Source organism: Streptococcus alactolyticus (assembly GCF_012277075.1).
Taxonomy (GTDB): Bacteria; Bacillota; Bacilli; order Lactobacillales; family Streptococcaceae; genus Streptococcus; species Streptococcus alactolyticus.
On record NZ_JAAXMT010000010.1, the window covers coordinates 1 to 115,343 of the forward strand.

The 115,343-nt window shown below is 40.5% G+C and carries 106 protein-coding genes, 4 tRNA genes, 2 other RNA genes and 8 pseudogenes (1 of these 120 running past the window's edge); 26 read left to right on the top strand and 94 right to left on the bottom strand.

Annotated features, from left to right (window positions below):
• Positions 1-178 precede the first annotated feature (178 nt).
• The 11 genes from HFK82_RS05865 to rsgA form a co-directional block, all read right to left on the bottom strand.
• A complete protein-coding gene (locus HFK82_RS05865; RefSeq protein ID WP_154454860.1) occupies positions 179-1,375 on the bottom strand; it encodes a phosphoglycerate kinase in 1,197 nt (398 codons plus the stop codon).
• Between the two features lie 182 nt (positions 1,376-1,557).
• Entirely contained in the window at positions 1,558-2,571 is a 1,014-nt protein-coding gene (gene gap, locus HFK82_RS05870) for a type I glyceraldehyde-3-phosphate dehydrogenase (protein WP_168261135.1), read from the bottom strand.
• 192 nt (positions 2,572-2,763) lie between these two features.
• Positions 2,764-4,842, bottom strand: a complete 2,079-nt coding sequence (gene fusA, locus HFK82_RS05875; RefSeq protein ID WP_168261136.1) for an elongation factor G — start codon at positions 4,840-4,842, stop codon at positions 2,764-2,766.
• Between the two features lie 174 nt (positions 4,843-5,016).
• The gene (gene rpsG / locus HFK82_RS05880; protein ID WP_154454857.1) at positions 5,017-5,487 is read right to left on the bottom strand and encodes a 30S ribosomal protein S7; all 471 of its coding nucleotides are present in this window, start codon (positions 5,485-5,487) and stop codon (positions 5,017-5,019) included.
• Positions 5,488-5,507: 20 nt separating this feature from the next.
• Entirely contained in the window at positions 5,508-5,921 is a 414-nt protein-coding gene (rpsL, locus tag HFK82_RS05885) for a 30S ribosomal protein S12 (RefSeq protein WP_154454856.1), read from the bottom strand.
• Positions 5,922-6,137: 216 nt separating this feature from the next.
• A complete protein-coding gene (purR, locus tag HFK82_RS05890) occupies positions 6,138-6,956 on the bottom strand; it encodes a pur operon repressor (RefSeq protein ID WP_154454855.1) in 819 nt (272 codons plus the stop codon).
• A 91-nt stretch (positions 6,957-7,047) separates the two neighbouring features.
• Complete coding sequence (locus HFK82_RS05895) at positions 7,048-7,989, bottom strand: 3'-5' exoribonuclease YhaM family protein (protein WP_168261137.1); 942 nt, start codon at positions 7,987-7,989, stop codon at positions 7,048-7,050.
• Positions 7,979-9,253 (bottom strand): DNA recombination protein RmuC, encoded by a 1,275-nt coding sequence (locus HFK82_RS05900; protein WP_168261138.1) that lies wholly within the window; start codon positions 9,251-9,253, stop codon positions 7,979-7,981. The genes HFK82_RS05895 and HFK82_RS05900 overlap by 11 nt, the downstream gene beginning before the upstream one ends.
• Entirely contained in the window at positions 9,254-9,883 is a 630-nt protein-coding gene (locus HFK82_RS05905) for a thiamine diphosphokinase (protein WP_168261139.1), read from the bottom strand.
• Positions 9,876-10,538 (bottom strand): ribulose-phosphate 3-epimerase, encoded by a 663-nt coding sequence (gene rpe, locus HFK82_RS05910; protein ID WP_168261140.1) that lies wholly within the window; start codon positions 10,536-10,538, stop codon positions 9,876-9,878. Before rpe ends, HFK82_RS05905 begins: the two co-directional genes overlap by 8 nt.
• Positions 10,539-10,544: 6 nt before the next feature.
• The gene (gene rsgA / locus HFK82_RS05915; RefSeq protein WP_168261141.1) at positions 10,545-11,417 is read right to left on the bottom strand and encodes a ribosome small subunit-dependent GTPase A; all 873 of its coding nucleotides are present in this window, start codon (positions 11,415-11,417) and stop codon (positions 10,545-10,547) included.
• A 128-nt stretch (positions 11,418-11,545) separates the two neighbouring features.
• Between rsgA and HFK82_RS05920 the strand changes: the two genes are divergently transcribed.
• Together HFK82_RS05920 and HFK82_RS05925 are read left to right on the top strand one after the other, a co-directional pair.
• Positions 11,546-11,629, top strand: a tRNA-Leu gene (locus HFK82_RS05920).
• 49 nt (positions 11,630-11,678) lie between these two features.
• Positions 11,679-11,767 (top strand) — tRNA-Ser (locus HFK82_RS05925).
• 166 nt (positions 11,768-11,933) lie between these two features.
• Here the strand turns inward: HFK82_RS05925 and HFK82_RS09000 are convergent.
• Positions 11,934-12,409 (bottom strand): annotated as a pseudogene (locus HFK82_RS09000) (IS982 family transposase); the annotation flags it as partial.
• 210 nt (positions 12,410-12,619) lie between these two features.
• Here HFK82_RS09000 and HFK82_RS09005 point away from each other — a divergent pair.
• Complete coding sequence (locus HFK82_RS09005) at positions 12,620-12,940, top strand: TetR-like C-terminal domain-containing protein (RefSeq protein ID WP_293888494.1); 321 nt, start codon at positions 12,620-12,622, stop codon at positions 12,938-12,940.
• Positions 12,941-12,948: 8 nt separating this feature from the next.
• Positions 12,949-13,934, top strand: a pseudogene (gene dhaQ / locus HFK82_RS05940) (DhaKLM operon coactivator DhaQ).
• 112 nt (positions 13,935-14,046) lie between these two features.
• Here the strand turns inward: dhaQ and HFK82_RS05945 are convergent.
• From HFK82_RS05945 to HFK82_RS05960, 4 genes are read right to left on the bottom strand one after another with little or no spacing between them, the layout of a single operon-like run.
• Positions 14,047-14,796, bottom strand: coding sequence for a 16S rRNA (uracil(1498)-N(3))-methyltransferase (locus tag HFK82_RS05945; RefSeq protein ID WP_154454848.1), 750 nt, complete (start codon positions 14,794-14,796; stop codon positions 14,047-14,049).
• A complete protein-coding gene (prmA, locus tag HFK82_RS05950) occupies positions 14,797-15,750 on the bottom strand; it encodes a 50S ribosomal protein L11 methyltransferase (RefSeq protein WP_168261143.1) in 954 nt (317 codons plus the stop codon).
• A gap of 5 nt (positions 15,751-15,755) precedes the next feature.
• Positions 15,756-16,649 carry a GIY-YIG nuclease family protein gene (locus tag HFK82_RS05955; protein WP_235281094.1) on the bottom strand — a complete coding sequence of 298 codons (894 nt, stop codon included), beginning with the start codon at positions 16,647-16,649 and terminating at the stop codon, positions 15,756-15,758.
• A gap of 18 nt (positions 16,650-16,667) precedes the next feature.
• On the bottom strand, positions 16,668-17,138 hold the full coding sequence (locus tag HFK82_RS05960; RefSeq protein ID WP_168261144.1) for a DUF3013 family protein: 471 nt from the start codon (positions 17,136-17,138) through the stop codon (positions 16,668-16,670).
• Between the two features lie 94 nt (positions 17,139-17,232).
• On the opposite strand from HFK82_RS05960, the gene HFK82_RS05965 reads away from it, so the two are divergent.
• The 3 genes from HFK82_RS05965 to HFK82_RS05975 all read left to right on the top strand — a co-directional run bounded on the left by HFK82_RS05965 (position 17,233) and on the right by HFK82_RS05975 (position 18,844).
• Positions 17,233-18,501 carry a replication-associated recombination protein A gene (locus tag HFK82_RS05965; RefSeq protein ID WP_154454845.1) on the top strand — a complete coding sequence of 423 codons (1,269 nt, stop codon included), beginning with the start codon at positions 17,233-17,235 and terminating at the stop codon, positions 18,499-18,501.
• Between the two features lie 76 nt (positions 18,502-18,577).
• Positions 18,578-18,770: non-coding RNA, 6S RNA (gene ssrS / locus HFK82_RS05970), on the top strand.
• Between the two features lies 1 nt (position 18,771).
• Positions 18,772-18,844 (top strand) — tRNA-Lys (locus HFK82_RS05975).
• A 535-nt stretch (positions 18,845-19,379) separates the two neighbouring features.
• On the opposite strand, the pseudogene HFK82_RS05980 reads toward HFK82_RS05975, so the two are convergent.
• The 7 genes and pseudogenes from HFK82_RS05980 to pbp2a all read right to left on the bottom strand — a co-directional run bounded on the left by HFK82_RS05980 (position 19,380) and on the right by pbp2a (position 27,832).
• Positions 19,380-20,239, bottom strand: a pseudogene (locus HFK82_RS05980) (IS982 family transposase).
• 608 nt (positions 20,240-20,847) lie between these two features.
• Positions 20,848-23,349, bottom strand: a complete 2,502-nt coding sequence (gene leuS, locus HFK82_RS05985) for a leucine--tRNA ligase (RefSeq protein ID WP_168261145.1) — start codon at positions 23,347-23,349, stop codon at positions 20,848-20,850.
• Positions 23,350-23,428: 79 nt separating this feature from the next.
• A complete protein-coding gene (locus HFK82_RS05990) occupies positions 23,429-24,274 on the bottom strand; it encodes a patatin-like phospholipase family protein (protein WP_154454842.1) in 846 nt (281 codons plus the stop codon).
• 140 nt (positions 24,275-24,414) lie between these two features.
• Positions 24,415-24,954 carry a transcription termination/antitermination protein NusG gene (gene nusG / locus HFK82_RS05995; RefSeq protein ID WP_154454841.1) on the bottom strand — a complete coding sequence of 180 codons (540 nt, stop codon included), beginning with the start codon at positions 24,952-24,954 and terminating at the stop codon, positions 24,415-24,417.
• A 146-nt stretch (positions 24,955-25,100) separates the two neighbouring features.
• A complete protein-coding gene (gene secE, locus HFK82_RS06000; RefSeq protein WP_167829286.1) occupies positions 25,101-25,277 on the bottom strand; it encodes a preprotein translocase subunit SecE in 177 nt (58 codons plus the stop codon).
• A gap of 42 nt (positions 25,278-25,319) precedes the next feature.
• On the bottom strand, positions 25,320-25,472 hold the full coding sequence (rpmG, locus tag HFK82_RS06005; RefSeq protein WP_003067827.1) for a 50S ribosomal protein L33: 153 nt from the start codon (positions 25,470-25,472) through the stop codon (positions 25,320-25,322).
• Positions 25,473-25,519: 47 nt separating this feature from the next.
• Positions 25,520-27,832 (bottom strand): penicillin-binding protein PBP2A, encoded by a 2,313-nt coding sequence (gene pbp2a, locus HFK82_RS06010; protein ID WP_168261146.1) that lies wholly within the window; start codon positions 27,830-27,832, stop codon positions 25,520-25,522.
• 151 nt (positions 27,833-27,983) lie between these two features.
• On the opposite strand from pbp2a, the gene HFK82_RS06015 reads away from it, so the two are divergent.
• Both HFK82_RS06015 and HFK82_RS06020 read left to right on the top strand, forming a co-directional pair.
• Positions 27,984-28,181 carry a hypothetical protein gene (locus tag HFK82_RS06015; protein ID WP_168261147.1) on the top strand — a complete coding sequence of 66 codons (198 nt, stop codon included), beginning with the start codon at positions 27,984-27,986 and terminating at the stop codon, positions 28,179-28,181.
• A 50-nt stretch (positions 28,182-28,231) separates the two neighbouring features.
• Positions 28,232-29,092 carry an RluA family pseudouridine synthase gene (locus tag HFK82_RS06020; protein ID WP_168261148.1) on the top strand — a complete coding sequence of 287 codons (861 nt, stop codon included), beginning with the start codon at positions 28,232-28,234 and terminating at the stop codon, positions 29,090-29,092.
• Between the two features lie 56 nt (positions 29,093-29,148).
• On the opposite strand, the gene rsmA is transcribed toward HFK82_RS06020, so the two are convergent.
• From rsmA to HFK82_RS06050, 7 genes and pseudogenes are all read right to left on the bottom strand, one after another.
• On the bottom strand, positions 29,149-30,021 hold the full coding sequence (rsmA, locus tag HFK82_RS06025; RefSeq protein ID WP_168261149.1) for a 16S rRNA (adenine(1518)-N(6)/adenine(1519)-N(6))-dimethyltransferase RsmA: 873 nt from the start codon (positions 30,019-30,021) through the stop codon (positions 29,149-29,151).
• Between the two features lie 89 nt (positions 30,022-30,110).
• Complete coding sequence (rnmV, locus tag HFK82_RS06030) at positions 30,111-30,680, bottom strand: ribonuclease M5 (protein WP_293695337.1); 570 nt, start codon at positions 30,678-30,680, stop codon at positions 30,111-30,113.
• Entirely contained in the window at positions 30,673-31,446 is a 774-nt protein-coding gene (locus HFK82_RS06035; RefSeq protein WP_168261151.1) for a TatD family hydrolase, read from the bottom strand. Before HFK82_RS06035 ends, rnmV begins: the two co-directional genes overlap by 8 nt.
• A gap of 149 nt (positions 31,447-31,595) precedes the next feature.
• Positions 31,596-31,730, bottom strand: coding sequence for a 50S ribosomal protein L34 (gene rpmH / locus HFK82_RS06040; RefSeq protein WP_002885866.1), 135 nt, complete (start codon positions 31,728-31,730; stop codon positions 31,596-31,598).
• A 430-nt stretch (positions 31,731-32,160) separates the two neighbouring features.
• A pseudogene (locus HFK82_RS09315) lies at positions 32,161-32,304 on the bottom strand (ISLre2 family transposase); the annotation flags it as partial.
• A 143-nt stretch (positions 32,305-32,447) separates the two neighbouring features.
• Positions 32,448-32,696 carry a transposase gene (locus HFK82_RS06045; protein ID WP_014295356.1) on the bottom strand — a complete coding sequence of 83 codons (249 nt, stop codon included), beginning with the start codon at positions 32,694-32,696 and terminating at the stop codon, positions 32,448-32,450.
• Between the two features lie 713 nt (positions 32,697-33,409).
• Entirely contained in the window at positions 33,410-35,206 is a 1,797-nt protein-coding gene (locus HFK82_RS06050; RefSeq protein WP_168261152.1) for a heavy metal translocating P-type ATPase, read from the bottom strand.
• Positions 35,207-35,405: 199 nt separating this feature from the next.
• On the opposite strand from HFK82_RS06050, the pseudogene HFK82_RS06055 reads away from it, so the two are divergent.
• The 4 genes and pseudogenes from HFK82_RS06055 to HFK82_RS06065 all read left to right on the top strand — a co-directional run.
• Positions 35,406-35,770: pseudogene (locus tag HFK82_RS06055) on the top strand (transposase); the annotation flags it as partial.
• A gap of 93 nt (positions 35,771-35,863) precedes the next feature.
• Positions 35,864-36,163, top strand: coding sequence for a hypothetical protein (locus HFK82_RS09010; RefSeq protein ID WP_239472507.1), 300 nt, complete (start codon positions 35,864-35,866; stop codon positions 36,161-36,163).
• Positions 36,164-36,477: 314 nt separating this feature from the next.
• Positions 36,478-36,834 (top strand): ATP-binding cassette domain-containing protein, encoded by a 357-nt coding sequence (locus HFK82_RS09015; RefSeq protein ID WP_233451206.1) that lies wholly within the window; start codon positions 36,478-36,480, stop codon positions 36,832-36,834.
• 159 nt (positions 36,835-36,993) lie between these two features.
• On the top strand, positions 36,994-38,199 hold the full coding sequence (locus HFK82_RS06065) for an L-lactate MFS transporter (protein WP_168261153.1): 1,206 nt from the start codon (positions 36,994-36,996) through the stop codon (positions 38,197-38,199).
• Positions 38,200-38,322: 123 nt separating this feature from the next.
• Here HFK82_RS06065 and HFK82_RS06070 read toward each other — a convergent pair whose 3' ends face one another.
• From HFK82_RS06070 to HFK82_RS06180, 24 genes and pseudogenes are all read right to left on the bottom strand, one after another.
• Complete coding sequence (locus HFK82_RS06070) at positions 38,323-39,594, bottom strand: 2-hydroxycarboxylate transporter family protein (RefSeq protein WP_168261154.1); 1,272 nt, start codon at positions 39,592-39,594, stop codon at positions 38,323-38,325.
• Between the two features lie 21 nt (positions 39,595-39,615).
• A pseudogene (locus HFK82_RS06075) lies at positions 39,616-40,290 on the bottom strand (malic enzyme-like NAD(P)-binding protein); the annotation flags it as partial.
• Positions 40,286-40,447: pseudogene (dltC, locus tag HFK82_RS06080) on the bottom strand (D-alanine--poly(phosphoribitol) ligase subunit DltC); the annotation flags it as partial. The pseudogenes dltC and HFK82_RS06075, both read right to left, overlap by 5 nt.
• An 84-nt stretch (positions 40,448-40,531) precedes the next feature.
• Entirely contained in the window at positions 40,532-40,858 is a 327-nt protein-coding gene (locus HFK82_RS06085) for a hypothetical protein (protein WP_014295381.1), read from the bottom strand.
• A 260-nt stretch (positions 40,859-41,118) separates the two neighbouring features.
• Entirely contained in the window at positions 41,119-41,253 is a 135-nt protein-coding gene (locus HFK82_RS09160) for a hypothetical protein (protein WP_268828079.1), read from the bottom strand.
• Positions 41,246-42,199 (bottom strand): replication initiator protein A, encoded by a 954-nt coding sequence (locus HFK82_RS06095; protein WP_240928791.1) that lies wholly within the window; start codon positions 42,197-42,199, stop codon positions 41,246-41,248. The genes HFK82_RS09160 and HFK82_RS06095 overlap by 8 nt, the downstream gene beginning before the upstream one ends.
• 4 nt (positions 42,200-42,203) lie before the next feature.
• The gene (locus HFK82_RS06100) at positions 42,204-42,365 is read right to left on the bottom strand and encodes a hypothetical protein (RefSeq protein WP_006531779.1); all 162 of its coding nucleotides are present in this window, start codon (positions 42,363-42,365) and stop codon (positions 42,204-42,206) included.
• 203 nt (positions 42,366-42,568) lie between these two features.
• Entirely contained in the window at positions 42,569-42,694 is a 126-nt protein-coding gene (locus tag HFK82_RS09165) for a hypothetical protein (RefSeq protein ID WP_268828022.1), read from the bottom strand.
• Between the two features lie 15 nt (positions 42,695-42,709).
• The gene (locus HFK82_RS06105; protein ID WP_168261157.1) at positions 42,710-43,162 is read right to left on the bottom strand and encodes a LytTR family transcriptional regulator DNA-binding domain-containing protein; all 453 of its coding nucleotides are present in this window, start codon (positions 43,160-43,162) and stop codon (positions 42,710-42,712) included.
• 22 nt (positions 43,163-43,184) lie between these two features.
• Positions 43,185-44,023: pseudogene (locus HFK82_RS06110) on the bottom strand (ABC transporter permease).
• The gene (locus HFK82_RS06115; RefSeq protein WP_168261158.1) at positions 44,024-44,875 is read right to left on the bottom strand and encodes an ABC transporter ATP-binding protein; all 852 of its coding nucleotides are present in this window, start codon (positions 44,873-44,875) and stop codon (positions 44,024-44,026) included. It lies immediately after the preceding pseudogene.
• 124 nt (positions 44,876-44,999) lie between these two features.
• Positions 45,000-46,010 carry an RNA-binding cell elongation regulator Jag/EloR gene (gene jag, locus HFK82_RS06120; RefSeq protein ID WP_154455284.1) on the bottom strand — a complete coding sequence of 337 codons (1,011 nt, stop codon included), beginning with the start codon at positions 46,008-46,010 and terminating at the stop codon, positions 45,000-45,002.
• Positions 46,011-46,021: 11 nt separating this feature from the next.
• Positions 46,022-46,837 carry a YidC/Oxa1 family membrane protein insertase gene (locus tag HFK82_RS06125; RefSeq protein WP_167829311.1) on the bottom strand — a complete coding sequence of 272 codons (816 nt, stop codon included), beginning with the start codon at positions 46,835-46,837 and terminating at the stop codon, positions 46,022-46,024.
• Positions 46,821-47,180: a ribonuclease P protein component gene (rnpA, locus tag HFK82_RS06130; RefSeq protein ID WP_154455285.1), complete on the bottom strand. Its 360-nt coding sequence runs from the start codon at positions 47,178-47,180 to the stop codon at positions 46,821-46,823. Before rnpA ends, HFK82_RS06125 begins: the two co-directional genes overlap by 17 nt.
• Positions 47,181-47,285: 105 nt before the next feature.
• The gene (argH, locus tag HFK82_RS06135; RefSeq protein ID WP_168261159.1) at positions 47,286-48,686 is read right to left on the bottom strand and encodes an argininosuccinate lyase; all 1,401 of its coding nucleotides are present in this window, start codon (positions 48,684-48,686) and stop codon (positions 47,286-47,288) included.
• A gap of 278 nt (positions 48,687-48,964) precedes the next feature.
• Positions 48,965-50,155, bottom strand: coding sequence for an argininosuccinate synthase (locus HFK82_RS06140; protein ID WP_154455287.1), 1,191 nt, complete (start codon positions 50,153-50,155; stop codon positions 48,965-48,967).
• A 240-nt stretch (positions 50,156-50,395) separates the two neighbouring features.
• Positions 50,396-50,995 (bottom strand): NUDIX hydrolase, encoded by a 600-nt coding sequence (locus HFK82_RS06145; protein ID WP_206151174.1) that lies wholly within the window; start codon positions 50,993-50,995, stop codon positions 50,396-50,398.
• 16 nt (positions 50,996-51,011) lie between these two features.
• Complete coding sequence (gene gltX / locus HFK82_RS06150) at positions 51,012-52,469, bottom strand: glutamate--tRNA ligase (RefSeq protein WP_168261160.1); 1,458 nt, start codon at positions 52,467-52,469, stop codon at positions 51,012-51,014.
• A 121-nt stretch (positions 52,470-52,590) separates the two neighbouring features.
• Positions 52,591-53,088, bottom strand: a complete 498-nt coding sequence (locus HFK82_RS06155) for an LURP-one-related/scramblase family protein (protein WP_168261161.1) — start codon at positions 53,086-53,088, stop codon at positions 52,591-52,593.
• 38 nt (positions 53,089-53,126) lie between these two features.
• The gene (locus tag HFK82_RS06160; protein ID WP_168261162.1) at positions 53,127-54,053 is read right to left on the bottom strand and encodes an aldo/keto reductase; all 927 of its coding nucleotides are present in this window, start codon (positions 54,051-54,053) and stop codon (positions 53,127-53,129) included.
• Between the two features lie 27 nt (positions 54,054-54,080).
• Complete coding sequence (locus HFK82_RS06165; protein WP_168261163.1) at positions 54,081-54,578, bottom strand: beta-class carbonic anhydrase; 498 nt, start codon at positions 54,576-54,578, stop codon at positions 54,081-54,083.
• 124 nt (positions 54,579-54,702) lie between these two features.
• Positions 54,703-56,064 carry a DNA repair protein RadA gene (radA, locus tag HFK82_RS06170; RefSeq protein WP_167829313.1) on the bottom strand — a complete coding sequence of 454 codons (1,362 nt, stop codon included), beginning with the start codon at positions 56,062-56,064 and terminating at the stop codon, positions 54,703-54,705.
• A gap of 35 nt (positions 56,065-56,099) precedes the next feature.
• Positions 56,100-56,546, bottom strand: coding sequence for a dUTP diphosphatase (locus HFK82_RS06175; RefSeq protein WP_168261164.1), 447 nt, complete (start codon positions 56,544-56,546; stop codon positions 56,100-56,102).
• Between the two features lie 14 nt (positions 56,547-56,560).
• Positions 56,561-57,328, bottom strand: coding sequence for an epoxyqueuosine reductase QueH (locus tag HFK82_RS06180; protein WP_168261165.1), 768 nt, complete (start codon positions 57,326-57,328; stop codon positions 56,561-56,563).
• A gap of 199 nt (positions 57,329-57,527) precedes the next feature.
• Between HFK82_RS06180 and HFK82_RS06185 the strand changes: the two genes are divergently transcribed.
• Both HFK82_RS06185 and galU read left to right on the top strand, forming a co-directional pair.
• Positions 57,528-58,544 (top strand): NAD(P)H-dependent glycerol-3-phosphate dehydrogenase, encoded by a 1,017-nt coding sequence (locus HFK82_RS06185; protein WP_168261166.1) that lies wholly within the window; start codon positions 57,528-57,530, stop codon positions 58,542-58,544.
• A gap of 49 nt (positions 58,545-58,593) precedes the next feature.
• Positions 58,594-59,511 (top strand): UTP--glucose-1-phosphate uridylyltransferase GalU, encoded by a 918-nt coding sequence (gene galU / locus HFK82_RS06190; protein WP_168261167.1) that lies wholly within the window; start codon positions 58,594-58,596, stop codon positions 59,509-59,511.
• Between the two features lie 44 nt (positions 59,512-59,555).
• Here the strand turns inward: galU and HFK82_RS06195 are convergent, their stop codons facing one another.
• The 10 genes from HFK82_RS06195 to tgt all read right to left on the bottom strand — a co-directional run bounded on the left by HFK82_RS06195 (position 59,556) and on the right by tgt (position 68,278).
• A complete protein-coding gene (locus tag HFK82_RS06195) occupies positions 59,556-60,224 on the bottom strand; it encodes a rhomboid family intramembrane serine protease (RefSeq protein WP_168261168.1) in 669 nt (222 codons plus the stop codon).
• Entirely contained in the window at positions 60,221-60,751 is a 531-nt protein-coding gene (locus tag HFK82_RS06200) for a 5-formyltetrahydrofolate cyclo-ligase (RefSeq protein WP_168261169.1), read from the bottom strand. The genes HFK82_RS06195 and HFK82_RS06200 overlap by 4 nt, the downstream gene beginning before the upstream one ends.
• Positions 60,752-61,081: 330 nt before the next feature.
• Positions 61,082-62,212 carry an N-acetyldiaminopimelate deacetylase gene (locus HFK82_RS06205; protein ID WP_168261170.1) on the bottom strand — a complete coding sequence of 377 codons (1,131 nt, stop codon included), beginning with the start codon at positions 62,210-62,212 and terminating at the stop codon, positions 61,082-61,084.
• A gap of 21 nt (positions 62,213-62,233) precedes the next feature.
• Positions 62,234-62,932 (bottom strand): 2,3,4,5-tetrahydropyridine-2,6-dicarboxylate N-acetyltransferase, encoded by a 699-nt coding sequence (dapD, locus tag HFK82_RS06210; protein WP_168261171.1) that lies wholly within the window; start codon positions 62,930-62,932, stop codon positions 62,234-62,236.
• A 207-nt stretch (positions 62,933-63,139) separates the two neighbouring features.
• Positions 63,140-63,979: a hypothetical protein gene (locus HFK82_RS06215; RefSeq protein WP_168261172.1), complete on the bottom strand. Its 840-nt coding sequence runs from the start codon at positions 63,977-63,979 to the stop codon at positions 63,140-63,142.
• A gap of 135 nt (positions 63,980-64,114) precedes the next feature.
• Positions 64,115-65,464, bottom strand: a complete 1,350-nt coding sequence (locus tag HFK82_RS06220) for a glucose-6-phosphate isomerase (RefSeq protein ID WP_168261173.1) — start codon at positions 65,462-65,464, stop codon at positions 64,115-64,117.
• 200 nt (positions 65,465-65,664) lie between these two features.
• Positions 65,665-65,750, bottom strand: an RNA gene (gene ffs, locus HFK82_RS06225) — signal recognition particle sRNA small type.
• A gap of 37 nt (positions 65,751-65,787) precedes the next feature.
• Positions 65,788-66,288 carry a tRNA adenosine(34) deaminase TadA gene (gene tadA, locus HFK82_RS06230; protein WP_168261174.1) on the bottom strand — a complete coding sequence of 167 codons (501 nt, stop codon included), beginning with the start codon at positions 66,286-66,288 and terminating at the stop codon, positions 65,788-65,790.
• A complete protein-coding gene (locus HFK82_RS06235; RefSeq protein ID WP_154454928.1) occupies positions 66,288-67,064 on the bottom strand; it encodes an MBL fold metallo-hydrolase in 777 nt (258 codons plus the stop codon). The genes tadA and HFK82_RS06235 overlap by 1 nt, the downstream gene beginning before the upstream one ends.
• 71 nt (positions 67,065-67,135) lie before the next feature.
• A complete protein-coding gene (gene tgt / locus HFK82_RS06240) occupies positions 67,136-68,278 on the bottom strand; it encodes a tRNA guanosine(34) transglycosylase Tgt (RefSeq protein WP_168261175.1) in 1,143 nt (380 codons plus the stop codon).
• Positions 68,279-68,460: 182 nt separating this feature from the next.
• Here tgt and HFK82_RS06245 point away from each other — a divergent pair, with 182 nt between their 5' ends.
• A complete protein-coding gene (locus HFK82_RS06245; RefSeq protein ID WP_168261176.1) occupies positions 68,461-69,222 on the top strand; it encodes a DUF975 family protein in 762 nt (253 codons plus the stop codon).
• Between the two features lie 47 nt (positions 69,223-69,269).
• On the opposite strand, the gene perR is transcribed toward HFK82_RS06245, so the two are convergent.
• From perR to HFK82_RS06275, 6 genes are all read right to left on the bottom strand, one after another.
• Entirely contained in the window at positions 69,270-69,764 is a 495-nt protein-coding gene (gene perR, locus HFK82_RS06250; RefSeq protein ID WP_168261177.1) for a peroxide-responsive transcriptional repressor PerR, read from the bottom strand.
• Between the two features lie 178 nt (positions 69,765-69,942).
• A complete protein-coding gene (locus HFK82_RS06255) occupies positions 69,943-70,368 on the bottom strand; it encodes a CoA-binding protein (RefSeq protein ID WP_154454924.1) in 426 nt (141 codons plus the stop codon).
• A gap of 87 nt (positions 70,369-70,455) precedes the next feature.
• Positions 70,456-73,092, bottom strand: a complete 2,637-nt coding sequence (gene polA, locus HFK82_RS06260) for a DNA polymerase I (RefSeq protein ID WP_168261218.1) — start codon at positions 73,090-73,092, stop codon at positions 70,456-70,458.
• Positions 73,093-73,319: 227 nt separating this feature from the next.
• Positions 73,320-74,267, bottom strand: a complete 948-nt coding sequence (locus HFK82_RS06265; protein ID WP_154454923.1) for an AEC family transporter — start codon at positions 74,265-74,267, stop codon at positions 73,320-73,322.
• Positions 74,268-74,398: 131 nt separating this feature from the next.
• On the bottom strand, positions 74,399-75,646 hold the full coding sequence (locus HFK82_RS06270; RefSeq protein WP_168261178.1) for a YkvI family membrane protein: 1,248 nt from the start codon (positions 75,644-75,646) through the stop codon (positions 74,399-74,401).
• Between the two features lie 244 nt (positions 75,647-75,890).
• Positions 75,891-77,183: an adenylosuccinate synthase gene (locus tag HFK82_RS06275; RefSeq protein ID WP_020917561.1), complete on the bottom strand. Its 1,293-nt coding sequence runs from the start codon at positions 77,181-77,183 to the stop codon at positions 75,891-75,893.
• 409 nt (positions 77,184-77,592) lie between these two features.
• Here HFK82_RS06275 and gshAB point away from each other — a divergent pair, with 409 nt between their 5' ends.
• From gshAB to dusB, 5 genes are all read left to right on the top strand, one after another.
• Positions 77,593-79,842, top strand: coding sequence for a bifunctional glutamate--cysteine ligase GshA/glutathione synthetase GshB (gshAB, locus tag HFK82_RS06280; protein WP_168261179.1), 2,250 nt, complete (start codon positions 77,593-77,595; stop codon positions 79,840-79,842).
• A gap of 97 nt (positions 79,843-79,939) precedes the next feature.
• Positions 79,940-80,758, top strand: a complete 819-nt coding sequence (locus tag HFK82_RS06285; RefSeq protein WP_168261180.1) for a hypothetical protein — start codon at positions 79,940-79,942, stop codon at positions 80,756-80,758.
• Between the two features lie 18 nt (positions 80,759-80,776).
• Positions 80,777-82,051, top strand: a complete 1,275-nt coding sequence (locus HFK82_RS06290; protein WP_154454919.1) for a toxic anion resistance protein — start codon at positions 80,777-80,779, stop codon at positions 82,049-82,051.
• A gap of 109 nt (positions 82,052-82,160) precedes the next feature.
• Positions 82,161-83,027: an Hsp33 family molecular chaperone HslO gene (gene hslO / locus HFK82_RS06295; RefSeq protein WP_168261181.1), complete on the top strand. Its 867-nt coding sequence runs from the start codon at positions 82,161-82,163 to the stop codon at positions 83,025-83,027.
• Positions 83,020-83,997, top strand: coding sequence for a tRNA dihydrouridine synthase DusB (gene dusB, locus HFK82_RS06300; RefSeq protein WP_167510364.1), 978 nt, complete (start codon positions 83,020-83,022; stop codon positions 83,995-83,997). The genes hslO and dusB overlap by 8 nt, the downstream gene beginning before the upstream one ends.
• Before the next feature lie 71 nt (positions 83,998-84,068).
• Here dusB and HFK82_RS06305 read toward each other — a convergent pair whose 3' ends face one another.
• Both HFK82_RS06305 and HFK82_RS06310 read right to left on the bottom strand, forming a co-directional pair.
• Positions 84,069-86,510 (bottom strand): ATP-dependent Clp protease ATP-binding subunit, encoded by a 2,442-nt coding sequence (locus HFK82_RS06305; protein ID WP_168261182.1) that lies wholly within the window; start codon positions 86,508-86,510, stop codon positions 84,069-84,071.
• On the bottom strand, positions 86,507-86,968 hold the full coding sequence (locus HFK82_RS06310) for a CtsR family transcriptional regulator (RefSeq protein ID WP_168261183.1): 462 nt from the start codon (positions 86,966-86,968) through the stop codon (positions 86,507-86,509). The genes HFK82_RS06305 and HFK82_RS06310 overlap by 4 nt, the downstream gene beginning before the upstream one ends.
• 233 nt (positions 86,969-87,201) lie before the next feature.
• On the opposite strand from HFK82_RS06310, the gene HFK82_RS06315 reads away from it, so the two are divergent.
• Complete coding sequence (locus tag HFK82_RS06315; protein ID WP_168261184.1) at positions 87,202-87,666, top strand: COG2426 family protein; 465 nt, start codon at positions 87,202-87,204, stop codon at positions 87,664-87,666.
• A 132-nt stretch (positions 87,667-87,798) separates the two neighbouring features.
• Here HFK82_RS06315 and tsf read toward each other — a convergent pair whose 3' ends face one another.
• From tsf to HFK82_RS06335, 4 genes are all read right to left on the bottom strand, one after another.
• Positions 87,799-88,836 carry a translation elongation factor Ts gene (gene tsf / locus HFK82_RS06320; RefSeq protein ID WP_154454913.1) on the bottom strand — a complete coding sequence of 346 codons (1,038 nt, stop codon included), beginning with the start codon at positions 88,834-88,836 and terminating at the stop codon, positions 87,799-87,801.
• Positions 88,837-88,942: 106 nt separating this feature from the next.
• Entirely contained in the window at positions 88,943-89,710 is a 768-nt protein-coding gene (gene rpsB, locus HFK82_RS06325) for a 30S ribosomal protein S2 (RefSeq protein WP_154454912.1), read from the bottom strand.
• A gap of 541 nt (positions 89,711-90,251) precedes the next feature.
• A complete protein-coding gene (locus tag HFK82_RS06330) occupies positions 90,252-91,016 on the bottom strand; it encodes an ATP-binding cassette domain-containing protein (RefSeq protein WP_304473692.1) in 765 nt (254 codons plus the stop codon).
• 58 nt (positions 91,017-91,074) lie between these two features.
• Positions 91,075-91,145, bottom strand: a tRNA-Cys gene (locus tag HFK82_RS06335).
• A 137-nt stretch (positions 91,146-91,282) separates the two neighbouring features.
• Between HFK82_RS06335 and HFK82_RS06340 the strand changes: the two genes are divergently transcribed.
• Both HFK82_RS06340 and HFK82_RS06345 read left to right on the top strand, forming a co-directional pair.
• Entirely contained in the window at positions 91,283-92,236 is a 954-nt protein-coding gene (locus HFK82_RS06340) for a S66 family peptidase (RefSeq protein WP_154454910.1), read from the top strand.
• Positions 92,237-92,320: 84 nt separating this feature from the next.
• Positions 92,321-93,835 (top strand): glycosyltransferase family 39 protein, encoded by a 1,515-nt coding sequence (locus HFK82_RS06345; RefSeq protein ID WP_168261186.1) that lies wholly within the window; start codon positions 92,321-92,323, stop codon positions 93,833-93,835.
• A gap of 23 nt (positions 93,836-93,858) precedes the next feature.
• Here HFK82_RS06345 and HFK82_RS06350 read toward each other — a convergent pair whose 3' ends face one another.
• Positions 93,859-95,754: a M13 family metallopeptidase gene (locus tag HFK82_RS06350; RefSeq protein ID WP_168261187.1), complete on the bottom strand. Its 1,896-nt coding sequence runs from the start codon at positions 95,752-95,754 to the stop codon at positions 93,859-93,861.
• Between the two features lie 137 nt (positions 95,755-95,891).
• Between HFK82_RS06350 and HFK82_RS06355 the strand changes: the two genes are divergently transcribed.
• On the top strand, positions 95,892-96,872 hold the full coding sequence (locus HFK82_RS06355; protein ID WP_168261188.1) for a Gfo/Idh/MocA family protein: 981 nt from the start codon (positions 95,892-95,894) through the stop codon (positions 96,870-96,872).
• Between the two features lie 271 nt (positions 96,873-97,143).
• Here HFK82_RS06355 and nrdG read toward each other — a convergent pair whose 3' ends face one another.
• The 16 genes from nrdG to argR all read right to left on the bottom strand — a co-directional run bounded on the left by nrdG (position 97,144) and on the right by argR (position 112,909).
• The gene (gene nrdG, locus HFK82_RS06360; RefSeq protein WP_168261189.1) at positions 97,144-97,758 is read right to left on the bottom strand and encodes an anaerobic ribonucleoside-triphosphate reductase activating protein; all 615 of its coding nucleotides are present in this window, start codon (positions 97,756-97,758) and stop codon (positions 97,144-97,146) included.
• A gap of 42 nt (positions 97,759-97,800) precedes the next feature.
• On the bottom strand, positions 97,801-98,307 hold the full coding sequence (locus tag HFK82_RS06365; RefSeq protein ID WP_168261190.1) for a GNAT family N-acetyltransferase: 507 nt from the start codon (positions 98,305-98,307) through the stop codon (positions 97,801-97,803).
• Between the two features lie 11 nt (positions 98,308-98,318).
• Positions 98,319-98,465, bottom strand: coding sequence for a hypothetical protein (locus HFK82_RS06370; RefSeq protein WP_168261191.1), 147 nt, complete (start codon positions 98,463-98,465; stop codon positions 98,319-98,321).
• 111 nt (positions 98,466-98,576) lie between these two features.
• Positions 98,577-100,793: an anaerobic ribonucleoside-triphosphate reductase gene (nrdD, locus tag HFK82_RS06375; RefSeq protein WP_168261192.1), complete on the bottom strand. Its 2,217-nt coding sequence runs from the start codon at positions 100,791-100,793 to the stop codon at positions 98,577-98,579.
• A gap of 117 nt (positions 100,794-100,910) precedes the next feature.
• A complete protein-coding gene (locus HFK82_RS06380) occupies positions 100,911-102,491 on the bottom strand; it encodes a glycosyltransferase family protein (protein WP_168261193.1) in 1,581 nt (526 codons plus the stop codon).
• Positions 102,492-102,677: 186 nt separating this feature from the next.
• The gene (locus tag HFK82_RS06385) at positions 102,678-102,977 is read right to left on the bottom strand and encodes a DUF1292 domain-containing protein (protein WP_154454978.1); all 300 of its coding nucleotides are present in this window, start codon (positions 102,975-102,977) and stop codon (positions 102,678-102,680) included.
• A gap of 12 nt (positions 102,978-102,989) precedes the next feature.
• Complete coding sequence (gene ruvX, locus HFK82_RS06390; RefSeq protein ID WP_168261194.1) at positions 102,990-103,409, bottom strand: Holliday junction resolvase RuvX; 420 nt, start codon at positions 103,407-103,409, stop codon at positions 102,990-102,992.
• Positions 103,406-103,675, bottom strand: a complete 270-nt coding sequence (locus tag HFK82_RS06395; RefSeq protein ID WP_168261195.1) for an IreB family regulatory phosphoprotein — start codon at positions 103,673-103,675, stop codon at positions 103,406-103,408. The genes ruvX and HFK82_RS06395 overlap by 4 nt, the downstream gene beginning before the upstream one ends.
• Before the next feature lie 227 nt (positions 103,676-103,902).
• Positions 103,903-104,301: a transcriptional regulator Spx gene (gene spx, locus HFK82_RS06400; RefSeq protein ID WP_154454975.1), complete on the bottom strand. Its 399-nt coding sequence runs from the start codon at positions 104,299-104,301 to the stop codon at positions 103,903-103,905.
• A gap of 98 nt (positions 104,302-104,399) precedes the next feature.
• Positions 104,400-105,557, bottom strand: coding sequence for a recombinase RecA (gene recA / locus HFK82_RS06405; protein ID WP_154454974.1), 1,158 nt, complete (start codon positions 105,555-105,557; stop codon positions 104,400-104,402).
• A gap of 48 nt (positions 105,558-105,605) precedes the next feature.
• On the bottom strand, positions 105,606-106,865 hold the full coding sequence (locus HFK82_RS06410; protein WP_168261196.1) for a competence/damage-inducible protein A: 1,260 nt from the start codon (positions 106,863-106,865) through the stop codon (positions 105,606-105,608).
• 51 nt (positions 106,866-106,916) lie between these two features.
• Complete coding sequence (gene ruvA / locus HFK82_RS06415; protein WP_168261197.1) at positions 106,917-107,510, bottom strand: Holliday junction branch migration protein RuvA; 594 nt, start codon at positions 107,508-107,510, stop codon at positions 106,917-106,919.
• Between the two features lies 1 nt (position 107,511).
• Positions 107,512-109,452 (bottom strand): DNA mismatch repair endonuclease MutL, encoded by a 1,941-nt coding sequence (gene mutL, locus HFK82_RS06420; RefSeq protein ID WP_168261198.1) that lies wholly within the window; start codon positions 109,450-109,452, stop codon positions 107,512-107,514.
• Between the two features lie 109 nt (positions 109,453-109,561).
• Positions 109,562-112,135 carry a DNA mismatch repair protein MutS gene (mutS, locus tag HFK82_RS06425; protein WP_168261199.1) on the bottom strand — a complete coding sequence of 858 codons (2,574 nt, stop codon included), beginning with the start codon at positions 112,133-112,135 and terminating at the stop codon, positions 109,562-109,564.
• Positions 112,122-112,475: a YlbF family regulator gene (locus HFK82_RS06430; protein WP_154454969.1), complete on the bottom strand. Its 354-nt coding sequence runs from the start codon at positions 112,473-112,475 to the stop codon at positions 112,122-112,124. Before HFK82_RS06430 ends, mutS begins: the two co-directional genes overlap by 14 nt.
• On the bottom strand, positions 112,472-112,909 hold the full coding sequence (gene argR, locus HFK82_RS06435; protein ID WP_154454968.1) for an arginine repressor: 438 nt from the start codon (positions 112,907-112,909) through the stop codon (positions 112,472-112,474). The genes HFK82_RS06430 and argR overlap by 4 nt, the downstream gene beginning before the upstream one ends.
• Before the next feature lie 189 nt (positions 112,910-113,098).
• Here argR and argS point away from each other — a divergent pair, with 189 nt between their 5' ends.
• A complete protein-coding gene (argS, locus tag HFK82_RS06440) occupies positions 113,099-114,790 on the top strand; it encodes an arginine--tRNA ligase (protein ID WP_168261200.1) in 1,692 nt (563 codons plus the stop codon).
• A 39-nt stretch (positions 114,791-114,829) separates the two neighbouring features.
• On the opposite strand, the gene HFK82_RS06445 is transcribed toward argS, so the two are convergent.
• Positions 114,830-115,343 carry the end of a prolyl oligopeptidase family serine peptidase gene (locus HFK82_RS06445; protein ID WP_168261201.1) on the bottom strand. It continues 902 nt past the right edge of the window, so 514 of the gene's 1,416 nt are visible here — the last part of the coding sequence; the start codon falls outside the window, past its right edge; it ends in the stop codon at positions 114,830-114,832.

Here is a 115,343-nt window from a genome sequence, read left to right on the forward strand (position 1 = left end):
AGCTAAGGTGTTATTTAGTTGTGCACTTTTTCTCTGTTAAATCAAAGAAATAACTTCTCTACTGGTTGAATTAAGTAGCTTCCGATAATGATTTCTTCTAGAAATCGTTGATATGGTTGACAAATGGTAGAAAAAGAGAGAACCCAAAAGTTCTCTCCTAACTTCTGCATAAGAAGTCTTATTTGTCAGTAAGAGCAGCCAATCCTGGAAGTTCTTTACCTTCAAGAAGTTCCATAGATGCACCACCACCTGTAGAAATCCATGAGAATTTGTCTGCACGTCCAAGGTTGATAGCTGCAGCAGCTGAGTCACCACCACCGATGATTGATTTAACACCAGGTTGTTTAACGATAGCGTCCATCACACCGATTGTACCAGCTTGGAAGTCAGGGTTTTCAAACACACCCATAGGTCCGTTCCAAACAACTGTTTTAGCACCAGTCAATTCTTTATCGAATTTAGCGATAGATTTAGGACCGATATCAAGACCAAGGAAACCAGGATCTACTGCTTCACCTTCAGTGTCTTTCACTTCAGTGTAGTCAGCAAAAGCATTTGCTTCTTTTGAGTCAACTGGCAAGATCAATTTACCGTTTGCTTTTTCCAAAAGTTCTTTAGCAACGTCAAGTTTATCTTCTTCAACAAGTGAGTTACCGATTTCGATACCTTGTGCTTTGAAGAATGTGTAAGTCATACCACCACCGATAAGGACTTTATCAGCTTTCTTCAACAAGTTTTCGATAACACCGATTTTATCTGAAACTTTAGAACCACCAAGGATAGCGATGAATGGACGAACTGGGTTTTCAACAGCTTCTTTGATGTAAGCAATTTCGTTTTCCAACAAGAATCCTGCAACAGCTTTATCAACGTTAGCAGAGATACCTACGTTAGATGCGTGTGCACGGTGAGCAGTACCAAATGCATCGTTTACGAAGATGCCATCACCAAGTGATGCCCAGTATTTACCAAGTTCAGGATCGTTTTTAGATTCTTTTTTGCCGTCAACATCTTCAAAACGAGTGTTTTCAACAAGAAGAACGTCACCGTCTTTAAGGTTGTTGATTGCTTCTTCAAGTTTAGCACCACGTGTTACACCTGGGAAAACAACTTCTTGACCAAGTTTTTCTGACAAGTCTTTAGCAACTGGAGCTAATGATTTACCAGCTTTGTCTGCTTCTTCTTTAACACGTCCAAGGTGAGAGAAAAGAATAGCACGACCACCATGTTCAATAATGTATTTGATTGTTGGAAGAGCCGCAGTAATACGGTTGTCGTTAGTAATAACGCCATCTTTCAAAGGAACATTAAAGTCAACACGAACAAGAACTTTTTTGCCTTTCAAATCAACGTCTTTAACAGTTAATTTAGCCATTTCATAGGACTCCTTATTATTTTTGATACATGATAATTATATCACAAAAAAAATAAAAGAGATAGCAAAATCACTATATTTTACCATCTCTTGATATTCAAATCAGACAGTATCTTAGCTCAATTCTACACAGAAACAAAAAAAGAGAGGAGAAAATCCCCTCTCAGATGCTAATCAATTAATTATTTAGCAATTTTTGCGAAGTATTCAAGAGTACGAACAAGTTGTGAAGTGTAAGACATTTCGTTGTCGTACCATGAAACTGTTTTAACCAATTGAGTACCATCAGCAGCTTCAGTTACTTCTGTTTGAGTTGCGTCAAACAATGAACCGTAAGAGATATCAACGATATCGCGTGAAACGATTGGGTCAGTGTTGTAACCGAATGATTCAGTTGCAGCAGCTTGCATAGCAGCGTTTACTTCTTCAACAGTTACTTTTTTGTCAAGAACTGAAACAAGTTCAGTAAGTGATCCAGTTGGAACTGGTACACGTTGTGCGTGACCTTGAAGTTTGCCGTTCAATTCTGGGATAACAAGACCGATTGCTTTAGCAGCACCAGTTGAGTTAGGAACGATGTTTTCAGCAGCTGCACGAGCACGACGGAAGTCACCTTTAGGGTGTGGAGCGTCAAGAGTCATTTGGTCACCAGTGTAAGCGTGAACTGTAGTCATTGTACCAACTTTAAGACCGAATGCTTTGTTCATAGCGTCTGCCATTGGTGCAAGACAGTTTGTTGTACATGAACCAGCTGAGATAACTGTTTCAGTACCATCAAGGATTTCGTGGTTAGTGTTAAATACAACAGTTTTAACATCTGATCCACCAGGAGCAGTGATAACAACTTTTTTAGCTCCGCCTTCGTGCAAGTGTTTTTCAGCTGCAGCTTTAGTAGCAAAGAAACCAGTTGCTTCAAGAACGATTTCTACACCATCGTTAGCCCAGTCGATTTGTTCTGGATCACGTTCTGCAGAAACTTTAACGAATTGACCGTTAACTTCGAATCCACCATCTTTAACAACAACTGAACCAGCGAAACGACCTTGAGTTGTATCATATTTCAACAAGTGTGCAAGCATTGCTGGGTCAGTAAGGTCGTTAATACGAGCTACTTCAACACCTTCAACGTTTTGGATACGACGGAATGCAAGACGACCGATACGGCCGAAACCGTTAATACCAACTTTAACTACCATTAGTGATTTCCTCCTTATGAAAATCAAGAAAATTTATTTTAAAAGGTTACCCTTTTAGACAATTGTGAAAAGATTAACTTATACAAGCAAAATTAATCCTTCAACGTTAGTATTATATAATTATTTCGCCAAAATTGCAAATATTTCAGAGCAAAAAAGGAATGCTATGAAAGCATTCCCTTTAATATTCAATTATTCACCAGAATTTTTCTTAATGATTTCTTCTTGAACAGATTTTGGTACATCTTCATAGTGGTCAAATACCATCATGAATGTTCCACGTCCTTGAGTTGCAGAACGAAGAACTGTTGCGTAACCAAACATTTCTGCCAATGGAACGAAGGCACGAACGATTTGGCTGTTACCGTGTGCTTCCATACCGTCAACACGTCCACGACGAGCTGTTACGTGTCCCATAACATCACCAAGGTTTTCTTCAGGTGCTGTAATAGTAACAAGCATCATTGGTTCAAGAATAACTGGTTCTGCAGTCTTAGCAGCTTCTTTAAGTGCAAGTGATGCAGCGATCTTGAAGGCAGTTTCAGATGAGTCGACATCGTGGTATGAACCATCATACAATTTAGCTTTAACGTCAACCATTGGGTAACCAGCAAGAACACCGTTTGCCATAGATTCTTGAAGTCCTTTTTCTACTGCAGGGATGAATTCACGTGGAACCACACCACCGACAATAGCGTTTTCGAATTCGAAACCTTTACCTTCTTCGTTTGGTGTGAATTCAATCCAAACGTCACCGAATTGACCTTTACCACCTGATTGGCGTTTGAAGAATCCACGTGCTTGTGTTGGTTTGCGGAATGTTTCACGGTAAGAAACTTGAGGCGCACCAACGTTTGCTTCAACTTTGAATTCACGTTTCATACGGTCAACAAGGACGTCAAGGTGAAGCTCACCCATACCAGAGATAACTGTTTCACCAGTTTCAACGTTTGTTTCAACACGGAAAGTTGGGTCTTCTTCAGCAAGTTTTTGAAGGGCGATACCCATTTTATCTTGGTCAGCTTTAGATTTAGGCTCAACCATCAATTGGATAACTGGTTCTGGAACGTCGATTGATTCAAGGATAATTTTAGCTTTTTCATCTGTCAATGAGTCACCAGTTGTAGTGTCTTTCAAACCAACAGCGGCAGCGATATCACCTGAGTAAACTGTTTCAATTTCGTGACGGCTGTTAGCGTGCATTTGAAGGATACGTCCGATACGTTCGCGTTTACCTTTTGAAGTATTCAACACGTATGAACCGCTGTTCAATACACCTGAGTAAACACGGAAGAATGTCAAACGACCTACGAATGGGTCAGTCATGATCTTGAAGGCAAGAGCCGCAAATGGTTCGTCATCAGAAGCTGGACGTTCTTCTTCTTCACCTGTATCTGGGTTAACACCTTTGATAGCTGGGATATCAAGTGGGCTTGGAAGGTAATCAATAACCGCATCCAACATCAATTGAACCCCTTTGTTTTTGAAGGCTGAACCACAAAGTACTGGGAAGAATTCAACGTTGATAGTTGCTTTACGGATAGCAGCTTTCAACTCGTCGTTTGTGATTTCTTCACCTTCAAGGTATTTCATCATCAAGTCTTCATCAGTTTCAGCAACGGCTTCAACCAATTTTTCACGGTATTCGTTTGCTTGATCAACGTATTCAGCTGGGATATCTTCTTCAAGGATATCAGTACCAAGGTCGTTAGTGTAGATTTCCGCTTTCATTTTGATCAAGTCAATAATACCACGGAAGTCATCTTCTGCACCGATTGGCAATTGAATTGGGTGAGCATTTGCTTGAAGACGATCATGAAGTGTGCTTACTGAGTAAAGGAAATCAGCACCGATTTTATCCATTTTGTTGGCAAATACGATACGAGGAACTCCGTATTCAGTAGCTTGACGCCAAACTGTTTCAGTTTGAGGTTCTACACCTGATTGTGAGTCAAGAACGGTTACCGCACCGTCAAGAACACGAAGTGAACGTTGTACTTCGATAGTGAAGTCCACGTGTCCTGGTGTGTCAATGATGTTAACACGGTGTCCGTTCCATTGTGCTGTTGTCGCAGCTGAAGTAATTGTGATACCACGTTCTTGTTCTTGTTCCATCCAGTCCATTTGTGAAGCACCTTCGTGTGTTTCACCAATTTTGTGGATTTTACCAGTATAGTAAAGAATACGCTCTGTTGTTGTTGTTTTACCAGCATCAACGTGAGCCATGATACCAATGTTACGAGTTTTTTCTAGTGAAAATTCGCGAGCCATTTTATTCTCCTATATAAAAATTTAGTTTACTATTCTATTATAGCATACTTTTAGAACGGATAGGCAAAACCTACCCGTTCTAATTATTTTTTATGCTATTTTTAATATTAAAAGCCCAATAATAAGGAATCTCTTAATATGTAAAACAGATAAGAAAATCTTATCTTGAAAAGATTACCAGCGGAAGTGTGCGAAGGCACGGTTTGCTTCTGCCATACGGTGTGTATCTTCACGTTTTTTAACTGAAGCACCAGTGTTGTTAGCTGCATCCATGATTTCTTTTGCAAGACGATCTTTCATAGTGTGTTCACCACGAGCACGAGATGCAGTTACCAACCAACGAAGTCCTAGAGTTGTACGACGTTCTGGACGAACTTCAACTGGGACTTGGTAGTTAGAACCACCAACACGACGAGCACGTACTTCAAGAACAGGCATGATGTTTTCCATAGCTGTTTCGAATACTTCCAATGCATCGTTGCCAGTAGCTTCTTTAACTTGGTCAAATGCATCATAAACGATTGATGCAGCTGTACCGCGTTTTCCGTCAAGCATAACACGGTTGATAAGACGTGTTACAAGTTGTGAATTATATAATGGATCTGGTAATACTTCGCGTTTAGGCGCTCTATTTTTACGACTCATTCTTCCTTATCTCCCTTCTATTATCCTTTAGGACGTTTAGCACCGTATTTAGAACGGCTTTGTTTACGGTCAGCTACACCTGCAGTATCAAGTGCACCACGAACGATATGGTAACGTACCCCTGGAAGGTCTTTTACACGTCCACCACGGATAAGAACAACACTGTGTTCTTGAAGGTTGTGTCCGATACCTGGGATGTAAGCAGTAACTTCGATAAGGTTGCTCAAGCGTACACGAGCGAATTTACGAAGGGCTGAGTTAGGTTTTTTAGGTGTCATAGTTCCAACACGTGTTGCAACACCACGTTTTTGTGGAGCATGTACGTTTGTTTGAACTTTTTTGTGGCTGTTGTAGCCAACGTTTAACGCTGGTGAATTAGATTTTACAACTTTAGATTTACGTGGTTTACGTACCAACTGGTTGATTGTAGGCATCTACTTTTCTCCTGTAAGATTTTTATTTTGGTTAACTAAAAACTTGGTGACAGCTTTTAGTAGGATATGTGTACTTTGCAACATTTGTCAGCACGTCTCTGTACACTCTGGAGAGACCAAAAGTAAAAAGTACCGACGATTATATTACCACATTATCCTGACAAAGTCAACTGTTATGTGTTCTCTAGCTTGATAAAACAAAAAAGGGCAAGCCCTTTATTCGTTATCAAAGATATTACCGATTTCAACTTTGACGTGGTTATTTTTGACATCAATTTCGGATACTTTCAGCAATGATTTGTAAGTCATCTGCTCGCGTTTTTCTTGAGCATTTTCTGAAAAGACAGCAACTCCGACCAGCGTGCTGTCAAACTCTTTCAAAAGGCTGACCATACCTGTAATGGTTCCCCCACCTTTTAGGAAATCATCCACGATTAAGACACGGCTATTAGGTTTTAAGCTTCGTTTTGACAGAAACATTTTTTCAATGCGGTCACTTGAGCCACTCGCATAATTGACAGATACGGTTGAACCTTCTGTGATTTTGAGGTCGCGACGCACAATGACAAAAGGCACATTCAAAACATTTGCAACAGCATTTGCCAAAGGAACGCCTTTTGTAGCAACGGTCATAACAGCATCAATCTGCTTACCTTTGAATGCGTTTGCAATTATACGACCAACATTTTGCAATATCTTGGGAGTGCTCAACAAATCTGACAAATAAATATAGCCCCCAGGCAAAATACGGCTACTTTCTGAAAGGCGTTGGCACAAATCTTCGACCACTTCTCTTGCTTCTGTGTCAGAGATGCCAGGTGTAAAAATCACACCTCCACTAGCTCCAGTAACTGTTTCGATATCTCCAAGACCTGATTCTTCAAAAGCTTTTTTAATAATCGCAATATCTTCAGAAATAGACGATTTAGCAGCCTCGTATTTCTCAGCAAACGTGTTTAAGCTGGTCAATTGATGCGGGTTGTTTATCAGGTAGTTGGAGATGACAACCATGCGTTCACTACGTCGTAATTTCATAATTTCTCCATTTTTAGTCTATTTTTTGTCATTATATCATAAGAAACCGAAAAAACGAACTTTTTTTCGTAAAAAGTCCGTTTTTTATCACTTATTTTAAGTTAGGCTTATAAAATGAGCGATTATCCATGGCAAAAATTCGGCTTGTCATTTCGCCGTTGTCAACACGGCTTAAAGCGGTGGTCATCATCATCATTTCAGCGTCAATATTATCAATCATGTGAATGATTTCGGCTTCCATGACTCGTGGACGAACGGGACTACCGTATTCTAACAAACCATGGTGACTAAGTACCACATGACGCAAGAGAATGACTTCTTCTTTGGTGTCATCGATATTTAATTCCATCAAAACCTTGGTAATTTCTTCATCAATGAGGGAAATGTGTCCGATTAAGTTACCGCGCACGGTGTATTCGGTGTTGTCAAGCCCTGTCAATTCAATGACTTTGCCTAAATCATGAAGCATAATCCCTGCATACAACAAACTCTTGTTCAGTTGTGGGTAAACATCACCGATAGCGTCGGCCAAACGCACCATGGTCGCCGTGTGATAGGCTAGGCCAGATTCAAAGGCATGGTGATTGGTTTTAGCTGCTGGATAACTGAAGAAAGCCTTGTCGTATTTGCGATAGAGAGCACGAACAACACGCTGCCACACTGCATTTTCGATTTTAAAAATCATCTGCTCCAAGTACTCTCTCACGTCTGAGGGATTGACAGGTGGTTTTTCACGAAAATCAGTTGGGTTATTTGGCTCGCCTTCACGCGTGTTACGCAAGGTAATCTGATTGACTTGTGGGGTGCCGTTATACACTTCGCGTCTACCTTTCATGTGAACCACTTTTCCAGCGACAAATTCTTCGACATTATAAGGCTGGGCATCCCATAAATTACCCGAGATTTCACCCGTATCATCTTGAAAAATAAAGGCAAGGTAATCTTTGCCTGCCCTTGTTTTGCGGAGTTCTGCTGATTTTATTAAATAAAACCCTTCAAAGAGCTCGTCTTTTTTCATTTGATTAATTTTCATGATTTTCCTCGTCTTCTAATGGTGGGAGGTCCAGCAAACGTGCGGTTGCTTGGTCTTGATAGGTTTCAACGGTATTTAAAGCACGTATAATGGCATTGGTTCGTGTGGAAATCAGGCTGTCCAACGTATGATTAGCGGTATTGATTTGTTTTTGAGCTTTCGCCAACATTTGACCAAATTTACCAAACTCTACCTTGACATTGCCTAAAATCTTGCTGATATCATCGGCATTTTTTTGAATATTAAGTGTCTTGAAACCAACTGACAATGAATTTAGCAAAGCTGACAAGGTTGTCGGACCAGCCACAACGATATTTTCATCTCGTCTTAGGCTGTCAAAAAAGGCGGCATTGCGCACCACTTCTGAATACAAGCCCTCTGTTGGTAAAAACATAATGCCGAAATTAGTGGTTTCAGGCGGGTTAAGGTATTTGTTATTGATATCCTTGGCGAAACGCTTGATGCTATTTAACAAGGATTTGCGGTGCTGCTCAATTTGTTCTTTATCCCCGCTTTCGTAAGCATCTTCTAGGCGGTAATAATCTTCCAAAGGAAATTTTGAGTCAATCGGCAAGTAAACATAGCTACCGTCCCCAGCCCCTGGTAATTTAATCGCATATTCGACACGTTCTTTTGAACCTGAAACCGTTGAAAATTCGCGCTCATATTGGTTTGGGGTCATGATGTCCTCAATGATTTGTCCCAACTGCAATTCCCCCAAAATCCCACGTGTTTTGGTATTTGACAACACTTTGTTCAAGGTTCCAACGTCTTGGGCGACATTTTTCATCTCACCTAGACCTTGATTGACAGATTCCAACTGCTTAGAAACCGTTTCAAATGACGCTTTTAAGCGATTTTGCAAGGTTTGCTCCAATTTTTCTTCAACCGTTTGACGCATTTCTTCCAGACGTTTTTCATTGGATTCTTGCATTTCTTTGACAGACTGGGTCAAGTTGCTATTGATAAGCTCTAAACGGCGGTCCGAGCGGTCACGACTATCCGTCAAACTTTGATGAAGGACGTCACGAATATCATTTAACTGCGTGTACAAATCATTTTGCAGACGATTGAGCTGAGTGTTCAAAGCCAAAACAGTGTCTTTTTGTGCCGAATCCAGCTGATAAGACACTTGGTCTGACAAATTATCAGCATTATCATCTAATTTTTGAGCAACTTCTTCGTTTAAACGTCCCACTTTGGTCAACACATAAACCAACAAGGCAAGATTAAGAAGTCCTAATAATAACAGAATAATTAACATCTACCTATCCTTACTGTGAATAACGATAAGATAACCTGACTCTAGTGTCACGGTGATGGGCTGACCGATAAAGGCATTACTGGCGTAGACTTTTTTGGTGAAGAAATGATTGGCATCCAAATTGTATTTGGCTCCTTCAATGGTTAACGGAGCATCTCCCTCAGCCATGAAAGAAACGTAAGGCATTCCTTTTTCTGGAAACACCTGACAAACACCCGCGGGGTAAAATTGCACCACATTTTGCTCATCTTGTAAACGAATCCGATGCATAAATGGAGCTAAATCAGGGTCACTAGGCAGAAACAAATTAGCCAAAGTATGGTCTATGCGCCCACCAAAAGCTCCAAAAAGACTGACTTGGGCTTGTGGGTATTTGGCAAAAATCACCTTTAGAGCTAGCTCTGTATCTGTATCATCTTTTTCAGGAACTGCCGTGATGACCATTTTCGCCTTTTCTTGAATCAACTGCCGTTCAGCTGCCGTGACAGAATCAAAATCTCCCACCGCCAAATCCAAAGGCAAGTCATTTCGCAAAATAGCCAAACTCCCACGGTCCACACCAACAAAGACGGCAAAATCTCTCGGAAAAGACGTCAAATGCCCACCAGCAAAGACTGCTATCTTAGTCATCTAAAGCGACACGCAAGGTTTCCACTTGAGCAACAAGGTCACTGGCTTTAAAGAGGTATGACCCTGCCACAAAGATATTGGCACCTGCTTCATAGCAAGCTTTGATGGTTTTGTTGTCAACCCCACCGTCAACTTCGATGTCAAAATCATAGCCTTTTTCATCACGAATGCGAGCAATTTGAGCGACCTTGTCAAGCATTTCAGGAATAAAGGCTTGCCCTCCAAAACCTGGATTGACAGTCATGATAAGCACCTGGTCAACCAAACTCAAAACCGATTCAATCGCTGAAATAGGTGTTCCTGGGTTGATGACCACACCAGCTTTCATACCAGCTGCCTTGATTTTTTGTAAAGCCCCATGAATATGCAACGTTGCTTCAGCATGAATAGTCATGATATCTGCACCAGCTTGGGCAAAAGCATCTACATAACGTTCAGGATTAACCACCATCAAATGGCAATCAAAAAACAATTTACTGTGTTTACGCATACTTGCCACAACATCTGCACCAAAACTGATATTTGGCACAAATTGACCGTCCATAATATCAATATGAACGTACTCTGCACTGGTTTCTTCAATGCGTTTGAGTTCTGATGCAAAATTAGCATAATCAGCAGCTAAAATAGAGGGTGCGATTTTATTTGTTGACATAAGAACCTACTTTCTTTTAATCACTTTTTTATATGTTTCACGACGGTTTTCAATTTCACTGAGAAACTGGAGGTAATTATCATAGCGTGATTGCCAAAGTTCCCCATTTTTTAGAGCTTCCTTGACCGCGCATTCTGGCTCGTGCGTATGGGTGCACGAACGGAATTTACAGAAATGGCTCAGGCGCCTTAATTCAGGAAAAGCTTCATTTAAATCTTCGACCGTTTGAATGTCGTAATCTAACGATGAAAATCCTGGGGTGTCCGCAATTTTACCACCATTGACAGTGTATAAACTGACAGCGCGAGTCGTGTGGCGTCCACGTCCAAGGCTATCTGAGATTTCACCTGTTTCCAATTGGAGTTCGGGGGCAATTTTATTGAGTAAGGTTGATTTTCCAACACCTGTTTGTCCCATGAAAACGGTCACTTTATCTGTCAAAAGCGGTAGCAATTCGTCTAAAGTGGTGCAAAACGCATACCTAATCTCTTGGTACTGCTTCTGGATGCTTGCCATCTCCTCAACATTGTCCAGCAAATCCATCTTGGAAATGTAAACGATCGGCTCAATCGCCTTGTGTTCTAGCAAGACCAAAAAGCGGTCTAAAAGATTGGCATTAAAATCAGGCTCTTTTGCAGACATAATGACCACTGCTTGGTCAACATTCACAATTGGCGGACGAACCAAACTGTTTTTTCGCTCATGAATAGCTAAAATATAGCCTTCTGACTGCTCATCTGCTGAAAAATCAACAAAATCACCAACATAAGGTGTTTGACCTTTTTTTCTAAAATTACCACGCGCACGTGTCTGATAAATCACTCCATCGGACTCCACATAGTAAAAGCCCGCTAATGATTTGATAATTCTACCTTGCAACTATCTTTCCTTTTTTCAATTGATAAATTCATTATAGCAAAAAACAGAACTTTATTCAGTAAACTGGCCAAAAAAGATTTTGCCATTGTTTTTTGAAAAGAAAAGGCGTATAATGGCCTTGTCTTTTCGCGGAAGTGGTGGAACGGCAGACACGCATGCTTCAGGCGCATGTGCCTAATCTAGGCGTGAGGGTTCAAATCCCTTCTTCCGCATTTCTTGTTTCACCTGCTCAATAGCCGTAAAACAAGTGAAATTTCCTTTGGAAAGGTGACCCAGCTTGGTACGGCACCAGACTCGAAATCTGGCAAGTGGACACAGTTCACACGCGGGTTCAAATCCCGTCCTTTCTTTATTTTAATGAAGCAAGTGACTCTTAGTATCTTTTTAAAAAAAGCCACTGCACATAAACTATCGGCATTTTTTAGCGAGATACCTCATCTACACAGTCAATAACTGACACTACTGATATGACAATCATTCGCTTTCACTCATATTTCGATTGCTTTACCCGTGGTGCTAGTTGAAAAATCTCAAATTATAAACCCAATAATACTTTCTAACCACAGTTCCAGTCCGCATAAGCTACGAACAAGGGGGCTTTGAATATCAAATTCTGTACAGAGTACCGAAAATCTCGTTTCAATAGTTCGTCGTTTAGCCATTAATTTCCAATTATCATGATGTTTAGCTTCGCTCATGTTTTGACGTAACGGTGTCCAAAGCTGGTATCATTTTTGTGCTAATCGTTGCTTCAATGATTGGCTAATATAGCCTAAATCCGCTAAAATAATAGTAAAATTGGTATCTTCTAGTAATTCCTCACAGGCTTTACTATCATGGGTTGGTGCAGGTGTCACGAGGTAGTTCACAACGTAACCTGATAAGCTTACCAACATATGCACCTTGAAACCATAAAACCACATTTGTTTAGTTGAATTAAAGGAAATATCAGCCTGTTCGTCCCGAAAAATCCTAGTTTTAAAATTTCTAAGATGAGATTTAGCGGTATACTGTAAATGGCTCATTTGGACTACCTCCTGTTTAGTTGTCACTTACAGTATAGTCCATTTGGGCTTTTTTCGTATCTTAAATTTAACTAGCACCACGGGTATTTTTTAGATAAATTTTTAGATAAATACGAATTACTAGAGTGGATCTTCCAAATAGAATTAAGAGAACAGGTTACAGACAATCTAGAATACATTTCTGGTTATCAGCTTCTACAAGAATTATTACATTATTTCAGTATTAATAAACACTTTTATATACAATTATTTAAGGTTGTTAATCAAAATGATTTCTCTTCATATTTCCAAACTTATTGCCAACAGCTTGTTATTAAAATTGTCAAAGAATATCATTCTCAACCATTTGATTCTGAAACAGAATATAAACTATTTATTAATTACCATAGTCAAGCTATAGCTGGTACTATAAAACAGTCGTTAACTTTATCTAACCAAGATTATCAAAAACAAGCACTACTACTAATACAACTTATCAAAAAAAATATAGAAAACTAGGTATCTTTATGGTTCATATCATTAATTCAATCCATTCAACCGTTCAACAAAACATCAATGCTATTACACGCATATACCCTCATCTCTCACAACTTAAACAACTACCTACTATTTATTATAATCAACATGATCCAAACACTATACCAATTTTATCAGGCGGTGGAAGTGTCATGAACCAGCTCATTTTGGATACGTTGGAGATGGAATGTTAACCGCTGCTATTAGTGGTCCTATTTTTATCCCCCCTCGTACTCATGACATTCTAGAAACTATACGTTTTCTTAATAATGGCAAAGGTGTTTTTATCATTATAAAAAATTTTGAGGCCGATATTAAAGAATTCTCTGAGACAATTCACCAAGCTAGAGAAGAAGGAATTTTAGTCAAGTATACCATTTCTCACGATGACATTTCAGTTGAGAAAAGTAATTTTCAAATTCGTCATCGTGGGGTTGCAGGAACAATTTTACTCCATAAAATATTAGGGCAAGCCGCCAAAAATGGAGCTAGTCTGGATGAATTGGAAAAAATAGCTTTCAGTCTATCAACATCTATTGCTACATTGGGGGTTGCTACAAAATTTGCTACACTTCTCAAAGATGAAGAACCTATTTTTGATTTACCAAGCCAATATATCTCTTATGGAATTGGTATTCATGAGGAACCTGGTTATCGCATGAGATCTTTTGAATCCTCTGAAGTACTCGCTGTTGAACTCATTAATAAGATCAAAATGAAATTCAAGTGGACAGAAGGACAAGAATTTATCCTTTTAATCAATAATTTAGGGGGAGCTTCCAAATTAGAAGAACTTGTTTTAGCAGATGACATTCTCCAGTTATTAGATATAGAGAGACTCAATATTTCTTTTATAAAAACTGGTCATCTAATCACAAGTTTAGACATGTCTGGCCTTTCTGTTACACTTTGTAGATTTTTAGATAAGTCTTGGATTACAGCTCTAAAATCACCAACAAATGCATTTGCTTGGTAAACAACTCCACTTTACTTTCCTTAATACTAGAAAAGAATATTAATGCATCCATCTTAATTTAACTAACAATCCCCCTAGAACAAGACTGTTCTAGGGGGATTTCTATATATAACTAATTACTCTTTTGCAATTCCAAGGCATAGCTGATGCTGCTGAGGGCATAGAGTGGGGCGGTTTCTGCTCGCATGATGCGTGGGCCTAAACCAATTGTTTGGCCACCATGTGCTTCAAAGGCTGCGATTTCCTCGGGTGAAATGCCGCCTTCTGGTCCGAAGATAAAGAGCAGTTTTTCTCCTGCTGTCATGCGTGACAATTCACGCGCCAAGGCTGCTGTTTCGCCTTCTTTCGCTGATTCTTCGTAAGCAATAAAGACCTTATCAAATGATGACAACCCCGCTAGAAAATCGGCTTTTTTCTCAAATAATGTGACTTCTGGGACACGATTGCGTTTGCTCTGCTCGGCAGCTCCAAGCGTGATTTTAGCTAATTTATCGCCTTTTTTCGCTAATTTTTTGCCATCCCACTTGACCACAGACCAGTCGGCTGGAAATGCCCAAAGTTGGTTTGCCCCAAGTTCGGTGGTTTTTTGGGCAAGAAATTCCAATTTATCGCCTTTTGGGAATCCTACGGCAATGGTCACATCAACTGGCAATTCCACATCGCTATCAAGAGTTTCAAGGATTTGGAAACGGTGGCTACTGCTATCAAGAACTTTGGCTAAACGTTTGATGTGGTCATCAAAAACAAGGACAACTTCGTCACCATCAGCGAGACGCATAACTTGAAACATATGTTTCATCGTGTCTTTATCAGTGATAGTCACCTCATCTTGTGCCTTGCCTGCTACAAAATACTGTTGCATTTACCCTCCTATCACTCCTGAAATATCATCTGTTTTTTTGAAAACACAAGCATTCCATTCGCCTTGAATCATATGGGTTTCAAGGAAGAAGCCTGCTTTTTCAGCAGATTCACGTACCATTTCCCATTTCTCAGAAATGATACCAGACATAATCAAGTAACCCTCATCTTTGACAAGACGGTAGGCATCTTCTGTCATATTGATCAAAATATCAGCGAGGATATTTGCCACAATAACGTCTGCCTGAATGTCTACGCCTTGCAAAAGGTTTCCTGTCGCCACGTGGATATTTTCTGTCCCAGCATTCAAATCGATATTTTCTTGCGCCACGCGCACCGCTACTTCATCAAGGTCATAAGCATAGATAGACTTTGCGCCAAGCAATGAGCTAGCGATTGATAACACGCCTGAGCCTGTCCCCACATCAAGCACCGTTTCGCCCCCTCGAAGGACTTGCTCCAATGCAAAAAGGCTCATCTTAGTGGTTGGGTGAGTCCCCGTTCCAAACGCCATCCCAGGGTCAAGACGAATGATTTTCTCACCCGTTTTGGCTTCGTGATCTGTCCAACTTGGCACAATAGTCAAATCATGGCTGATACGCGTTGGTTCGTAGTATTTTTTCCAATTTTCTGCCCAATCTTGCTCAGCTAGTTCCTGCGTGTCATAGTGAATGTCGCCCGCATTCACCCCAAAATCACTCAAGGCCGACAAACGTTGCGCCACTTCTTTTTCCACAGCATCGATATCCACATGCTCGGGATAATAAGCCGTGATTTTCACAGTATCCACTTGTTTGACTTCTGGAAATACTTCGCCGTACTTGCCAACACGTCCAAGATAGTCGGCGCTATCATCTATCGCGACTCCTTGACTCCCCAATTCAATTAAAATATTTGAAGCCGCTTCTTCAGCTTCTCTCAAGACCTCAACGGTCAATTCTTGCCATTTGTCCATGGTTGTTAGGCTCCTTCTTCCAATTCTTTTAGGGTAATCCCTTTATCATTTTTCCATTCCGTTCGACCATTGGCAGCCATTCCAAGAACAAAAACTGCCGCATAAGACGGACTTGAAAACAGTTGATCTTCCTGTAATATACCGTCTTTAATAAGTCCCAAGCGTAGTAACTCATCACGTTTTTCCCTTAAACTATCAGGCAAAGACGGGGCATTGATAAGATCGATTTGACTGCCTTTTAAAACAACAAAGCCTTCTGAAGTTTGTTCGCAGGTCGCTGTAATCGTCTGATTAGATTTTTTAGTTCTTCTTTTCAAATAAAGATAAAGTGAATCCTGACTTGGCTCCTCAGGCTCTCTTTTATTGACCATTGGAACAAATAAGCGATAGCCCAAGGTTCCTATAATCGTCAAGGTGTTATCCACAACTTCATCTAGCTCAGACTGTTTTTCTTCTGTGACGTTACCAGGATTGGGTTCATTACTATTTTTGATAAGGTAACGGTCTGCTTCTTTTGCCAATTGGGTGAAACGATTTTCCAAATAAGAGATATCTGTTGGCCCAAAAGAATTATTTTGTGTTGTCAAAATAATAGCATTGTTAAAATAAGCTGCATGACTATCATGAGTGTGTTCTTGAATACGAAATAAAACACCCTCGCCATTTTTACGTGTTGTCGATTGACCAATGTAGGCAATTTCTTTTTGGGTTTCATCATCTTGCCCAAACAAAAAATAAATGCCACTTTGCTTCATATCTTCACGCATTTTCAAATCGCCTAATTTGATACGAGGTACTTTATAAATAACCCCTGTCCAATTAGAAAGAGTGCATTTTATTTTTCCTGTAACCTCTCCGTCCATCAGAAAGATATTGATATTTTTACCGCGTTTTGCCACTAGAAACTCCCAACCATCCTAATACCTAGGATAAGCAAAGAAGGTTGTTTCTGTTAGGTCTGCTTTGCCTTTGTCAAAACTTTCTGCGTCCCACTCTAAAGCAAAATCGGTGCTTTCCTCGTCTGCCAAGAAGTCCATCAAGTCGTCTAAGCCCTTGGTTGCCACGTCGTTTAGGGTTTGGGCAAAATAAGCTAGGAATTCACGAGAGAAGCCTTTTTTAGCGTCAAACGGGAGGGTCACTAGGTAATCGTCTTCATCAACCCTTGATTTGGCTTGGTTGTAAAAAAGCACATAATCTTCAAAAACAATATCTTCGTTGCTGATTTCCCCTTGGTCATCAATGGTTTCCACAGCTGATTGATTTTGCGCTTCTAAAATAAAAGTCACTTCGACAACATGATTCTTCTTGTTCCAATCAATTGCGTAATCAAAGGTGAAGTGCTTATCCATTTCTTCTTCTAATACTGATAAAAAGCCGAATTTAGCCATTAAAAATTTCTTCCAATCTTCTTTTGTGTTACAATTATTTTATCATACTTAAAAGGAAATAACATATAAATACAACACTAGGGGGAAATTCGTCATGCCAAATAATCTCGCTTTGCGTATGCGCCCCAAGACGATTGACCAGGTGATCGGGCAAAAACATCTGGTTGGGGAAGGAAAAATTATTCGCCGTATGGTTGAAGCCAATCGGCTATCATCGATGATTCTTTACGGTCCTCCTGGCATTGGGAAGACCTCAATTGCTAGTGCTATCGCAGGCACAACCAAATACGCTTTTCGGACTTTTAATGCCACGACAGACACCAAAAAACGCCTGCAAGAAATCGCCGAGGAAGCTAAATTTTCTGGTGGTTTGGTGCTGTTGCTTGACGAAATCCACCGTCTTGACAAAACCAAGCAAGATTTTCTCTTGCCCTTGCTTGAAAATGGTAACATTATTATGATTGGAGCGACAACGGAAAATCCATTCTTTTCTGTCACACCTGCCATTCGCTCACGCGTTCAGATTTTTGAATTGGAGCCCTTATCCACAGAAGACATCAAGCAAGCTCTTCAAATCGCACTGACAAACAAGGAACGTGGTTTTGAGGTTGACGTGGTGATGGATGAAGACGCCATTGATTTTATTGCGACAGCAACAAATGGTGACCTACGTTCTGCTTTTAACTCGCTTGATTTGGCAGTCATGTCAACCAAACCAGACAACCAAAATAGCCGTCACATTAGTCTTGGCACCGTTGAAAATAGCTTGCAGCGCAGCTATATTACCATGGATAAAGACGGAGATGGGCACTACGATGTCTTGTCCGCCCTACAAAAATCCATCCGTGGCTCTGATGTCAACGCCAGCCTTCATTATGCCGCACGTCTGATTGAAGCTGGAGATTTGCCAAGCTTAGCCAGACGGTTGACCGTCATTGCTTATGAAGATATCGGATTGGCAAATCCCGATGCCCAGATACACACCGTTACAGCCCTTGAAGCTGCTCAAAAAATTGGCTTTCCTGAAGCCCGCATCTTGATTGCCAATGTGGTGATTGATTTAGCCCTATCACCAAAATCCAATTCTGCCATGGTCGCGATTGACCAAGCCATTGCTGACTTGCACCAAAACGGCACCTTGCCTATTCCACGCCATTTGCGGGACGGGCATTACGCTAGCAGCAAAGAATTAGGAAATGCCCAAGACTACAAGTACCCTCATAACTACCCCGAAAAATGGGTCAACCAACAGTACTTACCCGATAAATTGTTCGGAAAAAACTATTTTGACCCCAATCAAACAGGTAAATACGAGCGAGCACTGGCTGCTAACAAAGAGCGTATTGATAAGCTTTCTCGGTAAGGTATTTAAACACTCTGGAGAAAAAAGCAGGTTATCTCTTGAAAAATTTTCAAAAAGTGCTATTATATAAACATAGGTTATGCTGTGGCATGCGAATTCACATCAATGTGTTGACCGACTGAATATTTGTATTTAGGGAAACAGTAGTCTTCTAACAGTATGCAAGCCGTCACACGCGGAAGCAGCTAAGTTAGAGAGAGTTGCCCACCTGCTAGTGTAATTGCGGGTTCAATACAAATCGTGAATCACGGTGCCAATACAGCTTATCGTCCTTCCTTAGCTCAGTTGGTAGAGCAGTGGACTCTTAATCCATGGGTCATAGGTTCGAGCCCTATAGGGAGGATTAAACATCATAAGAAAAAGCCCTTTGTTTAGGGCTTTTTGCTTGTTCTAAAATCAATTTGTTGCGATTTTATAATAAAATAAGAAATGAGAAGTCTTATTTTGGGTTTTATTATAATGGCAGATATAAATAATACCTCGGTAGACCAAATCATAAAAGAAAACTCTAAAAGTGAGCTTCAATACGAAACATTTAAACAAATATATCAAGATACTATAGATAAATTTAACGATAATGATTCAGAAACAACCGACACAGAATAATTTCACTTTATTGTTGTTACTGCATAATCTTTACCTAAAATGTAAACTTTACCCAATTTTTAACTAACCATAAATAAAAGCGAACAAGTGGGAGTTCTAACCAATGTTGTTCGCTTTTATAGTGCAGTAAAAAAAATCACAATTCTTGATATTAGTCTAAATATCCCTTCCATTGAATTTCAGATTTTATTTTTTAAATCTATAGAGAATCAATGTATCTGAAAATAGTTGTACTAAAATCGATATAGTAAATATAATAGCTACCCGTGGTGCTAGTTGAAAAATCTCAAATTATAAACCCAAATAATACTTTCTAACCACAGTTCCAGTCCGCATAAGCTACGAACAAGGGGGCTTTGAATATCAAATTCTGTACAGAGTACCGAAAATCTCGTTTCAATAGTTCGTCGTTTAGCCATTAATTTCCAATTATCATGATGTTTAGCTTCGCTTATGTTTTGACGTAACGGTGTCCAAAGCTGGTATCCTTTTTGTGCTAATCGTTGCTTCAATGATTGGCTAGTATAGCCTAAATCCGCTAAAATAATAGGAAAATTGGTATCTTCTGGTAATTCCTCACAGACTTTACTATCATGGGTTGATGCAGGTGTCACGAGGTAGTTCACAACGTAACCTGATAAGGTTACCAACATATGCACCTTGAAACCATAAAACCACATTTGTTTAGCTGAATTAAAGGAAATATCAGCCTGTTCGTCCCGAAAAATCCTAGTTTTAAAATTTCTAACTGGAAGACAAACAGGAAGTGGAAAGCTATCTACAATAACAAGCTCATCTTTAGGTATTCGTTTTGTTAGCGCTTGTCTGATTAGTTTAAATAGAGGAAGCAAATATTTTGCACGACGATAAAATCGCGTACGTTCTAATCCACTACTACCAATAAATAACTGACACATACGGTAAAACTTACGCTGAGACCGAATACCTAACTCTACTTGTAAAAATAAGAGAACTAAATAGAACTATCTTTTGTTTTACAAAGTTTGATATTGTGGCGTTCACGCAATAACTTGGGACTGTATTGACGATAAATAAGAGTACAAAATTGTTTTAATGGCTTCATATCCCATTGTAAATGATGAGATTTAGCGGTATACTGTAAATGGCTCATTTGGACTACCTCCTGTTTAGTTGTCACTTACAGTATAGTCCATTTGGGCTTTTTTCGTGTCTTAAATTTAACTAGCACCACGGGTATATCATAATAAGCGATAAGCGAGAAAGTAAATAATTACTAGTAAAACTTTATTCACCTTATAGAAACATTTAAGTGTCACATGGTATGTCTTACCCTAACTAGCAGGAGGAAATTATGATGAAAAAGCTTACTTACTAATGAAAAAACAAATATTGTCGGTGGATTTGGTTATCAATGGAAATGCAAAACAACTGGTTGGGAAAGCAGCTGGCATGCTACTTATCCAGGTTCTGCAAAACTAGCAATAGCTCACCAATCTCAATATGCAGGTCACGTTGCAACAGTTTATGCTGTTTAGTTTTTAACCTATGTGATGTTGTATAATATCTATAAGGTACTAAAAAAGGGGCTCGAGCTAGGCTCAAGTCCCCTGAGCATTAATATACCTTACTGCTTCAACAGAGTGACATATTATAACACTGTTATTTTATTTAGCATCGGTATTAAAACATAGCTCGCTTGTCGATAAATGAAACATAAAACCTCCTGACAAAAATCAGGAGGTTAAAGGTTATTTTACTTTATTTGACAACGATGTTGACAAGTTTGTTAGGGACAGCAATAACTTTGACGATATCTTTGCCTGCGATTTCAGCTTGAATCTTGTCATTGGAAAGGGCGAGTTTTTCGAGTTCTTCGCGACTTGCGTCTTTTGGTACGACCAATTTAGCTCGTACTTTTCCTTTGATTTGGATGACAATTTCAACGTCGTTTTCAACAAGTTTTGATTCATCCCATGTTGGCCATGCCACGTATGAAATGCTTTCACCTGATTGGGTCACGTTTTGCCACAATTCTTCAGCAAGGTGTGGGGCAAATGGAGCCAACAATTGAATGAAGCCTTTGGCGTAATCTACAAAGAGTTTGTCTTCTTTGTTGGCGCTGTTTACAAAGACCATCAATTGTGCAATCGCTGTGTTGAATTTCATGGCTTCGAGCTGTTCTGTAACGGCTTTAACGGTTTCATTGTAAACCTTGTCTAAAGTACCGTTATTGTCAGCAACGATATCTTTGGTTGTCAACAGGCGGTAAACGCGGTCAAGGAACTTACGTGAGCCTTCAAGACCTTCTTCAGACCAAGCGATAGAAGCGTCCAATGGTCCCATAAACATTTCATACACGCGCAATGTGTCGGCACCATAGCGTTCAACTACGTCGTCAGGGTTGACAACGTTTTTCAATGATTTAGACATTTTAGCTGGTGCTTGTTCCAATTCTTCGCCAGTTTCGATGTTGAAGAATAACCCATCGCGTTTTTCAACCTTGTCTGTTGGTACAAGGGCTCCACGGTGGTCGCGGTAGCTTGTTCCCAAAATCATCCCTTGGTTAAAGAGTTTTTGGAACGGTTCTTTGGTTGGAACAACGCCTAAATCATAAAGGAATTTGTGCCAGAAGCGAGCGTAAAGCAAGTGAAGCACGGCGTGTTCGGCACCACCGATGTAAATATCAACTGGCAACCATTGTTTCAATAATTCTTCGTCAGCTAGTTTTTCGTCGTTATGCGGGTCGATGTAGCGTAGGAAGTACCAGCTTGAACCTGCCCATTGTGGCATGGTATTGGTTTCACGGCGCCCTTTAACACCGTCTTCACGAGTAACTTCTAACCAATCTGTCAAGTTAGCTAGTGGTGACTCCCCTGTTCCTGAAGGTTTAATGTCCTTAGTTACTGGCAAGACCAGAGGAAGTTGGTCTTCTGGAAGGGCAGTGGTTGTGCCATCTTCCCAGTGAACGATTGGAATTGGTTCACCCCAGTAGCGTTGGCGTGAAAAGAGCCAGTCGCGTAAACGGTAAGTGACTTTTTTATTTCCCACTCCTTCAGCTTCGAGCCATTCGACCATTTTGTCAATGGCTTGCGCTTTGTCAAGACCGTCTAGGAAGCCAGAATTGATGTGAATACCGTCTTCTGTGTAAGCTTCTTCTTCAACATTGCCGCCTTCAAGTACTGGGATAATATCTAGATTGAATTGTTTAGCGAATTCCCAGTCGCGTGTGTCGTGGGCAGGAACAGCCATGATAGCACCAGTTCCATAGCTCACAAGCACATAATCTGCAATCCAAATTGGCATTTCACGACCATTGACAGGATTGATCGCATAGCTACCTGTCCAAACACCTGTTTTTTCTTTAGCAAGGTCTGTACGCGCAAGGTCAGATTTGAGGCTTGCTTGGTGTTTGTAATCTGCCACAGCTTGTGCTTGTTCAGGCGTTGTAATAGCATCAACCAATGGGTGTTCAGGTGCTAAAACAGCATAAGTCGCACCAAAAAGAGTATCAGGACGAGTGGTAAAGACTGTGAAATCTTGGTCTGTGTCCTTCACTTTGAAGGTCACATTGGCACCTGTTGATTTACCAATCCAGTTGCGTTGCATATCTTTGATTGATTCAGGCCAGTCAAGGTCTTCCAAATCTTCTAGCAAGCGCTCTGCATAAGCTGTGATTTTAAGCATCCATTGACGCATTGGTTTGCGGACAACTGGGTACCCTCCACGTTCAGAAGTACCGTCAGGAAGCACTTCTTCGTTGGCGATGGCTGTTCCCAATTCTTCAACCCAGTTAACAGGCACTTCAGCTTCGTATGCCAAGCCTTTTTCATACAATTTTGTGAAAATCCACTGTGTCCATTTGTAGTAGCTAGGGTCAGTGGTATTTACTTCACGGTCCCAGTCGTATGAGAAACCAAGTGCATTGATTTGGCGTTTGAAGTTAGCGATGTTTTGCGCTGTAAATTCAGCTGGGTCATTTCCTGTATCCATCGCGTATTGCTCAGCAGGAAGTCCAAAAGCGTCCCATCCCATTGGGTGAAGCACGTTATAGCCTTGTGCACGTTTGAAACGACTCAAAATATCAGTTGCTGTGTAGCCTTCTGGGTGTCCAACGTGAAGCCCTGCACCTGACGGGTAAGGAAACATATCCAACGCGTAAAAGTTTGGTTTATCAGCGTCTGTTCCTGTTTTGAACGTATGATTGTCAGCCCAATGAGCCTGCCATTTTTTCTCAATTTCTTTGTGATTGTAAGTTGCCATGTCATTTCTCCATGTTCATAGTATAGCTTCTATTATACCATGAAAATAACAAAGAAAAAAGGCGAAATCACTGGGGACTTCATGCCTTCGATAAATAAGCTTGTAAGCTCGCCATATCTGCTTTGGCTTGTTTCAAGCCAATCTGATAAATCTCTTCAAACTTGTCAGGGTTGGTTTCCAGACGTCCAATCTCTAATGGTTGGCTTGGTCTAATCGCAAAAACTTGCCCCTTCTGCTCCAAATCAATAATGTGCTCCAGCGTGTCATTATAGTATTGGTAACGTTTGGAAGCCACTTCGACAAAGTTAGGGTAATGCCTATAAAGCAACTTGTAAAGGCGACCACTAGACGCTTTTTTGCGGTAATCAAGCGGACGTGTCAAGACCACGATGAGTTTATCAAAGCCAAGGCTTTTGGCAAAATCAACAGGAATGCTGTCTGACAAGCCACCATCAAGGTAATGTTTGCCCTGCCACTCAACAATTTTTGAGGCTACTGGCAAGGCCGAACTGGCACGAAACAACTCCATTTGCTCAAACACATTGTCAATCTTGTGGTATTCTGCCTTACCTGTTTCAAGATTGGTGACAGTGACGTAAAAAGGAACACCAGATTGCTCAAAGGTTTCCTCATCAAAAACATCTAATTCCATGGGAACCTTGTAATAAGCAAATTCTTTGTTGACCACATTGCCCGTTCGTAACCAAGAACGAAGGCCCATGTAGTTAGGATAAGAAGCGTATTTTTGATTGTAACGGAGAGCTCTGCCCTTTTGCTTAGATAAAAAATTCACCCCAAAAAGTGCCCCAGCTGATACCGCGACTATCCCGTCAACCTTGATACCAGCATCTAAAAATGCATCGAGAACGCCAGCCGTGTAAAGCCCACGCATTCCCCCACCTTCTAATACTAAACCAACAGACATTTACAGACTCCTTTATTCTTGTATATAACTATGTACAGTATATCAAATGATTGGCAAAAGCACACAATGCCGATATCATTTTTAGCCACCGACCAACAAAAAAGCTAGAGCATTCACCCTAGCTTAATCATGACGCTTGTTTACAGTTCAGCGATTTGGTAAAGTTCCAATTCTGCTTGTGTTTCTGTTCCAAACATATTAATCATCAATTTCACTTTGTTGTTTTCAATTTCAACGACGCGACCTTCTTGTCCCATAAAGGCACCATCAATGATTTGAACCACGTCACCTTCTTTAATGTTGGTATCAATCACATCAACCGTTTGACCCATTGAGATGAGAATTGAGCGGATTTCTTCTTCCAAGAGCGGTGTTGGTTTTGAACGGTTACCGTGTGACCCAACAAATCCTGTAACGTTTGGTGTGTTACGCACAACAAACCAAGCTTCGTCTGTCATAACCATCTCAACCAAGACATAACCAGGGAAACGGTTTTCTTCAACTTCTTTGACTTTCCCGTTTTTCTCAACATTGACAGTTTGCGTTGGGATTTCCACGCGCAAAATATTGTCCAACATATTGTAGGTTTGGGCACGTTGCAAAAGGGTTTCTTTCACTTTATTTTCATACCCAGAGTAAGTTTGTAGCACAAACCAGCCTTTATCAAATGAATCTAGCATCTTTTCCTCCACTATAAAAAGCCCTGAGGGCTCTTTGCTTCGTTTTTTCTTTCATTATAGAATAAAAAGGCGTTCTCTGTCAATGATGGACTCGGGGAAACCACAAAAAAAGTGATGGGAAGTCCCACCACTTTTTGTTATTCTACCTAAAAACGGTTCAATAAGTCCGTTACTCCCAACGAGAGTAGTTTATCAAAGATATAAATCGCAAGTGTAAAAAACGCTGTATACTCTAATACAGAAATAAAATCTCTCCAACGTTGTCTACGATCTGGCCATGTTGTATCTCTTAAAACCGCAAAAACTCCCTTAATAAATCCCACGGATCGCTCCTCCTTCACACTCGTTACGTAATCGCCTTAATATTAACGTGTTTCTTTGTGTAACGTGTATTTCTTACAATGTTTACAATATTTATTGACTTCTAAACGTACAGGTTTAGGGTTGCTGCTCACTCCGATAGAGTAGTTACGGCTCCCACACTCTGTACAAGCTAAACTTGCTTTTTTCTGTGCCATAATGCCTCCAATATCATCCTATCATCTTTTTATCATTTTATCAAGTTTTAATTCGTTCGTCTATTAAACCAGTTGGAAACATTGTCCCAAACGTCTTGAACGGCTTGACCTATCTTTTCCTTGGCGGTTTGTGCTGATTCTTGAACCTTATCCAAAAAGTTATCTGAGCTAGATGATGGGCTAGTGTCAGTGTCAGACGCGTTGGCACTATAAATCAAGTCGTAACCGTTTTGACTATAAGCATTTTCAACAGTAAAGGCAGTACCTGCGGTGTATGGCAAGATGCGATTGGCAACAGCACTGAAAATCGTTGAGGCTGTTCCCGAGCTGGCATCTGTCAGGTAGTGATTTTCGTCCGTCGAATCATAGCCTAGCCACTGGGCAATCACCACATCAGGCGTGTAACCAATCACCCACTGGTCGCTCGTCAAATTGTCATTGAAGCTTGTTTCAACCGTACCTGTTTTTCCTGCCATGGTATAACCATAAGCATTGGCATTGATAGCAGAACCATTTGAAAAGGTTCCTAACATCATGCTGGTCATCTTGTCCGCAACAGTTTGGCTAATCACGCGTTTTTGGTCTTGTTTAAACTGTGCAATGACTTCACCGCTGGCATTTTCAATACGTGAAATCAAATGAGCCGTTGGCATGATACCGTCATTGGCAAAGGTTGAATAGGCCTGGGCCATTTCAAGCGGGTTGGTTGTGACACCGCCACCCAGCGCGATACCCAGTTCTTCCTTGACCTTCTTCATGTTCAGACCGAATTTCTCACCGTAAGTAATACCCTTGCTGATACCGATTTTATTGAGCAAATAAACAGCTGGAATATTGTAAGAATTAGCCAAGGCTTGATACATAGGAACATCAGCTGTTTCAACGCCACCATAGTTTCCAGGATCATAGCCATCGTAATCTTGCACGGTATTTGGCAATTCCGTCGTAATCGAATAGCCCGCCGCGACGGCTGGAGTGTAAACCACCAACGGTTTAATGGTTGATCCTGGGCTACGTGAGGCTTGGGTCGCGTAGTTGAAACTTCTAAAGGAAGCCGAACTTGAGCTCACACGCCCAACTAAACTACGCACAGCACCAGTTGCGGGATCCATTGCGACGCTGGCTCCTTGAGCGCTTTGACCATCATAACTTGACGTTGGGAAATAACTCGTGTCGTCAAAAACAGCCTGCATATTGTCTTGATAATTTTGGTCTAACTCCGTATAGATTTTATAGCCATTGTTGACAATATCATTTTCTGACAGATTGTATTTTTGCTCTGCTTCTTGAATAACCGCATCAAAGTAAGACGGGTACTGATAACTATCAGAAGTTCCTGTATAAGTATCGTGCAACTCACTGGCAATATCCACTTGTGAGGCCTCATCAGCTTGTTCTTGCGTGATTTTACCAGCGTGAACCATGGCCTGCAAGACCGTATTCCTTCGGTTGGTTGCATTCTCCACTGAGTAATATGGGTTGTAAATCTCAGGCCCCTTCAACATTCCAGCCAAAATAGCCGATTGCTCCAAGGTCAAATTCTCAGCGTCAGTACCAAAGTATTTTTGACTGGCATCTTCAACACCCCAAACCGAATTACCAAAATACGCATTGTTCAAATACATGGTCAAGATGTCGTCTTTGCTGTATTTTTTGGTCAACTCTAGCGCTAGGAAAAATTCCTTGGCTTTACGCGTGACGGTCTGTTCTTGGCTCAGGTAAGCATTTTTCGCCAATTGTTGCGTAATGGTCGAACCACCACCAAAACGCCCAAACGTAAAGACTGCCAACAAGAAACGCGAGTAATTGATACCGCTATTTTGGTAAAAGGTTCTATCCTCCGTGGCAATAACCGCTTCTTTCATGTAATCGCTGATATTGTCAAGGTCCACATAAGTTCCTTTTTGTCCCGACAGCGAGCCAATTTGCTCATCATTTTTATCGTAGATGACAGTGGTAGCCTTCAAGGCATCTTGCAAATCAGAAACGTTGGTTGATTTAGCAACCAAATAAAGGTAAGAACCAATCGCCAAGGTCGCTATCCCCGCCAAAATCAGCAGTATTTTACCAATATGGTAACGGCGCCAAAAACGGCGGATGGGATTCTGAGGAGAGGGTACAAACCGCAGGATTTTTTGCACCCAAGCGGGATAATGCTTGATTTTATCTTGGTGCGCACGGCTTCGCTGATAGCGTGGTGCAGCCTCTCCTTCTTGAGAATGGTCAGTAACGTCTTCAGGACTTTCTTCCTCGTTGAGCCACTCTTCAAAATTACGGTCCTCTTCCTGAGAAGATTCCCTTCCTGTCAAGCGCCTAACAAAGGACAGAAAGCTTTCTTTAATTCTTTTTAAATGTGTCATAATTCCATTATAGCAATTTCCCTTAAAATCGTCAGAAATGAAAAGGATGTCATTTGTTATAACGTTTTCATTCTATTTTTAAGGTTTTATGATAAAATGGTAGGGTAGAGATATCTGGTCAGACAAAGATATTAGAAAGGAATTGCTTATCATGAACAAAGAATTTGAAGCATTTAAAAAAACACTTTCTCCTGAAAGTCTAAAAACCATCTACGATGAAACAAAGATTGAAGTTTCTGAAAGCGAAACCGAAGGAACAGAAGCTTATTCTGTCGCAGTAGCAAGCCAAATGGCGGTCAACTTGGTGGAAAAATACCATGCTTGGCTCAAAGAAAATGAAAGCAAATAGGGCTTTAGCGCATCTCGTTGAGGTGCGTTTTTTTTTGGTATAATAGAGTTATGACTACATCTTACACATTTACCAATCCCTACCCAGACTGCACGGTCAAGGAACTCTTAGAAGAGCACCTGCTGATTCCTCGGAAAATTCGGCATTTTTTGCGCACCAAAAAACACCTGCTCATCAACGGAGAAACCATTAATTGGCAAAGTTTGGTGCAAACAGGCGACAGCATCCAGCTGACCTTTGATGAGGAAGATTATTCGCAAAAAGACATTCCCTTGGGACAAGCTAAATTGGTGGATTGCCTGTATCAAGACGAACACATTATCATCGTCAACAAGCCCGAAGGCATGAAAACACACGGTAATGAACCAACAGAAATGGCTCTGCTTAACCATGTTTCGGCTTATGTAGGGCAAACCTGCTACGTGGTGCACCGTTTGGACAAGGAAACCAGCGGAGCTATTTTATTTGCCAAAAACCCTTTTATCCTGCCTATTTTAAACCGTTTGTTGGAAAACAAGGACATTTCTCGTGAATATTGGTCCTTGGTTCAGGGGACTTTTGAGCCAAAACACCAAGTTTTTCAAGATAAGATTGGGCGCCACCGTCATGACCGCCGCAAACGAGTAGTCGACCCTAAAAATGGCCAGCGCGCCATTACTATCGTGGACCGTTTAAAAGTTTTTTCAAAGGGAAGTCTGGTTCGCTGCCGCTTAAAAACAGGGCGAACGCACCAAATTCGAGTGCATTTGTCAGCGCATCATTATCCCATTATTGGGGACCCTTTGTACAGCCATGTGTCCGATGACCGCCTCATGCTGCACGCCCACAAACTCAGTTTTACACATCCCTTAACCCTGCAAAAAATCAGCGTCGAAGCCCATTCTGACACGTTTGAAGCAGGCCTTTCTTAGATTCAAAAAAACAAGACCCAAACGCAGTTGAGTCTTGTTTTTAGTCGTCTTAAAACTTACAAACCAGCTTCTTTTAAAGCGTCTGCCAATCTAGCAAAATCCGCAATAGAAAGGGCTTCGCCACGAACAGACGGTTTGATATCTGCCATGTCAAGCGCTTGTTCCAATTTAGCCTTGGTTTCCTCAGCTTTTCCAAAATGGCTAGTCAAATTATTCCAAAGGGTCTTGCGGCGGTGAACAAAGCTGATTTTAGCAATGCGGAAGAAGAAATCTTCATCTTTCACTTGAACAAGAGGTTGCTCACGGCGTGTCATTTTCAAAATAGCTGAATCCACGTTCGGTGCAGGCACAAAGACCGTGCGAGGCACGATGAAAGCCACCTTGGCTGTCATGTAATATTGCACCGCGATTGACAATGACCCATAAGCCTTGATATTTGGCTCAGCTGAAATACGGTCTGCCACTTCTTTTTGCATCATCACGACAAATTCCGCAAATGGGATTTTTGACTCAATCAAATGCATCAAGATAGGTGTGGTGATGTAGTAAGGCAGATTTGCGACCACCTTGATAGGCAAATCGGGATTTGCAAATGATTTGATATGGCTTTGCAAATCAGCTTTCAAAATGTCTCCGTTGATGACTTTGACGTTGTCAAAATCGCGGAGCGTATCCGCCAAAATCGGAATCAAACGGTCGTCAATTTCAAAAGCCATGACTTCAGCAGCATTTTCCGCCAAAAATTCCGTCAAAGCACCGATACCAGGACCAATTTCAATCACGTTGACACCCTTGTCAATCTCCGCTGTATCTACAATCTTTTGAAGAATATTGGTATCTGTCAAAAAGTTCTGTCCAAATGATTTTTTAAAGGTAAACCCATGACGCTCAAGAATAGCACGCGTCACGCTATAATCTGCAATTCTCATAATCAATATTCCCCAACCAAAACGTGGGGACTTTTCTTTCCTTTCGTTTCTATCAATCTTAGTATAGAACACAGAAGACTCTTAAAAAGTCAGCCCTCATATGTTGCCATCGTTTCTTCTACTTCGGCCAAAGTAATGTCAAAGAGCTCTAAGCGTTTGAGAAGTTGTTTGCCGTTGCTATAACCAATACGAAGCTTTTCGCCCAAATATTCGCGACGTTTACGGCTATCTGCTCCCATTAAAAGCCCCAAGCGCATTAAGTCTGTTTTCGTGATGTCAAACTGGTCATCGTCATCAAAATGCCCCAACACACCTGACAAAGCCTTTTGCAAATCATCAAAACTGGCGTGTTCGACACCGAGCGAGCGCCCTTTTGTTTTTGACTTGGGAGCCGCCTCATCACGATTTAAAAAGGCGTGTTTCACATTTGGGATGGCATTCATGATGATTTTACGAATGCGTTCGCCGTTGTAATCTGGGTCGGTAAAGACAATAACCCCACGAAGATCATTTAATTTGTCAATACGCTCAAGGTCGTCATCATTGATAGCAGAACCTCGTGTTTCGTAGGTGTCCACATCGTAGAAACGACGCAAATTGGCTGTGTCGTCCTTGCCTTCAACCACAACCACTTCTTGAATTTTAATTTTCTCAGTCACAATCAAACAACCTCTTTGCATTTTCTGTTGTCGCTTGTGCCACTTCTTCCACACTCAAGCCACGGAGTTCTGCGATTTTATCTACAACATAGCGAGTATAAGCCGTGCGGTTTTCACGTCCACGTTTTGGAACAGGGGCAAGGTATGGGGCATCTGTTTCCACCAAAATCTTATCCAACGGCAATTTTTGCGCAGCTTCTTGCACATCAAGGGCTTTTTTAAAAGTGACAACCCCTGAAAATGAAATCATCATACCAAGCTCGATAAAACGCTCTGCCATTTCCAAAGACCCTGAAAAAGAATGAATAATCCCACCACGAGGGCCAACACCTGCCTCTTTGATAACTTGATAGGTGTCTTCTAGGGCATCGCGGGTGTGGACGATGAAAGGCAAATCATGGTCTTTTGATAATTGAATCTGACGCTTGAAAATCTCAATCTGAACATCTTTCGGGTCTTCCATCCAATAATAATCCAATCCAATCTCACCTAGACCAATCACTTTTGGATGTGACAAGTGGGCGACAATCATATCCTCCACTTCTTGATTGTAAGACCCAGCTTCTGTCGGATGCCAACCAATTGTAGCATAAACTTCAGGGTATTTTTCAGCCAAATCAAGGGCACGTTTAATCGTTGGTGCATCAAAACCAACCACATTGTGCCGAGTGACGCCCATTTCCTTAGCTAGCGCCAATTCTTCATCTTCACGCCCAACAAAATCGTCAGCGTTTAAATGCGTGTGTGTATCAAAAATCGTTATCATGTATTAGTCTATTCCTCTTTTTTCTCGTTTTTATTATAACATACTTCACGAAAAGGTATCCTGACACTAGGTTCACAAAAGAGCTGCACTTTCAAGCAAACGAAAATACCATCAGTCTCGAGCACTGATGGTATGGTTTATTCTATCAATTAAGCAGATAAAACTTTACGTCCTTTACGACGACGTGCAGCTAGGACACGACGACCGTTTTTAGTCGACATACGGTGACGGAAGCCATGCTTACGTTGACGACGAATTTTACTTGGTTGATAAGTACGTTTCACAGTGATTACCTCCTCATAGATTTTCGTATTCGTTTAGCCGGCTATTTTTGATCAGTTACTAAACATACCTTATTATTTTATAACAAGAATGGCATCCTGTCAAGCTGTACCGCTCTTTTGTTTGTGTCTATTTTTTTGAGAATAATCATCAAGCCTATAAATCAAGAGATTTCTCTGTTGAATTTTTTCAAAAAAAAATACCGAAACAAAGGTTTCCTTGCTTCAGTCTTGACTTTATTGGCTTTTTTTGTGTTACAATAACTTCAGACTGATTAAGCAAAGTGTAGATTTGTCTTAATCGGTGGAGTAGAAGTTACCCGCTTCTGCTCCTTTTTTTGATTTTCTACAATGATATTATAACAAAATTGTCAGAAAAATGCAAACAAAAACAACTTAAAAAAGCCTTAAAATCCAAAAAATTTTAAAGTTTTTAATACTTAAATTTTTGGCGGTCAAGAGAAGTAAATTTCCCAGCACGTTGAAAAATTTTGCGTGATTTAAATATCGTTTGTTCCTTCGCTTCTCGGAGATAACCAACGCTTAAACGTTGATTTTGATAGTATTCATGTTTTTTGTTTTTAAGATAATTATAGTAAGCATTTGGACAGATGTTCATTCTTCTAAGAAGCCATCTGACCCCAAATGTCTGTTGATATTTCTGGATGAACTGGTACTGAGCTAATCGATTTCCTTCGCAAAGAATGCTGCCGCTTTTTTTTAAAAATCATTTTCCTTTTTGAGTTCTTCAATTTCTTTGCGTAGCTTTTTTGCAACTTCGTATGAATCAGATTCTTCCCGTTTTGTTGGGCTGTTATCGCATTCTTTGCGGTATTGCTGTAACCAGTATGTCAGCGTGCCTTGTCCAAGATTATATTCTTCGGTCAGGCTTTTCTTGGTTCGTCCCTCTTCCAGATAGAGGCGAAGAACCTTTTGTTTGAGCTCAGGCTCGTAACGATTATTTGTCATTGTAACATCTCCTTGGATTATGTATGTATTTTACCAAACTATACACAGGTGTTACAACTTAATTATATCAGGTCAAATTTATTGGTTATAACAATTATACTTATAGCTCTTATTACTACACTTGTAGTAGGAATTAAATATCTAAAAAATAGGTCTTCAAGTCATCTTCTACCACAAAAAACTTCTTCAGAACATATGATCACCATGGAGAAACTATTAGCAACTAGTCTATGCATATTAGACCTCGTTATTCTTATCCATTCTAGCTTTCATCTTTTATCTTAACATTACAATTTGAAAAGTTACTGCTACATATTAACTTCAATGTCAAATTTAGCTCGAATATTATTATAAAAGTTAACATACTATAATTGATAAATATTATGATTAATGATTATCATAACAAGATTACCCTAGTTTGAAAGACACTCCTAATTGTCAATATAGAATCTAACAATTAGAAGTGTTTTTATAATACCAACTTTCAAAAATCAAACTATGATAAAAAATACTTTTGAATACAATCCAACTTCATCCCTTTTCTTAAAATAGGCTATATTTTTATTTTATACACTATATGGCATCATTAGTTATTATCTGATGAAAGCAATACTTTTCAACTTATTATTTTTCTAACTTGGTAGTGTATCATCTAATCTAACATAGATTTTTATGTCTAATTTAATTGACAGATTGAATCTCAAGCAATTATATCACACATTTTTACGTGCTCGTAATGCTGAGAGAATTGAAACAGTATCAACAACTTCTTGAAGCATAGCTCCTAATAAAGTTGGGATGACACCTGTTGCTGCAATGACCATCAGCACTAAACAAACAAATAAACCAATTAAAACAGATTGTTTAGCGATTTTCATGGTGTGTTTTGCAATAGCAATAACTTGTGCAACCTTACTCAAATCATCTTTCATGATGACAACATCTGCGTTCTCACTTGCTGCTGTTGATCCATGAGCACCCATAGCAATTCCGACATCTGCGGTTACAAGGGCTGGGGCATCATTTACACCATCTCCCACCATTAAAACTGGTCCATTTTGGACTTCAATATCTTTTAAGTGCTTAATTTTATCCTGCGGTAAGCAATCTGCGAAGACTTTATTAATACCAACCTGCTCTGCTATTTCCTTAGCGACTGAATATTTATCTCCAGTGAGCATAACTAGGTTTTTAACATCCATTTGTTGGAGTTTTTGCATTGTTTCCTTGGCTTCAGGTCGAACGGAGTCCTTAAAAGTAATATATCCGAGTAGATGACCGTTTTTACCAACATAAATGCTAGTTTCTTTTGAAAGATTTTCAGAACTAAAGTTTTTGATAAGGCTCGGTTTGCCTGCTGAAACTTCATTACCTGAAATCTTTCCTATGATACCTTGAGCCGTTACTTCAGTTGCTGATGTGACAGGTAAAAATGTAATACCTTTACTTTTAGCGTATTGTACTAGTGAACGTGCTAAGATATGTGATGAATTTTGTTCAAGACTTGCTGCAAGCTGAATGAGTTCTTCTTCCGTGGTCCCTTCAACTGCGATGATTTGATTGACAGCTAGGTTTCCTTGTGTAATAGTACCCGTCTTATCAAAAGCTACAGATTTTGCACCAGACAACTTTTCTAGGGTTGTCCCTGTTCTAATAATAATCCCGTTCTTTGATGCTTGACTCATGCCAGCAACCAGTGCTACAGGAGCTGCTAATATTAGGGGACATGGCGAAGCTACAACAAGGACTTGAGCAAAACGCACTGGATCTTTTGAGACAAACCAAGCAAATCCACCGATTACATAAGCAATGACTGTAAAAGGAATTGAATAGCGATCAGCAAGTCTAACAAATGGTGCAGGATTTGAAGTTGACTCTTTTACCAATCTCACCAATTGTTGGTATTGACTATCTTCAGCCAGTGAAGTAACTTCAAATTGGATAGAATTTGAACCATTCATAGAACCAGATAAAATATTATCTCCAACCTTCTTTTCAATTGGTTTAGATTCACCAGTCAGTGAGGCTTCATTAAAATCAGATTCTCCACGTAAAATACGTCCATCTACTGGCACCATCTCATCAGGTCTAACGACGACTACATCACCAATTTTTAAAGCTTCAACAGGAACATCTTCCAACTCGTGTCCAATCAAGCGATGTGCAATTTTGGGACTATTATCAAGAAGACTTCGTAATTCACGACTGGCCTGTTTACTGGCATAATCTTCAAGACTTTCCCCACCTGTAAGCATGATGAGAATCATAAGACTAGCCCAATAATCACCAACAAGTAAGGTAGCAATAATAGCTGAAATAGCTAGAATATCAACACCGTACTGACCAGATTTTAAAGTCTTAATCATATCAATAAGCATTGATAAAGACATAATACCGCCGGCAATAGCCACTAGAATGTAGGCCAAATCTGGTTTATGAAGAATAAAATTAATAACCAATGCACATAGTGCAATAGTTAGAGTTGTAAGTAATTTTTTGAAGTTTGACATTCTATTCACCTCTTTCTTACTTTTATTATATTATAATAGTTCCAAAAAAACTACTATTTATAATGATTCTAAATAAAAATCAAATTATTAAGTGCAACAAATATTTTACTGAGCTAAGTCAATATATCTTATTATCATAGTGTGACTTTTATCTAACTTCATAGAATGCAGTAAGTGACTATTTATGGGCGTGAAAAAATCTCTTGAATACCGTGTTCTAAAATATTACTGGAAACTCATTCAAAAGGATAGTCGAAAATTATCGCCCAATGCTTTTTATTCAAGGACTTTCAGAGAAACTCTAATATCTAAAGAGTATTTAAAAAGATTTTTCAAACACGTACCGCAACTTAAAAATTACTACAACCTTTATCCGTTATCAGAAATACATCACTAATGCTACTCCCTTATTCTAACGTCAAACCTGAAGCTACTAACAAACTCATCAAAGATATTAAACGAAACACTTTTGGTTACAGGAACTTTGACAACTTTAAAAAACGCATTTACCTCGCTTTAAACATCAAAAAATCGAGAACATCATTTGTTCTCGCTAGAGTTTAACTTTGACACCTATTACAGTTGACAAAGAGCGATTCATATGCAGGTAACTCTCATCATAGCAAGGACGAATACAATTCATGGTTAATTAATGACATGAATTTATTAAAAGATAACGGTTTTAATCAGTTATACAGCGCCATTGAAAGTATTATAACTGTGCTATTTAACGCTTTTGCTATCATTTATTTTCATTGGCTACTACTTGCGGTTAGTATTTTAATGACTGCTTTAGTTTACTTTCTTCCTAAAATTTTTGAAAATAATATTGCACAAGAAACGGAGGCTGTTTCATCTGATTTGACTGTTGCTTTAAATCGTACAAGTGATTATTTAAGTGGTTTTGACATTTTTTCCACAATAATCAAACTGCTTACTTTAAAAATCGCATTTTAGCAGACTTTTTCACAGTGGTAAAATCCAAGGTTAAGTTGGCAAGAAGCTCTAGTACGGCTAATTCTCTTTCATTGATGTCAAGTGTTGTGGCACAAGTAATTATTTTTATGGTTACTGGTTATCTAGTCATTAAGGGGGAAATCACTACGGGGGTTATTTTCTCAATTGCCAATCTAACCAGTTGCCTATTCAACTACACTAGGGGAGCTGCTTATAACATTGTTACCTTTAAAGCGACCTTTAAATTGCTAGAAAAATACCCTAAAAAAGTAAGTATTGAGAATCTCGATGCCATAACTAATTTTAATTAAGAATTGGTTATTCACGATTTGTGTGTCACTTTTGAAAATGGCAATAGCATCACCTATCCTAATATTACGATTAAGAAAGGAGAAAAAGTTGCTATTGTGGGAGGCTCGGGTGCTGGAAAATCAACATTAATCCGAGTATTAACAGGAGAATTGACCTGCTATGACGGTGATATTGTGATTGATAATCATCATTACAAAGATACGTTGCTAGAAAGTTTGCAAACTATTTTTGCCTTGATTCCTCAAAAACCACATATTTTTAAAGAATCTTTACTTGATAATCTGACCCTTAGTCGTTCTGTGGATAAGGACGTTTTTAAAAAGGTTTTGACTTTTGCACATGTGGATAGCTTTATTTGACCAAATTATAAAACTCTGAACATTCTTAGCTGCCTCTTTTTTATCGTTCGTTTTTTATACAACAAAAATACTATTTTACTTATAATAAAAAATAAGATATAATAATATCCTAACATTATTTAAAACATTGTGTCTTAATATTCGTAAAAAGGAGAAGTGATGTCTACCAACAATCGTTATGTCATCGCAAGTTGTGGTGTTATCTTGCATTTAATGCTAGGCTCTACCTACGCTTGGAGTGTTTATCGTAATCCTATTATTGCTGAGACTAGCTGGAATCAATCAGCGATTGCCTTTGCTTTTTCGCTTGCCATTTTCTGTTTGGGCATGTCGGCTGCATTTATGGGGCAAGTTGTGGAAAAATTTGGACCTCGTGTTACTGGTACCATTTCTGCTATCTTATATGCTTCTGGAAACATCCTGACAGGCTTTGCTATTGCCCAGCATAGTATCTTTCTGCTTTATCTTGGTTATGGTGTCCTTGGCGGTATCGGGCTGGGTACGGGCTATGTCACACCCGTATCAATGATTATCAAGTGGTTTCCTGATAAACGAGGGCTGGCAACTGGGCTAGCTATAATGGGATTTGGCTTTGCCTCTCTTTTAACCGGTCCAATTGCGCATTTTTTAATCACCAAATATGATGTTATCAACACCTTTTACCTGTTAGGGGGAGCTTATTTTCTGGTCATGCTTATCGTCTCACAGTTTCTCAAATTTCCATCCTACAGTGAACAGGATACTGACGACAGTCATAAGCAATTAAGTCAAGGTATTGGAGCTAAAAAAGCCTTAAAAACAGTTGAATTTTACCTGCTCTGGCTAATTCTCTTCATCAACATTTCTTGTGGGCTTGCCTTAATCTCTGTTGTCTCACCTATGGCACAAGATATAGCTGGCATGACTGCCAACCAAGCTGCCATTATCGTTGGGCTTATGGGAATTTTCAATGGCTTTGGAAGATTGCTCTGGGCTAGCTTGTCAGACTATATCGGTCGTCCGCTGACCTTCCTTATTTTATTTGTTGTTAATATACTCATGACTGTATCGCTCATATTCCTTCACGCGCCAGCATTGTTCACCATTGCCATGGCTGTGCTCATGACTTGCTACGGAGCTGGCTTCTCACTCATTCCACCATATCTTAGCGATATTTTCGGTGCTAAAGAGCTAGCAACCATGCACGGTTATATTTTAACAGCTTGGGGAATGGCTGCGCTAGCAGGTCCAATGCTGCTTGCTGTCACATACTCAGCAACCAAATCATACATAAGTACTCTTATTATCTTTATCCTACTCTATCTACTTGCACTAGCTATTACACTTTGGCTAAAATCACAAAAAGAAAATAAATATTTATCATAAAAATAACCCCCTAGCCTGTGGTGAGCAAGCTAGGGGGGTCTGTGTAATAATATTGTCTATTTTTTCAGAGTAAACACAAATTTTAAAGGGTATTCAATACATTTTAAGGAGTAAAGTGTTGAATTAATGTAAAAATTGGATTAGGATTCCTCCAAGGATGAGGACGATTGCACCGCCAAGTCGGTTTGCCATTTGGGCAAAGGCAATCATTTCCATGCGGTCCGCCGCAGAAAGCACAGCGATATTTCCTGTGCCACCCATGGAATTGTTAATCATCCCAGCACCGATAGCTGTTTCGACTGGATACATACCGAGAACCTGTCCCAAAATCCAGCTAGCAAGTCCCATTGACACAACAGATGTTAAACCGATAAGGACAAATTGCCATGTCATGGCTTGCGCTAATGAACTCAAATCAATCATTGAAAGCCCAATACCTGCCAAAACAGCGTGTGTCAAGTTAGTCATAATCACACGATTAAACATAACCACTGCTTCTTCTAATGGTTTTGGTACAATATCAAGCGCTTTGAGAACAAAGACAATGATAATCATAAAGGCATAGCTGTGCACTTTTGGAATAAAGGCATTTAAGATAACGCCGATAAGGAAAAGGGCAAAGGCAAACATCATTCCGACACCGATTTTTGTAGGGTCAAGCGGAGCTTCAGATTTTTTCAAATCGTCTTTGTCAACAGGGATGAGCACACCGTGCCCATTGAATTTGGTGTTAGCAAATCCACGCGCCAACACAATGGCACCGATAATGGCAAAAATATTTCCTAGCGTGGTTGCTGGGGCTAATTGTGACAAGATTGATGAGGCATCTGTGTGCAATCCAGCCGCATAGATTTTGGATAATGGCACGATTCCTGCACCCATTCCTCCTGCCATTTGGGCAAATGAAATGTACATGACAGAATGTCCAAAGCCTTGACCGAGCAAAGCCCCAACAGCACCAGTGGCAAAGAAACCGATAACCATTGATAAAAGAGCGACAGGAATGAATTTAGCAGAGGCTTTCACCAAAAGTTTGCGGTTCATCCCTAGAATTGAGCCACAAATAAGCGCTGCAATATAAAAATCTAGAAAACCCCAATCACTCATGAAACTAGAAGTGGCTGAAACAACTGATCTTGGAATCAATCCTGTTGAAGCTAAGATTGCGGCTAACAGCAAGGTAAAGACTGACCCACCACCAAGGTAAGTATTCCAAAATGGTAATCGTTCACCAAGGAAGTAGAAAAGATGTCCTAAAACGACCAACATGAAAGTAATTCCAACCATATTGAGCGGTAGTTTCCCCATAGCAATAACAACAGCTAAAATGATAACCAGAGCCTTATAAAGTGGAGCGGAAACACCCGCAATTTTAACGTTCGAGAATTTTTTCATACGAATGGTTATCCTCCTTCATTAATATTTTGGATACCATTTAAGGTCACGAACAGCTTTAGCCATGTCTTTTTCTTCAGCTTGAGCCAAACCTTGTTCTTGAGCTTTTTTGGCAACAGCTTCCGCAACTTTGATAGAAACTTCAGCAACGTATTGGAATGGAGGAAGAACAGGTGCTCCTGGTTGACCTGGATCTACAAGACCACTAAGTGAGTGAGCTGCAGCACCAATCATTTCATCTGTAAGAAGTGATGCTTCAGAAGCCAACATACCAAGACCAAGACCTGGATAGATTAGAACATTGTTTGCTTGACCGATTTGATAATCAACGCCTTTGTAGCTTACTGTATCTGAAGGCACACCAGTAGCAACGAAGGCTTTACCGTCTGACCATTCTATAACTTGCTCAGCAGTTGCTTCTAATTTCTTAGTTGGGTTTGAAATTGGGAAGATAACTGGACGTTCAGTGTTTTCACACATTGCTTCAACAACTTCTTTAGTGAAGGCACCAGCATCAGTTGATGTACCAACCAAGATTGTTGGTTTAACTGTTTTAATAACGTTAAGAAGGCTTGTCATATCACCGCAGTCAGTGAAGTCTTCACGTTTTTTAGCAAATGGTTTTTGAGCAGGTGTCAAATCTTCCATGTCATCGAAAAGAAGACCTTGTTTGTCAATCATGAAGAAGTGTTGGAATATCAATATCAAAATGACTTTCCAATTCAACAATCAATTCGACAGTTCCCATACTATCAAGGACGCCTGCGTCAAACAAATCTTCATCCATCATGTCTGAAACGTCTTCCATAAAAAGATCATCAATAATTGCTAATACATCTGATTTAATATCCATTTGCTAAACTCCTGTTGAAGCCGTTGCTAAAATAGCTGTTGAAAATAAAGCGACTGCTTTAATCTTTTTCATTGGTTTCCTCCTTTATTCATTTCGTTGGCGATGATAGCCAACTCCTGTTAACACAAGAAGATTATCTCCGTTTCGATTAATTCTCTCAGCAATGATAAAGTGTTTTCGCTTGACGGTTAGAATTGCTGAGTAGATCTCGTGAAAACGGAGAATCTCTTCACTAACAACTTGCCAATTGCCATTAACCATTCGTTTTTCTTGCACTACTGCAAACTTTGGTCTGACAATGGCTTGCCTTCCGTCAACAAGGTAAAGAATAGCTTCACCTTGTTGTCCAAGAAGACGTAAGTCTGATAGAGTCATTTCTGGTCTATCAAATACTTTTTGTAAGTTTGGTATAGCAAACTCCTTTCTGCTGCTTATGTAGAAATAAATTCTATCCGCAAATTTAAACGCATGAGTAATACTCACAACTCCTAAACAGGAGTTAAGCCAGGACGTGCCTTCCCTTTTAAAAGGCTGTTACACCGTCTTCCTTATTCATTGTTATTCCATAGGCTTGCTGATCAGATCGGTGTTGGTGTTTAATTGTCAAAGGGCACAAGCAGTTTTAAGACCTGCTTAGGTCAAGACTGACATTTTGAGTTCTCCTTGTAGTATCACTGTTTATCCTTTGACGGTAATATAGTCATCTCATCATCAGCCATAAGTGGGGCATTGTGAATTTCAATTGTTAGTAAGGTAATGCCCGCAAGAACAATAAAGCTAATAATAACAAACACAATGCTAAACATAGTTTCCTCCTTGCAAACGCAGTTCATGATAAGCCTTTGCATTTCGATGTGCAATTTCTTTTTGCTCATACAGTCGTTCTTGTTTTAAGTTTTCTAGTGATTTCAGCAAATAGGCTAATGGTGATGCACTATCCTTTGGAATACGTTCAATCATGTTTAATACTTCAGCACTTGTTACATAGCCACTTGCTAAATATTGTCCGATTTTCATTTTCTGGTTATGAGTCATTGTTAGGACATCTGGGAAACCAAACATCTGGTCATTGTATTTATCAGCAATTATTTGCAAGAGAGAATAATACTTTGGTTCAACGAATGGAGTTGATTGATTTTGTGATAATGACTGATTAGTTTCAGTTGACTGTGAAAATTCATTAGAATTTTTCTCAGTCTTTCTAGAACTAATATGATCACTATAATTAGTCTCGTTATATTCAGTCTCATTAGGGGCTGAATTTGACACCACCCCCGTATTATTTTGACACCCCCCTGGTCTAAATTTGACACCCCCTAGTCTAAATTTGACACCACCCTGGTCTAAATTTGACACCCCGGGTAATTCATCATCGTTAGCGTCAAAATCATCAACAATCAAGTTTCCAAGATAAATACGATTAGCAAGGTTTCCTTTACTACTAGTTGACTGTTGAACTTCCTTAATTAAATCGTATTCAGCTAATTGTTTTTTTATCCTTAACAAAGTTGACTTTGATACTTTAAGAATTTTCATCAAACTTGTATTTGAATAAACTAGATAAATTCGTCCCTCTTCATCAACCCAATTATTTCTTAGGGAAAGGCTTAGTCTATCTTTTAAGATTGAATAAGATACTTTTGAATCTAATCGCATATCTTCATAACGAGGACTTTCAAATAAAAGTTTTGGAAGTTTAAAATATCGTTCAGACGTTTCATACTGTTCTACAGTTATTGCATTAAAAACCATAAATCTATACCATTTTAAAATAAAGCTGACCATTTGGTTTTATTTCAATAAGACCAAATTTTTCTAATTCAGCAAGTTGACTTTGACTTTCTTTACGTGAAATTTTTAACTCAAACATCAAAAATTCAATGAGTATTTCACGCGAATGTAGTTCATTAGAAGTCATGTTTGTATCCTTTCTTTTTAGTACAGAAAAAGAGAACAATTTTCATTGCTCTCTTGACTTATAGATTTATTTTATTAATTCTCAAAACTCTAGACACTTACCGCTCTTTTTTAACAAATCAAATCCCCAATGCAGCTTTTCAAGGCGTTTGAAGAGGTCTGAAATTAAATAACTCACCTCAATGAGAAGTGTTGATTGAATATTTATTCACCACTGTCAGTAGCATATGTCTTTAGGATAGCATAGTTATCAGTTAAAGAATAAAATAAACCACCTTCCTCATCAGTAATGACTTTAGTATTTCCATCAATACCCCAGTCGTTAAACATTTCATCAATGTCACCTCACAATCCCAAGTTTTCCAACTCTGACAAATAACGCCGACTAACATCTGCTTTGATTTTTCCTGTCAATATCGCTAACATATTGCCTGAAAAGCTATTCTCAAGTGCTTGCAAATGATTGATATTAATCAAAGCATGCTTAGAAACCTGTACAAAATCTGGATTTGCTAAGCGATTGCGAAATTTATACAATCGGTCGTTAGTCAGCAATCGTCCCTGCGTCGTTTCCAAAATAAGGGTAGAGCCATCAACATCAACGAGAATCAAATCTGCCACATGCAACATTTCAATACACTCTACCGTTTTTATCGGCAAAACTGCCGGATCTGTTTGCTCAAATTGGGCAAGATAATCCAGAACTTTTTGTACGGAATTGTCAAACTGACAGCTTTTAACTAAGACTTCAATAACATCTTTTGGTAACTGCTTATTTTCCTCGAATTGATAGTGCACAACTCTCCCCCTCATTTTCTACTTATCCACTAATCACTGGACGTTTTTCTTTGACGATTAACATCATTGCTAGAACGCTAAGGTTAATAACCAGCACACCACTGATGATTAGCAATTCTTGATTGACCGTCGTTAATTCTTTTAATTTTAACCCAATGCCTAAGTACGCTTTTTCTGATTTTCCAAGATAGTCTTGGTTAATCAATACCTGACGATAAGCCGCAGCGACGTAGGCTGCTGGCGTTATTTTAACCACAATTTGTGCAATATTCGGTAGTGCTCCAAGTGGCATATAAACGCCCACGAGAAACCCTGAAACTGTCCCAACAATAGTTGATAAAGCCTCACTAGATTCTATCGATTTGACGAATTGTAAAATCAACAAAGCAAGACTTGCTCCGAGTAATGACCCTAAAACCATTATACCAAGTATTTGTGGTAAATGTGAGGCAGAAAGGCTAATCTTATATTGCCAATGAAAATAGAGTTTCATCACGACAAACATAAATGCTTGCATGGTAAAACCAATGATACTCGCTGACATTAAATAACCCAGATAGACTTTAAAACGTGACATATCAGTCAATAAAAAATCTTCTAGCTTGTGATTTTCTCGGTCATGAACTAAGCGAACAATTCCTGTCCAAGTTGTCGTAATGCTCGTTATCGCCAAGGTACCACCAATCACCCAATTATCTAAAACTTCTTCCAAATGTGAGGTTCCAGACCAAGAATCCTGCATATTTTTTTGCAAGAAAATAATGTATAAACCAAAAGCAATCAAAGCTCCCAACATCGAGAAAAAACACTCATTTTATTGGAAAAATAAAGTTTCAAATTTCGTTTTGTCATCGCAACCATTTACGCCATATCCCTTCCCGTAATGCTTAAAAAGACATCGTTAATATTAGCCTTTTTGTAATCAAAATCCTCAATCACGGCTCGCTTGTCCGACAAAATCGTTAGAGCTTCTGATACACTGTTAACCTCAATTTTCAAACAATCATCCGCTTGTAGATAATAATCGGTATCCTGAAAAGCTTTCACTTGTTGTGTTTTGATTAATAAATGGGGCTGTGTATAAGTTTCTTTCAATTCCTTGGCTGACCCTTTTGCCAAAACCTTGCCATGGTCAATGATATAAGCCATATCCGCATTTTCAGCTTCTTCAAGATAATGCGTTGTCAAAAAGATTGTTAATTTTTCTTCCGCTTGCAACTGGCGTAATAATTGCCAAATAGCTTCTCGTGTCTGTATATCAAGCCCGGTTGTCGGCTCATCCAAGAAAAGCAAATTAGGCTTATTTAAAAGTGCACGAACAATATCAACGCGACGTCGTTGCCCACCTGACAAAGTACCATATGTCTGATTAAGAAAAGCATCGATCCTCGTCAAACGAATCAGTTTATCCATCCAATCCTTATCACGGTTACGGTAAAGCGCCAAACGACTTCTCAAATTATCCAAAACAGTTAATTCCGCATCCAAGACACTCTCTTGAAAGACCATTCCGATTTTTAAATCTGGCGCTAATTCAATTTCACCAGAGGTCGGTGCCAAAAGACCCGTCAACATCCGCATTGTCGTAGATTTACCAGCACCATTTGTGCCAATATAGGCTATTAACATTCCCTCTTCAACTTCCAAATCCAAATGATCAATCACCAATTGGTCTCCAAATGTTTTCGTAAGCTTCTTCGTTCTAATCAACATAACCTTCCCCTCTTTTACAGCTATTATAGCAAAAAAGTCCCAACAAAATAGCCATCTTACGGTAAGCGGTGAAAAATAGCAACTAACCGACAAAAAAAAGAGCCTTAACGGCTCTGTAAATTTATTAAACAGCTGTCACAACCACGTAGCGATCTGGGTCATTACCTTCTGAATAACTATCCACGCCTTCAATGCTGGTGATAGTTTTGTGGACGATTTTTCGCTCACTATTGCTCATGGGATCCATGACATAATCTTTACCTGTTTCAAGCACGCGATTAGCTGCTTTTCGGGTAAATTCAATCAAGGTTTCCGTGCGGTGTTCCATGTAATCATGCACATTTAAAATCACTGAAAAATTCTTTGAATAACGGTCATGCAAGAAGTTTTGTGACAACAATTGCAATGATTTCAAGACTTTACCGTGATAGCCAATTACACGTCCTGCCTCTGGTGTTTCAATTTGCAAATTGATTTGGCGGCGGTTGTGGCTGGTTTCAAGCGTTGCTTCGATATCCATTTCATAAATGATTTTTTCGACATAGGCAGCTACTTCTTCAGCCGCTTTTTCGATATCATTGCTCAATTCAGCACGGTTGTCAGTCGATGAAACAGGCTCTTCTTTTGGTGTTTCTGGAGTTGGTTCAGAAACAGTAATTTCGGGGCTTGCTGAAACTTCTTGGGTGTCAGCTGTATTTTCTGGAGTATCAGCCTTTTCCAAGGCCTCTAAAACCGCTGTATGACCAGCTTCTTCAAGAATTCTTTGGGTCGATTTTTTGTGTTTGACGATGTTTTCCTTAACTTCATCATCAATCTTTTCGCCACGTTCTTCCATTTGCTTGATGATTCCTGAAATTTTGCGCAATTCCAGTGTGTCCTCAAGTTGAGAAGAAACGGGGGTGTTTTGTTGATTGATGGTATCAGGAACGCCTCTGACAGCCTTTTGGTCTGCCCTATGAGCCGTTACTTCATTAATGCCTTCAATATCAACTTGAGCTGGTTTTTTACCAAATCCTAAAAAACCATGTTTTTCACGAGAAACGACTTTAATATGAGCTTTCAAGCGGGTTAGTTGCATCTCGTTTAGCCCTTTTTCGATTGCTTCTTCAACAGTTCGACCTGTGAATAATACCATACTTTCCTCTCCTACCTTTTTCTTCTTTGAGCTTTCTTTTTAGCTCGGCGAATTCTAGCAGCACGTTCTCTTTCTGCTTGCTCTTCTTCCAAACGTTTTGCAATAATTTTAAATGGGTTATTTAACAAAAGGATTTGGAAAACTTGGAAAGCATAGGATACAGACCAGTAAAGCACAACCCCTGAAGCCAATCGGAAACTCATAAAGAAAATCAAGACAGGCATGACATAAGTCATCACAGTCATGGCCATGTTTTGCTCACGCGCAGCCTTATTGGTCAACCAAGATGACAAGAAAGTAAACAAAGCAGCTGCCAACGGCAAGATGAAGTAAGGGTCTGGTTGTGACAATTCAATCCACAAGAAAGTCCCTGTCTTCAAGAAAGAAACGCGAGTCAAAGCTTGATACAAGGCCATCAAAATCGGCAATTGTACCAACAAAGGAATCATGGTTGCATAAGGATTGACACCGTATTTTCTGTAAAGAGCTTGGCTTTCCTCAGCCAATTTCATACGGCTATCTGTGTCACGACCTGGGTAACGCTTTTGCAATTCTCTCAACTCTGGTTGCAAGTCTTGCATTTTTTGACCAGATTTGATTTGAATATTGTAAAGCGGCATCATGAGGGTTCGGATAACAATGGTGAAGAGCACAATCCCAACACCGATACGACCGTTAATGGATAGCCACTGAATGGCTTTGGCAAAGAAATAAACAATCTGGTCCCATCCATTTGTTGATGAGGCTGTCACTTCTCCAGTACCACAAGCCGTTAGAAGTAATAAACTAAGACCGCTAAGTCCTAATAATTTAAAGTTTCTTTTCACTAGTTAGACCTTCCTGATATAGATTAGCAATTTTTAAAACATGGAGTAAATTCTTTTTCACTTCATGGTAGTCTAGCTCCTCGACACCTTTACGCGCAATAATCACAAAGTCGTAAGGCTGCAAATGAGGTGAGAATTCCAAAAGGACGTGTCGAATTTTTCGCTTGATACTGTTTCGTGTCACAGCATTTCCAAGTTTTTTGCTTACAGAAAGCCCTGCCCGATAGTGGCTTTGATTTTTTTTGAAATAATAAACGACAAATTTTCGGTTGGCAACACTAGTGCCTTGACTGAAAATAGTCTGAAAATCTTTGTCACTTTTAACACGATAGGTTTTCTTCAACGTACGACTCCATTCTAAATTATGTCTATTATACCATAAAAATTCAAAAAGCCCCAACCTCTAATGGTTGTGGGCTCAATATCTTCTGTTAGACGTTTATTTCACCTAATCTTTTTGCTGAGCTAAGCATTGTTTGGCTTGGTCAATTTGCCACTGTACTTGGTCAAAGCCTGTACCACCAAGCGAATGACGGCGTTTGACAGCCGTGTGAGAAGCCAACGTATCGTAAATATCCGCCTCAATCAAGTCAGAAATAGTTTGGTAACGCTCCAGCGGCACATCTTGCAAATAACAACCTGCCTTGGTGCATTCCAAGACTAACTTGCCGACGATTTCGTGGGCTTGACGGAACGGTAGACCCTTGCTAGCTAGATAATCGGCTAACTCTGTTGCATTTGAAAAATCTTTCTCTGTTGACTCAGCCATGTGCTCTTTATTAATCGTCATGGTTTTGAGCATTCCTGCCAAAATATCAATGGCCACCGTAATGGTTTCCACCGTATCAAACATACCCTCCTTGTCCTCTTGCAAGTCTTTATTGTAAGCCAGCGGCAAAGATTTCATCACGGTCAATAACCCAATCAAATTGCCATAAACACGCCCTGATTTTCCACGAATCAACTCGGCCATATCAGGGTTTTTCTTTTGCGGCATAATAGATGACCCTGTTGAAAACGTATCTGATAGGATGATAAACTGAAATTCATTTGAACACCAGTTGATGATTTCTTCACACATACGGCTCATGTGCATCATCAACATCGAACTATTGGCCAAAAATTCCAAGATAAAATCACGGTCAGATACAGCGTCCAAGGAATTGCTATAAGGTTTGGCAAATCCCATCAAATCCGCTGTCATGTTACGGTCAATAGGGAAAGTCGTTCCCGCCAAGGCTGCCGCACCAAGAGGAGAGAGGTCTGTATGTTTCACGTTAAACACAAAACGTTCGCTGTCACGCGTGAACATATTATAATAAGCCATCAAGTGATGCCCAAATGAAATAGGCTGAGCGTGTTGCAGGTGGGTATAACCTGGCATGATGGTGTAAACGTGCTCTTGTGCCAAATCCACCAAGGTTTCCCGCAAATGAGCCAACTTACCAATCACCTCATCCAATTTTGCCTTCAAATACAGGTGCATATCCGTTGCCACTTGGTCATTACGCGAACGTGCCGTGTGCAATTTACCCGCCACAGGACCAATTTTAGCAGTCAAAAGGCTTTCCATATTCATGTGGATATCCTCATTTGACACGTCAAAAGTTATCTGGCCTGCCTTGTATTCTGCTAAAAGTTCTTCCAAACCTGCCTTGATTTGATCAGCCTCGTCTTTAGTGATAATACCTGTTTCACCCAGCATAGTCACATGGGCAATTGACCCTTTCAAATCAAATTCTGCCATTTTTTGGTCAAAAGAAATGGATGCTCCAAATTCCTCAACCCATTTTTCAAGACCAGCCTCAAAACGCCCGCCCCATAATTTATGATTGTCATTCTTATTCATAATCGTTTCCTTTTCCTAAAAGCAATCACGATTTCGTGTTGGTATTGTTATTAAAAAAGCTAGATTGCTCTAGCTATTTCACCTCACGGGGTGCTGGGCTTAAAGGCATCTCGCTGGATGGCCTTATTTAAGTTCGATGCCACTCTCTGTTGGCACTTGCGAATGAAAGTTATAAGAAAAGAGGTTCAGATAGGGCTCCCTGTCCCTTTTTATCTGAAGCTTGATGGATAAGCTTGTTGTCTCCTAAGCCTAAACAGTATCCCACCAATTTTCTTGTCTTATTGGTTGTTGACTTGTGAATTGACTTGGGTGGGTAGTCCCCAAAGTTTGATGAAACCTACGGCTGCGTCTTGGTCAAAGCTATCGGCTGATGTATAAGTTGCCAAGTTTTCATCGTAAAGTGAATTTGGTGATTGACGTGCCACCACTTGGGCGTGGCCTTTGTATAATTTCACTTTCGCAATACCATTTACCACTTTTTGCGTTTCTTTGATGTAGGCAATAATGGCTTGGGTTGCTGGGCTAAACCAAAGGGCATTGTAAATCAAATTTGACAATTCATTTTCAAGAATGGGTTTGAAATGTGATACTTCACGCACCAAGGTCAAATCTTCGATTTCTTTGTGGGCAGTCAAAAGTGTGATAGCTCCAGGACATTCGTAGATTTCACGCGATTTGATACCAACCAAACGGTTTTCCACGTGGTCAATACGTCCAACACCGTGTTTTCCAGCAATCGTGTTCAATGCTTGGATAAGGTCTGTCAATTTCATGGCTTCGCCGTTTAGGGCAACGGGTTTTCCTGCTTTAAATTCAATATCCACAAATTCTGGTGTGTCAGGTGCTTCTTCTGGTGACGTTGTAATGCCAAAGGCGTCTTCTGGAGCTTGATTCCAAGGATTTTCAAGAACACCGCATTCATTGGCACGACCCCAAAGGTTTTGGTCAACAGAATAAGGATTGTCAAGGTCAGCTGGAACTGGAACGCCGTTTGCTTTAGCGTACTCAATTTCTTCCTCACGTGACCATTTCCACTCACGCACTGGCGCAATCACTTTTAGACTTGGGTCCAGCGCAGCAATGGCCACTTCAAAACGCACTTGGTCATTTCCCTTACCTGTACAACCGTGGGCAATAGTTGTTGCGCCCGTTTCGTGGGCGATTTCCACCAATTTTTTAGAAATAACTGGACGGCTAAGGGCTGATACCAAAGGGTATTTTTGCTCGTAGTAAGCATGAGCTTGCAAGGCTGGGAGAACATACTCCTCAGCAAACTCATCCTTAACATCAAGGACATAAGACTCAATCGCTCCGACCTTAAGTGCCTTATCATGAATAAAGTCAAGGTCTTTGCCCTCACCAACATCCATACAAACCGCAATCACATCATAATCTTTTTTAAGCCAAGTAATCGCAACTGATGTATCCAAACCGCCTGAGTAGGCTAAAATCACTTTTTCTTTTTCCATAGAACTTCTCTCTTTTCTTATAGTTTTCGTCTTTATTAATTTTATGTGCATAATTATACACATGTAAAATCATATTGTCAATAGAAATTTGAATATTTTTTCAAAAAATATCCCGTTTTTTATCTTTTATAAGTGTTATACGGTATATATACAAAAATCATCTTATTTTATACAAGAAATACAGAGCAAGTATTCTGGCATAAAAAATAACCTACCACAAATTGTGATAGGTTAGGTCATTTAATGACTCTGCAATCTTAAATCCTCAATTTTTTGGGCTATTTTCTGATAGCCTGTCATCTGTTTAAAAGCATCCCATTCAATCCACTCAAATGAACTAGACTCTTTCTCATCTATGATAACCTGAGTATCCTTGCTCGATAAAAATAGGTATTGGCAATCATAGTGGTAATGACTTTTTTCATTTTTTAATGTATTTTCTGGAATTTTATGAATAGAGATGTGGAATGGAACAAGCGGATTGAGCGGATTTACACATTTATAGACTAAGTTTTCCGCATCAATCTGAGTTTCTTCAACCAACTCTCTTTTGGCAGCCATTAGAGGATTTTGGTCAGAAGGTTCAATGTGACCTCCTGGTTGCAGGTATCTCTTTAGAATATTATGGTGAAGCATCAAAACCCTGTTATCTTGCTCTGATACGACAAATGTAGAAGCTGTAAAATGCCCTCTAAAGTTCTTTCTATTCGTCAATTCACTATCTGTTTCAGTAGCTACCTGACTTAAAAGATTGTCACAAGCAGACTGCTCATCAGGGTTATTCAAAAGGTATTCTGCCAATAACTCCTGATATTGCCCCATCCCCAATCTCCTTCCCATTTTGCCTCGTCACTCATTATGACAGGCTTTTAAGCATGTTATCGATGTGTTCGATTGATTTTTCACGACCAAGAAGGTAGATGGTATCTGGAAGTTCTGGACCGTGCATTTCACCTGAAACGGCGATACGGATTGGCATGAAGAGGTTTTTACCTTTGATGCCTGTTTCTTTTTGAACGGCTTTGATTTGTGGGAAGATGTTTTCAGATTTGAAATCTTCATCACTCATCGCTTCTAATTTTGCTTTGAAGGCTTCAAGAACGGTTGGTACAGTTTCACCAGCCATGAATTCTTTTTCAGCATCAGTTAATTCTGGGAAATCTTCAAAGAACAAGTCTGTCAATGGAACGATTTCGTCCACAGATTTCATTTGTGGTTTGTAAAGTTCCACTAATTTTTCAGCCTTGTCTGTCAAACGACCAGCTTTTTCCAAGAATGGTTTTGCCATCGCAAAAATGGTATCAAAATCAGCATTCTTGATGTATTCGTTGCTCATCCAATCCATTTTCTTTTGGTCAAAGGCAGCTGGAGATTTGCTCAACCGATGTTCGTCAAAGAGTTTAATCAATTCTTCACGTGAGAAGATTTCATCCTCACCACCTGGGTTCCAACCAAGAAGAGCAATGAAGTTAAAGACAGCTTCTGGCATATAGCCTTTTTTGCGGTAATCTTCGATAAATTGAAGCGTGTTGGTGTCACGTTTTGATAGTTTTTTACCTGTTTCAGAGTTGATAATCAAAGTCATGTGACCAAACTCAGGTGCTTCCCAACCAAGGGCTTCATAAACCATCAATTGTTTTGGTGTATTGGCAATGTGGTCATCTCCACGGATAACGTGTGAAATCTCCATTAAGTGGTCGTCAATGACAACGGCAAAGTTGTAAGTTGGATAACCATCTTTTTTCTGGATAACCCAGTCACCACCGATGTTGCCACCTTCAAATTCAATCTCGCCTTTAACGATATCATTCCATTTGTAGATACCTGATTCGTTGACAGCCAAGCGAACCGTTGGAACGATGCCTTTTGCTTCACGTTCAGCAATGTAGGCTGCTTTTTCATCCTCAGACATACCAAGAAATTCGTTAATGTAGCGTGGTGTTTCACCAGCAACTTCTTGGCGTTCACGTTCAGCAGCTAATTCTTCTTCTGTAACGTATGATTTATAAGCTTTACCTTCTGCCAACAATTGGTCGATGTATTTTTGGTAAATATCCAAACGTTCTGATTGGCGGTATTTGTCATGAGTTTCTGGGCTTTCGTCCCAATCCATTCCCAACCATTTGAGGTTTTCCAATTGTGAACGTTCACCGTCTTCGACATGGCGTTTACGGTCAGTATCTTCGATACGGATAATAAAATCACCACCATGGTGACGAGCGTAAAGGTAATTAAAGAGCGCAGTTCGCGCATTTCCGATGTGTAAAAGTCCCGTTGGACTTGGTGCGTAACGCACACGAATCTTCTTAGGCATTGTCATCTCCTATTACATTTCAATCATTCCTATTATAGCACAATCTTGAGTCTTGGAACAAAAAATTCAGCTGAAATCAGCTGAATTCCTTCCTATATCCAAGATTTAGAACAATTGAACTTTAACTTGATGCTGAACTAGCTGCACTTGACTCTTTTTCCTTGATATAATCAATAGCAATAACCAAAGAAATGACAAGGTCAGACAAAGAATCATCAGCAATTTCCACTCGATAAGTTGAAGGAAATTTAAACCATTCTTGATGAATCTTAGCCACCTCACGTCCTTGGTTAAGAAGGCTAAATGTCATATTCCAAATATCCCCAGCTACTTCTAAACCAAAATCAGAAATATCATACTTAGCTTTCAACAGTGAAAAACGTTTTTGAATCGTGATTTCCTTACCATCCGCAAAAGTCACCATAAATTTCTGGAAAGGAAAACTAAACTGCTGCTTAATATGACTGACAGTCTTTCTTTGTCCATCAAAAATAGTAAATTCCTTAAATAGTTTCAGAAAAGAACCTTGAACCTGATAAGCCAAACGACTATCCTCATCAAAGATGTCAAACTTGCCAGCTAGCGACCAGAATTTTTGGCTGATTTCAAATTTTCGCATAAACTTCTCCCAATTTACTCAAAACCCTAAAGGCATTTTTATGGCAAATCATTGCCCGCAGCCAAGTAGATTTCATACCATTCTTTTCGCGTTAACTGGATTTCTGCCGCCTTAGCTGCTTCAGCAACACGAGCTTTTTTGGTTGTTCCAATCACAGCTTGCATTTTTGCTGGATATCGCAACACCCAAGCAATAGCAACCGCTGACGGGCTGACATGATATTTTTCAGCCAAACGGTTTAAAACGTGATTTAACTCAGGGTATTTCTCAGAACCCAAGAAAACACCGCCAAAATAATCAAACTGAAGTACTGACCAAGCTTGAATCACCACATCATGCAAGCGACAATATTCAAAAATACTGCTGTCGCGAACAATCCCAGCCTCTTGTTTCATATTGACATGAAAACCAGCGTCAAAACTAGGGGTAAAGGCTGCACTCAGTTGCAATTGATTAGCCACCAAAGGTTGGTTAACATCTTTTTGAATCAATGCCATCATCATCGGATTTTGATTGGAGACACCAAAATCGATAACTTTTCCCTGTGACTTCAACAAATCAAAAGCTTCCGCAATTTCTGCAGGCTCCATAAGCGCATCTGGACGATGAAGTAACAAAGAATCAGTGTAATCAACATTAAGACGCTCTAAAATGCCATCCACAGCTTCTAAAATATGCTCTTTTGAAAAATCAAAATAAGTAAATTCTTCCATGCGGATACCACATTTTGATTGAATCCACATCTTCTCACGCAAGTCAGGACGACGTTTCAACACCTCTCCTAAAATCTGTTCACATTTTCCATGACCATAACAATCAGCAATATCAAAGGCATTAATTCCAACCTCCAGAGCAGACTCAATCAAGTCTTCAACTTGATCAACCGTCATTTCTGAAATGCGCATTAATCCCAAAACAACTTCTGAAACTTCCTTTTGGCGCTCGCCAAATTTGATATATCTCATTTTCTCTCCTTTTTCAAAATCAAACACCTAGAGTGTTACTTCACTGATGCGACCAGTATTCACATCATAAACAGCACCAGAAATCACAATATCATCAGGAATCAACGGCGACTCGCGCAGCTTTCTAACATCCTCACGGACACTTTCTTCAACATCAGAAAATGGCAGAAAATCTTTTCCATGAACTGACACACCTAAATCACGCTCTAACTGCGCTGCAAAAGCTTCATTTGTAAAACTTTGTGCCCCACAATCTGTGTGATGAAGAACTACAATTTCACGTGTCCCCAATTGTTGCTGAGAAATCACCAAAGAACGAATCACATCATCCGTCACGCGCCCACCTGCATTTCGCAAAATATGAGCATCACCAAGCGCCAAACCAAGTGCTTGAGCCACGTGCAAACGCGAATCCATACAGGTCACAATCGCAACCTGGGTTTTCGGTTTTTGTGGCAAATGCTCCGTTCCATGCAAATCCGCATAGGCTTGATTGGTTTTCAAAAAATTATCAAAATAAGACATCCAAATTCCTCCTTGGTCTGATGACGTCTAAAGTTTTTCTCATCTTATCATTTTTCGCCCCTCTTGTCGCCTAAAACGCTTTACATAAACGAAAAATCCAAGACGATTACCTTGGCTTTTCAAACTATGCAAAGACTTTTTTGAGCACATCACCGACCGTTGTCACGCCGATGACTTGGATAGTGTCTGGAATGTCAATTCCTGAAAGGGAATTTTTAGGAGCGTAAACCTTGGTAAATCCGAGTTTTGCGGCTTCATTGATCCGTTGCTCGATGCGTGTGACACGGCGAATTTCACCCGTCAAGCCAATCTCACCGATAAAGGCTTCTTGAGGATTGGTTGGTTGTTCCTTGTAACTTGAGGCAATCGCAACCGCGACCGCCAAATCAATAGCAGGCTCGTCCAACTTGACGCCACCAGCTGATTTAAGATAGGCATCTTGATTTTGCAAAAGCAGACCACAACGTTTTTCCAGCACCGCCATAATCAAGCTCACACGGTTAAAATCAAGCCCTGTTGTCGTGCGTTTGGCATTGCCAAAAACAGTCGGTGTAACCAAGGCTTGCACTTCCGCCAAAATGGGACGGCTGCCTTCCATGGTGACCACGATAGCCGAACCAGTCGCTCCGTCCAAGCGTTCCTCGAGGAAAACTTGGCTTGGATTGAGTACCTCAACCAGACCGCCTGACTGCATTTCAAAAATGCCGATTTCATTGGTGGAACCAAAACGGTTTTTCACAGCCCGCAAAATACGGAAAGTATGGTGACGTTCCCCTTCAAAATACAAAACCGTATCCACCATATGCTCCAACATACGAGGACCGGCCAGCTGTCCTTCCTTAGTCACATGGCCCACGATAAAGGTGGCAATGTTGTTGGTCTTAGCCAATTGCATGAGTTCTGCTGTTACTTCACGCACCTGCGACACCGAGCCTTGCACCCCCGAAATATCAGGACTCATGATGGTTTGAATGGAATCAATCACCAAGAAATCAGGCTGAATCTGCTCAATCTGTGCGCGAATAGCCTGCATATTGGTTTCGGCGTAGAGGTAAAAGGCATTGTCACTATCGCCCAAACGCTCCGAACGCAATTTAATCTGCTCGGCAGATTCTTCCCCAGAAACGTAGAGCACAGTGCCCTTATCAGCCAATTGAATAGACACCTGCAACAGAAGCGTTGATTTTCCGATACCAGGGTCCCCACCAATCAGCACCAAACTTCCTGGCACGACACCACCACCAAGCACACGGTTAAACTCCTCCATCTCCGTCTTGGTTCTAGCATAATGAATCGAGCTCACGTCTTTTAGCTTGGTCGGTTTACTCTTTTCACCCGTCAAACTGACACGCGCATTTTTAACCTCTTGGACTTCTACCTCTTCGACAAATGAGGTCCAAGCACCACAGTTGGGACAACGCCCCAAATATTTTGGAGAGTGATAGCCACACTCCTGACAAATAAACGTTGTTTTTTTCTTAGCGATAAGGCACACCCTCCTTCTCTTTTGACACGACTAACTTATTTCCCAGTTGACCCAAAACCACCTGTACGCACGCCGTCTGCTTCATCACCGTCAGCAACCAAGAAAGGCATGAACACCCCTTGAACAATGCGTTCGCCAGCTTCAACCACAACAGGTTCATCAGTGATATTTTGCATTTGGGCAAAAATGTGACCTTCATTAGCAGGATTGCCATAATAATCCCCGTCAATGACCCCAACAGAGTTAATCAAAACCAAGCCTTTTTTACGTGGATTTGACGAACGGTCATAGAGGTAAAGCACTTCACCTGCCTGCATATAAGCCTTGACACCTGTTGGCACCAACTTGATTTCACCTGGGGCAATTTCTGTTGTCACGGCTGCTTTCAAATCATAACCCGCCGCATAGGCTGTTTCTCGTTTTGGCAATAAGTTGCTATTCGTAAATGACGAAACCAACTCAAACCCTCTCACTTTACTCATGTTATTATTCCTTTCTAAATTTCCTTGCCTTCATAGGTAAAACGAATGTGGGGAAAGCTTTTCTCGGCGTCTTTTCCTTCCATGAAAACTTTGGCGTCCTTAGTTATTTGAGCAAAATCAATGCCTTGTTGCTTCGCCGCAAAAACACAGCCACAGTAGCATTGACGGTAGATATCATACTCATCGCACATTTCAACCGAACGACGGTAGCCATTATTTTTTTTGAAATCACTTGGCAAATACTTAGTAGCATAAACTTTTTGCACGTCAATGCCCACGCTATTGATGAGCTGCGAATTTTTATGCGGACTAATGGTCAAGGCACTGGCAAAATAGTCAAAACCAAGCTCCACAGCCATTTGAGCTGTTTTATCCAAACGGTAATCAAAGCAAACCTTGCAACGGTCGCCACCCTCAGGCTCTTCTTCCAAACCACGCACCTTTTGGAAATACTCTGAGGGCTCATAAGGTGCCTCGATAAATTGTACCTGATTGCCCGTTCTTTCGTTAAAATCCGACACAAATTGCTGAACAACGTAGGCCCTGCGATGGTATTCCACCTTAGGATGAATATTGGAATTGGCAAAATAAACCGTCAAATCTGCATACTGCGTCAAGTACTCCAAGGTATATGTCGAACACGGCGCACAACAAACGTGAACAAGAATGCGAGGTCGCACCTCTTCTTTCAGCCATTGTTTGGTCATTTGTTGCATGACACGGTCATAGTTGATTTTTTGATTGGGATTCATTTTAGATAAAATCTCTTCTAAATCAATCACAATTGTCTTCCTTTCCTCGTCATTTCTAAAAGTCCTTCCATTATACCATAACTCCCAGCACATGACAGACGGATAACCTTTCCAAACAAGACTTAAGCCCCCTCATTTTTCGAAAGCCGTTACAAATAATGAAGACAAACAAGGTTTTCTTGTGATATAATGGAGGTTGTAATCTGGCTCGTTTAAGAGAGGAGAAAAAATGGTAAGACAAAAAATTGCTGTCTTAGGACCCGGTTCGTGGGGAACCGCTCTCGCCCAAGTATTAAACGATAATGGGCATGACGTTTGTCTCTGGGGAAATGTTCTCGAACAAATCAATGAAATCAACACGGAACATACTAATATACGTTACTTCAAAGACAAACATCTCTCAGAAAACATCAAGGCAACGCTTGATTTATCTGAAGCCCTAAAAGACGCGGATGCTGTCTTATTTGTCGTCCCCACAAAAGTCATGCGTCTTGTTGCAAAACAAGTCGCTGAGGTGCTTGACCATAAAGTCGTCGTGATGCACGCGTCAAAAGGCCTTGAGCCTGGAACACACGAACGCCTATCAACTGTTATTGAGGAAGAGATTCCAAAAGAACTACGTTCTGACATCGTGGTGGTTTCTGGACCAAGCCATGCCGAAGAAACCATTGTTCGTGACATCACTTTGATTACAGCTGCTTCTAAGAACATGGAAACCGCCAAATACGTCCAAGAACTCTTCAGCAACAACTATTTCCGTCTTTACACCAATTCAGATGTGATCGGTGTTGAAACGGCAGGTGCCTTGAAAAATATCATCGCCGTTGGAGCTGGGATTTTGCACGGACTTGGTTATGGTGACAATGCCAAGGCCGCTGTTATCACACGTGGTCTAGCAGAAATCACACGTTTAGGGGTGAAAATGGGTGCCAACCCGTTAACCTACATCGGACTTTCTGGTGTGGGGGATCTCATCGTAACAGGAACCTCTGTTCATTCTCGTAACTGGCGCGCTGGTAATGCCCTAGGAAAAGGCGAAAAACTAGCTGATATCGAGAAAAACATGGGAATGGTTATCGAAGGGATATCAACTACCAAGGTTGCTTACGAATTGGCAAAAGAACTAGATGTCTATATGCCAATCACCAGTGCCATTTACAAGGTCATCTACGAAGGTTATGATGTCAAAGAATGTATCGTTGCCTTGATGTCTGGCGACTTCCGTTCAGAGGACGAATGGCACTAAACTCACATTTTTAATAAGTCATTCAATTGAAACAAAAGGAGACTCTCACATGAAAAAAGTTAAAAAGGCTGTCATTCCGGCTGCCGGTCTTGGAACACGTTTTTTGCCAGCTACTAAAGCATTAGCCAAAGAAATGTTACCAATCGTCGACAAACCAACCATCCAATTTATCGTTGAAGAAGCTTTGAAATCAGGTATCGAAGATATTTTGGTGGTAACTGGAAAACAAAAACGTTCTATCGAAGACCACTTTGATTCAAACTTTGAATTAGAGTACAACCTAGAACAAAAAGGAAAAACAGACCTTCTTAAACTAGTAAACGACACCACAGCAATCAACTTGCACTTCATCCGCCAAAGCCACCCACGTGGACTTGGAGATGCTGTGCTTCAAGCCAAAGCATTCGTTGGAAACGAACCTTTCGTGGTGATGCTCGGGGATGATTTGATGGATATCACAGATGATAAAGCTGTGCCATTGACTAAACAACTCATCAACGATTACGAACAAACACACGCTTCAACAATCGCTGTGATGCCTGTTCCTCATGATGAAGTGTCATCTTACGGTGTTATTGCACCTCACGGTGAAGGTGTCAACGGACTTTATAGTGTGGAAACTTTTGTTGAAAAACCAGCCCCTGAAGACGCACCAAGTGATTTAGCGATTATCGGTCGCTACCTCCTTACTCCAGAAATCTTCAATATCCTTGAAACACAAGAACCTGGAGCTGGTAACGAAATTCAATTGACAGATGCTATCGATACACTTAACAAAACACAACGTGTTTTCGCTCGTCAATTCAATGGCAGCCGCTACGATGTCGGTAACAAATTTGGTTTTATGAAAACATCTATCGAATATGCCCTTCAACATCCTCAAGTCAAAGACAATATGAAACAATACTTGATTGATTTAGGGAAAGAATTAGAAGGTACAGCACCTAAACAAACAAAAGAAGACTAAAAAGCAGCCCCCTCAAGCTCAACTTGAGGGGGCTTTTTAGCGCCTTACAAGGCTAAAAAGACAAGTAAACCATTTAGAATAATATAGGCTGCTAGAGCTAGCCAGCGTTGCCACGGTTGAAATAACTTTTCATCAACCTGCGTTGGTAAAAAGACGGCACACAAGAGTCCTCCGACAATACCACCAATATGTCCGACAATACCAATACTTGGACTAAACAGATTAAACAATAAGTTAATGGCAATCAAGATTTGGTAATTACGCCCAACTTCCTTTAAAAAAGGGTCTTTACCAAAATAGCCAACAACCATGGTCGCGGCAAAAACGCCAAATAAAGACGTCGAAGCCCCTGCTGCAATCACATTTGGCGTGAAGAAAAGGGTAAAGACGTTTCCAGCAATCCCAGATAAGACATACAAAGCCAGAAATTTATGATGTCCCCAAATCTGCTCGGCCAATTGTCCAACAAAATAAAGTGTCAATGCATTAAAAATAAAATGCTGCCAACCAATGTGAACAAAAATCGGAGTGACCAAGCGCCATAATTGGCTAGGGTCGTAGGCAACGTAAGCTCCGTACATTCCCCCAAAATTAAAAACAGCTGTTCCAGTGCTGGCATTTCCCAAATAAAGTACCTGCATGGCTAAAAAGACAAGAGTCGTCATGGCCAATAATATCATGGTTACTGGGCTTTTTTGTAAGGCATCCCTCATCGACTAAAAACCTCCCTCACTGCAATGTCATAAGTATCTTCGTGAAAATCCTGTTCTTGAAAATGGTAAATGGTGCTGACCGTCTGTCCATGATAATCTGATAAATAACGGTCGTAATAGCCCCCACCGTAACCAATACGAAAACCCGCACGGTTAAAGGCAACACCAGGAACATGAATCAAATCAATCTCTGACTTGTCCACAGCCTCATCACTACTTAGCGGTTCCCACAGACCAAAAGAAGTCTGCACCAGCGACTCTTTTTCATAAGGACAAAAGACCATGCGTCCCTGTGGATAAGTCTTAGGCACAAGAATACATTTACCATCTTTCTCAGCCTGACGGATCAGCAATTGCGTATCGTATTCAAAATCAAAAGCTAAATAAGTCGCAATAACCTTAGCGTCTTGATAAGCCTTAGAGGCGGTCAAATCTTCCAATAACTGGAGATCTCTCACCTGCTTTTCTTTCCGATCTTGCCCCTTTAAGGCTGCTAAAATCTGCTGTCGTACGTGTAATTTTTCCATGCTATTATCATACCATAAAACCTTTTTTCCTAATAACAAAAACTTTGGAAAGGCATGACAAAATCGACTATTTTAGCTTTTGGAAAGAATATTTTTAATAGCTTTAAGGTTTCTTTAAGGTTTACCCGCTACAATAAGAGTTATCCTAGATAGCGGTTCTCCCAAACCGCTGGGAATAGTCTCTTTAGAATTATTCCCCTTTCATAAATCTCCTGGGCATGATTGAAAAATCATGTCCTTCCCTTTTTGGCCACTGTTTTCCCCACAGTGGTTTTTTCATTTAAAACATAACAAAAGACGCAAAAACAAGGTTTTGCGTCTTTTTTATTTCTAATTGGCTCTTTCTTTTAAGAAACCTGAGATTTCACGAACGGCAAATGGTAGGGCATCCTCATTTGGGCTCATTTTAGGATGGTGAAGGGCATAAGGTGTACCTACCCCAAGCCAAAACATAACGCCAGGAATGTGATTTAAAAGGTAACCAAAATCCTCACCAGTCATGGCTGGCAAACAGTCAATCAAATTGACAGCTTCTTGAGCTTCAAAGAAAGCCATCAATTCACGCGCCAATTCAGGGTCATTTTCAACAGGAAGATAGCCTCCTTGTTTGAGTTCCACGTCGACTTCTATACCAAAACTGGCCGCAACACCTTGAGCAATTTCAGTTAAGCGTTTTTGAATGTGCAGGCTCATCTCCTGTGTCAACGTTCGAATAGTCCCATGCAGCTGCGTGGTTTCTGCAATGACATTATTGGTCGTGCCTGAATGGAAAGAACCAAAGGTCACCACCCCACCTTGAATAGGGTCAACATTGCGGCTCACAATCGTCTGCACCTGCGTCACAAAGTAAGACGCAGCAACCAAGGCATCGTTAGCTTCGTGAGGAAAAGCAGCGTGTCCGCCCTTGCCTTTAAAGGTTACCAAAACTTCACAAGTCCCTGCAAACAAGGTTGAGGTATTGGTCCCAATATCACCCACCTTAAAATCAGGTCGCACATGCAAGCCATAAAATTCATCTGGTTTCCAATCGCCAAAAGCATTGTCCTGATACATGAGCATGCCACCTGCTTCGTTTTCTTCGGCTGGTTGGAAGAGAAACAGAACATTATTTTTAGGCTGTTTTTGCACCAATTCATTGAGCAGACCAAGGGCAACCGTCATGTGGATATCGTGTCCACAAGCGTGCATGCGCCCTTCGTGCTGGCTCGCAAACGGCAACTCTGTTTCTTCAACAACAGGCAAAGCGTCAATATCTGTACGCCAACCAATTGTTTTTTCAGGGGCATATCCCTTGATAAAGACAAGAATACCTGTACGCCAAGTGTGTTGTTCTACAAAGTCTTTTCCAGCCGTTATCTCTGCAATCCGCTCCAAAAGATAGGCTTGTGTTTTGAATTCTTCCAAACCAATTTCTGGAATTTGATGCAAATCGCGACGAATTTTCACTAAATCTAAAGTCATATCGCAAACTCCAAATGGGTTTTATAAATGACGTAGAGCGTCTTCTAGGGCTGTTTTTTGTTGAGTTTTCGCATCGATTTCTTTAATGATGCGAGCAGGGACACCTGCTACCACGACATTTTCAGGAACATCTTTTGTAACAATAGCTCCCGCTGCAACGACCGAACCATTACCAACCTGAACCCCTTCAATCACAACGGCATTCGCTCCCACAAGAACGTTATCACCGATACGAACAGGTTCTGCTGAAGCTGGCTCAATCACGCCTGCAAGGACCGCACCCGCACCGATGTGGCTATTTTTTCCAACAATCGCGCGACCACCAAGAACCGCACCCATATCAATCATAGTGCCAGCACCGATTTCAGCACCGATATTAATCACAGCTCCCATCATCACCACCGCATTGTCCTCAATGGTTACTTGGTCACGAATAATCGCACCTGGCTCAATACGAGCATTGAGATGACGTTTATCCAGCAAAGGTACCGCAGAATTACGCCCATCTTGTTCCACCACATAATCCTTGTTTTCAGTCAGATTAGCCAAAAGTGGCTCAATATCTTTCCAATCCCCAAAAAGCACATTGCCAAGCTTGAGAACATTTTCTGGAACAGCCGCTGCCAACTCTCCCTCAAAAGTCACCTTCACATTTGTCTTTTTCTCCGCATTACCAATAAAAGCAATAATCTCTTGCGCCGTCATTTTTTGTGCAGTCATATTTAAGATACCCAGAGCGTTTTAAAGACCTAGGAGAATCCTGATACCAAGACTTTCCAAGCCAAACACCCTACTCCTTCCAATTCAAAATTAGTTAATTGTATATTATTATAACAAATATTCAGAAAATTTGGAAAGAAATTTTATTAAAAAAATCACTCAGTAAAAAACTGAGTGACTAGGTATTATTAAAATACAAAATAACTTTTATTCACCAGCTAATTCTGTAAATTCTCCATCAATATCTTCTACGTCTTTAGCCATCTTTTGTCTAAAGTCTCCTCTATACTCATTCATTCCCGAAAGATCTTCTAAAATTTTTCCGTCCAATAAATCTACAAATGTATCGGCTAATTTATTTCCCATTGGTTTAAATGTCATATAAGTTAGACCCCCAGAAATCACTCCACCAAGTACTGGAACTACTTTAGTAATTGATTTTCCAACACTTTGTTTCGTAATTTTAACTCCTATGGTACTGCCTATTTTCTTAACAAGCGGATACCACGCGGTTTTGGTTAAAGCTTGTTGTGTTACCTTCTTCCCAAGAGTTTTCCCAGCTGTTTTAGATATATTAGCAATTAGGGCAGATGAACCACTTGCCCCAAGCATAATACCTAGATAAGCAACAATACGAATTCGTGCTTCCTCTGGTAATTGATTATAATCTCCGCCAAATAAATCATCTTCACCAAATAAATAAGCTATTTGCTGTGACAAATTTAGAGCAAAACCAAAATATTGAATAATATCTGCTCCTCCGGATGCCAAAGCAGTAACTGGATTAGATGGAAGCCCAGTTACAAAAGAAGCCACTGAAGTTTTATTAGTAGCGTTATTTATGACTTTTTTAGCTCTTTTTCGTAAAGCTTGACTAGTAAAAACACTTTGAGGACCATCCTTTATAATATTCTCTAAGTACTTATTACCAGCAAATTCCTTTCTTAGGAACTCTTCTCGATTCACTTTTACAAAAGGTAGCTGACTAGCAGCAGTGATTGTTTGAATCATTACCTCATACATTTGATTTTGGTCATTATTTGACATGCCTAATCTCCATTTTCCTTAAAATTTCCACAATCATTATATATACATATATAATTTTTGTCAATCGGTTTCAGAGAATTTTTTCACACAAAAAAGCTCCCTTACGGAAGCTTTTTTATCTATGTTAATGATAAATTAAAGACGTGCGTTCAATTCAGCTGACAAATCTTCAAATCCTGGTTTACCAAGAAGAGCAAACATGTTTTTCTTGTATGCTTCTACACCTGGTTGGTTGAATGGGTTAACAGCGTTAAGGTAACCTGAAAGACCAATAGCCAACTCGAAGAAGTAGATTGTATAACCAAGAGTGAATTCATCTTGTTGAGGAAGTGTCAAGAACATGTTAGGTACTCCACCGTCAGTGTGAGCAAGAAGTACACCATCAGTTGCTTTTTTGTTTACGAAATCAACGTCTTTACCTTGAAGGTAACCAAGGCCATCAAGGTCTTCTGACAATTCAGGAATAACAACGTTTTTACGTGGTTTATCAACACGAACAACTGTTTCAAAGATGTTGCGGTAACCTTCTTGGATGAATTGTCCAAGTGAGTGAAGGTCTGTTGAGAAGTTTGCAGATGTTGGGTAGATACCTTTTTGGTTTTTACCTTCTGATTCACCTGCTAATTGTTTCCACCATTCACCAAAGTATTGCAGTGATGGTTCATAGTTTGCCAAGATTTCAGTTACATAACCTTTACGGTAAAGGATGTTACGGATAGCAGCGTATTGGTAAGCAATGTTTTCTGAAAGTTTGTCAGATGACAAATCTTTGCGCGCTGCGTTAGCACCATTCATAAGAGCTTCAATATCAATACCTGCAGCAGCAATTGGAAGAAGACCTACTGGTGTCAATACTGAGAAACGTCCACCAACATTATCTGGCACAACAAATGTTTCCCAATCGTTAGCAACAGCTTCTACTTTAACAGCACCTTTTGCTTTATCAGTAGTTGCATAGATACGTTTGTTAGCTTCTTCTTGACCGTATTTTTCAATCAAAAGTTCTTTGAAGACACGGAAAGCAATCGCTGGTTCAGTTGTTGTTCCTGATTTAGAAATAACGTTTACTGAGAAATCTTTATCTTTCACGTATTCGACAAGATCTGCTAAGTAACTTGAAGAAATTGAGTTACCTGCGTAAAGGATTTGTGGACCTTTACGGTCTGCAGATGCTTGTAAGTTGTAGAAATGATTACTCAAAAAGTCGATAACGGCACGCGCCCCAAGGTATGAACCACCAATACCGATAACAACAAGCACTTCGCTGTCTGATTGGATTTTAGCAGCAGCTTTTTGAATACGAGCAAATTCTTCTTTGTCGTAGTTTTCTGGAAGGTCTAACCAACCAAGGAAGTCAGAACCAGGACCTGTTCCTTTGCGCAAGTACTCATCAGCGGCACTTACTTGAGCTTGCATAAAATCAACTTCTTCTTGTTCAACAAATTGATCTAAAAGCTTTGAATAATCAAATGTAATATGTGTCATTTTTATCCTCCTCGAATACAATCTCTCTTCTATATTACTCTTTTATCCTTTATTTTTCAATGATTTTTAACAAAATAGATCAAATAAATAAAGCGTTTGCTATTTTCAGAAAACATTCAGAAAAAGTACACAAAAATCAAGTTTTTTCTGTAAAAAAACAACATAAAAAGTCCTAAAAATTTAGGCACCTATTTTTAGAAATAAAAAAAGAGCACACACCTACAATCGCTTAGGGCTGCTGGATTCCTCCCCTGACCCACTTCACGCGAAGATGTTGCTCCGATAAGTATTATATCATAATTAAGAAATGATGCAAGCCAGAACTATGCTTTTGCCTGTTTTTGTTGGGCTTTTTTCTTTTCGCGATTACGACGGAAAAAATCTTGCATAATTCCCGCGCATTCAGCTTCTAGAATCCCTGTTTCCACCTCAACTCGGTGATTGAGGCGAACATCGGTCAAAATATCGTACAGGCTCCCAGCACCGCCAAATTTTTGATTAGTAGCTCCGTAAATCACCTGCGGAATGCGAGCTAATCCAATAGCACCGCTGCACATGACGCAAGGTTCAATGGTGACAAACAAGGTGCTATCCAGTAAACGCCAGTTGCCCTCTTTTTCGTTGGCTTCGTTAATGGCCATGATTTCAGCGTGTAAAATAGCTTTTTGCTGCTCCTCACGCGCATTGTGCCCACGACCGATAATCTCACCGTCTTTGACGATAACGCAACCGATAGGAATTTCACCTTTGGCTAATGACTTTTGTGCTTCTTTGAGCGCTTCTCGCATAAAATACGCCTTTTCTTCCTGCGTAAATGCTGACATTACAAGTCACCTAATTGCCATGATTTGTGCGGCACGGCTAAATCAACAGGAACGTCTTTGGCATAGTGTTGGGTTTGTTCTTTCAGCACTTGCAAGTGTTTTGTCGCATCAATGCCTTCTGGTGGAATTGGTGGGGTATGTGTCAAAACAAGGGATTTAACGGCTGCTTTATGGGCAATTTCGCCAGCTTCCTTGCTTGTCAAATGAGCTGGGTGGTTTTCATTGCCTTCATAAAGGTAAACATCCGCTAAAAAGAGGTCTGCATCCTTGGCAAATGCATCCAAGCCATCAAAGTAACCCGTATCACCAGTAAAGACTAGGACTTGACCAGTAGCTCTTTCAACGATACGAAAAGCGTAGCAAGGAACTGGGTGAACGGTTTTGATAAAGGTCACATCAAAAGGACCAATGTGTTCAACACCTGTCACATCATAAGCTCTACCTTCTGAAACGCCAAGCATAGTTAATTTGTCAAATTCATACAAGTCTTCCTTGTGTCCATAAATTGGCAAAACTTTTGGTGTCCAAAGGTGTTTTGGATACAATTGGAAATAGTGGCGCAACACACCCAAGTCAGCGATGTGGTCAGGATGATAATGCGAAATAATCACGGCATCCAAATCAATCGGGCTGATTTCTTTTTCCAGTTCTGTCACGGCACGACTACCGCAGTCCATCAATAATTGAAAACCATCTTCACCAGTAACGAGATAAGAAGTTGTTCCACCGTCATCGTGTGGATAAGCTCCCCAACAACCAAGTGCTGTTAACTTCATAGTACACCCCTCCTTTATTTATAAACCATTATAACACAAAAAGACCCAACCTTGACAGGTTGAGTGAAGTCTCAGAAATTACGGTCGCTTCGATTGTAACCGTAGCGTTCAAAGAAATCTTTACGAAATTCCAAAAGATTGTCATCCATAATGGCTTGACGGACTTTTTTCATCAAGTTGACAAGGAAGTAAAGGTTGTGGTAACTTGTCAAACGCAAACCAAAGGTTTCATCAGCTTTTAGCAAATGACGGATGTAAGCACGCGTGTAATTGCGGCAAGTGTAGCAATCACAGTCATGGTCAAGCGGTGTAAAGTCTTCGGCATATTGGGCGTTTTTAACCACCAAACGTCCTTCGCTGGTCATGCAGGTACCGTTTCGAGCGATACGCGTTGGCAAGACACAGTCAAACATATCAATTCCTCGGATCACCCCATCAATCAAGCTATCAGGTGCTCCAACACCCATCAAGTAACGTGGTTTATTTTCAGGCAAAATAGGCACCGTGAAATCCAAAACCGCGTTCATTTCGGCGTGTGATTCCCCAACAGCTAAACCACCGATAGAATATCCTGGAAAATCCATGCTAATTAAGTCATGAGCTGACTGGCGGCGAAGGTCTTCAAATCCAGCCCCTTGCACGATACCAAACAAGCCTTGGTCATGTGGTCGGCGGTGTGCTTTCAAACCACGTTCTGCCCAACGGCTAGTACGCTCGATAGATTTTTTAACGTAATCATAAGGTTGGTAGAATTGTGGGCATTCATCAAAACTCATCATGATATCAGAACCCAAATTATTCTGAATCGAAATGGCTTTTTCTGGAGAGAGGAACATCTTAGCACCGTTGAGGTGGTTTTTAAAGGTTACCCCTTCTTCTGTGATATTACGCGTTTCTGCTAATGAATAAACCTGAAAACCACCACTATCTGTCAAGATGGCTTGGTCCCAATTCATAAATTTGTGCAGACCGCCAGCACGCGCAATCAAATCATCACCTGGACGCAACCAAAGGTGATAGGTATTGGCCAAAATAATACCAGAACCCATTTCTTTGAGTTCTTCTGGGGATTGAGTCTTAACAGTAGCCTGCGTTCCCACAGGCATAAACATTGGTGTCGGGAAAGTGCCGTGCGGTGTGATAATCTCACCCAAACGCGCTCCCGTGTGTTTTTCTTTCTTAATTAAACGATATTTAATGGGATAATCTGTCATATTTTCTCCTAGCTACCACAAAAAACAGTTGTGGGCAATGTCAATACATTCTCAAAATAATGGTAAAAATAACCTTTACGATTCTACCAAAAAAGTAGCTGTTTGTCATGCAGTTCTTATTATATGCTATTTCTAATACAATATGTTATAATAAAAAGCACGATTAAAGGAGGTTTTTTGACATGACTGCTTCAGAAACACGCCGACAAGCGCGAGAGTTTCTTAAAACACTGACTGGTAAATACCAGCTCTTTATTGTTACTATCATTTTATCTATTTTAACCATTTCCCTATCTTACCGTCAAACCATCGTTTCTTATGGTGATGTGACCATATTTGTGGATTTTGCAACCTCACTTCCACCACTTATTCAAATTTTATTGACCCTATTTTTAGCGTCAGCAAGTTATGCGGTGCTTGATGTGCTACGTGCCAAAAGAACCGAAGTGAGCGTTTCAGACAATATGATTGTCTTTTCAAACGAACTCTTTTGGAAATTTCTTGTGACAGCTATTGTTAAATGGTTCTTCATTTTCTTGTGGTCTTTGATTGCTATTGCTGGTGGTGTGATTTTATCACTTGGTATGGTCGTTAGCGTTGACAACAACCTAGCTGGTTCTGCTATCATTTTCGTTGGTTGCGCTATGGCTCTTATTGGAACATTCTTTGCCATCATGAAGCAATACGCTTATAGTATGACGACATACGTGCTTTACGACGAAGTCAACAACGGTACTTACCGAGGACCTCGTCAAGTGATTGCCAAAAGCCAAGCCTTGATGGATGGTAACAAATGGCGTTTCTTCTGCCTTGAGTTTAGCTTCATCGGTTGGGATATTTTGACCGCCCTTACCTTTGGTTTGCTTTGCTTCTACACGCTACCATACAGAACAACTGCAAACCTTATCTTCTACGAAAACTTGCTTGAACAAGAAGAAATCTAAAAAAAGCCTTTCAGCCAGTAGTGGTTGAAAGGCTTTTTTATTGTCCCTCATTCTTCATAAAGAGCAAGGGGTGAGCGTCCTGATTGCTTGACATCTTCTTGACACTTGGGGCAAAGACCGTAGGCGGTTACCTGTATTTTTGTGATTTGGTAGCCCGTTTGCTCGTAAGCTTCTTTTCCAATGTCAATCGCATCCACATCCATAAAATCAGTGATGGCACCGCAGCATTTGCAAATGATATTGATGTGCTGGTGTCCCATAAAATCATAGTAAGTGGTTGGATTGTTTGTGACCTTTAATTCCGTCACAAATCCCTCATCGACTAAAACTTTTATATTATTATAAACCGTTGCCAAACTCAAACTTGGGTGTTCTGGCAACAAATCTTTGTAAATTTTATCGGCACTAGGATGCTCGGTGCTATTTATCAGATAAGCAATGATAGCTTTACGTGTTTCCGTGATACGAATGTGTTTTCCCCTTAAATGCTCAATCACATTTTCATAAGCATCTAACGGACGATGATGGGTATGAATATCCATAGCAAAGCCTCCTTCCTCGTTTGCTGTATTCATTATAACACAGTTTAAAAGCTAAGAAAGAAAGCGGTGCTCGTTTTATTTTTGTCTTTATCGACAAAAAATTCTTGAAATTCATTTTATATATAATGCAAAAAGAGCATAAAAACTGAGAGTCGCTTTCTGCGAACTCTCAGTTTTTTCATAATAAATTTTGATATTCAATCTTGATGCATTTATTCATGACGATGTTATCACGGCCTGCAGCTTGTAACAGATCAGCAGCTTCTTGGCTTTCTAGACCAAGTTGTGCCCAGAAAATATCGGCATCTGTTTCTAGGAAATCTTTAGCGACTTCTGGAAGAAATTCACTGCGTCTGAAAACATCCACAATATCAATGTGAACAGGAACATCTTGCAACCTAGCATAAGCTGTTTCATTTAAAACCTTCTGTCCTGCTAATTTGGGATTGACAGGAATAATGGTGTAGCCTGCTTCTTGCATGATCTTAGAAACACGGTAAGCAGCACTGTCCTCACGATGAGATAGCCCAACCACAGCAATGGTTTTAGCATTTTTCAGATAGTCCGCTATCACGGTTTGGCTCGGATTTTGGAAAGTAGTCATCGCAGAAACCTCCTAAAAATGTCTTTTCTTCAGTATAACACACTTCTTTCTAAAAATGAGATGACAAACCTTGCCATCTCATGTCTTTTATTTAGCTTCGTACCAAGTTTGCCCTACATTTTCGTCTGCAATAAGTGGTACTGACAAATCAATTGCAGATTCCATGGTTTCTTTAACCAATTTTTTAACGGTTTCAAGCTCATCTTTTGGCACTTGAAGAATGATTTCATCGTGCACTTGCAGCAACATTTTAGTCTTGAATTGTCCCTCAACCAAGGCTTTATCAAGGTTAATCATGGCAATTTTGAGAATATCGGCAGCACTTCCTTGAATAGGCGAATTGATAGCGGTACGTTCGGCAAATTGACGGACGTTGAAGTTGCGAGCATTGATATCTGGCAACTCACGGCGGCGGTGGAAGAGTGTTTCCACATAGCCTTTATCTTTGGCATCACGCACCACGCGCTCCATGTAATTCTTGATGCCTGGGTAGCGTTCAAAGTACGTGTCAATGTACTGCTTGGCCAATTTCCGCGGAATGCCTAAGTTGTTGGCAAGCCCATAGTCTGAAATACCATAGACAATACCAAAGTTTACTGCCTTAGCATTGCGACGGTCATTTGGCGTCACGTCTTCTGGCTTGTCAATGCCAAAGACACGCATGGCAGTTGAGGTGTGGATATCTGCTCCCTCACGGAAAGCCGCAATCAAATGCTCATCATTTGAAATGTGGGCAAGCACACGCAATTCAATTTGCGAGTAGTCCGAACTCAACAAGAGCTCATCTTCTGTTTCAGGCACAAAAGCTTTTCGAATCAAGCGCCCTTGTTCCAAACGCACAGGGATATTTTGCAAGTTCGGGTCCACACTTGATAGACGTCCTGTCTGCGTCAAATCTTGCAAATAGCGGGTATGGATTTTGCCGTCTTGTAAAATGAAATCCTGCAAACCAACGATATAAGTGGATTGGAGCTTGGCAATTTGGCGGTATTCCAAAATTTTAGACACAATTGGAGAAATCGGGGCCAAACGTTCCAAAACATCTATGGCCGTTGAATAGCCTGTCTTGGTTTTCTTGGTGTAGCTAGTTGGCAACTGCATCTTGTCAAACAACAATTCACCCAATTGTTTTGGTGAGTTGATGTTGAATTCCATGCCTGCTAGGTCATAGATTTCCTGTGTCAATTCGTCAATAACGGCTTGGTTGGCTGCTTCCATATCTTGCAAGGTCGCTTTTTTTACGGAAATACCTGCGATTTCCATTTTCGCCAAGACATTTGCTAAAGGTTGCTCCATGTCAACTAACAAACTGGCTTGTTGGTGCTCAGCCAATTTATCTAACATGGCTTGTTCTGAATCGTTCAAAACAATAATTTTACGAGCTAAATGGCTGAGCAGCACCGCTTTTTCAGGAACAGCACGCTTAACGCCCTTGCCATAAACGGCCTCATCACTATCCAAAACGTGGTTGGTGTAAAGTCTAGCAATGGTTGACAATTCATTGTCCTCAACTGTTGATAAGAGGTACTTGGCAAGACGGCTGTCAAAGGCTGGCGCTGGCAAATCAATGCCTAAATGACTGAGTAGGACCTTGCTCCGTTTGAAATCGTAGGTCTTGATTGGCTTAGCCAAAGCGGCTTGGAACAAATCATCCTTGAGGAGTCCAAGATTGGTTGACGCATAAATCGCCTTGTCATTTCCCCAAGCAAAGCCAATGATAGGCTCAACGTGGTAATTGTCGCCCAAAATTTCAAAATAGAAAAATTGGTCATCTGTGAACATATCCGCACACAAGCTGTCCACTTCTGTATAAGCCACGTCAAATGTTTCTTGCTTCTTAGGAGCACCTAAGCTGTCTTTAAACTGCTTGAAGCCCATGTCATCGTAAAAAGGCACCAATTTATCCAAATTAGGTCCTTGGTAGGCAATATCATCCAAACCAATGGTGATAGGAGCCGTCACATCAATGGTCGTCAAGGTCTTAGACAAGAAAGCTTGCTCTTTGTCGTTAATCAAGTTTTCCTTCATCTTAGACTTTTTCATGCCGTCAATGTTGTCATAAATGCCTTCCAGACTGCCGTATTCTAAGAGCAGTTTCAGACCTGTCTTTTCACCGATTTTGGTCACGCCAGGGATGTTGTCCGATTTATCCCCCATCAACGCCTTAAGATCAATGAATTGTTTGGGTGTGATACCCATTTTTTCCATGAGGTAAGCTGGGGTAAAGGCTTCAAATTCAGCCACGCCTTTTTTGGAAATCTCAACCGTGGTGTTGTTATCCGCCAGCTGAATCAAATCCTTGTCCCCGCTGACAATAGTCACATCGTACTCGTCTTCGTTTTCGGCTAATTTATCCAAAGTTCCGATGATGTCGTCAGCCTCGTAATTCACCAAATCGTAAAAAGTAATGCCCAAGGCGGTCAACATCTCACGAATGTAAGGCAGCTGCTCACGAAATTCTTCTGGCGTCTTGGCACGACCAGCCTTGTAATCTTCGTACATTTCCGTACGGAAAGTGGTCTTACCCGCATCAAAAGCCACCAAAACGTGCGTTGGCTGCACACGCTCTAGCAAGTGATTTAACATGAGGTGAAAGCCGTAAATGGCATTGGTATGCAAACCTATTCGGTTTTTAAAACGGTCAATCTGATTGTATAAGGCAAAAAAAGCACGGTAGGCAACCGATGACCCGTCAATTAAAAGTAATTTTTTCTTGTTTTCCATGGCTTTATTATAACACATCTTGAGCTATCTCCTCTCCTCTTACGCACGATAGCTTGGCAAATGCTAACATTTAAATTTTCTTTAAGGCAATCCTTTTATACTATAGTCATTCCTAAAACTTTTCCAGTTAGTACCGCTAACTGACTATCATCCTAACAGACAGTTTCTGGAAGGATGTATCTTTTTCATAATCTCCTTAAAGTCTAGCCTAGCTAGGCTTTTTGTTTTTAGCCTAACAAGCTAACCAAAGACATCAAAATAGGCACAACCAGCAAGGTGAGTAGGGTGGATTCGGTAACCATAATAGCCGCATAATCCGCATCGGCACCGTACAATTTGGCTACGACAGGAGCATTGGTCATCACGGGCATGGCTGATTGGAGGATAAAGACTTGTTTCATCAATTGTGGCATTTGGGTGTGTTTGACAATGATTAACATCAAAAGCGGAGCAATCACGAAACGCCCGACTAAGACCAAGACATTGTCTTTGGTAAATCGCAAACGTGACAGCCCTACATTTGCCACCGAAATCCCAATGAAAATCATCGACAAAGGGATGGTCAAATTGCCCAAATATTGGAAATCACTCAATAAGAAAGCTGGGAGTTTGATATTTAAAAGAACCAAAATCACCCCAATGATGAATCCCATAAGTGGTGGCGAGAAGATTTTCTTCAAGGTTCCTCGCAAATCAAGCGTGACTTCTTTGCGACCATCTCTTTGAATCAAATAAGTCCCTATAGTCCAGAAAAACGTCGTGTTACACATGTAATAAACCAAGACATAAGGAATACTTTTATCCCCAAAAAGTGCTTGATTGATAGGAAGTCCCACAAAAATCGTATTAGAATTAAAAAACATAGAAACAAATAAGCCCTGATGCTTTTTATCAATCAAGAATAAATGAGCTACCGCTACAGCAATAGCTAATAAAATCACCATTGAAAGCGCTGGAAAACGCAATTGTGACAGCATTTCAAGCAACTCTTTTGCCGTAAAACGCCCAACAATGGTTGAAATCATATAGCATGGTAATGCTACTTGTGTTACCAACTTGGCAATGAGATTCGGCGCTTTTTCATCGAACCAACCTTTTTTGGTTAGCACATAACCGACTAATACCATGATAAGAATAATCAGAACACCCGAAAAACTACTCACAAACCTTGCCATTGCTTACTTCCTTTTCACCTTTTAGTTTCAGTATAGCATATTTTTAGCGCTTTCTTAACTACTTTTATGAATATTATCCCAGTCATTTAAAAAAGCTAGAAAAATAATATTTCTAGCTTTCTTATTCTTGATTAATCATCATTTTCCGAATCGAACACTTGCTCAACGTGGTCATGAATATCTTTTTTAATTTCTTTTGTTTCAACGACAGATTCTTCACCTAGTTGTTGATATTCTACTTTATCTTTCTTAGTAAATTTCTTATCATCGTCATATTTTTTAGAAATCAAGGAAATCATGCGGCGACGAAGATGTTTTTCGTCCTGCACATTACCTTTTTCACGAATCCAAGCTTGAAGCAAAACAACCAACATAATCAAGCCAATGTAACCAAGGATTGGATACATGACAGAAACCAGTTGTTTAAAACCAAGGAAGGACAAGGCATAACCACTTACGACAAAAAAAATCATGTCACGTTTAAACTGACTTTCACCTTTATTTTCAGAAAAGCGTTTTGCTAAAGCATAGTAAAGACTAAAGGCTGTGTTGAAAATAAGCCCAAATACGACAAGGGAATAGGCAAAAGCAAACCAAGGATGGATTTCATTGGCAAGTACTAACATTGGAATATCTGCAGAAGCAATCTTTCCAACATTGACAAACAAGACAAGTGAGGTAATCGCAATAATCAGACCGACAATTGCACCACCAAGTGTTCCCCCTTTTTCAGCAACGCCAATACGAATAATTGAACCACCAAGGACAAAAGCCATTGATACCCCAGTCATCACACAAATGGCGAAGTAATTAAGAACAGACACCCAAATATTTGGCATATTTGTCGGTAGAGTCTTAGCTACTATATTTAACTGTTCAAAGTCAAAAGAATGTCCAATCAGACTATGACCAGCAATGATCAATACCATGATAATAACAATCGGCGTGAAAATCCCAATAATCTGAGTAATTTTCTCAAAATCAAGGAAACTTACAAAAATCACAAGGAGAACACAGATTAAAGCTCCTAACCAAGTGGGCAATCCAAATTGTTGATTAAGGTTAGAACCCGCTCCAGCAATCATGACAAATCCAATGACATAACAAGAAATAATCAAAGCAATGTCTAATACACGATTGGTAAAAGGATGGGCAATCTTTGAAAGCACCTCTGAGTGGTCATTCGAACGATAGTAACTTCCTAATGTCACGATAATACGTCCAAATATAGCATTCAAAATCCCTAAAACAATAACGCCAATCATTCCCCAGATACCAAATCCGACAAAATATTGCATCAAATCCTGTCCCGAAGAAAGTCCAGCACCAACAATAATACCAACATAAGCCAGTGCAATTGATAAAATTCGTTTAACCATTTTTCCTCCTTTTTAAATCAGGCAACATTAATAGGTTAACAAAAACAGATTAAGACAAAATGACGATTGTAATCTCAGTATGACATTTGTTAAATTTCCGTGAAAATTTTCACGTTATTTACAACTCTTTTTCAAGCAAATGCCATTTAAAAAATAAGGGTATTTCTTACCTTCATTTTAGCACAAAACCCCGCCAGAAAGCTTCTGGCAGGGTTTGCTTTTATAAAGATTTTTTTCAACTTAATTAAATATTTGCCCAAACTGATTCAAGGATGTTAGTTTGATCTCGATCTGGTCCAACTGAGAATGTTGAAATGCGAACACCAACGAGTTCACCAACACGGCGAACGTAGTCACGAGCATTTTCGGGAAGTTCATCTAGGCTACGGCAACCTGTGATGTCTTCTGACCAACCTGGCAATTCTTCGTAGATTGGTTTACAACGTTTCAATTGTTCAAGACTTGCTGGGTAGTGGTCGATACGTTGACCGTCAAGGTCGTATGCCACACAGATTTTAACAGTATCAAGTCCTGAAAGAACGTCGATTGAGTTAAGTGACAAGTTTGTGATACCTGATACGCGGCGGCTGTGACGCATAACAACTGAGTCAAACCAACCAACACGACGTGGACGTCCAGTTGTTGTACCATATTCGTGACCGATTTCACGGATACGATCTCCAACTTCATCTAGAAGTTCTGTTGGGAACGGACCGTCACCAACACGGCTTGTGTAAGCTTTACATACACCGACAACTTTATTGATCTTGCTTGGACCAACACCTGAACCGATTGTTACCCCACCAGCAACTGGGTTTGAAGAAGTAACAAATGGGTAAGTTCCTTGGTCGATATCAAGCATAACACCTTGTGCACCTTCGAAAAGAACACGTTTACCAGCGTCAAGAGCATCATTCAAGATAACTGATGTATCTGTAACGTAATCTTTGATTTGTTGACCATATTCATAATATTCTTCAAAGATATCTTCAAATTTGATTGGTTCGCATTCGTACATTTTTTCGAAAAGACGATTCTTTTCTTCCAAGTTCACGCGCAAACGTTCTGCAAAGATATCTTTGTCCAAAAGGTCAGCAATTCGAATACCGACACGCGCTGCTTTATCCATGTAAGCAGGGCCGATACCTTTGTTTGTTGTCCCAATTTTGTTATCACCTTTAGAAGATTCTTGCAAACGGTCAAGTTTGATGTGATATGGCAAAATAACGTGTGCACGGTCTGAAATACGAAGACTATCTGTCTTAATACCTTCATCGTGCAAGTATTTCAATTCAGTTACCAATGATTTTGGATTAACAACTACACCATTTCCGATAACTGAGATTTTCTCTGGGAAGAAAATACCTGATGGAATCAAATGCAATTTGAATTTTTTACCGTCGATAACGATAGTGTGTCCTGCATTATCTCCACCTTGATAACGTGCAATCACTTCAGCATCTTGTGACAAGAAGTCAGTGATTTTACCTTTACCTTCATCACCCCATTGGGTACCAACAACTACTACTGATGTCATATTCTGTTCGATACTGATACGAAATCACCTAGCGAGCAAATAAAAACGATACTAACTTATCCAGCCTGTCGTCTCCATCTCCAAGCTAAAATTCGTATCTTCGTCCTTTCTCTACAACTTGGCAGGAATCTCACCTGCGAGTTTGTCTTACAATTTATTATATGACTTTTCTGTGTTTTTTTCAATATTTGACCTTGAGATTTTATTTTTTCCGAACTTTTTTTGAAAAAACGGCTTTTTTTCACATATTTTCTCTCATAGTTAAAATATTCAAACAACTCTTGGTAAAGCAAAAATTTTTTCATAGCAAATCTTTGCATTTTCAGACGCTTTTCCATAGAATAAATTTACATTAAAATGTATACCGTTTACATCATAATCATAGTAATTAGAGTAGCGAGGAATTACCATGTCACTTAATGGTTTACTAGAAAAATCACCAGCGACTTTGCCTATTCTTCAAGCAACTTTTGGGTTAGAAAGAGAAAGTCTTCGAATTGGAAAAGACCACCGTATCGCACAAACTGACCACCCTGCTTTCCTAGGCAGTCGCTCCTTTCACCCTTACATTCAGACGGACTACAGTGAAGCACAGCTAGAACTTATCACGCCTATCGCTCATTCCACAAAAGAAGCGCTCCGCTTTTTGGGAGCACTGACTGATGTTGCTGGCCGTTCCATCGATAAGTCTGAATACCTCTGGCCTTTATCAATACCACCAAAACTATGTGAAACAGACATTCACATTGCCAAGCTAGAGGATGACTACGAGTGCTACTACAGAAAACACTTGGCTGACGTTTATGGAAAAACACTGCAATCAATGTCTGGTATTCACTTCAACATGGAGCTTGGAAAAGATTTGGTCGCAAGCCTTTTTAAAGAAAGCGGCTATCAGTCTATTATTGATTTTAAGAATGATATTCACCTTAAATTAGCTCAGAATTTCCTACGTTTTCGTTGGCTTTTAACTTATCTGTATGGGGCTTCGCCAATAGCTGAAGAAGGCTTTTTTAGTAAAACTTTAGCCAAACCCGTTCGCTCTATCCGAAACAGTCACTTAGGTTATGTTAATCATAAAGACATTCAGGTTTCTTACGAAAGCTTGGAAAAATACATTTCTGATATTGAGGCTTACATAGCTTCTGGCAAGTTGATTGCTGAAAAAGAATTTTACTCTGCGGTTCGCCTGCGTGGCAGCAAGCATGTTCGTGACTATCTGACAAATGGTGTCACTTACCTTGAACTGCGCACTTTTGACCTCAATCCTTTTGATAACCGTGGAATTACTCAAGAGACACTTGATACCGTGCACCTTTTTGTTCTTGCGCTTCTTTGGTTAGATAGTAGCTCTGCTATTGACCAAGACATCACAGAGGCTAGCAAGCTAAATGACAAAATTGCACTTAGCCACCCTCTAGATAAATTGCCTGAAGATGCTCCCGTCGAAAGCATCCTTTTAGCTATGCAAGGAATTGTCGATTACTTTGAATTATCTGACTATTATCAAGGGCTTATCGATGCTATCAAAAATCAGATTGAGCATCCTGAACAAACTATCGCTGGACGCTTGCTAGAAGAGATTGACACCCTATCATTAGAATCTTTTGGACAAAAACAAGGTCAAGCCTTTCACGATTATGCTTGGCAAGCCCCTTACGCACTCAAAGGCTATGAAAACATGGAATTATCAACACAATTATTGATGTTTGATGCCATCCAAAAAGGTGTTCACTTAGAGATTCTCGACGAAAACGACCAATTCATCAAACTTTGGCACGGTGACCACGTCGAATATGTTAAAAATGCCAACATGACCGGCAAAGACAGCTACATCACACCACTTATCATGGAAAATAAAGTTGTCACTAAAAAACTATTGTCAAAAGCTGGTTTCCCAGTTCCAAAAGGTGAAGAATTCGCTGATAAAGCTGCTGCGCTCCGCTATTTCTCACAAATCAAAGACAAAGCTATCGTCGTCAAACCAAAATCAACTAACTTTGGACTTGGTATTTCTATTTTCAAGGAATCTGCCGACCTAACAGCTTATCAAAAAGCCTTGGATATCGCCTTCGCTGAAGATGATACTGTTCTTATTGAAGAATTCATTTCAGGTACGGAATACCGCTTTTTCGTCCTAGATGGCAAATGTGAAGCTGTGCTACTGCGTGTTCCTGCTAACGTCGTCGGAGACGGCAAGCACACCATCGCTCAATTAGTAGAGATGAAAAATCAAGACCCACTACGTGGACGTGACCATCGTTCTCCACTTGAAATCATTGACCTTGGCGATGTTGAAAAGCTCATGCTCCAACAACAAGGTTACACGCCTGATGATATTCCAGCTGACAGAGTCCGAGTTGATTTGCGACGTAACTCTAACATTTCAACAGGTGGAGATTCCATTGATGTGACAGACATTATGCCAGACGATTATAAAACATTAGCTGCGCAAATGGCTAGAGCTGTTGGTGCTTGGGTGTGTGGAGTTGATTTGATTATTCCTGATAAGAGTCTTCCTGCAAGCAAAGAAGAGCCAAACTGTGCTTGTATTGAACTCAATTTCAACCCTGCTATTTACCTTCACACTTATTGTCACGAGGGTCCAGGACAAGCACTTACACCAAAAATCCTAGCCAAACTTTTCCCTGAACTTTAACCCATAAAATCTTTGCCACAATTACAGTCATCACTTGTCATTCTTAACCGTTTTACGATAAAATAAAATCAATCTTAGATAGAAATGGATTGAATATATGTCTCGACCTAGAAAAAACGGAGGAGGCCTCATTATCGCTATTATCAGGGTTATCCTTCTCATTGCTTTGCTTGAAAGCTTGTTAGAAATCATTATCCCACTTGCAATCGTTGGTGGTATTGGATATGGTATTTATTATTTTGCGACCAAGCAATCACGTCTTGAAAAAGTTAATACTAAGCAACGCTTGCAAGATTTAAAAGATAACATTCGTATTACTGACCGCCAAGTCAAACTTTTGGACAGTTATCTCGATGAAAAAAATTACACCCAATACGTTGTCAATGCGCGCCAGCTATTGCCACAAATACGTCACATCAAGTCTGAACTTAGTGAGCTCAAAGCCAAAATGGATTTAAACATCTACAAGCGTGTTCTCAAAAAAACTGAAACTGTTGAAAAAGATATCAAATTCCAACTAGACCGACTGGATGTCTCACCAGTAAATCCTGACATTTCTGAGGAAGAAGCTGATTTACTAGAACTCGCTCCAGAGTTAGCTCATCTTTACAATAACATTCAGCAAGACCATTTGACTATCTTGAAGAAGATTGAAAATGCTGATAACAAAGAAGAACTCACTGCACTTCACGAGGCTGATATGGACCGCTTCCGCGATATTTTGGATGGCTATCTAAAAATCAAAAGAGCCCCGAAAAATTATTACAATGCTGATGAGCGTTTAGCAAAAGCGAAAACCGCAATGGAAAAATTTGATTTGGCTCTCGATGAAACGCTTCGAAAACTGAATGAAAGTGACTTAAAAAACTTCGATATCAGTCTTCGCATGATGGCTGACGACGATACAAACTTATAAGTTTAATGGGAGGGTATTATGGCTGATACTTTTAACTTTGACATTGATAAAATCGCAGATAATGCAATCACAAAAACAGACAAAACAACCGAAATCATCGTAGCAACTGATACTTCAGCAACTGGTCAAGTCTCTTTTTACGACAAACTGACCCCTGAACAACAATCAGCAATCACAGCCAAAGCTCCTGCTTTAGTTGATAATTTTGTTGCTGACCAAAATGCTCTGCTTGATTTTGGAACATCTGCTGTTGAAGAAGTTAACACAACCGTCAACCGCATTTTGGCTGAGCAAAAAAAACTTGAAATTCCACAAGTTGATGACCTGCTCAAAAACGCTAACCGCGAGTTAAACGGCTTTATCGCCAAATACAAAGACGCTAAGCCTGCTGAGCTCGAAAAGAAACCAAATTTCCTACAAAAGCTCTTTAAGCAAAGCAAAAATAGCCTGCAAGAATTCTATTTTGATTCACAAAATATCGAGCAAAAAATGGATGGTATGGCTGCCGCTGTTGTCAAACAAGAAGAAATCTTGGCTCGCAACATCGTCTCAGCAGAAATGCTAATTGAAGACAACAACAAATCTATTGAAAACTTGGTTGGCGTTATCGCCTTTATCGAAGCTTCTCAGACAGAAAGTGCCAACCGTGCGCAAACTCTTCAAAATGAACTTGCAACACTTGATAGCGCAACGCCTGATTACCAAGTAAAATCTGACGAGCTAGCTCGCATGACCGAAGTCATCAATACGCTTGAACAACAGCACACTGAATACCTCAGTCGCCTTTACGTTGCTTGGACAACCACACCGCAAATGCGCAACATGGTCAAAGTCTCATCAGATATGCGCCAAAAACTTGGCATGCTCCGTCGCAACACCATTCCGACAATGAAATTATCAATTGCACAGCTCGGTATTTTGCAACAATCCGTCAAATCTGGCGTGACTGCTGATGCTATTGTCAATGCTAATAACGCTGCGCTTCAAATGCTTGCTGAAACGAGCAAAGAAGCTATCCCTATGCTCGAACGCACTGCTCAAAGCCCAACCGTTTCTATCCAATCTGTCACAGCTCTTGCTGAGAGCCTCGTCGAACAAAACAACAGTATTATCGCAGCTATCGACAACGGTCGAAAACAACGTGCTCAACTCGAAGCAGCCGTTGTAAAATCCGCAGAAACCATTAACGACTCTGTTAAAATTCGTGACCAAAAAATCGTCGAAGCCCTTCTTAACGAAGGCAAAGAAAGTCAAGAAGAAGTCGAAAAAATAAACGTCACAGAAGAAAAATAAACTAAAAAGCGAGGAGAACCTCGCTTTTTAGTTTATTTTTCACTGCATGATTACGCTTTACAGCTCACAATACTAGCCCATCAATTTTGCTTTGTGTTATAATATTCTTATGGATAAACTTATAAAATCAATTTCAAAATCTGGTTCTTTCCGTGCTTATGTGCTTGATAGCACTGAGACTGTTAGAACTGCTCAAGAAAAACATCAAACACTTCCTAGCTCTACAGTTGCTCTAGGTAGAACGCTTATCGCCAATCAAATCCTAGCCGCCAATCAGAAAGGAGACAGCAAAGTAACCGTCAAAGTCATTGGTGATAGCTCACTTGGTCACATTATTTCTGTGGCTGATACCAAAGGGCACGTTAAAGGCTACATTCAAAACAAAGGCGTTGACATCAAGAAAACAGCGACTGGCGAAGTTGTTGTAGGGCCTTTTATGGGTGCGGGTCAATTCGTGGTTATCACAGACTACGGCACTGGTAATCCTTATACTTCTTCAACACCGCTTGTTTCAGGAGAAATCGGTGAAGATTTGGCCTTTTATTTGACTGAATCTGAACAAACACCTTCTGCCGTTGGACTTAACGTCCTTCTTAATGACGAAGACAAAGTCGAAGTTGCTGGTGGCTTTATGTTGCAAGTTCTTCCAGGTGCATCTGAAGAAGAAATCAACCGCTACGAAAAACGTATCCAAGAAATGCCAGCCATTTCAAAACTCTTGGAATCTGACGACCACATTGAAGCCCTTCTAAAAGCTATCTATGGCGAAGACGAATACAAAGTCCTCTCTGAAGAAGAAATCAGCTTCAGTTGTGATTGCTCTCGTGAACGTTTTGAAGCAGCACTTGCCACTCTTGGCAAAGACGAACTGCAAGCCATGAGAGACGAAGACCACAGCGCTGAAATCACTTGTCAATTCTGTGGCAAGACTTACACCTTTAGCGAAGAGGATTTGGAGGGACTTATCAATGACTAAACTCAGTTCCTCATTCCAAATCGGTGATGTTACCATTCCTCACCGTACGGTTTTAGCACCCATGGCAGGGGTGACCAACTCTGCTTTTCGTACTATTGCCAAAGAATTTGGTGCTGGCTTAGTTGTCATGGAGATGATTTCTGAAAAAGGTCTTCTCTACAATAACGAAAAAACCCTTCACATGCTGCACATTGATGAAAACGAGCATCCCATGTCTATCCAATTATTTGGTGGCGATGCAGATGGCTTAAAACGTGCTGCTGAGTTTATTCAAGAAAACACAAAAGCAGACATCGTTGACATCAATATGGGCTGTCCTGTTAATAAGGTCGTCAAAAATGAAGCAGGGGCAAAATGGCTCAAAGATCCTGATAAGATTTATCATATCATCAAAGAAGTCACTTCTGTCCTTGATATTCCACTAACCGTCAAAATGCGGACAGGTTGGTCAGATAACTCTTTAGCCGTTGAAAATGCTCTCGCTGCAGAATCGGCTGGTGTTTCGGCTCTAGCCATGCACGGACGCACGCGCGAACAAATGTACACAGGTACTTGCGACCACGAAACGCTGGCTCGTGTTGCCAAAGCCATCACCAAAATTCCATTTATCGGAAACGGTGACGTGCGCACTGTTCACGATGCCAAATACATGATTGAAGAAATCGGTGTTGATGCCGTTATGGTAGGACGTGCTGCGATGAATAACCCTTACATTTTCACCCAAATCAATCACTATTTTGAAACAGGTGAGGAACTGCCTGATTTACCATTTGTCAAAAAATTGGATATCGCAGAAGACCATCTCAAACGTTTGATTGACCTCAAGGGCGAAACCATCGCCGTTCGTGAATTTCGTGGCTTAGCCCCACACTACCTTCGTGGTACCGCTGGCGCTGCCAAAATCCGCGGAGCCGTTTCACGCGCAGAAACCATTGATGAAGTCAAAGAAATCTTTGACAGCCTACGATAACAAAAAAGCAGCCTGCTGACTGCTTCACATACAAAAACTGCTAAGGTACTTTGCCCTAGCAGTTTTTTTGACTAAACAATATCAAATTTCAGCTGACCTTTGGCAACCCCGATTTTTAGAGTATCACCATTTGCTAATTCGTCTGATAAGATGAGTTCTGATAGCTTATCTTCCACCTTGTCTTGCAAGGTTCGGCGGAGCGGACGTGCTCCCATTTCAGGGTCATAACCCAATTCAGCCAAATATTTAAGGGCTGATGGTTGGAATTTCAAGGTCACACCTTTTTCAGCCAGAGTTGCAATCAATGGTTTCACCATGATTTTCACAACTTCACGCATATTGTCTTGCGTCAAGCTATGGAAGACCACTTTTTCATCAATACGGTTGATAAATTCAGGACGGTAAGTTTTTTTGAGCTCTTCCATGATGCGTTTTTGCATGGCTTCGTAATCATGTGCCATATCACGCACTCCAAAACCAACAGTCTTTTCATCGCGCAAAGCTGTCGCACCAAGGTTTGAGGTCATGATGATAATGGTGTTTGAGAAATCCACTTTTCGACCACGACTGTCTGTCAAAACCCCGTCATCCAAAACTTGCAAAAGCACATTGAAAATGTCAGGGTGAGCTTTTTCCACCTCGTCAAACAAAAGCACTGAATACGGTTTGTTACGAACTTTCTCAGTCAATTCGCCGCCTTCTTCATAGCCGACATAGCCTGGAGGGGCACCGTTAAGACGGCTCGCCGCAAATTTTTCCATGTATTCCGACATATCAAAGCGGATAAGAGCTGATTCGTCATCAAAGAGCAATTCTGCAAGGGCTTTCGCCAATTCAGTTTTACCAACACCAGTTGGACCAAGGAACATGAAGGAACCAATTGGACGTTTGCCTGTGCGAATACCTGCTTGATTACGGCGAATTGCACGGCTAATTGCTGAAATGGCCGCGTCTTGCCCAATAACACGCTTGTGCAATTCTTTTTCAAGGGTCAGGTATTTCTTGCTGTCGGCTTGGGTCATTTTTTCCACAGGAATACCTGACAAACGGCTTAAAGTCGCCATAATATCATCTTCTGTGACAGGTGTTGGTTTACGTTTCACCTTGGTATCTGCCTTTTTGAGCAAGCTTGTCGCTAAAGCAAAATCGCCATCTAAAATGGCTTGGTCAGCAGGCGTCAACATCGCTGGCGCTTCTTTCTTAACTAAACTTTGCACGGTTGCACTGGCTTCATCCAGCAAATCAATAGCAGAATCAGGTAGGTTTTTGCTGGTCAAATAACGGTGAGCAGATTTAACAGCTGTCAAAACAGCGGCATCTGAAATGGTAACATTATGGAAGTCCTCATAAGATTTCTTCAAGCCCAACAAAATCTGATAAGCATCTTCAACACTTGGCTCTTCAATCGTGATTTTCGCAAAACGACGAGAAAGCGCAGCATCTTTTTCAAGGTGTTTTTGGTATTCTTCTTGTGTTGTTGCACCCACCATGTGCAAGGTACCACGCGCCAAGGCAGGTTTTAGGATATTTGCCGCATCTAAGGTGCTGTCAATGCCTGACCCTGACCCCATAATCGTGTGCACTTCATCAATAAACAAGATAATATGACCATCTTCTTCAATATCTGAAATGATTTGATTCATGCGCTCTTCAAAATCCCCACGAAAACGCGTGCCAGCAACCACACTCATCATGTCCAATTCCAAGACACGCATATCTTGCAATTCATATGGAATCGCTCCATTGACAATGCGTTGCGCCAAACCATAAGCCAAAGCTGTCTTACCAACACCAGCTTCTCCCACCAAGACAGGATTGTTCTTAGTTTTACGGCTAAGCACTTGCACCATTCGTGAAATTTCTTTGTCACGTCCGATAACGGGCTCAAGCTTTCCTTGACGTGCCATTTCCGTCAAATCACGCGTAAAATCAGACAGTTCTCCTGCAGTGGATTGCGGTTTCATCATGTCTGAAAAAGCACCGCCCATGCTTGCTTTTTTCGGTTTACGAAGCTCATGAATGGCTTTGATATTTTCCTTGGTAAAGCCCGCATGACGTGCCAAGCTCTTACGCAAATCAATCAAACGAACCGAATCGCCGTCTTCTTTCTGCTTGAAACCAGCCACTTCCAATAAACGTGTCGCAAACAAATCCAAGTTTAACAGCATGGCATAAAGTACGTGCTCTGTCCCAACTTCAATGTCGTCCGTCACAACACTAATCTCTTGTGCAAAGTCAAGAACATCGCTAAGCGCTTTTGATTGTTCCACAAAACGCATCTGCTCAACACGTTCCAACGGTGACTTATTTAGTGCCAAAACAGCCGCTGCTTCGTATTCTTCATAAGGAATACGACTTTGGTATTCTGCAAAGGTAAGACCTGCTACTGAATCATGTACAGCTACCATGGCCAATAGCACATGCCAACTCTCTAAATAGGGGCTTTCAAAACGTGCTGCTTGATACTGCGCGACATTGAAAACCTCCTGCATTTTTAACGAGTACTCACTCATAAATGAAATCCTTTTCTATCTAATCTTTGTAAAATTCGGCGCAACATCCGCGCTCTAATCTCTGGGGCGTTTTCTCCGAGAACCTCATCTGAAGCCGTTGCCAAGATTAAATTCCCTTCACGCTCGCTGATAATCTTTTCTTCAAAAAGCTGCTGAATCAAGTCCGTAAAGACCTGTTCACTAATGCGCTCCCCAATATGTGCCATCAGATTACCAAACAATTGATGACGGTCTGAAAAACGCACCCTCGCGATACGAATATAGCCACCCCCACCTCGCTTACTTTCAACCGTATAGCCACGACTTTCGGTAAAACGTGTCTTAATCACATAGTTAATTTGGCTAGGAACGACTTGAAAGGTATCAGCCAAGTTTGAGCGTTTGATTTCAGCAATACCTGATTGAGCTAATAGCTGCTTTATATATTCTTCAATACAGTCCGATGTATTTTTAGCCACTAGACTCCTCCTTTCAAGCAAAAGACCTCAAAGGTCTGTCTTTGACTATAATTGACTATTATTATATCAAAATTATGGTCTTTTATAAATGAAAAGCCCCCAAATATCATGAAACTCTTAGCAAACTTTCCAGGCTATTATTTTCATGCTATAATTATTCATTTTTAGTTGTGTTTGTTTTTAATATAAGATAAAATAAAATCTGAAACAAACGAAAGGTTATAAGTGACTAAATGAATTATCTCATTACATTTCTAATTGCTATGGTACCTCTTATCGAATTGCGTGGTGCCGTTCCTTACGCTATCGCAACTGGTATCCCAATGTGGCAAGCACTTATTATCGGGGTCTTTGGTAACATGATACCTGTGCCAATCATTTTTTTCTTTGCCCGTCGTGTGCTTGAATGGGGAGCAGATAAACCTGTTATCGGTGGTTTCTTTACATGGTGCTTGAAGAAAGGTCATAGCGGAGGTCAAAAATTAGAAGCAGCTGCTGGCGACCGTGGGGTCTTTATCGCTTTACTTTTATTTGTCGGTATTCCAATTCCTGGTACAGGAGCTTGGACAGGGACTCTAGCAGCCTCAATCCTTGACTGGAATTTCAAACAAAGTGTTATTGCCGTTATGCTTGGAGTTATCCTCGCAGGTATCATCATGGGGACATTAACCGTCTTTGGTCTAGGGACAATCAGCTAAAAAATCAATCAAAAGAGCTTAGGGGCAACCTAAGTTCTTTTAAACGTCTTAACTTCTTATTTGAAAAATACTTTCTACCAAATAAAAAAAGTCTGAGCTAGTAGCTCAGACTTTTTAGTTAGACACCGTTTCTTAGTTGTTAAGAGCGGCTGCCATTGTTGCTGCAACTTCTGATTCGAAGTCGTTAGCTGATTTTTCGATACCTTCCCCAACTTCGAAGCGTTCAAAAGTTGTCACTTTAGCACCTACTGAATCAAGGTATTGTTCAACAGTTTTGCTGTCGTCCATGATGTAAACTTGTGCAAGAAGTGTATATTGTTGGTCAACTTTAGTGTTGTCAAGCATGAAGCGGTCCATTTTACCTGGAATGATTTTATCCCAGATTTTTTCTGGTTTGCCTTCTGCTTTAAGTTCTGCTTTGATATCTTCTTCTGCTTGAGCGATTACCTCATCAGTCAATTGTGATTTAGAACCGAATTTCAAGTGTGGAAGAGCTGGCTTATTAACCATTGCACGTGATTCGTTGTCTTGGTCGATTTTGTGGTTCATTTGAGCCAATTCATCGTGGATGAATTCTTGATCAAGTTCTTCGTATGAAAGAACTGTTGGTTTCATCGCTGCAACGTGCATTGATACTTGTTTAGCAAGAGCATCATCGCCACCTTCTACAACTGTGATAACACCGATACGTCCACCGTTGTGTTGGTAAGCACCAAAGTATTGGTCATCAGTTTTTTCAACAATAGCAAAACGACGGAATGAAATTTTTTCTCCGATAGTTGCTGTTGCGTTAACATAAGCAGCCTCCAAAGTTTCCCCTGAAGGTAAAGTCACCTTAAGAGCTTCTTCATTGTTAGCAGGTTTTTGTTCTGCGATAGCTTTAGCTGTTGCTTCAACTAATTCAACGAATTGAGCGTTTTTCGCAACGAAGTCTGTTTCAGCGTTAACTTCAACAACTGCTGCAACATTTCCGTCAACATAAATACCAGTCAAGCCTTCAGCAGCAACGCGGTCAGCTTTTTTAGCTGCTTTAGCCATCCCTTTTTCGCGAAGCAATTCAATTGCTTTTTCCATATCACCATCAGTTTCAACAAGGGCTTTTTTGGCGTCCATGACACCAGCACCTGATTTTTCGCGCAATTCTTTTACTTGAGCTGCAGTAATTGCCATTTCTTAAGTCCTCCAGGAAGTTTGTTTTCATAATAAAAACGAGACAGAGCGGTTTGCTTTCTGCCCCGTTTTAAAGCCTATTTAAGCCTATCTAAAGCCTAAAAAATTAGTCGTTGTCTCCTTCTACAACTTCAACGATTTCTTCGATTGAATCAGCTTGTGCTTCTGATGCAAAATCAACATCTGCATCTTCACCTTGACGTCCTTCGATGATAGCATCTGCCATTTTAGAAGTGATCAATTTAACCGCACGGATAGCGTCATCGTTTGCTGGGATGATAACATCGATATCATCTGGATCAGCGTTTGTATCAACCATTGCAACAACAGGGATACCAAGTTTTTTAGCTTCTTTAACAGCGATTTGTTCTTTATGTGGGTCAACAACGTACATTACATCTGGGATACGAGGCATATCTTCGATACCACCCAAGAATTTTTCAAGACGAGCACGTTGTTTGTTAAGAAGAGCAACTTCTTTCTTAGGAAGAACTTCAAAAGTTCCATCTTCTTCCATGCGTTTGATTTCTTTCAAACGAGCGATACGTTTTTGGATAGTGTCCCAGTTTGTAAGAGTTCCACCCAACCAACGGTGGTTGATGTAGTATTGACCAGCACGTTCTGCTTCTTCTTTCACAGCATCAGCAGCTTGTTTTTTAGTACCAACAAACAAGATAACAGCATCGTTAGCAGCTGCATCACGAACGAAGTCGTAAGCTGCATCAGCCATTTTTACAGTTTGTTGAAGGTCGATAACGTGGATACCGTTACGTTCTGTGAAGATGTATTTAGCCATCTTAGGGTTCCAGCGACGAGTTTGGTGACCGAAGTGAACACCAGCCTCAAGAAGTTGTTTCATTGAAATTACTGCCATGAGTAGTTTCTCCTTTTTATAATGTTTTTTTCCTCTTCTAGACTTCATCTTGCAAATCCACTCGTGATGAGCAACAGAGTCACAATACATCTAGAATGAGTATTTGTTGCATAATACAACAAGCTAATTTTACCACATCTACCCTTTTTTGACAAGTCAAATATCCTATCACCAAGCGTTTATTTAGGGGGTGGGATTACTAGTCTAATTCGTTTTATTCAGACACTTTAACGATAACAAAAAACAGATGATTAACCACACAACTAACGTGATAATCTGACTAACTGAAATAACTTGATCTCCAAAAACACTATTCCTAATTAAATCGCCAGATGGAACAAATGGCAAAAATCTATATACCTTCAAAATGATCATCGGAATTCTTCTTGCTGGAAAAAGAATGGGGAAAATAGTAAACCAATCATCAAAATTAACTGTGTTGTCAGAGTCATTAAATTAGGACTTGAACAATGCTACAAAGAATGATTAGCGATTTATTCCTGATATAACTCCACGTCATTAAACTCATGATTGTTGTAGATTACTTTTCAGCCAACTCTCCATAACTATCGTTTAAAGTTTCAGTAGCCACACTGTAATACGAAATCAATTTCTTATCAATTCTATCTGCCATCCATTCAAATAGCTTAGAAACCTTTTGATTATCCAATTGACACTCCACTTCACCATTTATATTGATCGCATATTCAAATGGAAAATCCTCTAAAGTCCGCTTCGATTTAACTAAAAATCTTACGATACTTTTTGAACTAACCGATAATTTCCTTACATTTCCATATGTTTTAACTTTTCCATTTTCAAATAAGTAGTACTTATCTGCATACTTTTCAACTTCTAAGATATTATGCGTTACTATAACAACTATATGCCCTTTAGAAGCTAGCTCTTTTAGATATGACCATAGTTTATGCCTTCTTATTGGATCAACATCATTCGTTAGTTCATCCAATAAAATAATTTTAGGCGAAGAAATAACAGCCATCGCAAACGATGTTAGTCGTTTTAACCCACCGGAGAGCTTTTCCCCAGTTTTATTTTCCCTCTTTTTTATATCTAATTTTTGGAGTATCTCATTAACTTCCTGTTGTAGTACTCCATTAGAAAGTCCCCTTATTCTACCGATTGCAGTTACTGATTGTTTAATTGATATTCCTTTTAGTGGAGCATGCAATTGAGGCATCATCGAAATATTCATTCTGGATAAAACTGGATTTTGAGTAAGAGAAATATCTCCAAAATAGACTTCATGTTTCCTGTGTCGATGAACAGACAGCAATAAACTCAATTACGTATAAAAAAATAAAAAGCCCAACAAAATCGGACTTTTTATTTCGTGTCTTAAAAGGCGGTAGACGGATTTGAACCGACGATCAAGCTTTTGCAGAGCCGTGCCTTACCACTTGGCTATACCGCCATAACAAATAATATTCTACCTTAAAATCTAAATGGCGTCAAGTAGATTTCTTAAATTCTGAACTTATCTTACCGATTCTATTTTCCTTGTAAAATACGGGATTTATGCTATAATACTAAAAATCTTTGGAGGTTTTTATGAAAAAACTAAGTCCTAACAGTCACATTCGCGTACTCAGTCCGTCAGATTCAATTGCTCGCTTGGGTGGATTTGAAGCCAACCTTTCTGCCAAAGAAACGTTAGAAAATCTAGGATTTCGTGTATCATTTTCAGAACATTACTTAGAGTCTGATATGCTCTATTCTTCTTCAATCAAGAGCCGTGTTGCTGATTTGCACGCTGCTTTTGCTGATGACTCTGTTGATGCTATTCTGGCTACGATTGGTGGTTTTAATTCTAACGAACTGTTGCCCTATCTTGACTACGACTTAATTGCCAAACACCCTAAAATCATCTGTGGCTATTCGGATTCGACAGCCTTTTTGAATGCTATTTTTGCTAAAACTGGAAACCTCACTTACATGGGACCGTCATATTCTAGTTTTAAAATGAAAGAAGGTCAAGATTACCAGAGCAAGGCTTGGTTAAACGCCACGACAAAATCAGCTTACGACCTTGTTCCAAGTCAAGAGTGGTCAAGCGACCCTTGGTATGACCCAACACAACCACGTCATTTTATGCCAACAGAATGGAAAATTTACAACGCAGGGAAAGCTTCTGGCACCATTATTGGTGGAAATTTATCTACTTTTGGACTTCTTCGCGGAACACCGTATGCCCCACAGGTAGAAGACTATGTCCTTTTTTTGGAACAATCCGAAGAAGACGGTTATTACGAATTCACGCGCAATTTGGCAGCAATTTTGCAGGCTTACCCTCAGCCCAAAGCCGTGCTTATCGGACGATTTCCTAAAGAATGCCAAATGACCCAAGATATCTTGATCTACATCTTGGACAAACACCCGATTTTGAAAACCATTCCTGTCATGTATGATCTTGACTTTGCCCACACCCAACCGCTTTTTACCATTACGATTGGAGCAAAAGCTAGCATTGACACGGACAGCTTCAGCATTTCCATTCGGGAATAGGCTTTTTCTCACCATTTGAAAGGGCTTGTGCTGTGGTATAATGGTCATACTGACTATTTTTACATATTGAGGAAAACAGGACTAATGGATACCATCAACAAATACTTTTCCCTAAGCGTGCGTTATGCGATTCGGGGAATTTTTGCATTTGCTTTTTTAGTTGCCGTAGGATTTTTAGGATGGACTTCTCCGCTTGGGTTGATTATCATTCTAGTTAGCTTTTGGCTGTTTAGAAAAGCCATTCTAGCATTTGGTTCGACACTTTTTAAGTTCATCACGCAACATAAAAGGGCAGTTATGCTCGTGGCAATTGCTTTTCAAATACTCCTGCTATTCTCGGCGAGATTACTCATCCGAAGAGATGCGGCGGTGGTTTTCACAGGAGCCTTTCACTACCTTGCCGAAGATTTAACCGTGAACTACATCACGCGCAACCCCAACAACCTCTTTTTGTTCTTGTACGAACGGCTGTTTTTCAATCTTTTTCATGAAAATGGACTGTGGAGCATGATGGGGTTAAACATGCTTTATGTGAATGCCTCAGCCTATATTATCTATGCCACGGCCAAACGCTATGGCAATCAGAAGATAGCTGATCGTTGCTTTTTCTTCTTTACCTTCCTGTTTCTATTTTCGCCCTTTTTTATGAGCATGTACACGGACGTTTTAGCTTTGCCGCTGCTGTGTTTGCAGACTGCCTTGGCGCTTGCTTTGCTACAAACAAACCAAAAGACACAACTCCTAAAAAACGCTACTCTTTTGGGAATCGTGACAGGAGTGACTTATTTCATTCGTCCGACTGCGCTTGTCTTAATCATTGCACTTTTTATGATACTTGGGCTAAACCGTTACTGGAAGAAAGGAATTATCATTTTCAGCCTTTTTCTCGTCAGCTTTGGTAGTATTTATGCTGGCGGCAAATACTTAGAGAGCCACCAAACCGAAATTCAACTGCTCAAAGGTAAAGGCTTAGCCAAATCAGCCCTGCTCTTTGTGGATTTGGGACTGACATTTTCAGGAACAGACCAAGCGGATATGAAAGCGGGATTGTTACAATACGTGGATGAAAGCGAACGGGACAACTACAACAATGGGATGTTTGCCACGGAAAATATCATCAAAGACATCAAGCGTCGCTTAAACGACTACACACCTGTCACTTTTGGGGCACATTTGGTGGTGAAATTGGGAGCAACACTCATGGATGGCAGCTTGGGGTGGACGTATTTTGAAAATCCTGACGATGAAAAAACGCCTTACGTTTCCCCTCTTTATTCCTACACCAAAAACAATGCCTTTTTAAAAGCTGTTCGGCGATTCTGGATTAGCTCAGACACGGTGGAATACCAGCTGTCCTTTCTCATCAGGCAAATCATTTGGTTAATCATGATTATCGGTATGATCAAAGCTACGCGCTTCTCATTTGAAAGCAATGATTTTTTGCTGCTGGCCTTACTTGGCGGCTTAGCCTTCCTCATGATTTTTGAAGGTGGGAAATCACGTTACCTCATTCAATTTATCCCACAAATTCTCCTGCTGGCAGGCAGAGGCTGGGAAAATAACGCTCTTTTTCCAAAAATAAAAGACCTCGACAGTTAATGTCGAGGCTTTTTTGTTAGCCATTACCAAATAATCACACGGTCTTCTGGAGCACGCCACATAGGGTCGCCAGCTTTAACATCAAATTCTTCATGGAAATCATCGAAGTTAGTTAAGGTGACGTTAGTACGAAGCTTGCCAGGAGCGTGAACGTCAATGCTTGCCAACATTTGCATGTACTCTGGACGAGCTTTCATGCGCCAAATGGTTGCAAAATTGATAAAGAAATCACGCGCAGAGAAATCGTCATCTTGTTTGGCTGCCTCAAGTGCGCAAGCCACACCGCCAAGGTCTGCCACGTTTTCAGAAACCGTCAATTTTCCGTTGACTTTCGCTCCGTAAGAATCCAAACCATCAAACTGCTCAACAATTTTATCCGTACGTTCCGTGAAAGCCTTGTAATCTGCTTCTTGCCACCAATTGTTCAAGCTACCATTTTCGTCAAATGAAGCTCCGTTGGTATCAAAGGCGTGAGAAATTTCGTGGGCAATCACTGCTCCGATACCACCATAGTTGGCAGATGAACTTTGTTCCAAACTGTAAAATGGTGCTTGTAAAATAGCAGCTGGAAAGACAATTTGGTTTTGTTGTGGGTCGTAGTAAGCATTGACCATGTGGGCTGGCATATGCCATTCGCTACGGTCAACAGGCTTGTTCCATTTGCTCCAACTATGAGCGATTGAAAGCTTAGCAAGATTTTGAGCATTTTCAACCAATGACAATGATTCGTCAATGATTTTCTTGGTATAGGTTTCAGGCAATTTTTCAGGGTAACCAATATGTGGCGTAATCGTGTTGAGTTTGACGATGGCCTTATCACGCGTTTCTTGAGCCAACCAATCTGCTGACGCCAAGCGTTTTTTGTAAACATCAATCATGGTAGCCACTTTGTGTTCCACATCGGCTTTGGCTTCTGGTGAGAATTTTTGACCTGCATACCACAATCCTAGAGCTTGGTTGTAAGGTCCTGAAGCCAAATAATAAGCCGCTTTTTTCTTGTCTATGGCTTGTGGCGTTCCTGAAAGGGCTCGACCATAAGTGCCTGAAAGCACACGAATCTCATCAGTCAAATAGCCATTATAATTACCTGCAGCTGAAAGCACCAAATCAGCCTTTAACAAATCCCAATTGTCTTCTGAGTAATAGTCAGACGCAAACTCTGTCCAAAAACGTTCCTCAGGTACAATAACCTTGTCAGGCACCTCACCCAAAATACGTGTGAAAATCGCATCCAAAGGCAATTCTGGAGCAAGTTTGACAAAATCTGCCCAATCATAAGGGTGGTATAATTTGACGTATTCTGATGATTCTTCACGTGACAAAACGTACTTAGCTAGTTTGGCATCTAAGGCAATCACCTTGTCCAACAAATCGCTGATTTCTTCAGCTGAAAAACCAAATTTTGCCAACAATTCTTCTTGCATGTGACGCCAAATAGCCAGTAATTCTTTCCCTTTTTCGTTATCTTCTGCATAGTAAGTGGTGTCTGGCAAAATGGTTTCAGGAGCCTCAGCCCACAAAACATTTAATTGAGCGTTCATGAAATCAGGTGCCACACCAAATGGAAAGGCGTTTGGTTTGCCAGCCAATTCAAACTCCGCAATCTTACCTGCAAAGTCTGAAAAAGAACCCAAATCTTGGTATTCTTTGATTAAAGGAAGAACGGGTGCAACGCCCACTTCCTCACGTTTGTCGTAGTCTGCAGCCATGCGGTGCAACTTCACAAAGTTTTGCAAAATACTATCATCAGGCACATCCTTGCCACTAAGCCACTTGTCTGTGTTTTCTAACATAAGGTCTTCAATCTCATCTGACAAGTCTGAAAAACCACCTGTGCGAGGCTTATCATCAGGGATGACCGCTGTTTTTTCCCATTCGCCGTTGACGGCATCATAAAAATCATCTTGATATCGAGTCATAACAAATCTCCTTTATTCTGATTAGAACTATTTTATCAAAAAATGCACATAATAGCAGATTTAAAAACGCCTGACTCAAATAATAATAGCAGACATGATAGCGCTTTTTTGCTATACTAATTTTTAAGGAGGCTTTTATGACAACAAAACATTACAATTGGGCAACTTTAGGAACAGGGGTCATTGCTAATGAGTTAGCACAAGCCCTAGAACAACAAGAACGAAAGCTTTATTCTGTCGCTAATCGTACTTATGATAAAGGACTCGCTTTCGCTGAAAAATATGGCATTGACAAGGTTTATCAAAACATTGATGACGTTTTTGATGACCCTGAAGTTGACATTATTTACATCTCAACACCACACAATACCCATATCAATTTCTTGCGCAAAGCTTTGGCCAAAGGCAAACATGTTTTGTGTGAAAAATCAATCACTCTAAACGCTGACGAATTAAACGAAGCCATTAAACTTGCCGAGGACAATCATGTCGTGCTGGCAGAAGCCATGACTATTTTCCACATGCCGATTTACCGTCAATTATCTGAAATCATTGCCAGTGGAAAACTTGGAGAATTGAAAATCATCCAAATGAACTTTGGTAGCTACAAAGAATATGACATGACCAACCGTTTCTTCAATCGCAACCTCGCTGGTGGCGCTCTGCTTGATATCGGTGTTTACGCTCTTTCATTTGTTCGCTGGTTTATGACTTCAACACCCAACCAAATTGCTTCTCAAGTCAAACTTGCCCCAACAGGCGTTGACGAACAGGCAGGTATTTTGCTGACAAATGACCAAGGCGAAATGGCAACCTTGACCTTGAGCCTTCATGCGAAACAACCAAAACGTGGGACCATCGCCTATGATAAAGGCTACATCGAGCTTTACGAATACCCTCGCGGTCAAAAGGCTGTGATTACCTACACTGAAGATGGGCACCAAGAAGTCATCGAAGCTGGCAGCACGGCACTTGCCCTTTCTTACGAAGTAGCTGATATGGAAAAAGCCGTTTCTGGTCAAGAAAATGTCATGCACCTTGACTACACCAAAGATGTCATGGACATCATGACCAAACTCCGCCAAGATTGGAACCTCACTTACCCAGAAGAAGAATAAGCATAGTTATCCACAAATCCATCTCTGACAAGGTCAAATTCAAGTTACTTTTGCAGTAACTGTGTTTTGGCATCGTCAGGGATACTTTTTTGTTCTTTTATCCACTTTTACACACAAGTTATGAACAACCTGTGGATAACCATGCTCATATTTTGGGGATAACTTGTTTATAATTGTGAAATCCGACTCTCAAAACCCTTGATAAAACAACATAAGGCGTGAATTGTCTTGTGGATAACACAAAAAAAGCAGCTCGTTTGAACTGCTCTTTTTAAATCAAATCATCGCGGCTAACTTGTTCAAAATTTTCCGTGCCATCATTTAATTTATCCCAAATAACCACTTCGCCAGCTTTCAAAGACTTCTGAACATCGATAATACGCTGATTTGAAGACCCACGAAATTGCAACATCAAATTCTTCCTGGTGATGTCAAAGCGACCATCCACCAAAATGTCAATCAAACTCAGCATTTCCAGCTTATCTGAGGTTTCTTGCATCATTTCTTCCCAAGTGTACCCTGTCCAAGACCAAATGTCTTTTTCTGGCAATTCACGACGCACGCGCTTAATCAAGGGCAATAAAATCCCTGTATTCAAGAAGGGTTCACCGCCCAAAAGCGTTAAACCTTGGACATAAGGTTGTGCCAAATCCGCCATGATTTGCTCTTCTAGCTCCTTGGTATAAGGCATTCCTGCTTGAAATGACCAGGTCGCTGCGTTATAACACCCCTTGCAGTGAAACATACAACCCGACACATACAAGGAATTCCGCACACCTTCTCCATCAACAAAGTTAAATGCTTTGTAATCAATGATACGCCCTTGGCTTAATTCTTCTGATTTCCATTCACCAGGCTTGGGAGTATTCCAATTTGCTTCTTCCATCCTAGCCTTCTTTCTAATCTAATTATTTGACTTATCCACAAGTTATTCTTCAGCCAGATTGATCCAATAACGCTCAGTTGACTCACGGACATCTTCTAAAACACCACCATTTGCTAAAATCACCTTTCGGCTGGCAATATTATCCGTGTGACAAGTCACCAAAGCTTGTTTGATGTTTTTCTTTTTAGCTTCTAGTAAACCTAGATGAAGCTGTTTCTTAGCCAATCCCTTATGACGCTCTGACGGACGAATCGAATACCCAATATGTCCCCCCTTATTTAAGAGATTATCATTTAGACGTAAACGTAAATGCAAAAATCCTAGAGCCCTTCCGTTATCATCAAAAGAAACAAATTGAATCGCTGGAACAAACGTTGACGGCACATCAATACCCATTTCACTTAATTGATTTCTTTCAATCCAGTCCTCATAAACAAAGTTATCCACAGACCAAAAACCGCCGTCATGAGCAGATTGACTTGCCTCAAATTCTTTCATCATGTCAATAACAGCTGCTTTATCTGATAATTCAGGTCTTCGTAATTGCATAAACGGTACCTCTATTTACTTTTCTTTTTAGCTTTTTCTAAAAACTGCGCTTTCAACTGACTAACACGCGCTTTTTTGTCAGTTTTCACATTTGAATGTTTTTCATGAAAACGTTTCACTTGTTGCATCCCTTTATAATCTAACTGGTATTTTCCCATTTGCTAATATCCTTTCTAGTCAGACCTCTAACCTGACCCACCAAAATAATAAAGAAGCAGGGACGCATGGTCTCAGCTTCTCATCTTATCAATCAACGACGACTCCCAAAATTAAGCACGGTGTTTGCTATAATCCCCAGGATTTTTAATAGTAGAGCCATTCATGTGTTTAACACGAGCAGAAATTTCTTTGTGGCGACCATTAACCATTGGGCGAGCTTGCGGATTTCCTAGGTAACCACATGTTCGTTTGACAACATCAACGGTTTTAGGGTCGCTATTACCGCAGTTTGGGCAGACAAATCCGCGTTCTGTTGGCGTGAAATCTCCTTCAAAACCACATTGGTAACAACGGTCGATTGGGGTATTGGTACCAAGATAACCAATACGTGTATATGCATAATCCCAAACAGCTTCCAAGGCTTTTGGATTTTGTTGAAGCACTGGGTATTCACAATAATGAATGAAACCACCAGTTGCACCAGCTTCTGGATAAGCTTTTTCAAAATCTAATTTTTCAAATGGTGTTGGGTTCTTACGCACATCGTAGTGGAAAGAATTGGTGTAGTATTCCTTATCGGTAATGTCTTTCACAAGACCAAATTTCTCTGTATCCAAGCGGCAGAAACGGTCAGTCAAGCTTTCAGATGGTGTTGAATATACTGAGAAATGATAATCAAACTCATCTGACCACTCTTCACAGAATTGTTTCATTTTGCGAACGATATCAACCGTAAAGGCTTTAGCTTCAGCATTGCTTTCCCATTCAGGACCATAGAAAACGGTACCCACTTCGTAAAGACCAATGTAACCAAGTGAAACTGTTGTACGGCGATGACGGAAAAGTTCGTCCACATTGTCGTATTTGCCAAGACGTTGACCAAAGGCACCGTATTGATACAAAATAGGGGCATTGGCTGGCGTTGCTTCTTTGACGCGTTCGACTCGGTAAACCAAAGCATCTTTGGCAATACCCATGCGTTCATTGAAAATATCCCAGAATTTGTTCATATCGCCATTTGATTCCATAGCAATACGAGGAAGATTGACCGTCACAACCCCAAGATTCATACGACCTGAGTTGACTTCAACGCCATTTTCGTCTTTCCACCCTTGCAAGAATGAACGGCAACCCATTGGCGCTTTAAATGAACCTGTCAATTCAATGATTTTGTCATAAGACAAGACATCAGGATACATCCGTTTTGTCGCACATTCCAAGGCTAATTGCTTGATATCATAGTTTGGTGTGCCGACTTCTAGGTTAAGACCACTCTTCAACGTGAAAATCAATTTAGGGAAAATGGCTGTGCGGTGTTCGCTACCAAGCCCTTTGATGCGGATTTCAAGAATGGCTTTTTGAATTTCACGTTCAAACCAGTTAGTACCAAGACCAAAACCAAGTGAGGTAAACGGTGTTTGCCCATTTGACGTGAACAAGGTATTGATTTCATATTCAAGGCTTTGCATCGCATCATAAATGTCTTTTTTCGTTTTGGTACGAGCATAGTCTTCACGAAGGTCTTCTGCTACCCAATCTTGAGCGTCTTTTAAGTGTTTTTTATAATTCAATTCAGCGTAAGGTGCCAAAAATTCATCAATGCGGTCTGCCGTACAACCACCGTATTGGCTAGAAGCTACGTTCGCGATGATTTGCGAAATTTGGGCTGTCGCTGTTTGAATTGATTTTGGACTTTCTACCTCAGCATTGCCAATCTTAAAGCCATTGGCCAACATCCCTTTAAAGTCAATTAAACAGCAGTTAGTCATTGGGGTATATGGGCTATAATCAAGGTCGTGGTAATGAATGTCCCCTTTTTGATGCGCATTAGCCACGTGTGATGGCAACATTTTAAGACCAATTGATTTGCCAACGATACCAGCCGTCAAATCACGTTGTGTGTTGAAAACTTCGCTATCTTTATTGGCGTTTTCATTGACAATGGTTTGATCCTTGTTCAACAATTTATCAATGGTAAAATTGATATCTGTTGCTTGCGAACGCGCAAAATCGCGCTTGGTACGGTAATTGATGTATTCTTGTGCGATGGCATATTCATTAGCTGCCAAAAGCTCATGCTCAACGATATTTTGAATTTCATAAATTTTAACATCGTCTTTAAAGCGGTCTATAATTTCCGCAATGATGTTATTTGAAATGGTTTCTAATTTTGCCTCAACGAGTGGGGATAATTTAGTCACATTATTACTTGCTTTTAGTAAGGCATTGTATATCTTTTCGGCTTCAAAATTAACAGAACGTCCATCACGTTTGATGACTTTGATTGCCGGTTGATCTGTTATTATTTCCTTTTCCAATGTAATCATAAGAACACTCCTTTGCCCGTCTATTATAACACGTTGACTCTAAAAAAATCAATATCTTGTGGCAAATCTTTTAGAAGAACACAAGATATTGATTTTATCGTCATTTATAGTTGTTTTTTACTTCTTACGATAAATCGTAAAGTCAGATACTTTTTTGACCGAAACGGTTTCGTAATTTGATTTTAAATCTTTTTGAACCACCTCAGGCAATTTCTCGTTTTTATGAACGATAACATAAGTCGCCACGTTTTGCAACAACTCATCTTCAAGCACTTTTTGATTGTCATCTTTTGCTGTATTGACAAGCGGTGATGAAAATTGCGAACTACTTGGTAAGCCACTTTCTAAATAAATCTTAGAAGAACCATCCCAAACATAAATAGAATCTTCATCAGAAGTATTTGATGCCAAATAAGTAGCAATCGTTGAACGCTGGCTATTATCACCAAAAGTGATGATATTTGACACGATTGGACGTCCTATCCCAACAATCAAAACCAAAACAGGAAGGTAGAGGAACGTTTTCACATAAAACTCAAATGCACCTTTAGTGTTTCGAGAAGACTTTTGACGGCGATGTGAAGAACGAACCATATAGCGTTTGTAACGCTCGTCAAGTGCCACAGCAGTCAAAATCAAGCCAAAAGGCATCGCTGCCAACAAGTGATAGAACTCATACGTCTGTGATACCAAATCAAGCAGCAAAAAGCCGATAAATACCACGAAAATGAGGTATTTGACCATGCGGTCTTTGTTATCTTTAAGCACTTTGTTAAATGAAAGCAAGCCAAACAACAAGCCTGAAAAAAGCAGCAAGTCCACTTGGAAGAGCAAAGTCAAAAAGAAATTATGGTCACCTGTAGCAAAATAAGTAAATGGGTAAACAATGGCTTGTGAAATATAAGGCGATAAAATTTGCAAGTTCAACACAAAGTAACCAACAGTGTACAAAATGATAATCATCCCAAAAATAATACACAGTAATTGGTAAAAGCCTCGCGCCAAATGTTTTTTTCTTGAGTTATAAACAATAATCGCAATAAAAGACAATAACCAAAAAACCAAGGTTCTTGGGTCTAAAAGCATTGACGCTGACCCTGCAAAGCCATACAAAATAAAGGCTTCATCTTTAATCAGACCTGCAAAGTATTTCGTCAAGAACCATAAAGACACCAAGACAAACGGCATGGCAAATTGGACAGGATACAAACCGCCAAAACCAAGAGCTACATTTAACAAGTAGAAAACACCACTCATACCCACGGCAAATCGTTGATTAGACGTGAAGTAATGGATGAGTTTGTAAAAATAAATCCCTGACACATAAAAAATGAGCACTTGAAGGGGAACCAGCCACAAGGTTGACCCTAGATAGTAAGCTAAGGCAATCAGGGTGTAATAAAGAAAACCACCTGTCGCAAACATATCTGTAAACGGCAACTGCCCTTTAGTAAACATGAAACCAACGTACAAATTTTGAGATTGCAAACTATTGGCCCAGTCCGTAAGTAAAGGATTGGCTACGGATAAGCATCCCACAATAATACTGATGATTAGCAGAAAAAACTTATGGCGTCTAGGAACCTTGGTGCTGATAGCCGCACCTTGCCTTTTAGGAGTCAAACCACTCGTACGTGTCAAGCGACTATAAGACGGCACGCCATTTTGATTTAAATTCACTTCCTCTGATGTATTCACTTATTTTCTCCTTGAATTTCGTCCTTAATAAGTATAACAGAAACTAAACATTAGTCAATTTGATGATTATACCATAAAAAGCTAAAGGATGGCTAAAATAATTGAAAATAGGCTAAATCTCTGAACAAGAAAAAAGAACCGCACATCTTACGTGCAGTTCATCAGGAATCGCTTCATCCAGTATGATTAGTCTTCATCAATGAAGCTATTGAAAACTTCTTCAATCATATCCCACTCAGCGTCAGAGTCTTCAGGGATTGGTTGAAGGTCGCCTTCTGTTCCATCTTCATTTTCAGTGAAAGAATAAGCTTGGATTTCAATTTCACCTTGCTCATCTTCTTCAGCACCAGCAGGAACCAAAAGAACGTAATTCTTACCAAATTCTTCACGACCATCGATGGTCAAAAGAATTTCAAATAAGGTTTCATTTCCGTGCTCATCGACTAAGGTAATAACTTCATGTTCGTGTTCATGATTATGTGCCATGGGCTTTCTCCTTTAAAACATTCTATCCAAATAATTTTGTAAAATAAGCTGCGCAGCCAATTTGTCAATCACTTTTTTACGTTTGCCTCGACTCACATCAGCTTGTTCTACCAACATACGCTCTGCCTGTACGGTCGTCAAGCGTTCGTCTTGGTAATCCACAGGGATACCAAATAAATCCGCAATCTTGTCACCATATGACTTACTGACCTCAACACGAGGACCTTCGGTATTGTTCATATTTTTAGGCAGACCAACAACAAATTTATCGACTTTATATTCTTTAACCAGCTGACTTAATCGGTCAAAGCCAAATTCGCCAGCTTCTTCATCGATTTTGATAATCTCGACACCTTGAGCGGTAAAACCAAGTGGGTCACTAATGGCAACACCAACTGTTTTTGAACCGACATCTAGTCCCATTATTCTCATTTTAAATCAATTCCATTTCCTTTGAGATAATATCGAACAAGTTCTTCAACAATCTCATCACGTTCGTATTTGCGCATCTGATTTCTAGCATTGTTATAACGAGGAACATAAGCAGGGTCCCCACTCAAAACGTAACCTACAATCTGATTAATTGGATTGTATCCCTTTTCATCGAGAGAACGATACACTGTTATCAAAGTCTCGCTGATTTCTTTTTTGTTTCTATCGTCTAAATTGAAGCGTACAGTTTCATCTGTAAATCCCATACTTACACCTTCTTTCTAAAACAGCTATCACCAACTATTATAGCCTATTCAAAAGGATTTCACAAGAATCTAACTTTATTTCAGTAAACTTTATCACCCTTTTTTCACACCATGCAAAAACACCTCAAACATCAGCCCACAAAGCCTACGTTTAAGGTGTTCTTATCAATCTGTTGCTGGCTAATCCTAACTATCAGCCCACTGTTATATGACCTTGAAAAACACTATCATAGTGCGGCACGAAGACGGGCTTCTGTATTTTCTACATTACGAATAGAACGTGGTAGAAAAGCACGAATGTCATCTTCCTTGTAACCAACTTGAAGGCGTTTTTCATCAATCAAAATCGGACTTTTTAGGATACGTGGATTTTCTTGAATCAAGTCAATAACCTCACTCAAGCTCAATTCATCTAAATTGCAATCCAAGGCTTTGGCATAGCGGTTTTTAGAGGAAACAATACTCTCTATACCATTTTCTGTTTTTGTTAATATAGCTAAAATTTCTTCTCGGGTTAGCGGTTCTTTTCCTAAATTCTGTTCTTTATAAGGGAGCTGATGAGCGTTTAGCCAAGCTTTCGCTTTCTTACAGCTTGTACAACTAGAAATTGTATAAATTTTAATCATGTGTACTCTCACTTTCTATCCCATGATAGTTGTATTATAGCACACTAATCTGAACGAAAACATGGGACCTAAGACCGATTTCTAACGAAAAACTGTTATTATTCTTCAATTTCGATCGTATCTTCGAGGTCAAGAACCACTTCGTCTGATGGTTCTTTTTGAGTTGGCTCTTCGTTGTCGCTAGCAACTGGAGCATCAGGAGCATCAGCATCTTCAATTAAACCATAATGCACGCGCACTTTATGGTCAATTTCATCGAAGATTTCAGGGTGGTCACTCAAGTATTTCTTCGCATTCTCTGAACCTTGACCAATTTTGTCGTCATTGTAAGAGAACCAAGCACCAGCTTTCTTGATGATATTCAAATCACTGGCGATTTTAAGCAATTCACCCGTGCGTGAAATTCCTTCTCCGTACATGATTTCCACTTCAGCTGTTTTAAAGGGTGGAGCCACCTTGTTTTTAACGACTTTGATCTTGGTTTCTTTACCGATGCTGCTATCTTTTTGGTCACCTGTTCCCTTGATTTGTGTGTTACCACGCACATCTAGACGAATAGAAGAATAAAACTTCAAGGCACGTCCACCAGGAGTTGTCTCAGGGTTTCCAAACATCACACCAACTTTTTCACGCAACTGGTTAATGAAAATAGCAATGGTTTTTGTTTTGTTGATAGAAGCAGATAATTTACGCATGGCTTGGCTCATCATACGAGCTTGCAAACCAACGTGGTTATCACCAATATCACCATCAATTTCAGCACGCGGTACCAAAGCTGCCACTGAATCGACAACGACAAGGTCAACGGCACCAGAATCAATCAATTTCCCTGCAATCTCAAGTCCTTGTTCACCTGAATCAGGTTGTGATAACAAAAGTTCATCAATATTAACCCCAAGAGCTGCGGCATAAGATGGGTCCAAAGCGTGTTCAGCATCGATAAAGGCTGCCACACCACCTTCTTTTTGAGCTTGCGCAACGGCATGAAGGGCGACCGTTGTTTTACCTGAAGATTCAGGTCCATAGATTTCAATGATACGTCCTTTAGGATAGCCACCAGCTCCAAGTGCAATATCAAGAGCTAAACTACCTGAGCTCATCACTTGAACTTTTTGTTCTGCACGCTCGCCAAGTCGCATCACAGCGCCTTTCCCGAAATCTTTTTCAATCATTTTCAAAGCATCATCTAGTGCTTTTTTACGCTCGTCACCAAATTTTTTAGTAACAGCTTCTGTTTTCTTTGTTTTTTTTGCCAAATTATTCCCTTTCTGATTATTCGAAATACGACTTTATTATACCAAAAATCAAATGTCTAATAAAGCTTGACGTACTAAGTTAAAAGCGTACAAAGTCGCGATATGACGGACATCTGAACGACTTTTACCACCTATATGAAGATAGATCGAACGGCAATCGTCTTTTGTCGAAATGCCAATAAAAATGGTTCCTGCTGGATGTCCTTCCAAACTATCTGGACCAGCAACGCCAGTCAAACCAATGCCGATATCTGCACCTGTCAACAAACGTGATTGTTCCGCCATTTTTTCAGCGGTAAAGTGACTAACCACACCATGTTCTTGCAAATCTTCTAATGGAATGTGCAACAATTTTGATTTTTCTTCCATGCTGTATGTCACAAAACCGCCGTTAAAGACGGAAGAGGCACCTGAAAAGTCTGCGATAGTGGATTGAAATAGCCCTGCGGTCAAACTTTCTGCTGCTGTAATGGTTTTATGGTGTTCTTTGAGCAATTGAAAGACCACACGCGCCAAACTATTATCATCACCATAACCGTAAAGCAATTCACTCAATGGGACATTATCCAAGGTTGATTTAGCCAAAATAGCTTGTTCCAATTGGTCTAATTTTACCTTAGCGACAGCCTCATCTGCTGCTTTTGTTGACAAACGAAGTGTTACCTCACCTGTTTTAGCATAAGGAGCAATGGTTGGGTCTGTTTGATTGTCAATCAAGTCAGACAGAACGGTTACCAATTGGCTTTCCCCGATGCCAAAGAAACGCAAAACCCGTGAATATAGGCGTTCATTATGTCCTGACAAAAGAGGAACCAATTCATTTAAGACCATCGGTTTTAATTCACTTGGCGGACCTGGTAGCACGACGTAAGTAACGCCATCAACAGTTACCAAGCCACCCACAGCTAAACCTGTGATATTTTGCAAGGGCGTTGCCCCCTCAATTAACTGAGCTTGACGGTCATTGTTGGCCGTACGAACAAATTGGGGACGCGTTGCAAAATAGTCATTCAAACGTTGATTGGCTTCTTCGTTGATCACCAAATCGCGTTTGAGGTATTTTGCCAAAGTTTGTTTGGTTAAATCATCTTCCGTTGGTCCCAAGCCACCACACAAAACGATGAGGTCGCTTCTTTGACTGGCTAAATCAATAACCGACAACAGACGCTCTTCGTTATCACCTACGGTAGTTTGAAAAAAGACATCAATTCCCAATTTAGCAAATTCTTCTGAGAGAAATTGAGCATTGGTGTTGGTAATTTGACCTGTTAAAATTTCTGTTCCAACAGTAATCAGTTCAGCTTTCATAATGACCTCCTGCTTATTTATTCGTTTTTTAACTGTGTTTCACATGAAACATCAGCCCTTCATCAGCATCTTAAGACTTGATTTGATGTATTGTTCTGCTGTTTCATTGGTACCTTCAAAGAACTGGCGGATTTTCTTGAGTTCTGTGGCTTTATAGCCCAATGCCAAAAGAGCTTCCATGGCTTCTTCAAGCGGCTCGTTGCTTGCTGTTTTTGCCTGAGCAACTCTGCCATTTTCCACAGGAACATCGACGAACTTCCCTGCCAAATCCAAAACCATCTGTTGTGCTGTTTTTTTCCCGATTTTTGGGAATTTCATCAAGTACTTGATGTCGCTCGTGTCAATCGCATGAACCAAGCCTTCGTTGTCATCTACGGCAATAATAGCTAGCGCCGTCGTTGGTCCAATACCTGATACCGAAATCAAGTTCAAAAAGACGGACTTTTCATCTTCAGTATGAAAACCAAACAACAACTGAGCATCCTCACGAACAACTTGATGCACATAAATCTGCACCTCTTGATTAACTAAGTTTGAAAAACTGTAAGGGTTAGCCACATTCACGATGTATCCCAAACCGCCAGCCTCCACAACGATGTACTTGGCGGTGATTTTGGTTAATTTTCCTTTGATGTAATCATACATATCAATATTTTCCTAACTCTCTTAAACTAGTATGATTTTCTTGAATCCGACGGAACATTTTTTCCATATCTACTTTGGTGAAATGCACCAAGACAGGACGGCCATGCGGACAATTGTAGGGATTTTTACAGTGGGACAATTGAACCAACAAATGCCGAGCCGAGTAGTCGTCTAGTATATGATTGGCTTTAATTGAACGCTTGCAAGACATCATAATAGCCAATTCAGCACGGTACTTTTTCACCGATACATCATTAGTCAATAAAAGCATGTCGCACATTTCATAAACCGCCGACTCAATTTCTTCCTCCTTCATCCAAATCGGATGCTCACGTAAGATAAAAGTATTGTTGCCATACGGCTCCAAATGGATACCGACTTGCTGCAACAAAGGCATTTTTTCTTGTAAAGCAATGAAATCAGCCCCTGAAAATTCAAAAAGATAGGGCATGAGCAGTTGCTGTAAAGAACTGTCAACCTCTCCGATTTTTTCGCGGTAATACTCGTATTTCACACGTTCTTGCGCAGCGTGTTGGTCGATGATGTACAAGCCATCTGTTCCCTGAGCAAAGAGATAAGTTCCATGCATTTGCCCAAAATAGTCCAACTCTGGGAAGGTTGACGACTCCTCCGTATCAAGGGTTTCAATCATCCTAGTAATTTTAGCTTTATTGGCAAAATCCAAAGCATCGTGTTCATCACCTGATGTTTCTGGCGTTAAACGTTGAGCGTATTTCACTGACGATTGCTTGTCAACTTCCTTGACAACCTTGTCAATGTCATTAAACACCTGTCTTGGTTGCTCTTCGACGGTGTCAGATTTGACAAAAAAGTCTTGACGCTCCTTATCATAATACAAATCCGTTTGCTTTAAAGGAAGAGTGGTTTGTTCAGGTTTTGCTAACCCGCGTGTGCTTGATTTGGCAAGATTTTCAAGCGCATCTGGAATCAAATCCTGCTCTCGCAAGCTCTCTGAAATAGCCGAACTAATCAAAACCATTAACTCTTTTTCCTTAGAAATACGAACTTCCTGCTTTGTGGGATGGACATTGACATCCGCTAAATAAGGGTCAATTTGAATATCAATAACCGCAATAGGGAAACGCCCCACCATCAATTTCGAACCGTAGCCATCCAAAATAGCACGATTCAGCAAGAAATTTTTGATGTAACGGCCATTAATCAAAATGGTAATGTAATTCCGATTGGCACGTGTCAACTCAGGCAAACTAATGTATCCTGACACTTCAAAATCAAGGTCAGCATTAGAAATCTCAATCATTTTCTTCGCTGTATTGAGGCCGTAAATGCCTGCAATCGCCTGACGCAAATCCCCTGTTCCAGCAGTTGTCGTCATCTGACGACCGTCATTTATCAATTTAAAAGCCACCTCAGGATGAGCCAAACTCAAACGATTGACCATATCCACAATGTGTGCCAATTCTGATTGAAGGCTTTTCATGTATTTGAGGCGAGCAGGTGTATTATAAAACAGATCCTCAACGGTGATTTTCGTACCCACAGGGGTTGAAATGGGTTCTTGCTTTTCAATTTCGCCACCTTTAGCCACCAAAAGTGTCCCGTAATCTTCGTCCGCCGTTGCCGTCTTTAGCGTGAAATGACTGATTGACGCAATAGACGGTAGAGCTTCGCCGCGAAATCCTAGCGTTCGAATGCGAAAAAGATCAGCTTGACTTTTGATTTTACTCGTCGCATGACGTTGTAAACTAAGAGCAACATCTTCTTGGGCGATCCCTTCCCCATTGTCAGTCACTTGAATTTTCTTAAGGCCTGATTTCTCAACCTCTATCGTGATTTGACTACTCCCAGCATCAATCGCATTTTCCACTAATTCCTTGACAACGCTGGCTGGTCGCTCGATAACTTCACCCGCCGCAATCTGGTTAGCCAAAACTTCTGGTAACTCGATAATTTTACTCATATGATTCGTAGGGCTTTTCAAGCACCTTTATTCCTTTCGTTCTTGCTTGTTTAATTCTTATTATAACACAAACTAAAGAGGCCATCTCTTTTGAGATCACCTCTTGTGCTTACAGCATATTCTTCAGTTCATAAATAACATTCATGGCCTGCATGGGCGTCAAATTCATCAAATCAACTTTTCTGAGAGCCTCAATGACCTCTTGGTTAGCCGTGTCATCTGCAAACAAATTAAGCTGCTCTACCTTAGGCTCTTCGTTATTGACTGGAGTTTCTTCAACCACCGAAGAATCCACTTCTGGCAGCAACTGCAGCTTAGCAGCACCAGATTCTAAGCGCGTCAAAATGCTGTCTGCACGTTGCAACAAGGATTTTGGTAAGCCCGCAATTTTAGCAACATGAATGCCGTAAGACTTGTCTGCAGGTCCTTCTGCAATTTTGTGAAGGAAAGTCACGTCACCATCTTTTTCAAGAGTCGCAACATGGACATTGACAAGTTGTGTCAAGTTTGTTGACAGAGTTGTCAATTCATGATAATGGGTCGCAAACATCGTCTTTGCTCCGATGTGGTCGTGAATGTATTCGATAATAGATTGGGCTAGAGCCATACCGTCGTAGGTCGCTGTCCCACGTCCCAATTCATCAAACAAAATCAAGGATTGCTGGCTGGCTCGCTTGATGGCTTGGTTGGCTTCCATCATTTCCACCATGAAAGTGGATTGCCCTGAAATCAAATCATCTGCGGCTCCAATTCGCGTGAAAATCGCATCAAAAACAGGCAGATTCACTGCTTCCGCCGCAACGTAAGACCCCATTTGTGCCATGATAACCGTCAAAGCCAACTGACGCATATAAGTGGATTTACCACTCATATTTGGACCAGTAATCAATTGAATCGTCGTTTGCTCATCAAATGTAATGGTATTTGGAATGTATTCTTGGGTCCCCATGACTTTTTCAACCACCGCATGACGCCCTTTTTCAATATAGATTTCTTTCTGCTGGTTAAAACGCGGACGAACATAATGGTTATTTTCTGCGACAACGGCTAAACTTTGCAAGACATCAACCGTTGAAATGGCCTTTGCCAAATCCTGCAAACGTGTGATGTAACGCTCAACTTGCCCGCGCACGCGCATGAAAATATCGTATTCCAAGTTTGCTGATTCCTCGCGCGCCTCCAACATCTCCCCTTCGATTTTAGCTAATTCTGCCGTTCCAAAACGCTCTGAATTTTTCAGCGTTGCTTTACGGAAGAAATAATCAGGCACCAAAGACAGATTGGAATTGGTCACATGGAAATAGTAACCGTCTTTTTTGTTATAGTCGATTTTTAGATTGGCGATGCCACTTGCCGCTCGTTCTTTGGCCTCAATTTCAGCAATCCAGCTGGTTCCCTCACGCATGACTTTGCGGTATTTGTCCAAGGTTTCATCAAATCCCGTCCGAATAATACTGCCATCTGTAATAACCGCAGGCGCTTCTGGGTCAATCGCTGAGCGAATCAAGGATTCTAATTCTGGTAGGGTGTCAATATCCTTGACAAGCTTGTCAAGGTAAGGGCTGGCAAAGGATTCCAAAATAGCTTTGATTTTTGGAACTTGTGACAAGGTCTGACCCAGCTGCAACAAATCCTTGGGATTGGCTTTCCCAAAGGACACCCGACTGGCTAAACGTTCAATATCATAAACACCTTTGAGGCTGTCTGTCAAATCACTGCGCTCAAAGAAATGGTCCAAAAAGACTTGAACAATATTTTGCCGTTCGTCAATCTGCTCTTGGTTCACCAAGGGACGGTCAATCCACTGGCGCAACAGACGCATTCCCATCGCCGTCTTGGTTTCATCCAAGAGCCAGTAAAGACTGCCGTGTTTTTTGCCTGTGCGTGCATTTTCCAACAAATCAAGGCTTGATTTTGTCGTATAAGACATTTGCAAGTAGTCTTTGATGTCGTAGTGGACGAGCTTTTGCAGATGACTGAGTTCGCGTTTTTGTGTCGTATGAACATACTGCAATAATTTCTCTGCCGCAGAAATTTCCAAATCCGTCAAGGTTTGGTCCACCAAATGCACGTCTTCGTAGCGGTCTTTTTCAAAAGATAAGAGCAAATTCAACTGTTTCACCAGATGGTGTTGCTCTGTTTCAGACAAATCATAGCCCACCACAATTTCACGAGCCTTAAGATTGAGGATTTCACTGCGAAGGCTTGAAAAATCAGACAAAATCGTCGAGAAAAATTCCCCTGTTGACAGGTCCATGTAGGCTAATCCAAGGGCTTTTCCGTCTGAATCAATTGCCACCAAAAAGTTATTGGCGCTGTCTGGTTTAGAAGAATCAACCGCCGTCCCTGGCGTGATAACTTGCACCACTTCACGTTTGACCACGCCAACCGCTTGTTTTGGGTCCTCCATCTGCTCAGCAATCGCAACCTTATACCCCATTTCAACCAAAACATCGATATACTGTTGGGCAGAATGGTAAGGCACACCAGCCATAGGAATTGGATTATCCGCATTTTTATTGCGACTAGTCAAACTAATCTCTAAAATCTGTGCAGCCTTGACGGCATCCTCGTAAAATAACTCGTAAAAGTCTCCCATGCGAAAAAGTAAAAAAGCATCTGGATAATCTTTTTTGATATCCAAATACTGTTGCATGCCTGGGGAAAGTTTATCTTTTGCCATTGCTTAACTCCTCGTTAATCTTTGTTTCCAAGCTATTTGTAATATATTGTACCAAATCACTGGCATCTTGCATTTTGTCCCGATAATCTTTGACAATCGGCAGTTCTGACAAGTCTTTTTGCAGCTGGTCCGCTTGTTCGCCAGCTTTTTCTTTGGCAACCTGTTTGTCAATCTTCTGATAAAGCACCGCTTCTTGCTGATAAGCCTTCATCTTATCGACTTGTTGCTCCAATTCTGGGAAAGCCTTAATTTTTTGCTCTGCTTTTTGAAAATACCGCACGCTATCATGCTGTTTTATCGCTTGAAGGAGGTTTTCTACTGCTTTATCGTAAGAACTCATACACCCGTCGCTAAATCTTTTTCAAAGGCTTTGGCCGTTTCTTCGTCTTTGCAAATAACCAACAAAGTATCCGCACCTGCCACCGTTCCGATAATTTCTGGAATCTCACTGTTATCAATCAAATTGGCTAAAACGTCAGCCTCCCCAAGATTGGTATGAAGGACCAGCATAAAACCAGCACGCGCAACTTTTAAAATGTAAGAGCGAACCGCAGCATCAAAAGTAGCTCCAACCACCTCAGCCAAGCTATAATACAATTTTCCAGACGCATCACGGAGCTTCAAAAGCCCAATTTCACGCAAATCACGCGACAAGGTCGCCTGCGTTACAGTAATACCTTCTTTTTGCAACAAATTTTTAATCTCTTCTTGCGTGCCAATATGACCCGTCTGAATCAAGTATTTAATACGGTTTTGTCGTTCTATTTTATTCATATAAGTTTCCCTTTATGTATATTTATCCTTAGAATTATACCAAAAAAAAAGAACTTTTTCATCACAATTGTAGGTATTATCTCTATTTTTATCCAGTTTTTAGACTTCAAGCGTTTTCTTTTCTTCCATCTCGTTTATTTTTTATTTTTATGTTAAAATAATATGAACTAATGACTTTAGGAGAACATCATGGATACAAAACGTACTATTGCAGAACGCATTCACACTATTGTTCCAGAATTAGACCAAGAACAAGTTGTGAATCTGCTTGAAATTCCAAAAAATTCAGATATGGGAGATTTGGCTTTTCCTGCCTTTTCACTCGCTAAAATCCTCCGCAAAGCTCCTCAAATGATTGCAGCTGATATTGCAGGGCAATTGGATGCGACTGGATTTGAAAAAATTGAAGCGGTTGGACCATACATCAACTTCTTCCTTGACAAAAAAAGCATCTCTGCAGATGTTTTAGGAAAAGTTATCGCAGACGGTAGCCACTACGCTAGCCAGGACTTGGGACACGGACGCAACGTTGCTATTGATATGTCAAGCCCAAACATCGCAAAACCTTTCTCTATTGGGCACCTTCGCTCAACTGTTATCGGCGATAGCTTGGCTAATATTTTTGAAAAAATCGGTTATAAAGCTGTTAAAATCAATCACCTTGGTGACTGGGGTAAACAGTTTGGAATGTTGATTGTTGCCTACAAAAAATGGGGTGACGAAGCTGCCGTCAAGGCTCATCCAATCGATGAGCTGTTAAAACTCTATGTTCGCATCAATGCTGAGGCAGAAACACAACCTGAGTTAGACGAAGAAGCACGCGAATGGTTCCGTAAATTGGAGGCAGGCGACGAAGAAGCTACTGCTCTTTGGCAATGGTTCCGTGACGAAAGCCTTGTTGAATTTAACCGCCTTTACAACGAACTTGGGGTTACCTTTGATAGTTATAACGGAGAAGCCTTCTATAACGATAAGATGGACGAAGTGGTGGACATCTTGACAGAAAAAGGCTTGCTTGAAGAATCGCAAGGTGCCCAAGTGGTTAACCTTGAAAAATACGGTATCGAACACCCAGCGCTTATCAAAAAATCAGACGGTGCCACGCTTTACATTACGCGTGACTTGGCGGCTGCCTTGTACCGCAAACGTGAGTACGATTTTGCCAAAGCCATTTACGTTGTAGGTAATGAACAATCAGCTCACTTCAAACAATTGAAAGCCGTTCTTAGCGAAATGGGATTTGAGTGGAGTGATGACATTACACACGTACCGTTTGGACTTGTGACCAAAGAAGGCAAAAAATTGTCAACACGTAAAGGTAACGTTATCCTACTTGAACCAACTATTGCAGAAGCAATCAAACGTGCTGAAGACCAAATCAATGCCAAAAATCCTAACCTTGCTAACAAGGAAGCCGTTGCCCACGCCGTTGGAGTTGGTGCTATTAAATTCTACGATTTGAAAACAGACCGCCTAAACGGATATGACTTTGACCTTGACGCAATGGTATCATTTGAAGGAGAAACAGGCCCTTACGTTCAATACGCTCACGCGCGTATCCAGTCTATCCTTCGTAAAGCTAACTTTACACCATCTGTCAACGATGTTTACAAACTTGACGATGCTGAAAGCTGGGAAATCATTAAACTCATTCAAGACTTCCCTCGTATTATCAAACGTGCCGCAGATAACTTTGAACCTTCTATCATTGCTAAATTTGCAATCAGCTTGGCACAAAGCTTCAACAAATACTACGCACACACACGTATTCTTGATGAAAGCCCAGAACGTGACAGCCGCCTAGCCCTCAGCTACGCTACGGCAACCGTTCTAAAAGAAGCCCTTCGTCTTCTTGGAGTTGAAGCACCTGACGAAATGTAAAACTAAAAAAAGCCGTTTATCACGGCTTTTTTGATGCCTTTAAAACGGTTTTTTCTGCACATTTAACCAGTCAAAAAGGTTGTGATAACATATGCCATTAACCTTCGCTTGGCTCCTTCCACCTTTGTCCGCATTATTTGGTGAAAATCCTGAAAGGTCTGTCGCCTTTTTAATATCAGCCAGGGATTGCACACCAAACACCTCGTCATTGAAGAAATACAACCATGACCAGTGTCCTGGATAAGTCATCCCTTTGATGTCTGATCCTTCCACGCTTTCATAATAAGAAAACCATGCATTAGTCGCACCGCTATCTAACAGCGATTTGTAAATGGGAAGAGAATAGTTTTCAGGAGCAACAATCGTGTCATCTGCTGCATGGATAAACCAAATGGGAGTATCTTTGATAGCATTTAATTTTGCTTCATCAAAATAGACTTCGTCGGTCTGGATAAAGGTGCCATTATCAGTAGAAAGGGCACAAGTCCCATCAGACTGTCGTTGGTAGCAATGATAGGCATAAGCCGCAGCCTGCGGAATCAATGCCGCAAAA

Bases quoted from the DNA above. Each gene is read 5' to 3' on its own strand.
- HFK82_RS05865 (WP_154454860.1), bottom strand. From the start codon at position 1,375: ATGGCTAAATTAACTGTTAAAGACGTTGATTTGAAAGGCAAAAAAGTT.
- gap (WP_168261135.1), bottom strand. From the start codon at position 2,571: ATGGTAGTTAAAGTTGGTATTAACGGTTTCGGCCGTATCGGTCGTCTT.
- fusA (WP_168261136.1), bottom strand. From the start codon at position 4,842: ATGGCTCGCGAATTTTCACTAGAAAAAACTCGTAACATTGGTATCATG.
- rpsG (WP_154454857.1), bottom strand. From the start codon at position 5,487: ATGAGTCGTAAAAATAGAGCGCCTAAACGCGAAGTATTACCAGATCCA.
- rpsL (WP_154454856.1), bottom strand. From the start codon at position 5,921: ATGCCTACAATCAACCAGTTGGTACGTAAACCACGTAAATCTAAAGTT.
- purR (WP_154454855.1), bottom strand. From the start codon at position 6,956: ATGAAATTACGACGTAGTGAACGCATGGTTGTCATCTCCAACTACCTG.
- HFK82_RS05895 (WP_168261137.1), bottom strand. From the start codon at position 7,989: ATGAAAATTAATCAAATGAAAAAAGACGAGCTCTTTGAAGGGTTTTAT.
- HFK82_RS05900 (WP_168261138.1), bottom strand. From the start codon at position 9,253: ATGTTAATTATTCTGTTATTATTAGGACTTCTTAATCTTGCCTTGTTG.
- HFK82_RS05905 (WP_168261139.1), bottom strand. From the start codon at position 9,883: ATGACTAAGATAGCAGTCTTTGCTGGTGGGCATTTGACGTCTTTTCCG.
- rpe (WP_168261140.1), bottom strand. From the start codon at position 10,538: ATGTCAACAAATAAAATCGCACCCTCTATTTTAGCTGCTGATTATGCT.
- HFK82_RS05945 (WP_154454848.1), bottom strand. From the start codon at position 14,796: ATGCAACAGTATTTTGTAGCAGGCAAGGCACAAGATGAGGTGACTATC.
- prmA (WP_168261143.1), bottom strand. From the start codon at position 15,750: ATGGACAAATGGCAAGAATTGACCGTTGAGGTCTTGAGAGAAGCTGAA.
- HFK82_RS05960 (WP_168261144.1), bottom strand. From the start codon at position 17,138: ATGGCTAAATTCGGCTTTTTATCAGTATTAGAAGAAGAAATGGATAAG.
- HFK82_RS05965 (WP_154454845.1), top strand. From the start codon at position 17,233: ATGCCAAATAATCTCGCTTTGCGTATGCGCCCCAAGACGATTGACCAG.
- leuS (WP_168261145.1), bottom strand. From the start codon at position 23,349: ATGGCAACTTACAATCACAAAGAAATTGAGAAAAAATGGCAGGCTCAT.
- HFK82_RS05990 (WP_154454842.1), bottom strand. From the start codon at position 24,274: ATGTCTGTTGGTTTAGTATTAGAAGGTGGGGGAATGCGTGGGCTTTAC.
- nusG (WP_154454841.1), bottom strand. From the start codon at position 24,954: ATGCTAGATTCATTTGATAAAGGCTGGTTTGTGCTACAAACTTACTCT.
- rpmG (WP_003067827.1), bottom strand. From the start codon at position 25,472: ATGGCACAGAAAAAAGCAAGTTTAGCTTGTACAGAGTGTGGGAGCCGT.
- pbp2a (WP_168261146.1), bottom strand. From the start codon at position 27,832: ATGACACATTTAAAAAGAATTAAAGAAAGCTTTCTGTCCTTTGTTAGG.
- HFK82_RS06015 (WP_168261147.1), top strand. From the start codon at position 27,984: ATGAACAAAGAATTTGAAGCATTTAAAAAAACACTTTCTCCTGAAAGT.
- HFK82_RS06020 (WP_168261148.1), top strand. From the start codon at position 28,232: ATGACTACATCTTACACATTTACCAATCCCTACCCAGACTGCACGGTC.
- rsmA (WP_168261149.1), bottom strand. From the start codon at position 30,021: ATGAGAATTGCAGATTATAGCGTGACGCGTGCTATTCTTGAGCGTCAT.
- HFK82_RS06035 (WP_168261151.1), bottom strand. From the start codon at position 31,446: ATGATAACGATTTTTGATACACACACGCATTTAAACGCTGACGATTTT.
- HFK82_RS06045 (WP_014295356.1), bottom strand. From the start codon at position 32,696: ATGACAAATAATCGTTACGAGCCTGAGCTCAAACAAAAGGTTCTTCGC.
- HFK82_RS06050 (WP_168261152.1), bottom strand. From the start codon at position 35,206: ATGTCAAACTTCAAAAAATTACTTACAACTCTAACTATTGCACTATGT.
- HFK82_RS09010 (WP_239472507.1), top strand. From the start codon at position 35,864: ATGAATTTATTAAAAGATAACGGTTTTAATCAGTTATACAGCGCCATT.
- HFK82_RS06065 (WP_168261153.1), top strand. From the start codon at position 36,994: ATGTCTACCAACAATCGTTATGTCATCGCAAGTTGTGGTGTTATCTTG.
- HFK82_RS06070 (WP_168261154.1), bottom strand. From the start codon at position 39,594: ATGAAAAAATTCTCGAACGTTAAAATTGCGGGTGTTTCCGCTCCACTT.
- HFK82_RS09160 (WP_268828079.1), bottom strand. From the start codon at position 41,253: ATGTTTAGCATTGTGTTTGTTATTATTAGCTTTATTGTTCTTGCGGGC.
- HFK82_RS06095 (WP_240928791.1), bottom strand. From the start codon at position 42,199: ATGGTTTTTAATGCAATAACTGTAGAACAGTATGAAACGTCTGAACGA.
- HFK82_RS06100 (WP_006531779.1), bottom strand. From the start codon at position 42,365: ATGACTTCTAATGAACTACATTCGCGTGAAATACTCATTGAATTTTTG.
- HFK82_RS09165 (WP_268828022.1), bottom strand. From the start codon at position 42,694: ATGTTTAACGACTGGGGTATTGATGGAAATACTAAAGTCATTACTGAT.
- HFK82_RS06115 (WP_168261158.1), bottom strand. From the start codon at position 44,875: ATGTTGATTAGAACGAAGAAGCTTACGAAAACATTTGGAGACCAATTG.
- jag (WP_154455284.1), bottom strand. From the start codon at position 46,010: ATGGTATTATTCACAGGTCGAACTGTTGAAGAAGCAATCGAAAAAGGG.
- argH (WP_168261159.1), bottom strand. From the start codon at position 48,686: ATGAATAAGAATGACAATCATAAATTATGGGGCGGGCGTTTTGAGGCT.
- HFK82_RS06140 (WP_154455287.1), bottom strand. From the start codon at position 50,155: ATGGAAAAAGAAAAAGTGATTTTAGCCTACTCAGGCGGTTTGGATACA.
- HFK82_RS06145 (WP_206151174.1), bottom strand. From the start codon at position 50,995: ATGGGAAGGAGATTGGGGATGGGGCAATATCAGGAGTTATTGGCAGAA.
- gltX (WP_168261160.1), bottom strand. From the start codon at position 52,469: ATGCCTAAGAAGATTCGTGTGCGTTACGCACCAAGTCCAACGGGACTT.
- HFK82_RS06155 (WP_168261161.1), bottom strand. From the start codon at position 53,088: ATGCGAAAATTTGAAATCAGCCAAAAATTCTGGTCGCTAGCTGGCAAG.
- HFK82_RS06160 (WP_168261162.1), bottom strand. From the start codon at position 54,053: ATGAGATATATCAAATTTGGCGAGCGCCAAAAGGAAGTTTCAGAAGTT.
- HFK82_RS06165 (WP_168261163.1), bottom strand. From the start codon at position 54,578: ATGTCTTATTTTGATAATTTTTTGAAAACCAATCAAGCCTATGCGGAT.
- HFK82_RS06175 (WP_168261164.1), bottom strand. From the start codon at position 56,546: ATGAGTAAAGTGAGAGGGTTTGAGTTGGTTTCGTCATTTACGAATAGC.
- HFK82_RS06185 (WP_168261166.1), top strand. From the start codon at position 57,528: ATGGTAAGACAAAAAATTGCTGTCTTAGGACCCGGTTCGTGGGGAACC.
- galU (WP_168261167.1), top strand. From the start codon at position 58,594: ATGAAAAAAGTTAAAAAGGCTGTCATTCCGGCTGCCGGTCTTGGAACA.
- HFK82_RS06195 (WP_168261168.1), bottom strand. From the start codon at position 60,224: ATGAGGGATGCCTTACAAAAAAGCCCAGTAACCATGATATTATTGGCC.
- HFK82_RS06200 (WP_168261169.1), bottom strand. From the start codon at position 60,751: ATGGAAAAATTACACGTACGACAGCAGATTTTAGCAGCCTTAAAGGGG.
- HFK82_RS06205 (WP_168261170.1), bottom strand. From the start codon at position 62,212: ATGACTTTAGATTTAGTGAAAATTCGTCGCGATTTGCATCAAATTCCA.
- dapD (WP_168261171.1), bottom strand. From the start codon at position 62,932: ATGACTGCACAAAAAATGACGGCGCAAGAGATTATTGCTTTTATTGGT.
- HFK82_RS06215 (WP_168261172.1), bottom strand. From the start codon at position 63,979: ATGTCAAATAATGACCAAAATCAAATGTATGAGGTAATGATTCAAACA.
- HFK82_RS06220 (WP_168261173.1), bottom strand. From the start codon at position 65,464: ATGACACATATTACATTTGATTATTCAAAGCTTTTAGATCAATTTGTT.
- tadA (WP_168261174.1), bottom strand. From the start codon at position 66,288: ATGTCAGCATTTACGCAGGAAGAAAAGGCGTATTTTATGCGAGAAGCG.
- HFK82_RS06235 (WP_154454928.1), bottom strand. From the start codon at position 67,064: ATGAAGTTAACAGCACTTGGTTGTTGGGGAGCTTATCCACACGATGAC.
- tgt (WP_168261175.1), bottom strand. From the start codon at position 68,278: ATGACAGATTATCCCATTAAATATCGTTTAATTAAGAAAGAAAAACAC.
- HFK82_RS06245 (WP_168261176.1), top strand. From the start codon at position 68,461: ATGACTGCTTCAGAAACACGCCGACAAGCGCGAGAGTTTCTTAAAACA.
- perR (WP_168261177.1), bottom strand. From the start codon at position 69,764: ATGGATATTCATACCCATCATCGTCCGTTAGATGCTTATGAAAATGTG.
- HFK82_RS06255 (WP_154454924.1), bottom strand. From the start codon at position 70,368: ATGACTACTTTCCAAAATCCGAGCCAAACCGTGATAGCGGACTATCTG.
- polA (WP_168261218.1), bottom strand. From the start codon at position 73,092: ATGGAAAACAAGAAAAAATTACTTTTAATTGACGGGTCATCGGTTGCC.
- HFK82_RS06265 (WP_154454923.1), bottom strand. From the start codon at position 74,267: ATGGCAAGGTTTGTGAGTAGTTTTTCGGGTGTTCTGATTATTCTTATC.
- HFK82_RS06270 (WP_168261178.1), bottom strand. From the start codon at position 75,646: ATGGTTAAACGAATTTTATCAATTGCACTGGCTTATGTTGGTATTATT.
- HFK82_RS06275 (WP_020917561.1), bottom strand. From the start codon at position 77,183: ATGACATCAGTAGTAGTTGTTGGTACCCAATGGGGTGATGAAGGTAAA.
- gshAB (WP_168261179.1), top strand. From the start codon at position 77,593: ATGTCACTTAATGGTTTACTAGAAAAATCACCAGCGACTTTGCCTATT.
- HFK82_RS06285 (WP_168261180.1), top strand. From the start codon at position 79,940: ATGTCTCGACCTAGAAAAAACGGAGGAGGCCTCATTATCGCTATTATC.
- HFK82_RS06290 (WP_154454919.1), top strand. From the start codon at position 80,777: ATGGCTGATACTTTTAACTTTGACATTGATAAAATCGCAGATAATGCA.
- hslO (WP_168261181.1), top strand. From the start codon at position 82,161: ATGGATAAACTTATAAAATCAATTTCAAAATCTGGTTCTTTCCGTGCT.
- dusB (WP_167510364.1), top strand. From the start codon at position 83,020: ATGACTAAACTCAGTTCCTCATTCCAAATCGGTGATGTTACCATTCCT.
- HFK82_RS06305 (WP_168261182.1), bottom strand. From the start codon at position 86,510: ATGAGTGAGTACTCGTTAAAAATGCAGGAGGTTTTCAATGTCGCGCAG.
- HFK82_RS06315 (WP_168261184.1), top strand. From the start codon at position 87,202: ATGAATTATCTCATTACATTTCTAATTGCTATGGTACCTCTTATCGAA.
- tsf (WP_154454913.1), bottom strand. From the start codon at position 88,836: ATGGCAATTACTGCAGCTCAAGTAAAAGAATTGCGCGAAAAATCAGGT.
- rpsB (WP_154454912.1), bottom strand. From the start codon at position 89,710: ATGGCAGTAATTTCAATGAAACAACTTCTTGAGGCTGGTGTTCACTTC.
- HFK82_RS06340 (WP_154454910.1), top strand. From the start codon at position 91,283: ATGAAAAAACTAAGTCCTAACAGTCACATTCGCGTACTCAGTCCGTCA.
- HFK82_RS06345 (WP_168261186.1), top strand. From the start codon at position 92,321: ATGGATACCATCAACAAATACTTTTCCCTAAGCGTGCGTTATGCGATT.
- HFK82_RS06350 (WP_168261187.1), bottom strand. From the start codon at position 95,754: ATGACTCGATATCAAGATGATTTTTATGATGCCGTCAACGGCGAATGG.
- HFK82_RS06355 (WP_168261188.1), top strand. From the start codon at position 95,892: ATGACAACAAAACATTACAATTGGGCAACTTTAGGAACAGGGGTCATT.
- nrdG (WP_168261189.1), bottom strand. From the start codon at position 97,758: ATGGAAGAAGCAAATTGGAATACTCCCAAGCCTGGTGAATGGAAATCA.
- HFK82_RS06365 (WP_168261190.1), bottom strand. From the start codon at position 98,307: ATGCAATTACGAAGACCTGAATTATCAGATAAAGCAGCTGTTATTGAC.
- HFK82_RS06370 (WP_168261191.1), bottom strand. From the start codon at position 98,465: ATGGGAAAATACCAGTTAGATTATAAAGGGATGCAACAAGTGAAACGT.
- nrdD (WP_168261192.1), bottom strand. From the start codon at position 100,793: ATGATTACATTGGAAAAGGAAATAATAACAGATCAACCGGCAATCAAA.
- HFK82_RS06385 (WP_154454978.1), bottom strand. From the start codon at position 102,977: ATGGCACATAATCATGAACACGAACATGAAGTTATTACCTTAGTCGAT.
- ruvX (WP_168261194.1), bottom strand. From the start codon at position 103,409: ATGAGAATAATGGGACTAGATGTCGGTTCAAAAACAGTTGGTGTTGCC.
- HFK82_RS06395 (WP_168261195.1), bottom strand. From the start codon at position 103,675: ATGGGATTTACAGATGAAACTGTACGCTTCAATTTAGACGATAGAAAC.
- spx (WP_154454975.1), bottom strand. From the start codon at position 104,301: ATGATTAAAATTTATACAATTTCTAGTTGTACAAGCTGTAAGAAAGCG.
- HFK82_RS06410 (WP_168261196.1), bottom strand. From the start codon at position 106,865: ATGAAAGCTGAACTGATTACTGTTGGAACAGAAATTTTAACAGGTCAA.
- ruvA (WP_168261197.1), bottom strand. From the start codon at position 107,510: ATGTATGATTACATCAAAGGAAAATTAACCAAAATCACCGCCAAGTAC.
- mutL (WP_168261198.1), bottom strand. From the start codon at position 109,452: ATGAGTAAAATTATCGAGTTACCAGAAGTTTTGGCTAACCAGATTGCG.
- mutS (WP_168261199.1), bottom strand. From the start codon at position 112,135: ATGGCAAAAGATAAACTTTCCCCAGGCATGCAACAGTATTTGGATATC.
- HFK82_RS06430 (WP_154454969.1), bottom strand. From the start codon at position 112,475: ATGAGTTCTTACGATAAAGCAGTAGAAAACCTCCTTCAAGCGATAAAA.
- argR (WP_154454968.1), bottom strand. From the start codon at position 112,909: ATGAATAAAATAGAACGACAAAACCGTATTAAATACTTGATTCAGACG.
- argS (WP_168261200.1), top strand. From the start codon at position 113,099: ATGGATACAAAACGTACTATTGCAGAACGCATTCACACTATTGTTCCA.